The organism is Clostridium saccharoperbutylacetonicum N1-4(HMT) (genome assembly GCF_000340885.1).
Lineage (GTDB): Bacteria > Bacillota > Clostridia > Clostridiales > Clostridiaceae > Clostridium > Clostridium saccharoperbutylacetonicum.
Genome location: NC_020291.1, coordinates 805,001 through 920,343 on the forward strand (window position 1 = coordinate 805,001; position 115,343 = coordinate 920,343).

Consider the following 115,343-nt stretch of genomic DNA (forward strand, 5'->3'; position numbering starts at 1 on the left):
CTACCTGATGACCGATAGTGAAGCAGTACCGTGAGGGAAAGGTGAAAAGAACCCCGGGAGGGGAGTGAAATAGAACCTGAAACCATATGCCTACAACCGATCAGAGCACCTTACGTGTGTGATGATGTGCTTTTTGTAGAACGAGCCAACGAGTTACGGTATGTAGCGAGGTTAAGTACTTAAGGTACGGAGCCGAAGGGAAACCGAGTCTTAATAGGGCGATTAGTTGCATGCTGTAGACCCGAAACCGGGTGACCTATCCATGGCCAGGTTGAAGCGAGGGTAAAACCTCGTGGAGGACCGAACCACGTTGCTGTTGAAAAAGCATGGGATGAGCTGTGGATAGCGGAGAAATTCCAATCGAACTCGGATATAGCTGGTTCTCCTCGAAATAGCTTTAGGGCTAGCGTCGGAAAATGTGAGTAGTGGAGGTAGAGCACTGAATAGGCTAGGGGGCATAGCGCTTACCGAACCTTATCAAACTCCGAATGCCATATACTATCAGTCCGGCAGTCAGACTGTGAAAGATAAGTTCCATGGTCAAAAGGGAAACAGCCCAGATCGTCAGCTAAGGTCCCAAAGTGTAAGTTAAGTGGAAAAGGATGTGGGATTTCTAAGACAACTAGGATGTTGGCTTAGAAGCAGCCACTCATTAAAAGAGTGCGTAATAGCTCACTAGTCAAGAGATCCTGCGCCGAAAATGTCCGGGGCTCAAACTTACCACCGAAGCTACGGGTTCACGCTTATTCGTGAGCGGTAGAGGAGCGTCGTAATCGGGCTGAAGTCGTACCGAAAGGAGCGGTGGACTGATTACGAGTGAGAATGTTGGCATTAGTAGCGAGATGTAGGTGAGAATCCTACAGGCCGAATATCTAAGGTTTCCTGAGTAAAGTTTGTCTTCTCAGGGTTAGTCGGGACCTAAGGCGAGGCCGAAAGGCGTAGTCGATGGACAATTGGTTGATATTCCAATACCACTATCATCGTTAATATCGAGGGTGTGACGGAGAAGGATAGGATGTGCTAGCTATTGGATGCTAGTCTAAGCGTTTAGGGAGTTGGGATTGGCAAATCCGTTCCAACAATTCTGAGGCGTGATGGGGAAGGTTCTACGGAACCGAAGTATCTGATTCCATGCTTCCAAGAAAAGCATCTAGAGAGAGAAGTAGTGCCCGTACCGCAAACCGACACAGGTAGATGAGGAGAGAATCCTAAGGCCGACGGAAGAATTGCAGTTAAGGAACTAGGCAAATTGACCCCGTAACTTCGGGAGAAGGGGTGCCTGCGAAAGCAGGTCGCAGAGAATAGGCACAAGCAACTGTTTAACAAAAACACAGGTCTCTGCTAAAGCGAAAGCTGATGTATAGGGGCTGACGCCTGCCCGGTGCTGGAAGGTTAAGGGGAATACTTAGCAGTAATGCGAAGGTATGAACTTAAGCCCCAGTAAACGGCGGCCGTAACTATAACGGTCCTAAGGTAGCGAAATTCCTTGTCAGGTAAGTTCTGACCCGCACGAATGGCGTAATGACTTGTGCACTGTCTCAACTGCAAATCCGGCGAAGTTGTAGTGCGAGTGAAGATGCTCGCTACCCGCGATTGGACGGAAAGACCCCGTAGAGCTTTACTGTAGCTTAGCATTGAATTTCGGTATTGTCTGTACAGGATAGGTGGGAGACTGGGAAACTAGGGCGTCAGCTTTAGTGGAGTCGTTGTTGGGATACCACCCTGATAGTATTGAAGTTCTAACTGGATGCCATGAAACTGGTGACAGGACATTGTTAGGTGGGCAGTTTGACTGGGGCGGTCGCCTCCTAAAATGTAACGGAGGCGCCCAAAGGTTCCCTCAGAACGGTCGGAAATCGTTCGAAGAGTGCAAAGGCAGAAGGGAGCCTGACTGCGACACCTACAAGTGGAGCAGGGACGAAAGTCGGGCTTAGTGATCCGGTGGTACCTCGTGGGAGGGCCATCGCTCAACGGATAAAAGCTACCTCGGGGATAACAGGCTGATCTCCCCCAAGAGTTCACATCGACGGGGAGGTTTGGCACCTCGATGTCGGCTCGTCGCATCCTGGGGCTGAAGTAGGTCCCAAGGGTTGGGCTGTTCGCCCATTAAAGCGGCACGCGAGCTGGGTTCAGAACGTCGTGAGACAGTTCGGTCCCTATCCGTCGCGGGCGTAGGAAATTTGAGAGGAGCTGTCCTTAGTACGAGAGGACCGGGATGGACTGACCTATGGTGTACCAGTTGTTTCGCCAGAAGCATAGCTGGGTAGCTAAGTCGGGAAGGGATAAACGCTGAAAGCATCTAAGTGTGAAGCCCCCCTCAAGATGAGATTTCCCATAGCATAAGCTAGTAAGACCCCTTGAAGACTACAAGGTTGATAGGTCAGAGGTGTAAGTGTGGTAACATATTTAGCTGACTGATACTAATAGGTCGAGGGCTTGACCAATAAGTTAAGTTGTAAAAAATACATTAAAAAACTATGTGCAATTTTGAAAGAACAAATCTTTCAGTTAAATAAAGTATAAGTGATGAACTGGATTCTTTTTATAAGGAATACAAATCGCTGAAGCGATTTGCATAAGTTCGTTCAACCAAATCATAGATTTGGGAACTCACTTAATCTCGTGGTGATGGCATAGAGGTAACACTCCTTCCCATTCCGAACAGGAAAGTTAAGGTCTATAGCGCCGATGGTACTGCATGGGAGACTGTGTGGCAGAGTAGGACGTTGCGAGATAAGATAAGAGGTAGTTAAATAACTACCTCTTTTTGTGGTGTGCCCAGTATTGGAGAAATCTAACGGATGAAAGTTAGGAAATGTTTGATTAAGAAGAGTAAGTAAGCTGTTACTTAATACAACCTTAAGTTTTGAATATTGAGAAAATTGCCTGTTATAAATTTTAAGGATTTGACGTATTTATTTCTCAGGGGTGTATTTAAATAAATCAAGCAATCCTTATTTTGAGTACGAAAAAAGCTTAACCCTAGTGGTTAAGCCATTCTATTTAATAAACTGGCAGAGCATGAAGAAATCTTAAAAGCTAAGAAGGAATTGCAATATTTCTTAACAAATTAAAAATAACCCCAAAAGTAGTTTTTGAAAGAGCAAAAAATCTATCTTTATTGAATAGTATTTTTATGCTCTTTCTTGATTTTCGAATAAATAACTACACTGTATTTAATAAAAATTGTAACATAACTGTAACATAACTAGAAAAAAAGCAACTGAAATGAAAAAAATACATTGTATTATGAAAGTGTAATCCAAAAAATATCTTTATTGGAAGTTGTTAAAATGATGAAGATAATGGCATTGTTTGCTATTTTTACTTAGTTTACAAATGCACAAAGAGATTGTTGAATGAAATTATTACGATGAAAAATACAATAAAGTATATTTAATATTAATGATTGCAAAAGTAACAAATTAAAGGAGGAGGTAATCTTGAAAAAGAAACTAATAATTTTTTTAGTAATGAGTTTAATTTTATCATTGAAAATATCAGTTATAGACATAACAAAGGTATGGGCAGCTATAACTGATGATACGATTAAAGTGAATTTAGATAATTTAAGAGATATCATGAACGAAAATAATTTAGATATAAAAACGTATTACAATAACAAAGAAATAGCAAGAAAACAGTATGAGATGGCTAAGGACGAAGTAAATGCAGCGCAGGAAAATCTAGATAATGCAAAAAAGACTGTAGATAATTTTAAACCTTTAGAAGATGGATCAAATTTAGGCGATTTAGTTACTGATAAAGAGAACTTGAGTTCGGCTGAAGATATTTTAGAAGTTAAAAAGTCCAATTTAGGTAATATTAGATACGCATTAAAGATGGCAAATATTAAATATCTACAAAATATAGAAACATCAGTAAATAAAGCAGAGAAAGAGTATATAGATTATCTAGCAGCTTTATCCGATGAACAATTAGAAGAGGATACAGTAAAGTCTCAAGAAAAAAGCTTACAAATATCAAAAATTCAATACGACAATGGATTTATACCTAATGATGAATATATTACTACAATCCAGAATAATACCGATGCAGTTAATAAGTTGCAGGAATTAAAGGATAAGGAAGCTTTGGCTAAAACAAATTTATATATTATGCTAGGGATTTCAAATGCATATAAAGTTACAATTAGTACGGATTTTAATGAAGATTTGAATAAAATTGCAAACATTAAGTATGATGATGATTTAGCAAAAATGCTTGATAATAATGTAGAAATACAACTTCAAAGTATTGCAATTGATAAATTAGACAATGAAATAGATACAGAAACAACAACAAATTATTACACTGATGAAATTGATAAGTATAATACAGATAATGCCAAAATTAATTTACAACAAAAAATTAATTCAGCTAAGGCTGATTTCAAAGCACAATATAATACTCTTATGAGTTCATATAACTCAATAAAAAGCAATTATGATAAAATTATTCAAGCACAGAAAGAGTATCAAACTATTCAAATAAAATATGATTATGGCTTTGTATCCTTAAAAAACGTATATGATGCAAAATTAGAATTAAATACAAAGATAAGCAGTTTTAGTAAAGATAAAAATACATTATATGTAAATTACTTACGCTATATTCAAATGAAAGAGGGATACTAAATTGAAATTATTGAAGAATAAAAAAATAGGTGATAATGAAATTCTAAGAAAGAAAGCAGTAAAAAATTTTTTTTTAAATAAAAAAGTAATAGCTGGGATTTGTATAATATTAGTTTTTGCTTTAAGCCTTGGAATATATAAATTTAAAGCTGCTAAACAGAAGCCGCCTAAAAGTAATGTTAAATATACTACTCTTAGTAAAACAAATATTAAAACCACAATAGGTTCATCTGGATCAATAAAAAGTGGGTCATCCACAAATATTTATTCCAATTTGGAATATAATGTTGCCTCTATTAATGTAGAAGTTGGTGATGTAGTAAAAAAAGGCGATGTTCTTGCAACAATAGATACTGCTACATTACAGGAACAGATTTCTGAAGCAGAACAAACTTTTAATTCAAATCAAGCAAAAAATAACTTAACATTAGCTAGTGCAAAGCAAAAATATGAAAATATGCAATACCTGTATGATAACAATCTAAATACGGACATAATAAATGCAGAAAAAGCTGTTGGTTCGGCAGAACTTGATTTAGAAGATAAAAGAAAAACTTATGAGTATTATAAGGTAATGCTTGCTAATGGAGCAATGTCACAGGATACAGTAAATAAAGAAAAAATAACGGTTGATGGGGCCAAAGATACTTATGATAAAGCAACCGTAGCTTTAGAGGCTATAAAGGTTAATGCTAAGCAGGCATTAGCTGAAGTAAAAATGTCTTATGAGAGTGCACAAGTGATTGCTAATGATAAAACAGCAGAACTTGCCTTAGAAGATAAGAAAAAGAAACTAGCGGATGCAAAAGTATTAGCTACAGTAGATGGAACAGTGACTAATGTAAATGCCATAGTAGGTATACAATCCACTGGAGCATTATTTGTAATTCAAGATTTAAATGATTTAATAGTAAATGTAACTGTTGATGAAAGAGATGTTTCAGATGTAAAAGTTGGACAAAAAGCAGAAATAACAACAGATGTATCAGGTTCTGATGTTATTGAAGCAGAAGTTAAGAATGTTGAACCAATTTCCAGTAATATTAGTTCTAGTGCAAACACTAACGGTGGAAAAGCTACTCAGACCCCTAATGCTGCTACCAGCAATTCAGCTAGTAGTGATGTGTCGTATAATGTTAAGGTACAATTAACAGGTCATAATGATAAAATTAAAGTGGGAATGAATGCAGTAGTAAATATTATTACAAATGAAAGTGAAAATGTTTATTCAGTACCATATGGAGCAGTTGTAACAAAAGATGGACAAAGTTTAGTATATTCAGCTGTGAAACAAGGAAATGAATATGTTGTTAAAGATATTGCTGTAACTAAAGGATTAGAATCAGATATTGATGTTGCAATTGATGGAGCTGATCTTGCTGATAATATGATTATACTTAATGAGCCCACAAATTATTCAGTAGGGAGTACAGTAGAAATATAATATAATGGGGTGAGTTTTTTTGAGTAAAAATATAATAGAAATGAAAAATATTAAAAAAACTTTTATATAGGAACTTCAAATGAATTAAATATATTAAAGGGAATTGATATTACAATAAAAGAAGGAGAATTTGTATCGATAATAGGTTCATCAGGATCTGGAAAAAGTACTTTAATGAATATTATAGGTGCACTTGATAGGGCAACTTCTGGAGATTATATTTTAAATGGAACTAATATTAATGAAATATCAGATGATGGTTTGTCAAAAGTAAGAAACAAGAAAATAGGTTTTGTATTTCAAACTTATAATTTAATACCGAGAAGTACAGCATTAAATAATGTTGAATTACCGTTGCTTTACTATGGCATGAGCAAGAAAAAGCGAAAAGAGCGAGCAGAAGAACTGTTAGAACTTGTAGGAATGAAGGAAAGAATGCGGCATAAGCCTAATGAATTGTCAGGAGGACAAAAACAAAGAGTTGCAATTGCAAGAGCACTAGCTACTAATCCAAGCATAATCCTTGCAGATGAACCTACAGGAGCTCTTGATTCTGGAACAGGAAGACTTGTTATGGATTTATTTCATAAAGTTCATGAAGAAGAAGGAAAAACTATAATACTTATAACTCATAATAATGAACTTGCAGATGAAACGGAAAGAATTATAACATTAAAAGACGGTAATATAATATCAACTAAAATGAATGAAAAATATTATAGAAGATATAAAGAAGAGGAAAAAATATGTTTATAAAAGAGAATATAATGCTTGCAATAGCAGGTCTTAAGGCTAATAAAATGCGTGCATTGCTTACGATGCTTGGAATAATAATAGGGATAGCATCAGTAATAGGAGTTGTTTCAATAGGAAATACAATGACTTCTTCTGTAACAAGTTCTATGGCTTCAATGGGCGTTTCCAATATTACTGTTAATGTTCATGAAAAAAGTGCAGCAGATAAAGCGGCTGCATTAGCTAGAAAAACTGTAACTGACACAAGTAATTCCAATGCAAGCAGCAAAAAAGCAGAGGATTCCCAAAATAAAGAACCTGGAAATAAGGGAGGTCCTGAAGAAAGCATTATACATTTGCCTGCTGGCCCTCCACCAGGAGGACCAACACCTCCTCCTGGCCGAAAAGGTGCAGACAGTTCACCATCTGATGCTGATCTTATGACTATGGAACAGATAAGTGTATTACAAAAAAAGTTTAATGACAAAATAGATGCTATAAGCATATCTGAAAATGGTAATTCAGGTAAAGTTAAAAATGAATCAACATTTACTAATGTAAGTGTAATTGGCACAAACGTTGGCTATCAGGAAGTTAATGCTATGACAATTATAGATGGGAGATATTTTATTCAAAATGATATTGATGAAGCAAAAAATGTTGCAGTAGTTTCAGATAAATTAGCAATAAAAATATTTGGTAATAGTGTTGATCCCATAGGGAAAAAGATAAAGTTTTACACATCAAATGCTATTTTTACGTATTATATAGTTGGTGTATATGAGTATCAATCTGATGGTGGAAATAGGACAGCATCAGATGAAAATTTGTCTACAAGCTTGTATATTCCTATATCTGTTGAAAAGAAAGCAGCAATAAATAAAAATTATCAAACATTTACAATTAAAGCTAAAGATAATGTCGATATTATGCAATTTACAAATGAAGTATCAAAATATTTAGTTACTCTTTATACTAAAAATATCAAGTTCGTAGCTGATGCAAACAATAGAGAAAACATGCTTCAATCAATGAATTCAATGCTCACTACAGTTTCTATGGCTATTTCTGGAATTGCAGCAATATCACTTATAGTTGGCGGAATTGGAGTAATGAATATAATGCTAGTATCAGTTACTGAAAGAACAAGAGAAATAGGAACTAGAAAAGCACTTGGTGCTAAAGGAAGTCATATAAAGATACAATTTATAGTTGAATCCGTGATAATATGCTCTATAGGTGGCATTATTGGAATAGCTGTGGGCTTAGGTGCTGGTGCAGTTGGTTCAAAATTTATTGGACAGACATTAACAGTATCACCATTAGTAGTTTTAATAAGCTTCTCATTTTCAATGTTTATAGGTGTGTTTTTTGGATATTATCCAGCTAAAAAAGCAGCAGAACTTGATCCAATTGAAGCACTTAGATATGAATAAAAAATATACATTTAAATATTATCTACAAGAGCAGCTAAGCAAAGTCAAGTGAAATACTAAAAACTATTTTTATAAAAATTTTGCATGGCAAACAGACAGTTTTAAAACATGAATGATTAAAGGTGTTGTAAAATAATCAAGCTATATGAATAAAGACGCATTCTACAATGAATTTTAGGAGGTCTTTCATCATATGGCTTTTGATTTTTTATTATAGAAAATATATACCTAACTATCTTATGAATTATTGAACCTAGAGTAACTTTAAGTATATCTCTTCGCAATACTCAATACTTCCCTTCGCATTATTTTTAATAGTATATAAGTTTTAATTAAGAAAGTTCATAATTTAGGTGATTGCCTTATTTAACCACTCTAATATAGTAATTAAATCTTAATGAAGAAAATTTTTTAGAACATATATATAATAATTTTATCTTTAGGAGTATTCATGACTGCAGATGGTCATGGATACTTATTTAAAAGATCTAGAGATGTTTTAAACAGATATCTCTAAAAATTTTATTTAAAAATTATAATGAGTTTAATAATAATTTTCAACTAACAATATTTATTCAAGCAGGAAAATTAAAAAAGCATGGGAAAGAGATATAAAATTTAAGTGGTTACTTCAATGTTATAAGGCACTTGATCATACTATAATCAGTAAATTCCGTAAGGACTACATTTCAAATGAGGTAATTTAAGATTTATTTTATCAACAAGTTAATTGTTTAACCGATTAAAATGAAAAAACTTAGAATCATCTTCATGAATTGAAAACTTATGCCTAATTATGGAATAAACTAACTGGGGCTATTCGAGTACGGCTAAAAGTCAGAAATTTTTAAATAATTGATATGAGACCATAAATATTGGAAAATTTAATATTTTAAACTGAAAAGAGTATCGCATTTGATTAAAATTCAATCATTTTGCGATACTCCATTTTTATAATATTTTAAAAGCAGGTGGTAAAATACAATGGTTTTTTAGTAGACTTATTATATCAAATCTTTAGGGCCTTTAGGAGCGATTGCTGCTTCAATAGCAGCTGATTGCTCAGAAGTTATAGTTCCGTTAGATACAAGAGAAGCAAGTTGCTCTTTAGGACCTTTAGGAGCAGTAGCAGCCTCAATAGCAGCTGATTGCTCAGAAGTTATAGTTCCGTTAGATACAAGAGAAGCAAGTTGCTCTTTAGGACCTTTAGGAGCAGTAGCAGTCTCAATAGCAGCTAATTGCTCAGAAGTTATAGTTCCGTCAGATACAAGAGAAGCAAGCTGTTCTTTAGGACCTTTAGGAGCAATAGCAGTCTCAATAGCAGCTAATTGCTCAGAAGTTATAGTTCCGTCAGATACAAGAGAAGCAAGCTGTTCTTTAGGACCTTTAGGGGCAATAGCAGCTTCAATAGTAGCTGATTGACCAGAAGTTATAGCTTTGTCAGATACAAGGGAAGCAAATTGTTCTTTAGGATCTTTAGGAGTAATAGCAGCTTCAATAGCAGCTAATTGCTCAGAAGTTATAGTTCCGTCAGATACAAGAAAAGTAAGCTGTTCTTTAGGATCTTTAGGAGTAATAGAAGCTTCAATAGCAGCTAATTGCTCAGAAGTTATAGTTCCGTCAGATACAAGAGAAGCAAATTGTTCTTTAGGATCTTTAGGAGTAATAGCAGCTTCAATAGCAGCTAATTGCTTAGAAGTTATAGCTTCGTCAGATACAAGAGAAGCAAATTGTTCTTTAGGACCTTTAGGAGTAATAGCAGCTTCAATAGCAGCCGATTGCTCAGAAGTTATAGTTCCGTCAGATACAAGAGATTCAAGGTGCTCTGTAATATCTTTGGGAGCTTTTATATCAATATTCTGAGTTGAAGCTGCATCATTAGAAATGCTAGCTGCATTAACTATAGTAACTCCTGTGCATAATGATACTAAAATAACTAAAGATCCGATTATTTTTAAATTTCTTTTTAACATTTTAACAACCTCCAAAAAAATATTTTTTGATTATGTATTCATGATACAATATATATTTTTCATTCTAGTTACTTTTTTCGTAGTTATGTTACAGTTATGTTACAGTTTTACCAACAATGATATTTCATTATAGATTTAAAGTGTTAATATGATATAATTTTATTAAATAAATCAAGGAAAAGAGTGTTGCAAATTGAAAAAAAAAAAGATATTGATTGTAGATGATGAATTAAAAATAAGGATATTATTAAAAGATTTTCTTGAGGCAGAAGGTTTTATCGTTTTGGAATCTCCAGATGGAAAACATGCTCTTGATATATTTCATGAATCTAGTAAAACTATAGATCTGATTCTTTTAGATGTAATGATTCCAGAATATGATGGCTGGACAGTGTGCAGGGAAATACGTAAAGCATCAAATGTACCAATTATTATGCTTACCGCAAGAGGAGAAGATTTTGATGAAGTACATGGATTTGAAATCGGTGCTGATGACTATGTAAAAAAACCTATAAAGCCTACAGCATTAATCGCTAGAATAAATGCCCTTTTTCGTAGAATTAACAAAGACAACCTAAACTACAATGGTCTTGAAATTAATGATACTTCGCATATTGTAAAGGTAAATAATGAAGAAGTCGCTCTAGGTCCCAAAGAATATACGCTATTATTAACATTGGTTAAGAATGAGGGGAAGATATTATCCCGTAATCAACTGATTAATATGATATGGGGATATGATTACTACGGTGGAACTAGGATGATAGATACTAATATTAACAGGTTAAGGATAAAACTAGGAGAAAAAGGCAATTCAATAACCACAGTAAGAGGCTTTGGTTATAAATTTGAGGGACAACTATGAAAATATCAATTCGTTATAAATTGTTAATTTATATGACTGTGAATATATTTATTTTTGCATTATTACTATATGGTTCAAATATATTTTTTGCTGAAAAATATTATATGAGCAACAAGAAAAGTAATCTTATTGAAACAGGTAAGAAGATATCCAAGCTTATTGCAGAAAAATCACCAAGCTATGAGTTGGATGATAGTAACTTGATTTATGAAATTGAATCAGTGGAAAAAGAAATTGGAGGGACTATTTATGTTGGAACTTTAGATGGTGAATTATATTATCCTCTTAAAAATAAACCAACGCCACCAACAATTGAGGCTGATAAGGGCAGTCCCTTTTTTAAATATGACAATAATTTTAACTTTCCATTCAAGTCTAATTTGGAACCACCTGAAAAACCGGAACCAGCTATAAAAAATTGGGAACGTTATGATAAAAATTCATTTTTCATTGTGATGAGAGATCCTCAATATAAGATAGAGACACTTAGGTATCAAACTCATCTTGATAATGGTTTAGAGTTGCTGATATGGATTACTATGACAGGTATATCTGAAAACGCAACAATTTCAAATAATCTTACTGCAATTGTTGGAGGAATTACAATAATAATCACAGTAATTTGGGCTTTGTTTGTTTCAAGTAGATTTACACGTCCGATTTCTGAAATGAATAGGATTACCAAGAAAATATCTGAACTTGATTTTTCTCAAACACTTCAGGTCAAAAAAAATGATGAGATTGGTGAATTGTCTTATAGTATAAATCAATTATCTTACAATCTAGATAATGCAATAAGAGAATTGAATATAAAAAATAGATATTTGGAGGAAGATATTGAACATGAACGAAAATTGGATAAAATGAGGCAGCAATTTATTTCTGATGTATCTCATGAACTTAAAACTCCAATATTTTTAATTCAGGGGTATGCTGATGGACTTAAGGCAAATGTTGCAACTGATGAATATAAGAGAAACTTTTATTGTGATGTTATTATGGAAGAAACAGAAAAAATGAATATGTTGATTAAAGATCTTCTAGATTTGTCTAAAATGCAATCGGGATTTTTTTCAGTTAATAAGACTAATTTTAATGTGTCTTTCCTTATAAAGAGTATCGTTTCTAAATATGATTACATATTTAAAGAGAAAAATATTTGTATGAAGGTAGCGGTTGAGGAAGAATTGATCGGTGAAGCTGATCCTATAAGGATTGAACAGATAATAGTAAATTTTATGAACAATGCAATAGAACATATAGATGATAAAAAGATAATTAAACTATCCATAAATTTAAAGGGCAATAAAATCAGAGTATCTGTTTTTAATTCTGGCTTGCCAATTCCAGAGGAGTCTATTGATAAAATCTGGTCAAGTTTCTATAAAATTGATAAAGCAAGGACTAGGATTATTGGTGGAACAGGACTTGGTTTATCAATTGTTAGAGCCATACAAGAGGCTCATAAATGCGCATATGGTGTTGAAAATTTATATGACGGGGTTGAATTTTGGTTTGAAATAGATTTGGCTAAAAAAATATAATTTAGTTCAAGAATAAAAGCTATTAGAAGAATAATTGTAACTTTAATCTTTCAGTTGAACTTTTGAATCATCTCTTTAATTATGGAGCAAAGAAAGATCGTTAATAGAAAGATTTAGAGATAAATTAAAAGATGAAATGTATATTTATATTTCTCCAATAAGAAAAGGCAGCAAAGTTACTAACGATACAACAATGTCTGGAAGAGTAGAACTAGCTGAAGAGGAGATAGCTGATATAAAATCAATAAAAGCAGTAACTATGTATGAAATAGAATTTGGAACATAGAAGTTTTGGGATTTATTATTATCACAAGGTATAAATTTTTCAATATTTAACTGAATAATACAATAAGAAAATAGGAGAGCTTGTAGCAACTCCTATTTTTTAGTGTGCCGGTATGACCACACGTTAATTTGATTAAAAAATACATTAATTTGTAAAGGAATTTATAAAATTAATATATTCATTATATTCTTGTTCCTGCATATGTAAATAATTTTGAAAGTTTCTAAGAATAGCTCTATCAGAACTAGTTAAAATCTTATATTTACACCATTTCTTATAATTTTTATATCTGTATTTAGCAGCTTGATAAGATATAGAACAATAAGTTTCAATATCTGATGAACGTCTTACTTTTAATTTATCTAATATTATTGGATTAGATAATAGAAGTGCTGTAAAATGATTAGCTTCAGCTTCTTTAAAATTATATTCGTCTTCATCCATATTTTCAGAAAATATCCTTGTGTTATTTGAATAATGTCCACATAAAATATGGCCTAATTCGTGAGATAGAGTCCATCTAATTCTGCTTGGAGATTTGTCGTTTAAGTCGTTATAGTAAATTATATATCTATCTAGTGGCTTAAAATAATCAGTACAGCCATCATCTGAAGTTAATAATTCAAAAGTTTCTTCTGTAGTTAAATTATGATCAGTCATGAATTGATGATAAGAAACTATTTTTATATTATCAAAAGAATTTATTATATCTAATACATCGATAGGAAATTCTTTGATATTTAATTTAATATAAATACCATTTACTATATTTTTAATGTATCTATATCTAATCGTCAAAGTATTCATCGAAAGCAGTCCTTAAAATTTGCATCATTTTTTCTTTATTTTTTGCATCCATTTTCTTTCTAGCTCTTTCGATTCTTCTAATATCATTATCATAATTCATTTCATTCTCATCATCTGAAGTAGTAGAAGTTATCTCTTCTACTGAATTACCCAATAAATAGTCGACAGTAGTATTTAATACATTAGCAAGCTTTATTAAAGTATCATTACTAGCACCTTGTTTGTTGCCCTCAATCATTCCTATGGTTGATTGACTTACTCCAATAGTTTCAGCTAATTTTTGTTGTGTGATATTCATTTGTTTTCTAAGAAATTTTACTTTATCACCTAACATTTTAATCACCTCTTATGATAATTTTATCATAATTGCCGATAAAATCAATGGAAATTTTAAGAAAAATAAAGAAAATAAGAGGACTAGCTCCATAATTTGAAAATTTATCACTTTATGTACGAGAACAAGTGTTTGTAAATATCGGTTATTATGATAAAATATATATATGATGAAGCAAAGGAGATTAAGTTAAAAATATATTTTGAAAGATTGGAGTTAAGACTTAAAATCACAATATGTATATAAGAAAAGTAATATTCTAATACAAACTCAAGAATTAAAATTCATATCTATATTTTAGAATACGATTGTTAGGAAGTGGAAAAATGAAATTAACGCCAATAAGATTAAGAAGATTAAACGCAGGTCTTGAAATTGATGAAGTTATAGAACTATTAAAAATAAGTAAAAGTACCTTTTACAAATTAGAACAAGGAAGATTAACTCCTTCTTCACAATTAATAAAGAGACTTTCAATTACTTATAGTTGCACAACAGATGAGATATTCAAGGATCTAAAGATAACAGGATAAGGCATAATCAAATAATATACTTATTAATAATCAGTATGACTAATTGGATTAAAATAAAAAATAGAGGCAATGAAATTTTAAAGGATAACATAATAAATAAATTGAAAATATGAAATTATATTAACTTTCTATGGAGATTGTAGTGGTGGGAAGATGAACATTATTTATATCGAATAGAGGGAGGCATTTAAATTGTTAGTTAAGTGTGGAGCAAAAACTTGTGTTAACTATAATGAGGGAATGTGTAAAGCAGAAGCAATAGAAATTAAAAACTTTACTTGGTATTCAGAAGAGGAAAAAGAAGAATTGGATGAAATGAGATGTGATACTTATAAGTATTATGTTAATTGGATGCTTAAACCAGTAAGTATGTAAGTAGATATTTTAATATATAAGAAAAAATGTATATTTGGAGGTACACGTAATGAATTCACAAGGAATAATTGAAAGTTTGAATTTATGCATTGTTGCATTAGATAAGGGAAGCACAGAGTTAAAGACATTAGGCTTAAGGAGAGCAAAAGCAGAAAAAGCTTATAGAATAAAACAAGCTGTTGAAATATTGAAGCTTAAATCAGAGAAGTATCCTGCTACATTAATAATGGAATTGGTAAAGGGTAATGAAGAGGTCGCAGAATTAAGATTACAAAGGGATATAGCAGAAAGTTCTTATTATTCCTGCAAGAATGGTTTAGAAAATTTAAGAATGGAAATTGAGGTATTAAGAAGTAAGTTAATATGGATTAGAACTGAATTAAACAATTGGAAGGTTAATTAATTTAGAGATTAATAGTTAAAAGAATGGTTTATTTGTTGGGAGGGGTATATATGAATTACACATTAGATAGAATAAGAAGATACAAAGAAATTCTAGCAGATATAGGATATATAGATATAAGAGTTCAAGAATTAGAAGAAGAAATACTTGGTGTAAGTGGACAAGGCATGGGCGAAAAAACAGGAAAGACTAATAAGTTCACCTCTAGCGTGGAACAGCAGGCTGAGATACTTATGGAAAAGAAAGAGGAATTATATAGGGAAAAGGCAGCTAAAAAAAGAGAATTGCAAAGGATAGATAATGCAATAACTATATTGACAGAGGAGGAAAAAGAAATAATAAGTGTTGTGCATATAGAACATAGAAAGTATTATGTTGTTCAGGATAAATTGAATTTATCATATCAAAGAATCAAGCAGTTAGAGAAACAAGCAGCTGGGAAAATGGAAAAGTATATCTGCTAAATTGAATAAATTATTAATGAATATAGGTGGATATTTCTGCCTATATTTTTTTGTTTAATTTTAAGAAGTTATAACTTTGAACATTAGTTAAATTCATTTATATAATGTTTTTAACTACATGAATCTCCATATAATTACTTGCAATAAATTACTATTATAGATAAATTATAAGAAAATTATAGAAATGCTAGAGGATGTGTATAAGAAATTGATATTTAGAAGTCCTATAATAGTAAGTGGGAAGAAAAGATAAATCCCTTTTAGAAATCAAATACAATTTTAAAAAGTATCTAGTTTACCCCATAGACTAGGTACTTTTTGTTATGGGGATTAATGTGTTGTTGGATGAAGAGGATTCTTGATTATTAACCCAAAAATAAATTAACAATTAATTATTTAGGAGGAAAATATAATGGGAACAATTAAACAAAGAAAGAGTTTTGCAAATTATCTAAATGTAGGGAAGGATACAGAAGAATATGTATTAATGGGTGCTGGATTTACGGATTTAAATGAAACTCCAGCAGCTCAAACAGCATCTAAGAAATATGTAAATGATAAATCAGCAACTAAAAGTATAGTTGGATATGATTGGAGTACAGCATATGTTACAGATCAAATAAGAGATGAAAAAGCAGTTGATTTTATTTGTAATGTTGGTGAAAAACAGTTGGTTGGAGCAGAGTGTGAAACTGAGTATATTATTGTTGACTTGGATAAAAAGGGTACTACAGAAGGTCAATACGAAGCTAGAAAATTTAGAGTGGCAATAGAAGTTGCAAGTTTTGATAATAATGATGGGCAAATGGGAGCAACAGGTAATTTACTTGGTATTGGAGATATAAAATTTGGGACTTTTGATGTTACTACAAAGAAGTTTATTCCAGCTGTATAGAATAAATTTTAAATACTATAGTAATAATTTATTTTAATACAGCTTTAGCATAAGATTAAGAAAAATAAATATAATTAGAATTTATTTAGGCATCTTCAAAAATAGCAAGTTTATATACCATATTAATAGATTACTTGATTAAAAATAAAAATGGTATTTGTAGACTTGTTATTTTTTTCATTTGCCTTAAGAGATATTTGAGGAGGAATTTAGATGATTATTAATAATGTAGAAATAGGACAATTGGATATATTTGATGCAGATAGTTCTGAAAAGTATGAAAAAACAATTGATAAAGTTATAAAGGAAGCTCAAGACTCAAAAGGTCTTAAGCTTTCTTCTGCAATTAGGAAACAATGTAATGCTGTCTTTAACTGTTTTAATGAACTTTTTGGAGAAGGTACAGCTAAAAAGATTTTTGGAGAGAAGGTCAACTTATTAATTTGCTTGAAGGCATTTGATGAATTGAAAAATGGAATTTCTGAGCAGATAAAACAATCAGAAGAAGAATTAAATACTATTTCATCTAAATACTCTTCAGATAGAGCTAAACGTAGAACTAAGGTAAAATAATGAACATTTTAATTGACTTATTGCCAAAGTCAGTAGAGATAGCAGGCACAGAATATGAAATAAATTTTGATTTCCGCACTTCTATTCTTTTTGAAATGATGATACAGGATGAAGCACTTAGTGATAAGGAGAAGATTATTAAAACACTAGAACTCTACTATCCTGTTATTCCTAAAGATATTGATAAGAATATTAATGAAGCAATTGATAAGGCATTATGGTTTTATCGAGGAGGCAAAGATATAAAAAGTCAGAAATCTCAAAGTAGTACTGGCAAGAGTGAAAAAGTTTATTCCTTTGAGTATGATGATGAATATATTTATAGTGCTTTTTTAGATCAATATGCTTTGGATCTTCAAGATGTAGAGGAGCTTCATTGGTGGAAATTTAAGGCTATGTTTAAAGCCCTTAAGGAAGATAATGAGATAGTTAAAATAATGGGTTATAGAGCAATGACCATAGATAATAAAATGTCTAAAGAACAAAAAGAATATTATAGAAAAATGAAAAAACTTTATGAAATTCCAAAATCCAAAAATGAAATAGAAAAAATTAATGCGATAGAAGAAGCTTTGATGGGAAATGGGGATTTAAGAGGAATATTATAAGAGTTTTTATTTTATGTCTTAGGAAAGGTGGTGAATAAATGGCAGAAAATTCGATTAAAATTGATACGTCTATTGATACAAGCAGTTTTGAAAAAGGACTTAAAGATCTGGAGGATAAGGTAAAAGGTACTCTGGAGGAAACTTTTGTGACTCCCATAGCAGAGAAGGTTTTACCTAGCTTAGATGACATGGCAAATGCTTTAAAGAAGGCTTTAGGATCTGATGAAATATCTTCAAAAGTCCAAGCAATAGCTGAAAGTTTGGGAGTATTTGCGGAAAGTGTAAATAAAGTAGTTGAAGGTGCATTACCAGAACTCACTGATGGGCTTGCTTGGATTCTTGATAACAATAATGCAATTGTAATGGGGATTGTTGGAATTGGAACTGCTCTTAAAGTATTTGAAGCAGCAAACTTAGTTATGAGCTTAGTTGAAGCCTTTAAATTAGCAGAAGAAGCAACTAAAGGATTAACGGTGGCACAATGGCTATATAATTTAGCATTGGATGCCTGTGGAGGAACTCTAGGATTAACAATAGGAATAATTGCAGGAGTAGTAGCAGCTATAGTTGCATTATGGACTACAAATGAAGGCTTTAGAGAATTTATAATAGGTTCATGGACTGCAATTTCAGAAGCGGCAGCTACAGTATGGGATAGCATTTGTTTAATTTTCACAGAAACAATTCCAGAAGCTTTTAACAGCCTAGTTGAGTTTTTTACAGAAACAGTTCCAGAATTTTTTGGAACCTTGTGGGAAACCGTATATCAGCTATGTAGTGATGGATGGAATTCAGTAGTAGCTTTTTTTACAGAAACTTTACCTGCATTTTTTGGAGAGTTATGGCAAAGTGTAGCTCAATCATGTAGTGATGGTTGGAATCTTATTGTAGTTTTTTTCACAGAAGCAATACCAGCATGGATAGAATCTATAGGAGCATTCCTAGCAGAATTACCTAATCAAATGGCATATGGCTTAGGAGAAGTATTAGCAATTATAGTAAACTGGTGTGTAAGTACTTGGGAATATTTATCAACTAATGTGCCACTTTGGATAGAAGGGGTAGTTAACTTTTTTGCTCAGCTTCCAACTCAAATAGCTACTTGGTTAGATACAACCTTGACCAATTTAATAGCTTGGGGAAGTAATATGCTGATAGCAGCAACAACAGCAGCAGAAAGTATGTTAACTTCAATAATTAATTTTTTCATGCAGCTTCCAACTCAAATAATGGCTTGGTTAGATGCAACTTTGACAAATTTATCAACTTGGGGGAGTAGCATGCTTACAGCAGCAACGACTACAGCAGAAAGTATAATAACCTCAATAGTTAACTTTTTTATGCAACTACCAACTCAAGTGATGACTTGGTTAGATTCAACTTTAAGCAATTTAGTAGCTTGGGGGGGAAATATGCTAAGCACAGCAACAGCAGCAGCAGGAAATGTGGTTACAGGAATTGTTAATACAATTTCTAATCTTCCAAGTCAAATGATTTCAATTGGAAGCAACATAGTTGATGGTATAAAACAGGGGATTGAAAATGCATGGGATAGTATGACTGGGTGGATTGGAGGTCTGTGTGATAGTTTTGTACAAGGCTTTAAAGATAATTTAGATATACATTCACCTTCAAGAGTTTTCAGAGATCAAATAGGTAAAAATATAATAAAAGGTATTGGCGTTGGTATTGAGCTTGAAACACCGAATTTGGAAGATCAGTTGGATTATAATGTATCAAATTTAACTGATAGATTAAAGGCTAGTGTAGGTTTTGAAACTGCAAGGACTACTGCAGGAATTGTAGCATCAGCTAATAAGGAAGCAGGAGCTAATACACAAGGAATAACTAACAATAATGATAATGGAATAAATGTAAATATAGAAAACTTTAATGGAACAGATAAGCAGAGTGTACAAGAATTAGCACAAGAAATTGCATTTTTAAGTAAAAGAAAATTAGTATAGAAAGGGTGGTAAAATGTTTATATGGAATGGAATAAGCTCTGATGATATGGGTGTTAAGGTGATATCTTTACCACCTGTTTCTTTAAGTGCTGAAAATACAAAGGAAATTACCATAGAGGGTAGAGATGGATTTTTAACAGAATTCAAAGGCTATAGTGGGGAAACTAAAAAAGTTGAAGCAGATTATTTCGGTGATGACCCGTATTCTATCTGTAGCTGGCTTAGAGGTAATGGAGAAGTAACTTTTAGTAATGAAGAAGGTTTTTATTATAAGGCAAGAATTAGTAATCAAATTCCTCTTGAACAGATAATAAAAAATCAAATGTATAATTTTCTGATACAATTTAGATGTCAGCCATTTAAGTATTTTATAAGTGGAAGAAATAAAAATATTATAAATTCCAATGGAACAATATTAAATAATTTTGGAAATCATAAAGCTTTACCTATTATAACTATTTATGGTAGTGGAAACATTACTATAAATATAAATGGTAGAGCTTTTACTTTATCTAATTTATATGATTCCATAACAATAGCCTCTGAAATAGAAGAAGTATTAGAGGGTAAAGGAAAATTAATGGAGGGTGATTTCCCATATTTTGATCCAGGTAAAAACATTATTTCTTGGAGTGGAAATGTTAGTAAAATAGAGGTTACTCCAAATTGGAGAGTGATATGATGATTAGACTGTGGGAGAGTACAGAAAAGAATTTTAAAGGTAATCAATGGATTTTAAGTGAGTGTACTAAATGTCAAATAACAGAAATAATCAATGGTGAATTTACTTTGGATTTGGAGTATCCTCTTCAAGATACTAAAGGAATCAGTAATTATATAGTAAGAGGAAATATAATTACGTGTCCTATGAAAGATACTAGATCTGAACAGCAGTTCAGAATAAGAAAAGTTGAAAAGACCTCAAGTAAAGTAATAGTTTATGCAGAAACTAAACTTATTGCAGATTTAAGAGCAAATAGGGTAAGGAAAATGACAATTGCAGGTAAAACAAGAAAGGAAGCTATACAGTATATTTTAGCTAATACTTTGGAAAAAAATAATTTTACTGTTGGAAATCTAGATAATAATGCAATTAGTAATGTAATAGTTGATGTTAAAGAAGGTTCTGCATTAGAAGCTTTAATAGGTAAAGAAAATAGTATTTTAGGTGAATATGGTGGAGAATTTATCATAAACAATAATGCAATAGATATAGTTGACAGCAGAGGTTCAAATGACGGATTTACTATTTCATATGGTAAAAATATAGCTTCTATAAAAGAAACTATAGATGATACAGACTTAGTAACTGTTCTAATACCAAAGGTGGGAGACTTAAGACTTCCAGAATATTATGTAGAATCTCCAAAGGTAAATAATTATGAGAAAAAATATTTTAAAGAAATAGAATTAAAATTAAAAATTTGGGATGGTAAAGGTGAAAAAGCTTCAAATGAGGTAGCAGAAGCAGAAGCTTATAAAATTATAAGGGAAACTTGTAGCAAGATGTTTGCCGAAGAAAAATTTGATCAAATTAATTTTAATTATTCAGTTGATTTGGTGACGCTTGGGAAGACAGAAGAGTATAAAGAATATGCTATTTTAGAAAACACGAGTTTAGGGGATTTAGTAGAAATAAAGCATAGGTTATTAAATTTAGATTTGGTTGGAAGGATAAATAAAACTATTTATGATGTATTGTCAGATAAATATATTAAGTTAGAAATTGGATTCGCAAAACAAGATATAGCAGATCTTATAAACACTACAGTTAAACAAATTGAAACTGCTAAACAAGAAGTAACTTTGAGAGTAGAAAGTATGCAAAATACTTTGTCTACTCAAATAAAATTAACAGAAGATACTTTAAGAACAGAAGCAACAAATAGCAAAAATCAGTTACAAACTTCTATAAATCAAACTGCTAGTCAAATAAGGCAGGAAGCTTTAGATACTAAAAATAATCTGCAATCAAGCATAACTCAAAATGCAAATAAAATAAATGCTGTAGTACAAGGCGGAAATACTCAAGGTTCCTGGGAATTAAATAAAGATGCTTTTAAGGTTGCTTTTAGCGGAGCTTCTGATGGTTATACTCAAATTAATGGTGATGGAATAACCATTAATGATGGTAAGTTTAGAATTAGACATGATGGAGAAACGGTTTTTAATGTAAGTAAGCGAGGTTATGCTAGAGCAGTAAGAGGTTTTGAAGTTTCAGGAAATGATGAAGACACTTATTGCTTAATTGACAGTACAGGCTTGGAGATATCAAATGAAAATGGTTATACAGGCAGATTTGAAGCTCATTCAAGTAAAACAGGATTATATATTCCAGATGATTTAATAGCTTCTGATTTAGAAGTTGAAGATTTTTGTAAAGTACGTGGAAATCTCAGGGTTAATGAAGATCTTACTGTTTTTGGTGAAAAAAATTGTATACAAGTAACTAGAAATTATGGAGACAGAAGAATAAGTGCATATGAAACTACAGAATATTATTTCGGGGATATAGGAGAAGGTATTATTAGAAATGGAGAATGTATTGTTTATATAGATGATATATTTTCTGAATGTATAAACACAAATATAAGTTATCAAGTTTTTACACAAGTCTATAATGGAAGTGTCACTAAAATATGTAGACATGAAAATTATTTTATAGTTTATGGAGCTGATGAAACAGTGTTTGCATGGGAACTTAAAGGAAAAAGAAAAGGTTATGAAAACAATAGATTAGATGAAAGTGTAATAGAGATAAATACAAAAAATAAAATAGAGAAGATATTGCTAGAGGAGGGGCTATAATGAAAAAAATAACAGGTCTTGCAATTGTAAATTGTGAAATAGGTAAAAAGATAGCTTATACTTATTCAATTTTAGATAATTATGGGAATATAACAACTTCTAATGTAAAGGAAAGCTTTGCAGTGGTAGATGAAGAAATTTTAAAGGCTATAACAACAATTGAAAATAATATAAGTAAGAGACTCTCATAATTAAGCACCTAGTTATAATTACAGGTGCTATTTTTTATAGAGAAGAAAGGAATGAATAAAATGAGTGATATACATGCATTAGAAACAAACTTAGATTTAAAACAAAATTTAAACGTATATGCAAATTGTAAACAGCTAGATATACTTCATTTGATTTTTAATATATTTGATGGTGGATTACAAGCAGATTTAACTAATTACAAGGTTAGATTAAAAGCAATGAAAGCTGATTATATGCTGCTTATCCAAGATACTCAATATACAATAAATAAAAATGTGGTAACAATAATGCCTGACGAACAACTTACAACTACAAGTGGGACGACCAAAATAGAATTGCAATTTATCAATACAAAAACAGGGGAAAAGAAAGCTACATTTAATTTAACTTTAAAAGTAATCCCTAGTGTACTAGAAAATGAAAGAACTATAAGTACAGCAACATATACACTTATGGATGAATTAGAAAATAAATTAGATAAGGCAGCCAGCTTCTTTGAAAATATAAATAAAGCAATAGATGCTAATACAACCTTAGCTGAAACTACAAATAATGCTAATACAAGTAATACAAACTTAAATACAACAATCTCAGCAGGAAATACTTTAAAAACAGCATTAGATGGTTTAAATACTACTGCTAATACAACTAAAAGTAATTTAGATACAAGCAATAATAATGCACTAGCTACAAAAACAGCTTTAGACACATCAAATTCAAATGCAGCAGCTACTAAAACTGCATTAGATGCAAGTAACACAACAGCTAATACGACTAAAAGTAACTTGGATGCAAGCAATTCAACAGCGAATAGTACTAAAACTGATTTAGATAAAAGTAATGCAAATGCATTAGCAACAAAAACAGATCTGGATAAATTAAATACAACAGCAAATGTAACCAAAGCAGATTTAACTACTGTAAATGACAAAGCTACTGTGACTAAGAAAGATTTAACGGATATAAATACAACAGCAAATAGTACTAAAACTGATTTAGATGCTGAAAATGTAAGAGCAGAAGCAAATATAACTGCGATGGAAAGCTTTGGAGATATTACAGCACTATCTAAAAATGTGACAAACCTTAGGGCAGAGGTTGAAACTGCTAGAGGCGGGGAGAGTGATTTAGATGGAAGAATGGACAAGATTGCTACACAATTGTCTGATAATACGCAGAAGATAGCACAATTAAGCAATCCAAACTTATTAATAAATGGTGATCTTCAAATATGGCAAAGAGGCACTAGTTTTAGTAGCTCTGGTATTTATTATTCTGCCGATAGATGGAAAGTAGATGCTGGGGGTTCCGGTGGAGTTACACACAGTATATCCAAGCAATATGATGATGTTTATAAAAATTTTATACGTATTACCACTACTGGTTATGCAAATATTTGGCATCAAATAGAACAAGCGGAATTAGATAAATTAAAAGGTAAGACTGTAACTTTATCGTTTTATGCTAGGAAACTTAGTGGAAATTTTGTATCAGCTAACTTTAGACTTTATGGAACTTATATAGATGGAAATACACTAACTACTAATTGGGCAAGGTATGTAATTACTACAACTATACCGCTTGACGCAACTTCAATAAATATAGGTCTTGTTAATTTCGTTGCTGGACAAGGTGGTAGCGCAGTTACCTGGGATATAGCCCAAATAAAACTTGAATTGGGTTCTATAGCAACACCTTTTGTTCCAAGACTTTATGCAGAAGAATTAGCATTATGTCAAAGGTATTATGAAACAATACAATATTCAGTAGTACAGCCAACAACGGCAACAGGGCAAGTAGTTAGAGCTATTTATAATTTTAAAACTATTAAACGAACTACTCCGACTGTTGTTTTAAATGATGGATATAGAGGTGGTTTTGGGTTACCTACTCTCTTATCTTATGCTAATGGGGCTGTCGGCGTACAAGCAACTTCAACCTCAGTATTTAATGGTAGTGAATTCTCAGGCTCAATAAATGCAGATTCAGAAATATATTAGGGGGTGCAGAGTATGGAGGAATATATAAAAGTTTATGTAAAAGTAGATAGTAACAATGTTATTACTCAAATTGATAGTAGTATATTCTTATTTAATGTTGAAAGTTGGGTAAAAATAGATGAAGGCATAGGCGATAAATACAGCCATGCGCAAGGGAATTATCTTGATAAGCCCTTAATTGACATGCAAGGTAAATTTAATTATAAGCTCGTGGATGGAAAGATTGTAGAGTTAACAGATGAAGAAAAGGAAAAGTTATTTCCGACTAAACCAACTCAAAAAACGGAATTAGAAATTTTAAAAGAAACAGTTGATGCTTTAGTATTAGCTAACTTGGGGGTGTGATTTATGTATGAGACATTACGAAGACTATATCAAGAAAGCAAATTAAAAGAAACAGGATTAAATAATGCAATTACAAAAGGATGGATTACAGAAGAACAAAAGGCAAAAATAATTACTAGTGTTGCTACACAATAATTGGAAAATAGGGTGTAAAACTTAATAAGCCAAATAAGCACCATTATAGGTGTTTTTATTTTACTTATTTTTACACTAAAATGAAGTATGTAAAAATTTACTAAAATTCTTAGATATAAAGTAATTTGTATTACGATTATTGTTGGATTTAATTGGTATTAGAACTAAAATAAATATAAGGAATGCGCATTCATTTATTATTGAAAATAAGGGAGAGAATGATAGATGAAAAATTACTTTAAAAAGTTTAGTATAATGTTTGTAATGTCTTTAGTATTGACACTAGGATTTTGTGTTAGTGCTTTTGCTATTACTGATGATGGAGTTGTTGGAACTTCTAATTTAAATAATACAACTAATAATAGTGCAGTAGTTGGAAGTAAATTAGCAGCTCCAGAAAAAGGCTGGAAAAGATATGATGATAGTGATAGTAGGATAAAATATATTGGCAATTGGACTAATGGTACATATCCAAGTTATTACAATCAAAAATATCATGAAACAAATACAGTTGGTAGTTACTGTACATTCAAATTTAGAGGAACGCAAATTCGTATTATGTCATCAATGATACTAAATAGATCTAAGAATATAACTGTAAAAATTGATGATAACATTGTAGAACCTTCATCACAATACAATAATGGTACATCAGAGGGAATATATTTATTTTATACAAAAACAGGTTTATCAAATATAGAACATTCAGTACAAGTAATTTGTAATACAACTGGTATAATTGGCTATATGGATATAGACGCTATAGATATAGATGATACTGGTAAATTAATAGATCCTAATGAATCAATATCATTGGATAAATCAACAATGAATCTTACAGTAGGAGATACACAACAATTAACTGCAACAACAACTCCATCAGCAATAGGAGTAACATGGAAATCAAGTGATCCTTTAATAGCAATAGTGGATTCAAATGGTAAAGTTACTGGGATTAAAGAAGGTTCATGCAACATAATAGCAACAACAACCGACGGAAGTAATTTAACTACAGCATGTGCTGTATCAGTAATACCAAAAGGAACAGATCCAAATCCTCAACCAATAGATACAGAGTATATAACTAATATTGCTCATGCTAAAGGTACCAATACTAATAACCCTGGTGGGGAGGTTACAATTATATTTCATGGAACGGCTGATACTACATTGAGTGTATTAAAAACAGCCGATGTAAAAGATGTATGGATAGGAGATAATTTTACATATACTCTTGTAATAACTAATACTGGGACAAAGACAGCTAAAGCAGTAGTGGTAAATGATCCAGCTCCTAGTCATATTGATTTTAATGTTAGTGGAGTAACAACTACTCAAGGAACAGTTGATTCAAGTTCAACATCTAAAAATATTATAGTTAATGTTGGAGATATTCCACCTGCAGGAACAGTTACAATTAAAATACCTGCAACAGTAATAGCATAAATTGATTGTTTGAGAAGATAATTAAATATAAAGTTTATAAAAGATACTTGCAGAAATGTAGGTATCTTTTTATGTTGCTACATAATTGGAAAATATGAAGTAGAATTAATAAAAATATATAAATGTAATCTATAGTTAGATTTGCAAGAATTTTTGTATTATAAAAATAAAAAATAATGAAGGACATTATTTTAAATCATCTAAAAATTATATTGTAGATAAATTATAAGAAAATTATAGAAAAGCTAGAGGAAATGTATAAGAATTTGAGATTTAGAAGTCTTATAATAGTAAATGGGAACAAAAGATAGTTTCCTCTCATAACTTAATACCCTTTTAAAGTACCTAGTTTAACCCATAGACTAGGTACTTTTTTGTACAAAAATTTAATGTAAAGGGGGAGAGGCTTTTGCTGTGTAGTTTCAAGTAAATAGATGATAAGGGAGAGTTGCAGAAGGGATACTAGAAGCTATTATCCATGCATGCACGACCAAGAAAGTAAAATAAAATATGGGATTTTAGGGGGCGATTCATGATTAATGAATTAATAAACTTAATTAACAATATGTTAGTTGAAAACTTTCCAAGTACAAAAGTATATTTATCAAAGACAGAGAAGGATTTTATAAGACCTTCTTTTTTTATTCGCTATATTACTAGTAGGCAGAAGGATTTAAATAGAAATAGTTATTTGAATGTAATAACTATAAAGATAATTTATTTTCCGCCACTAGATGAACTAATGAATGTGGACTTGGTATCACAAAATGAGGTTTTTGATAAAATGCGAGAAATTTTTAGCAGTGGGTATATAAAGGTTTTGGATAGAGCTGCAAAGATAAGAAAGCTAAGAGGTAGAACGAAGAACACGGAGATTCACCTAAAGCTTAAAATAGACTTTACACAAGACCGAAGCTTTAATACTCCTGAAAGTCCAAAAGCAGATAAAGTTAAATTTAATTTTTAAGGAGGAATAAAAATGGGAGAACCATCAATACAAATTGTATTTAAGCAAGCAGGTATTACTGCAATTAAAAGAGGAGAAAGAGGTGCAGTGGTACTTATTTTAAAAGACACTATGCCAGCAACCTATAGCAATCCAATTAAAATGGAAACTATAGATGAAATTCCAGAAGGGTTATCAGACTTTAGTAAAGAGCAAATTAAACTTGCAATGATAGGCTATCAAAATCCACCTAAACAAGTTATTGCTTATATAGAAAAAGCAGATGCAGCTGATTATTCAGAAGCTCAAAGCTATTTAGAAACTATAAAATGGGATTATGTAGTAGTTCCAGGGATTGGCATAACTGTAGATGGTAAGCCTGATACAGAAGCAAATACTACTTCAAGAGCAACGGATTTTGCTACTTGGATAAAACAACTAAGAAGTACTAAGGATATTAAAGTTAAAGCAGTGCTTCCACATTGTCCAGCAGATAATGAAGGAGTAATTAATTTCTGTACTGATGATATTAAAACTGCAAACAAAACTTATACAGCAGCCGAATATTGTTCAAGAATTGCAGGGATGCTTGCTGGTACACCACTAACTATTAGTGCTACTTTTGCACCACTTGCAGAAGTAATTGATGTGCCACATTTAAAGAAAGAAGAAAGAGATGCAGCAGTTGATGCTGGTAAATTAATCTTATTTAATGATGGAAAGAAAGTCAAAATTGATAGAGCAGTAAACAGCTTTGTTACTACAATTGAAAACAAAGGTGATGATTTTAAGAAAATTAAAATCGTAGACATTATGGATTTAATTCATGATGATATTAAGACAACAGCTGAAGATAGTTATATTGGTAAATATCCAAATGACTATGATCACAAGTGTTTACTTATTACTGCTATTAATGGATATTTTGAAGGTTTAGAATTAGATGGTTTACTTGATAGCAGCATTGAAGGACAAAATAAAGCTGAAATTGATTTAGAGGCTCAAAAGGTTTATTTAAAGAGTCAAGGAACAGATCTATCAAGTATGAAAGATCAAGAAATAAAAGAAAGTAACACAGGTTCTCAAGTATTTCTTAAAGGACAAGCTGTTATTTTAGATGCAATTGAAGATATTAAATTTCAAATATATATATAGGAGGCGGTTATAATGCCACAAGCAAAACAAGTTATAAACGGAACATGGGGAGAAGTATGGATTAATGGAGAGTATGTTTCAGAAGTGTCAGCTCTTCAAGCAAAGGTTACCTTAACAAAGGTAGATGTTAATTTTACAAGGGATTTATGGAAGAGAAGCAAAGTAACAGGGATAGAAGGAAAAGGAACCTTGAAATTACATCATGTGTCATCAAGAATGGCAATTTTAATGAAGGATAATATTAAACAAGGAAAGCAAACAGTATGTACTATAATATCAAAATTGGCTGATCCAGATGCTTTAGGAGCAGAAAGAGTTGTACTTAAGGATGTTACTTTTGATGAGTTAACAATAGCAGACTGGGAAGTTAAAAAGAATGTTGAAGAATCACTTCCATTCACTTTTTCTGGTTATGATTTCTTAGATATGATTGAACCTCAATAAAAATTTTGAGGTTATAAAAATTTGTAATATCAAAAGCACAAAAAACCTTACTGAAAAGTGAGGTTTTTTGATTTAAATTAATTTTAGAAAATGGAGATGAAAGTTATGAATTTAGTTGAACAATTATTAAAAATAGATGCAGGTAAAATAGAAATTCCATCAAAGGAAGTAAAGCTTAAGCTTGCTAAGCTAGGAAACAAGGAAATTACCTTTACTTGTAATGCAATTTCTATGGAGAGATACAATGAAATTCAAGAAAGAGTGTTACAAGTAGATAAGAAAGGAAATATTCAAGGTTTTGCTACAGCTCAAGCTAAGATAGAAACAGTTCTTGCAGGAGTGCCAGAGCTTAGATCAGAAGAACTTATGAAGCATTTTAAAGCTCCAACTCCAAAGGAACTTATGAATAAGATCTTCTTACCTGGTGAAGTTGATATTTTAGCAGATACTATAAGTGAAATTTCAGGAGTAGAATCTACTAATAAAAAAGAAGATATAAAAAACTCATAAGCACTGATGAAACTGTAAATCTCTTATATTACTGCTGGAAACTTCATGATAAGTGGCCAGCAGAAACAATTAATAGGGGATTTGGAGAAAAGATTATCATCAGTGCTTTTATTGAACAAGAAATTGAAGAGAAAATGAAACAAATGGAAGCATTGTATCCAGGAGGTGATGATTAATGGCGTTTGAACTAGATTCAGCATTATTAAAAGTTGTTGATGGAGCTCAAAAAGCTCAAAAGGCAATTGATAGTTTATCACCTGTAGCTTCAAAAGCATCAGAAAGTGTGAAAGCAATTTCTAAAGCAGCAGAATCAGTAGATAAACTTGAAAGTAGTGTTAAAAATACAAGAGACGCAATAGGAAATACAACCTCAGCTGTTTCTAATTTTATACAAGCATGTACAGATAATAGTGGGGAAAGATCCTTTGAAAATATTGGAGAGAAAGCTAATGATGTAGTTAAATCAATATCTAATGTATCAAAAACAGTTAAAGATATGAAAACTAATTTTAATAATACAAAAGCTGAGATTGAAAATGTAAAAAACAGTGCAACGAATTTGTATAAGGCCTTTGCAAGTACAGATTTGGGTAAAAAATCTATTGGTTTTATAGGAAAACAGGCTTCCAAAGTAGCTCAAAAACTTCCTAAATCAAAGGGAGGTAAAGCCTCAGTAGTCTTAAATAAAGGTGGACAAGTAATAGGAAAGGCTGTTGATGGAGTTCAGAAAACTAAAAAGGCAATAGAAGGTCTAGCACCAGTGGCTTCAAAAGCAACAGAAAGTGTACAAGCAATAACTAAAGCATCAGAATCAGTAGGGAAAGTTAAAAGCAGCTTTAATGATACAAAAGATGCAGTAGGAAATGTAAGAACTTCTGTTTCTGATTTAATGCAAACACTTACAAATAACAATGGACAAAGATCTATTGAAAATATTGGACAGAAAGCTAAAGAGGTAGTTAAATCAATATCCAATGCATCAAAAACTGTTGAAGATTTGGCAACTAATTTTATTAATGCAAAAGATGAGATTAAAAATGTAAAAAGTACGGTGTCAGATTTGTATACAACCTTTAAAAATAATGATTTGGTCAAAAAAGCTACTGGCGGTATAGGGAAACGGGCTTCCAAAGTAGCTCAAAAAATTCCTAAATTAAATAGCGCTAAAGGGTCAAATACTGCAAAATCAGCTGGAATTGGTGGTAAAGTCTCTAGTGTAATGAATGTAGCTAAACAATCGATGGGAAAAATTGGTTCATTAATTCCTTCTGTAACAGCACCATTACAAGGTCTAGCTGGAAGTTTTGGGAAAATTAAAGGTGTAGTTTCAAAGAGCTTTTCATCTATATTTGGAATCTTTACTAAATTGCCATTACCTCTTCAAATAGTAATTGGAGTAGTTGGACTACTCGCAGTTGCCTTTGCTACAAATTTTGGTGGAATAAGAGATAAAGTTAAAGCAGTAGTAACCTTTATTCAAGCTAACATGCCTAAAATAAAGAGTATAATCCAAAATGTATTTAAAGGAATTCAAGCAGTTTGGAACTTTATATTAAAACCAGTACTAACAGTTGCTATTCAAATTTTTGGGAAACTAATCAGCTTTGTAACAGCTAACTGGCCACTTATAAAGCAAACTATTACAACGGTTATGACAGCTATTAAAACTGTGATTACAACAGTTTTAAATGTAGTAATGTCTTTTTGGAATGCACATGGACAAACTATAAAAGTGGTAGTAGGTGCTGTTTTTAATCATATAAAGCTTGTTATTACAACAGTATTAGCTGTAATAACAGGAGTAATTAAAGCTGTTATGCAAATAATAAATGGAAACTGGTCAGGTGCCTGGAATACTATAAAAGAAACAGTCTCAACAGTATTTAATGGAGCTGTTGATATTGTTAAAAATGTTATAAATGCAATAAGTGCAGTATTTAAAGATATAGCAAAAACAGCACTTACTTGGGGAAAAGATATGATAATGGGTATTGTTGATGGGATAAAAGGAGGAGTAAGCTATATTGAAGATGCAGTTAAAGGCGTAGCAGATAAAATAAGATCCTTTCTTCACTTCTCAGTCCCAGATCAAGGACCGTTAGAATTAGCGGCTTAGAATCGTGAGGTTCTTCGAAAAACAATGTGAACTTGCAAATGCAAGGTGTGAGTTTTAATTAACTTGCTAACGTGGGAAATCTAAGTTTTGGTATAATAAGACTCAATTTAGAATGGGCATAGTGGCTTTTTTATTACACAAAATATGATAATCACGTGCCAAGCCTAGAAATAGGAAGGTGTAACGACTATCTCGAAAGAGAGTAGCTTTAAGGTGAAATTCCTTATTGCGAAGTGCATTGGCTCTTAATTTTAAGAGTATGATATAGTCTAATCCCACTATTTAAATAGTGTTAAAGTATCTCGAAAGAGAGGGTGCTAATGTAACAGATTACGAAAGCTGGATGCCAGACTTTATGAAGGGTATGGGACATGGAATTAAGGTTAACACTCATTTAGTAACTGAGCCTGTCAAAGACCTTTCAGTTGGAATAAAAACTAATATGAATGGCGGCTTATCTGGTGGAAGTAAATCCGGCAGTTTAGGTCTTAAAGGAAGTACAAATACAACCAAGGACAATAGTGCACAAAATGGTTTTGCAATAACTATAGCTAAACTTGCTGATTCTATAATAATCAGAGAAGAGGGTGATATAGATAAGATAGCAACAGCCCTAGCAAATAAGTTAAGTCAAACAGCACTTGGAATGGGTTAGGAGGTAATTAGAAATGATAGAATTTTGGCTTAATCAAGATAATGAATGGTTACAGCTGCCTGTGTCCCCTTCTAGTTATTCACTCAAAGTAGGTAATAATAATACAGTAATTAATGTTGAATCAGTTGGAGAATTAAATATTTTAGGAGAATCAAAGCTTTCAGAAATATCTTTTGAAAGCTTTTTCCCTGCTCAGGAATATTATTTTTGCGCATATTCTGATATTCCTGCACCTATTGAATGTGTAGTTCAAATAGAGACTTGGAGAAAGAGCAAGAAACCTATAAGGGTAATTCTTACAGATACAGGCATTAATGATTTATTTTCCATAGAATCCTTTGAATATGGTGAAAAAGATGGAACTGGAGATATATATTTTACTTTGGAACTAAAGCAATATAAGGTTTTAAAGTTAAATGAAAAAATTGTTGGACAGTGGGGGGCAAGTTTTAGTTTTACTAATTCAAATAACATATTAGGGGGAAATTCATGATGCTTAGGTTAAATGAAAATAGTTCTAAAATGTTAGGTGAAAATTATGATTAGGATATATAGCTTATACGATGGCTGGGATTTAACAGAAATAACAGCAGTATGTAAAAATGTTGAACTATCAGCCTCAGTTGATCAGCCAGCAAGAAAATGCACCTTTACTATGGCTTATTCTTTAACAGATAATAATCAACCAAGAGTTCAAATAGGACCTGGAACCTTAATTAGTATTATTGAAGAAGATTATGGAGAAATTTTTAGAGGAGAAGTTGTAGATAGAACTTTAACAAGTTCTAGCCAAGAGGAGTCCTTCACTTGTTATGATTACATGAGATTTCTTATGAAGTCCTCAACTAGTATGAATATTAAAAATATGCCTCCAGAAGGCGTTGCAGCTAAATCTTGTGAAGAAGTTAATATAACAACAGGGGAGATAATCGCAACTGGAAAGCCTATAAATAGGCTTTGCCCAAATAAGACTTACTACAACATAATTATGGAATGCTATAGTGAAGCTAGTAAGCAAAATGGAAAACAATATATTCCCATAATGAGAGCAGATAAGTTAAGCATAATTGAAAAAGGACGGGTTGTTTCAAATTATGTTATTCAATCAAGTAAGGATGATACTTACAACAATAATTTGATTGATATGACTTATAAGGATTCATTAGAGAATATGATAAATAGAGTTGTAATTTTTGATGCTGATAATAATTATGTGGATAAAGTAGAAAACTCAAGCCTTGTAAGTAGTTATGGACTTTTTCAAGACTCTTATTCAATAGAAGATGGTAAAGATCCATATAATGTAGCTCAAAATAAATTGTATGCTTTTGATGAAGAAATTGAACTTGAAGCTCTTGGAAATTATAGTTGCTTAACAGGTTATGCGGTTAAAACTAAGATCTGGTATCTAGGTTTGCTTAATAATGCAACAGTATATATTAATGCTGATACTCATACTTGGGAGTGTGGAACTGGAAAATATACCATGAAGCTTACAGTGAGTTTAAGTAACAAAATGGATTTACAGGAGGTTGATAGCTAATGGACCCTTATGTAAAAATGCTTAATTTAATGAAAACTAAAGGTGCAGAAAGTAATTCACCAACCATTAATATAGGTAAAATTATAGCTCCTCCACCTGAAATAATAATTCAAACTAATGATTTGCAGCTCTATAAGGATGATATTTTAATATCAGAAAGCTTAGTAGATTATAAGCAGGAAATAAGTATAAGCAGTGCAGCAAGTGGAGGAGTTTCCTGTGGAGGGCAGCTTCAAAATATTAGTATAGAGAAGCAAGAAATGCAATTTCATAAAATATTAAAAGTAGGAGATGAAGTTGCAGTGCTTCCTACAGCAGATAATCAAACCTGGGTAGTTCTTTGTAAGGTGGTGAGATTATAAATATGAACAGTGTATTACCAAAAGCAAATTTGAATTTATCAACTGTAATTGCTTCCTTTTCAGATAAGCAAAAAGAAGTAACAATGCCCAAAGAATATGCTTGGGATTTTGATAAAAATGATTTTAAGCTTAAGGATGGAAAATTTCAAATTGTAGAAGGAATAGAAGCTTTAAAGATTTGGGTATGGAAAGCATTAAAAACAAGTAGAGCAACCTATCCAATTTATAGCAGCACTTATGGACAAGAAATTGAAAAGCTAGTAGGCAATGGGCTAAGTAAAAGCCTTATTGAAAGTGAAGCAAAGAGGTTGACTTTAGAATGCTTAAAGGAAAATGAGCATATTTTGAGCATCAAAAATTTTAAAGTAAGTAAAGAAAAGGATTTATTAAATATTTCATTTACAGCAGTAACTGATTGTGGGGAGGTGATAATTGATGTATGAAAATAATACTGAAGAAGCTTTGAGAACACAAATGCTTAATGCTATTGATTCTGGAATATCTAAAAGCGAAGGATATTTTGTATACGATGCTATAGCACCAGCAGCAAAGAGGTTAGCTGAATGTTATTCCACATTAGATACAATTTTGAAATTAGTATTTGGAGAGCCAGCACCAGAAATACCAGCTAAGGATTACGATAAATTTATAGATGAAGATGCGGCAAGGCATGGTTTAGAACGTAAGCAAGGATTTTATTCTGTAGGCAAAGTGACTTTTATAGGTTTAGAAGGTTCAATGATTTATGAAAATAGTATTGTTCAAACGGTTGAAGGCTTGAAATATAAGGTTATTTCTCAAGGAAAAATTACTGATGGAAAATGTACTCTAGAGATTAAGGCAATGGAATTAGGAGCTAAGTATAATGTACCATCAAATTCTATAGTTCAAATTCCTATTAAAATAAATGGTATAACAAGCGTTAGTAATTTGGACCCAACTACTAGTGGAACTGATACTGAAACTAGTGAAGAATTGTTGAAAAGAATTATAACAAAGGAAAGAGAAGAAAGCAGCAGTGGAAATATTTATGACTATGAAAAATGGGCAATGGAAGTTTCAGGCGTTGAATATGCTAAGGTAAAAGCACTATGGAATGGAAATGGAACTGTGAAAGTAATAGTTGCTGGGGAAAATGGTGCTCAATTAGATGATACTATAATTCAAAAAGTAAAGGCTCATATTGATCCACAAGATGGACTTGGAAGTGGTAAAGCTCCTATAGGTGCTACTGTAACAGTTGTTTCTGTTATGCCTATAGAGATAAAAGTTAAGATTTCAGGCCTTGTTATAGAAGATAAATACAACTTAGATGATGTGAAGCTTAATATTAAAAAGTCTCTTGAAGATTATTTGAAAAAGGTACCAGCAGGGGGAACAGTAAAGATAAATGCTGTGGAAGCTGTAATAGTAATGACAGAAGGAGTAAATGACATAACGTCAATTAGGATAAATGATGATACTAAAAATATAACTACTTTAGATGAGAATAAGGCAGCTTTGGGAGGCATTGATTATGAGTAAAAATGCAGAAATGTTAAAAAGCTATGTTCCTTATGAAATACAAAACAGTAATGTTTTTAATGAAATATTTAATTCTTATGGACAAGTGTTTGATAAATTAGGTATAGAGCTTTCAGATTTACTTTTGCAAATATTACCTCAAACTGCAGCAGAATGGGGCTTAAACCTTTGGGAAAAAAGAATTGGAATACAAACCAATACTTCTAAAACTATTGAGGAAAGAAGAGCAAGAATTTTAGCCAAACTTAGAAATAAGGGAACAACTACAGTTGAAGTAATAAAGCAAATCTGTAGAAGCTTTGCTTCAGAAGTTGAAGTGATTCAACATAACTCAGATTATTATTTTGAAATAAATTTATTGAGCAGTACAGGATTTCCTTATGAACTAGAAAGTATGTATGACAATATAGATATTGTAAAACCAGCGCATCTAGGAACAAAATACAAATTAACATCACTTTCCAAAGCAGAAACTTATTATAGATTGGCAGCGACAACAGGAGAAGTTATAGTAGTTTATCCCTGGATTGCAAGAACAATAAATGCAAATACGAAATTAGAAGTTGGAATAAGTCAAAATAAATCTTCAGAAAGTATGACAATATATCCAAGAAAGGGGAGAAAATAATGTCAGAAAATTTTTATACAATATTAACTGCAACTGGAAAAGCAAAATTAGCAAATTCAGCAGTTCTAGGCAGCAAAGTTAATTTTAAAACCTTAAAAGTAGGAGATGGAAATGGAGCTTACTATGAACCAACAGAAAGCCAGACATCTTTAGTAAGAGAGGTATGGTCAGGAAATGTAAGCTCAATTTCCGTAGATGAAAATAATCCAAATTGGATAGTAGCAGAGACACTGATACCAGCAACTATTGGAGGATTCTTCATTAGGGAAGCTGGTATTTTTGATGAGGATGGCGATTTGATTGCCATAAGTAAACTATCAGAAACCTATAAACCAGTAGTTTCTGAAGGAAGCATAAAGGATTTATGCATTAAGATCGTATTAGAAGTTAGCAACGTTGCAAGTGTTACCTTAAAGATTGATCCTACAGTGATTGTAGCGACTAGAAAGGATATTGATGTACTTCAAGCTAAAATGGATGCATCAAATGCTGAAACATCAGAAGAAATAAAGGAATTAGATAGCAAGCTTTCTGAACAGATATCAGAATTGGCCAATGAAATTTCCAATAAAAATGTAATAACTCCAGCTGTAGGTTATGGAATGAATAATGTAATTAAGAATGTAGGGGAAACAAGTGTGTCACCTAAGTTTACTATACAAGGGAAGACTGTTGTTAATTTACTTGGGAAAGATGGGAATTGTGAGGACTTAAGTAAATGGTATTCTAGTGGCGTAACAAGAGTATTAGATGTATCAAATAAAGTATTTGGCAATAATGGTATAAAAATAATTGAGAATTCGGCTAATAGTAATTGTGCCATAAGTTTAGATGTAACACCTTTTATAGATAAAACAAAATATTATTGCTTAAGTGGTTACTTAAAAAATGGAAATATTGATAGTAATTTTTATATACAAATATCTGATAATGTATCTTATGCAATAAATTCAGTTGATGTTACTGATTCAACTAAGTTTAATAGGGTATTTCTTAAATATGATGCTAGCAAGATAGCACCTACAAGTACCAACAGATATGCATATGTAGGTGTAAGAGGAACAACTGTAGGGCAATATGGATACTTGGATGGAATAATGCTAGAAGAGATAACAAAAGAACAGTATAGTGACCCTAACTTCCAGCCAAGTCCATATGTAGATTCTTATACATGTCTTCAAAATCCATATATAGAAGTAAGACATGATAACTTGGTTAGAAATGGTAATGGCGAAGAAGGAACTGCTTGGTGGCTGCCAATTAATTCTGGTGCAACATTAAGCCTATTAAATAGTAAATTAACATTAACAACAACGTCTACGTATTTATGGGTTAGGCAACCAATTAATGTAAAACCTAACACGGACTATTATTTAGCTGGGAATGTAAGTGGTAATGTTAATCTTGTAATTGCTAAAGGAGACTTAACAGGAAATATATTGATAAATAATGGAACGTTTAACTCTGGAAATAACTCTGTTATAAACGTTGTTATTAACAATAATAACATTGGTACAGGAACAGCTGATTCTATCATGCTAGTAGAAGGAACTACAGCGCCAATATCATATAAATCATGTAGAATAGAAAGATGTGTTGTAGAAGGAAAATTTGCTGATGGAGATTCTTTAGTATTAGAGAATGGAGAAGTAACTGGACAAATAAATTGGAAACATAAATCTTTAATAGGAAAGGACTATGACTGGGAATTGCAAGGAGATTATACTGGATACAAGTGTTTAGATATTAGAACTCCAATTGCATCTGATAGAATAAATAAAGGGATAAATACTAACTATTCAGATTATGTTATAACTAAGTACAATGGGGCTATTATTAGAAATATTAATGCAAGTGCGTGTATAGACTCTGGTTGGATAGGTTTAGGAGATCAAATAGGTGTGTGTGTAGCTGATTCAGAAAGTGGATGGACAGAAAGTATAAATCCAAACAATGATGAAGTAAAAGCATTTATGAATGGATGGAAAGCTATATGGAATAATGGAACTAGATATATTGCGTGGGCAAGTATAATAGATAACTCTTTACCAAGTGTTATGAGTCAAAGTACAACTACTGCAACAGGAACAAGCACAACATCGCTACCCGTTGCAGATGGAACTAAATTTTCTGTTGGTGCTATTTGTGTATTTCATCCAAGTGGGTATTATCAAGTCGTTAATGTCAGTAGTATATCGGGAAACAACCTAACTGTATCTAATCCAGTTTCATTTAATAATGGAGCAGTAGTAGGAAGCATTTCTGACAATGGAACAACCAATGTATCAGTATTAACCTACTGTAAGAACAATGTAGCACCTAACTACGAAGGATATCAGCTACACTATAAATTAGCTACTCCAGAACCACTTACTGATGTTAATGCTAATATTCATGGGGATATTCCTAAATTAGATGTAGGAGATAATTATTTATTATTAGATAGTGGAAGCGTATTAAATGAAGTCGCAAATCCACAATCTCACAATGCTTCAGATTATCAATATAAGATAAACTCTAATTATTATGATGGCAAAACAGCATCATATTTAAAAAATAAAACTGAAATTATAAATGGCATATTTAGAAATGGTTTATGGGATTCAATGAAATGGTTGATAAAGTCTCAATATGAGTATTCAGCATATGGAAATTGCGGAGCATATATAACAGCTACTAACTTTGACACCAACGCAACCTATACTGTAGATTATAAAATTTTATCAACTATAGCACCTCAAATAGGATCTTTTATATTCAATTATGAACAAAATATAGTATCGGCTATTAATAATTTAGAAGACCAAATAGATAATCGACAAGCACATGATAGTATTTTAGATACTCTGGTGGATTTAAGTATATACGAAAAAAAGGTAAATTGTTCGCTTTTTAATAGAGCTTCAAAATGTAGCAATTTACCTATAATAGAGTATATAGTTCAGTTTACACCTAAAAAAACCGTGCCAATAATTTCTTTATTGAATATAGGTACTAGCTACTGTGATGGAACCAGTGGATATGTTATACCCCTTTCTGATGTTAAATTTACTGTTTATATACTTGATAAAAGTACTATAAAAGTTACTAGTGCTTATACTGGAAATAATACAACAATACAAAATAATCTTTATAATTATGGTGGATGGATAGTATTTGATATAACCGCAGATTGTAGAGGAAGAATATAAGGAGGGTATAAACTATGAGTTTAAATTTAGATAAAACAGATTTAAAAGATAATGTATTAATTATTCAAAACGATGATAATTCAATTAAATGTATCCCAAGAGAAAATGCCACAGATTATGAATTAAGTTTATTTAAAGAATTTGAAGTTGCTTATCCTAATGGTAAACCAGTACCTTTAGTAGAGCAAGTAGTAAATATAGCAACTGATAGAGAAAGAATAGAAGCTTTAGAAAATTACTTATTAGAAAAAGAAACTGCTGAAACTATAAAATAAATTGTATATATGAAATGGAGTGATCTTAATGACAAAAATGCAGGAAGTTTTAGGGAAAATTTTAAAGAATAGGATTGAAAGTGAATTAGTAAAGGATAAAGCAGAACAAAATTTTGCAACTATCAAAGAAACTATGGATATATTTTTAGCTGGAGATAAAATTGCAGCAGATCAGTATGAAGAGTTTACAAATTTGATTAAACCATCAGATAACACAACTGATAACTCTGAGACAAAAATTAGTTAATTTAATATTATTTTAAGATTATTATTATATAAATGTAACATTTGTAGTGTATTATGGTATTAAGAAAGGTGGGTGAGAGAATTGGGAAACCTAATTAAAATTAATCTCTATGCAGAACTTAAAAACAAAAAGCAAAACAAAGTAAACATTAAAAAGGTTGAAGAGATTATATTAAATTATAACAGTTGGTTAAGGAATACCAATAGAGAGGACAAAATAGAAAACTATGAGAAGTTTTTACGAGCTCAGTAATTATCTTTAAAGGTGGATTAGGCATTAAGGTTTAATCTGCCTTATTTTTTTCTAAAGAATAAATTGAAAAATTAAGATAAGAGATGGTCTTAAATTGAAATGCCTAATTAAAGAAGTGAATATATATTATAAGAGATTAATTATAAGAAAAGTATAGGAAAATTAGAGAAATTGTATAAGAAATTGATATTTATAAGCCTTATAATAGTAAGTGGGAAGGAAAGATAATTTTCTCCTAAGAAGTTAATACCCTTTTGTTAAAAGACATTTATAGAAATATAGATGTCTTTTTTGTGAGTAATTTTTTAAATGCTCTTATATTTAAGGACCTTTTTTAAAACTTATTTGAGTGAGGAGGTGGTAATATAAATGATTTATTGGTAGCAATTAAAAATATTATCAAAAACAATTTTCAAGAAAGTAATGTATATAGTGAAGGCAAGGAAGAAAGCTTTAATAAGCCTTATTTTTTTATTAAAATATCAAATTCAAGTGAAGCTAAAGAGCTTAATAGAAGATACAAAAGAAATATAGCTTTTGAAATTAGCTATGTAAGTGATAAGGACAATATCAATGAAGAATATTTAAACAAGGCTGACGAACTATATGAACTTCTAGAAATCGTAGAAAAGGGAGAAAGAAAATTTAGAGCACTTAATATGAATCATGAGGTAAAAGATGGGGTATTATATTTCAAATTTCAATTAGAAGTCAGTTTAATAAAGAATACTGAAGAAAATAGTATGAAGCAATTGGAGGTAGATGTACTTGGAAAATAAGTTTTCTAAAGAACAAATCATAGCATCTAAACAATTTACAATTAACCAAAAGGATATTCTAAATGCCTTATTAGAGGATAGAGAATATAGCATTGATGAGGTAAGAGAAATAATTAATAATTTTAATAATAAGGAGGCTAAATAAATGGCTGGAGGAACATGGATAAAACAAAATAAAGTAAGAGCAGGAGCTTATATAAATTTTAAGGGTAAATATGATGAAACAGTTGCTAGTGAAAGAGGTATTGTTGGATTACCAATAGTATTACCTTTTGGACCTGAAAAGGAAATTATTGAAATAGATAACAACACAGATTTATTTGAAATTTTAGGAATTCAAGAAGAGGATGCTTGTCTTTTAATGCTTAGAGAAGCCTTAAAGAAAGCAAATAAAGTGTTACTTTATAGAATTAATGGAGGCGTTAAAGCAGCTTGCACATCAGGAGACTTTGTTATTACCTCTAAATTTAGTGGGACTGTAGGAAACGATATTAGAGTTGTAATTCAAAGTAATATTGATGATGCAGGATATTTTGATGTAATTACATTTTTAGGTGATATAAAGGTAGAAGCTCAAAAAGTGAAAACTTCAGCAGACCTTGTTTCAAATAGTTTTGTCGATTTTTCTGGAAAAGGAGATCTTACTGTATCAGCCGGACTTAAGCTTGCAGGAGGAGAAAATAAGGCAGCTACAGGAGAAGATTATGCAGACTTCTTAAAAGAATTGGAATTGCATGAATTCAATGTTCTTGCTATGCCGGTTAGTGATCCTGCTATAAAAGCAGTTACTAAAGAGTTTGTAAGAAGATTAAGAGAAGAAGATGGCAGAAAGATACAAGCTGTGTTACCAGATTATAAGGAAGCAGATTATGAAGGAATAATATCAGTTAAAAATGGTGTTTACATTAAAAATAATGTTCATGTATCAAATATAGAAGCTACTTCATATGTAGCAGCTTTAACTGCAAGTGCTGGATATGCAGCTTCAAATACTTATGCTGAATATGAAGGTGCAATTAATGTTGATTGTAAATATTCAGACAGAGAAATAATTACTGCTATTCAAGATGGGGAAATAGTTTTTATTAAAAATGGTGAAAAGATTTTAGTTGAACAAGATATTAATACCTTAAAAACCTTTAGTGATGGTAAAAAGTCTGAGTTTAGAAAGAATAGAGTGATTCGAGTTTTAGATGGAATTAATAACAGGATTAAAACAAGATGGGAAGAGGTTTATATTGGTAAGACAAGCAATAATGAAGATGGAAGAAATCTATTTAAAAAAGATGTACTTAAAATTCTAGAAACCTTAGAAAGTGAAGGTGCATTGGAAAATGTAACAATAGATGATATCGATGTAGCAATAGGAGCATCAAAAGATTCGGTTTTAGTTAAGGTTAATGCACAACCAGTTGATGCTATGGAAAAAATTTATATGACAGTATATGTGTAAGAAGAAAGTGGAGGTAATATAAATGAGTAATTTTTTAAATTATAGTGATACTTTAAGTGGGACAGAAGCAAAGGGATTTATAACTGTGAATGGCAGAAATGAAGAATTATTTTATGCTAAAAAGTTAGAATCAACTGCAGAAAAAACTAAAAAGACAGGAAAGACTTTAGGCAGCAGAGTTGAGCAAAATAAGGCAACAGGCTGGAAAGGCACAGGAACTTTAACTGTTTATTATGTGACATCATTATTTAGAGAAATGATGATTAACTATATTAAGACTGGTAAGGATGTATATTTTGATTTAACAGTTACAAATGAAGATAAATCTTCAACAATTGGAAAACAAACCGTTGTATTAAAGAAATGCAATTTTGATAAGGTGAGTATGGCAATGTTTAATGTGGACGATGAAGTGCTAGAAGAAGAAATGGCCTTCACTTTTGAAGATGTTGATTTATTAGATAAGTTTGGAAAGCCTGTTGTTTCATAAAATAAATTAGACAGTTAAACATAAAATTTTAATACGTAATTGTAAATGGTCGAGGCTAAATTGTTAGAAATTAATAATTGGATCTCGACCATTAAATTTAAATATAAGAGAGGAAGATGCTATTATGAGTAACAATTTTGAAGAATTTTTAATGGAAAGCTTTGAAGAAACAAGAGAAACAGAAAGAGAAGTGACTTTAGGAGGCAAGAAAAAATTAATGAAATTTAAACCTATATCAGCTGATTTAGGAGATAAATTAAGAAAGAAGAATAGAAAAGTTAAACTTGTGAAAGGCCAAAGAATAATTGAAACAGATCAAGATAATTATATTTCAGATTTAATAATTGAAACTACAACTTGCCCTGATTTAAAGAATTCAAAATTACAAGCTTCATGGGGAGTTATGGGAGCAGTGGAACTTTTGGATGCAATGAAAGCGAAAATGAAGGATGGAGAATTCTCAGAATGGTCAACCATAGTAAGTGAAGTAAATGGCTATGATAAGAGCACAAGTGAATTAGTTGAAGAAGCAAAAAACTAATTATGGGGGGAGATGGTGAAGCAGCCTATGCTCATTATGCCCTCCACAAGCTAAAAATACTTCCTCATGAATTAATGAAGTTATCTAGACAGGAAAAAGCTTTTGTTTATGCATCTATAGATTTACATGTTGAAAAAGAAAATAAAGAAGCTAAAAGGATAAAAAGTAAAAGATAAACTCAAAAAGGATAACTAGGATTAAAAAAAGAAAAGAGGTGAAAGTATGGGATCAATAGAAATGACAGCAATATCCATGACATCTAATCTTACAGTAAACATAGGACTAATGGATAATTTCAATAATAAAGTAGATCAGTTAATAAGTGGTGTAGATAAATTAAATAATAGTTTTAGTAGAATAGAAGGAACTTTAAAGGAAATGTGTGGACTGCAATCAGAGCTTTTAAATAAGGAGTCTAGCACAACCAATATTATTAGTCAGCAAATATCATTAACAAATACCTTACAAATATCAATAAATGAAGCAGCTAAGGAAGAAGAAAATTTAAGTCAAAAAACAAGTAAAACTACAAATATATTTAAAGAACTTGCTGGAAAGCTTAAAGAGGGTTTTAATACTGATTTAGGAATGAAACTTATTAAAAATGGAATAAGTACAACTATTGATGAAGCAGTAAAAATGCAAAATCAAATTATTTCAATGCAAGGGATGCTTGGAAACAAAGAAGCTGGAAAAGCATATTTTAATCATTTACAAAAAGAAGCTAATAATTCAGGCTTTGCATTTCAAGATCTACAGGATAATGCGAGAAACTTTATAGGAATTACTAAAAATACAGATAGCCTTGATCAATTGAATAACTTATCAGAAAGATTATCAATAGGTAATACCTCTAAGGGACTTGGTGATGCAGGAAGTGCAATCAAGGACATGATGTCTGGAAAAGGAGATTCACTTAAAGAGAATTTTGGGTTTAATGATGATGATATAGGAATATTAAAAGCAAGTAAGGACATGGATGATTTTACAGCTAAGTTTGATAAATTACTAGACAAAAAAGGTCTTGACTCAGACATGCTCAATACTTTTAATAGTTCACCTACAGCTCAATTTGACAATTTAAAATCAAATCTTGATGCAGGGTTAGGACAAGCAGGACAGGGAATTTTAGAAGCATTTACTCCAGTAATGGCAATGATAAATCAAGCTTTTGCAAATGGATCATTTCAGCCGTTTTTTGCTGCACTTTCAACAGCACTTACAGCTGTATCAGATGCTATAATATTTATTTACAATTTGGCAATCCAAAACTGGCCAATAATTGAATCAATATTAATTGCATTAGGCATATATTTAATAAGTACTGCGATAACCTGTGCTGCAGCATGGCTTATAGCAAATTGGCCTATATTGCTAATAATTGGATTAATTTCGTTACTTATATATGCACTAATTCAATCTGGAGTTACTTGTGAACAAGTATGTGGTTTTATAGGCGCAGCTTTCATGATAGCCTTTGGATATATATATAATGAAATTGCAATGACATGGAATGTAATTGCAAGCTTTGTTGAATTTTTTGCAAATGTATTTAAGCATCCACTATATTCAGTTGAAATGTTATTTGCAAACATTTGGAATTCAATTGTGTCATTTGTTGGTGGAGCATTAGATTATATCGTAGATAAAGCTAAATCTATACCTTTCTTGAAAGATTTATTAGGTGATTTTGAAATAAAGAATTTTAAAATTAATATGCCTCCTCCACCAGATGATTATACTATTATTCCTAAAATGCAGATGAAGGATTTAGGAAATGAAGCTCAATATGGGTATAATGGTGGTTCTAAATTTGGAGCTAGTATGTCAGAACTTAAGGTTGGTTTAGGCGATAATGATATAATAAATAATTTCAATAAAAATCAAGGTAAAGGTGACCTTCCAATGAATAGTCTTGGAGATAGTGGCCTTACAAGTAACAATCTTGGAAATAACAGTGCTTTAACAGATAATTCAGCAAAGTGTGCTGATAGTCTTAAAAATATGGATAATTCAATAGATATTTCAAATGAGCATTTAGAAATGCTAAGAGATTTAGCAGAGCAGGATAGTATTCAAAACTTTGTAACCTTGACACCAACAGTACAAATCACTACTGGAGATATAAAAGAAGAAGCAGATATTAATAAAATAATATCTCATATAGAAAATTATATGGAAAATGAGTTAGCTAATAGTGCAGAAGGGGTGTATGCATAGTGTATAAAATGTATTTAGAAATTAACGGCGATGAGGAAGGCTTTTTACTCCCTGTACTTCCAGAGAAAATTCAAATTGATGAAGGTGGAGATAATAAGAGTTATAACATAGTGAATCTAGGGGAAGTAAATGTAATAAACTTACCTAAACTTACTAAGATTTCTTTTGATAGCTATTTTCCTTTGAATAGAGGTCCCTATGTGAGTTCTGAAAAATTATATGCTCCAAGTGTATATATAAAAAAAATACAAGAATGGCGAAAAAAATGCTGTAAAGTACGATTTATATTTACAGGTAGTACCTTAGATTCAGTATTTAATACTTCTACAGAGATAAATAATCTTTTCTCCATAGAAAATTTTAAATATGAGGAACATGGAGGAGAAGTTGGTGACATCTATTACACTTTAGAATTAAAAAAATATAAGAATTATGCACCTAAAAAAATTGATATCAAGAAAGATGTGACTGCAGTAACAGCAACTGTTTCTCAAGCTGCCACTAGAGAAAGCAATCCTCCTCAGCCAAAAACTTACACTGTAATTGAAGGTGATACTCTCTGGCATATAGCTAAAAGGTTTTTAGGTGATGGAAATAGATATGGAGAAATAGCAGCTTTAAATAATATTTCAAATCCAGATATAATTTATGTTGGACAGGTATTAAACCTTCCATAAAGGAGGAGTATATGCAGATAAATCTAATAATTGATGATAAAAATGGAAATGTATTTGATATCTCTGAATTAGTAGAAGAGGTTACTTGGAAGACTAAAAGAAAAGGCAGTCCTTCAAGTTTAGATATTAAATTGCTGGAAGATAGCCAGGTTAAAATTAGCAATGGCAATATAATAAGCTTTAAAGTAAATGATACTAATGTATTTTATGGTTATGTATTTAAAAATAGTGGTGATGATAGCCCAGAAATTAAAATCACAGCTTACGATCAAATTAAATATCTTATGTATAATGATGTTTGTGTTGGGGTTAACAAAAAGGCAAGCGAAATAATTACTGGGATCTTTGAAAAGCTTCAATTAAAGATTGGAACCATTGAGGATACTGGATATGTAATTCCAACGTTTGTAGAGGATGACAAGAAGTATTTAGATATTATATACAGTGCTTTAGACAAGACCATAGTTTCTAATACAAAAATGTTTGTTTTGTATGATGATTATGGATATTTAAATCTCAGGGATATCAATAATATGAGGCAAGAAATTGTAATAGCAGATGACAGTAATCTGGGAAATTATGATTGGGAAAGTTCAATTGAAGAAAGCTATAACTGTATAAAATTTGTTAGGGATAATGAAGAAACTAAAGGAAGAGATGTGTATATTGGACAGGATTCTCAAAATATTGCTAATTGGGGTAAATTACAACTTTTTAAGAAGGTTGACAGTAAGCTAAATAAAGCCCAAATAGAAGAAATGGTTATGGGAAATTTAAAACTTAAAAATAAAGAAACTAAAAAACTTAAACTTAAAGATGTTTTAGGAACAGAAACAAATTTGGATTTAAAGCTTAGAGGTGGTGCTGGAGTCTATGTGATTATTAAAAAAAGGAACATAGCTCAGTATTATTTAATTGAAGAAGCTACTCATAAGTTTTCTAAAAATGAACATACAATGGATTTTGATTTGAAGGTGGTGTAAAAATGTTAGAGTTGATAAAACAAGCAAGTGTTAATGCCATAAATGCAAGTAATCCATTAGATATTGAATTTGGAACAGTCACAGATGCTGAAAATATTACTATAAAAATAAGCCAGAAAAAAATACTACCAAAAGAGTTCTTTGTTGTGCCTGAAAGTTTAACTAGATATGAGGTGAATTTAAAAAATAGCAAAGTTGTTGATGGAACCTCTGAATCAGATAAGTTGGTCATAAGAGAAGGCTTAAAAATAGATGATACAGTAATATTATTAAAAATCGAAAGTGGAGCAAGGTATTTAATACTTGATAAGGTGGTGAAATAATGAGTTATGTAAGTATACTGCCACAAGGTGCCATTATAGATAATCTAGAAATTAAAAATGAAGCTGAGATGCCTAGTAAAACCTACAAAATTAAAGATAATAAAATAGTTGGATTTTGCGATGGCAAGGAGGCCTTGGAGCAAACGATATATTTTATATTAAACACAGAAAGATATAATTATTTGATTTATTCTAATAGTTATGGAAGTGAACTTAATATCATATCTGAATTAGATAGAGATATAGCAAAAAGTGAATTAAAGAGGAGAATTTCAGAAGCTATACTCCAAGATGATAGAGTCAAGGACGTTGGTAATTTTGAATTTTCCTATAGTGAAGACAGTGTATTAGTAAAATTCACTGTTTTTTCTATTTATGGGGATATAGAGATAGAAAAGGAGGAAAGCTGATGTTTGAAGTAAAGGAAGAAGATATATTAAACAGAATGCTGGAAAGCATACCCAAGGACATAGATAAAAGAAAAGACAGCAGTTTAATTTATAATGCCTTAGCTCCAGCTGCACAGGAAGTAGCAAAAATAAGAAGTGATATGGATAGATTTCTAAGCTATAGCTTCGCTTCTAAAGATATGCCTGAAGAATATTTGGATTTAAAAGCAATGGAATATGGACTTACAAGAAAACCAGCAACCTATGCAGTAAAGCTTGGAATTTTTACAGATGCAGATGGCAATTTAATGGATATACCGCTAAATTCAAGGTTTTCTATAGATAAGATCAATTATGAAGCAATAGAAAAAATTGAAAAAGGCAAATATAAAATGAAATGTGAAACCCTAGGAGCAGCAGGAAATTATCCAACAGGAGCTTTATTGCCAATCGAATATGTTGAGGAACTTGGGACAGCTAAACTTACTGAAAGCTTAGAGCCAGGTATAGAGGTTGAAGATAATGAAAAATTATTTGATAGGCTTATGTTAAAAATAAAGACACCTGCTACAAGCGGAAATAAATATCATTATTTGAATTGGGCCCTAGCAGTTTATGGAGTAGGAGCAGCTAAAGTATTTCCTGTTGCAAATGGACCAGGAACAGTAAAAGTTGTAATAGCAGACTCAGATAAGAAAGCAGCTTCAGGTGAGCTTGTAGAAAAGGCAGCGGCTTATATAGAAGAGCTAAGACCAATTGGAGCGACTGTAACAGTTACAAGTGCAATAGAAAAAATGTTAAAGATAACTGCTAATATAACCATAGTAGATGGATTAAATTTAGGAAATGTTAAAGGGGAATTTGATGGACTTATTACAGCATATCTTAAGGAAGTGGCTTTTGAAGCTTCTTCTATAAGTATAGCTAAAATAGGGAATATTTTGTTAAATACTACCGGGGTGCTAGATTATCAGGACTTAAAAGTTAATGGATTAACTTCAAATATAGTTTTAGCAGATGAGGAAATTCCAGTATTAGAAATAACTGAGTTAGGGGTGGTTTAATTGAGTAATTATCCTAAGGAGATAGACAATTTTGTAGAAAAGCTTAATAAGTTGGATAACAACACATATGTTATTGAGGAAGAAATTATAACCTCTAATGGCGTTTATGAAGCAGAACTTCAGCATGATAATGTAAATAAAAAAACAGTTAATGTTTATACAGGAACTAAGCTTTCAGGAAATAAACTTGAAACCTATATTATTTCAACACCATCCTTAACCCCTTGGAAAACTAATATAAAAATATTTTCAACCATATCTCATTTGTACATTTCTTATGAAACTCAAGGAGACACTGTTGAAGCAGAGGATATAAATAGGGTTCAAGATAGCATTGTATCAACCCAAATGGCCTTGAATACAGAAGCTTCAAGGGCCGTCAGTAGAGAAGATGAAATTGAAGGTAATTTAAATTTTGAGGTTTCAAGAGCGAAAAATTCTGAGCAGACACTAACAAGTAATTTATCAAGTGAAATAAATAGAGCAAAAACTAGTGAATATACTATAACTGATAATCTCAATTCAGAGATAACAAGAGCTGTCAATTCTGAAAAGGTGTTAAGTGATAATTTGAATTCAGAAGTATCAAGAGCCAAAACTTCAGAGCAAGCATTAACTGATAATTTGACAAATGAGGTTAATAGGGCTACTTTAGCTGAAAATACTTTGACAAATGCGATTAATTCAAATATACCAATTTGGAATGACAAATATACAAAAAATGAAATTGATAATAAATTAAGTGCTTTAGTAACCAGTTTAGATTGGAAGGAGTCTGTAGCTACATTTTCAGTTATAGCAACGACTTATCCATCTCCAGAGGATGGTTGGACGGTTAATGTTAAAGATACAGATATAACTTATAGATATGATGGAACTGCATGGATTCCTATTTCAGCAAATTCCATTCCTTTAGCTTCCTCAAGTGTTGATGGTAAGATGAGCAAACAGGATAAGATAGATCATGATGATATGAATACCAAGAAGCATGTCCATGATAATAAATCTATAATTGATACTATTACTAAAACATTAATTGATACTTGGAATAGTGCTTATACACATATTAGTGATTCAAGTAATCCACATGCCACAACAGCAAGCCAAATAGGACTTGGCAATTTAACAAATGATGTTCAAGTAAAGAGAAGTGAAATGGGGGCAGCTAATGGAGTAGCAACATTAGATAGTTCTGGTGTTAATAATCAAGCACCTAAAGAGCACACTCACGACGATAGGTATTATACAGAAAGTGAAGCAGATACAAAATTTGCAACAAAAACTCAAATCTCTCAGCTTGGTTTTGGAGACATGGTTAAGTCAGTATATGATACAAATGACGATGGAATTATTGACAATGCTGATAAATTAGATGGCAAACATGGTTCTTTTTATGCTCCAGTAGATTCTCCAATATTTACAGGTATTCCAGTAGCAACAACAGCAAGTTTAGGTAATTCAAGCACACAAATTGCTACTACAGCTTTTTTAAATAATACCTTGGCAGCTTATGGGTTAGGCTCAGTAGCAAAAGATATTAGTAATACGGATTTAAACAGTTGTCAAACATCTGGATTTTATAGAGGAAGTACAGTAATTAATGCTCCTAACACTGGATGGTTCTATTTTATTGTAATATCTCATTCAGATACAAACTGGATGTGCCAATATGCCATAAGTTATGGTTCTGGAAATACTGCTAATTTGATTTATATAAGAACTAAAGTTGATGGAACATGGGGTTCTTGGCAGAATGTCTATACATCAAATAATAAATTAATACCATCAGACATTGGAGCCATGAAAAAGGGCCCTTTAATTTGGAATGACTTAAAGGGGGTATAGTATGTATGGAACAAGCGAATATGGACTATTAAAATATGCAGAAAATATACCAAGTGCAGAGGAAATTAAAAAATATTTTGTTGATTTAACAAGATACGTACCATCCTTTATAAGTGATATTCAGGAAATGAAGGCTGTTTATGAGGTTGAAGGCACAGAATTAGGAAGTATTTTATATTACTTAAATGATTGTATAAAGCAATTTTTTATAGATACTGCTACTTGGGGGCTTACTTACTGGGAAGATGAATATGGAATAGACACCAATTTAAATGCAAGCTATGAGGAAAGGCGAGAAGTTTTAAAAGCAAAAAAACGTGGACAAGGCACTACAACTAAAGCCATGTTAAAGAAAACTGCTGAAGCTTTTAGTGGTGGGGAAGTAAATGTAATAGAAAACAATGCAGAGTATTCTTTTGTAATACAGTTTGTAGGTATTAAGGGCATTCCTAAAAATCTGCAAGCCTTTAAAAACATGTTAGAAGATATTAAGCCAGCGCATTTAACGTATTCCTTTAAATATACTTATACAGTGTGGAATGTATTAAAGCAAAAGAATTTAAGCTGGAACAATTGTAAAATTAAAACTTGGGATGAACTAAAAGTTTATGAATAGAAAGGAAGGATTATATGTTAACAACAACAAATTATGGACTAAAAAAACCAGAAGGAACCGATGTTGTAGATATTCAAAATTTCAATGATAATGCAGATATAATAGATCAAGCGTTAAAAGCACATGATACACAATTGTCAGATATGGTGTATCAAACAGCAGGTGGAACAGGAACGGCTCTTACATTAACAATAAATGGAACATTAAAAAATGGCTATCCAATAACATTTATAGCAAGTGCAAATAATGGTGGAGCTGCAACAACTATAAATGGTAAGAAGTTATATAAACCAGCCACAACAGTGGCACCAAATTTAATAGCTGAAAAGGCATATACGGTTTGGTATAATGCCACTGGGGATAATGGTAATGGTTGTTTTTTTATCAAAGCTAGTGCAGAGGGAGATGCAGTAGCAGCCAATGTACTAGCTGGAAAGAAATTTAGTAATGATAATGATACTGGATTAGTTGGAACTTTAGATTTAAGCAACTTAGTAAATGGAAATATAAGAAGTGGAGTGACTATTAATGGTGTTAGTGGAAAGTCAAGTGTTGTAGATACAGCAGACGCCAATGCAGTATCCGCACAGATATTGAATGGTGCTTTTGCATATGTTAATGGGGCAAAAATATCAGGGAATATTCCAGTTTTAGCAAATAATACACCACCGAGTAATATTGCTTATTGGGCACCAGGACAAGTTGGTAATGCCTACGCAAAGGGGCATTTTTTAGTGCCTAAAGGTTATTACGATGGGAATACATGGCTTAGTCAAGATATGCCAGATTTATTAGCACAAAATATTGTAAGTGGTAAAAGCATATTTGGAGTAGTTGGAAATGCAACAGTTGCAAGTCTTGGTGGATATTCAAGTGGTTCTTATGTAGGTTCAAATAGTATTAATAGAAATATAGGAGCTTCTGTAAATGTTTATTTAGGTGCTGGCAATAAAGCCGCGAGTCCAAATAATACTTGGAATTATGCAAATTCTTTAACTGTAATAAATAACTATTGTTATGTAGTTAATTATGGTATGCTTCAAAAATATGATAACAATGGAAATCTAATATGGACTAGAACATTGCCATTATCAACTAATTATGGTCCATCTAGTAATATTAAAAGTGATAATAATGGAAATATAATATTGTATTATAGTAGTAGATTATTTAAATATGATGTTAATGGAAATTTATTTTGGACTTATGATATGACAAATGATGCAACAGGAAGAACAATATCATATATAGCTGTAGACAATAGTGGAAGTACATTTATGGCGTATTATTGGTATAATGGTTCAGGTTGTTATGCTATTAAAAAAATAAATACTTATGGACAACAAGTTTGGGATAAACAAATGCAATTTTCGAAAATAACTACAGATGGTACTAATTTATATGTATTTGTCCCTAATGTTCCAAATGGAGCATCAGCACATATTGATAAATATGATACAAATGGAAATAAATTTTCTATTATTAATAGAGGACTTTCGAGTTGTAATACTGATTTTACTTATTGTAATAATACTTTATATGGTACAGATTGGTGGAATCCAAATTCAGGTGGTTATTGGAATACTATAACTAAATGTGATTTAAATTTAGTAAGTCCTACTGATGCAAGTGGTTCTGTACAATATGCAAATAGTCAAGTTCATTTTGGATGTTTTAGTAAAGATTCTAACTATTTATATATATTATATTCAAGAATGGATTACTCTGCATGTTATATTAGAAAATTACGTACGTCTGATCTAATGGATGAGTGGAGTTATCCTATATGGTGTGATAGTAGTATGTGTACAGATGATTATGGTAACTTATGGATTAGATCTGGAGATTCTTTATTAAGAATGACTGAAAGCTATAAAATATTATAATAAAATAAAGAATGGAAAAATATGACTTATGATGAAATGAGTTGAATAAAAAGAGGAAATAAAAATACTATTACAATTTTGAAATCAGGAGAACATTTTTAATTATTTGAAATAGAAAGTAACGGAGGTAAATTCTAAAAAGTGTGATACAAGTAGAAGCATAATGCGATAATATATTATAACTTCGAAGCAAAGTTTAATTAATATTAGATAATATAGTTATGGACATATAAAAAATACAAACAACAAACCAGCACAAATAAGTGCTTTTTTTATTGTCAATTTTTACTTACAAATTCACATTTTAAAACTCAAGGAAAGGAGGCTTTGCCTATGAATGAAGAATTAATGAAAGATAAATTAGAAACTCATGATACCCGTTTAAATAATCATGGTTGCCGAATTGATAAATTAGAACAGGATAGTGCTAGTTTCAAAATAGAAATAAAAAACTTATGTGATAATTTAAAAGCCCTAACGAGTGTGCTAAAAGGTCTTATTGGACTTGGAGCAACAACGTTTGTAGGCTTTTTTATTTATTCTATTGAAAAATTGATGAAATAAAAATATAGAAGCTTAAATGTTATCAGATAAAGAACTGTGATTATAGCATTTCTTTATCTGATTATAAAATTTAGAGAGGATGGATTTAAGATGATAAAAGCATTAATAGCAATTTTAATAAAGCTAGCAGAATCTAGGTTTGAAAAAGCAGGAGTGGAGACTTTAATTTTAAAGAATGAAAGTTACATCAAGGTTGCTAAGCAAATATGGTATATGATAGATGAGAATTTTAGAATTAGCACAATTGTAGAGGAGAAGTTGAAATCAAAGGTAGACTTGTTTAATGAAGCTATATTGAAAAAATTCCCGGAATTAAGTCAAGAAGATGTTGATAATTTAAGACAAGCTATAGCAGGAGAAATTAATCAAGGCAAGGAAGAGGTAATAAATAATTCAGAAATTATAAAACAACTAACTGAAGAAAACTCTAATTTAAAAGTACAAAATGAAAATCTTTTAAGTGAATTAAACAATGTTAAATCAGCGCTTCCAGTAGTTTAACTTAAAGAAAAATTTTCTTTGTAAACTCAAATTTCAGATAAACATATGTAAATACTTTTCATATTATATATTAAAATTATCAGTGCTCACTACTCAATGCTCAATTATAGCCCAAATTACAATGTAATTTTTGAAATTGGCAATAAATAAGTATTTTTACAACGTATATATTTAGAAAGGGGTGGATTATAATGAAAAATATAAAAGGAATAGATATATCTAATAACAATGGGGAAATAAATTTTAATAAAGTAGCAAATGACGGAGTTGAGTATGTTTATGTAAAAGCTACAGAAGGCACAACTTTTCAGGACTTAACTATGGAAGATTTTTATACTGAATGCAAAAATAATGGTTTGAAGGTTGGCGCATATCACTTCTTAGTTGGCACAAGCTCACCTGAAACACAGGCAGCTAATTTCTATAACAAAATAAAAGCTTATGAATGGGACTTGGTTCCTATGATGGATATAGAGACAAATTTTGAGGCTTTATCTGATTATGTTATTAGATTTATTACTACTTTTAATCAGCTTAGTCCTTTGAAATTAGGAATCTATAGCTATACAAGCTTTTTAGCTTATATAAGTGACATTAGTACTACAATTGAAAATATGCCTTTTTGGGAAGCTAATTATAATAATGATCCTTGGAATCTACCAGATAATTTTTTTGCCAATAGAATAGGGCATCAATATACTGAATTAGGTCTTATTAATGGGGTGGCTTCTAAATGTGATATAAATGTATTTACAGGGGCTGCATTAATTAGTGATCAAATAAATCCTGGTGTATGGTTAGAAGATGCACCTACTGGCAAGTGGTGGTATAAACATTCAGATGGAAGTTATACCAAGAGCGGCTGGGAAAAGATTAATGGTAAATGGTATGTATTTGATTCGGATGGATGGATGATTTATGATTGGAAGAAAGATGGAATCAACTGGTATTATATGGGCAACAGTGAGGATGGCGCTATGAAAACAGGTTGGGTACTTTTAGAAAATAAATGGTACTATTTCAATGAAAGTGGAGCTATGCAAACTGGCTGGCAAAAAATAGATGGTGAATGGTACTATTTAGATCACACTGGAGCTATGCAGACAGGCTGGATACATGATGATGGTAAAGATTATTTAATGTATTCCAATGGTATGATGGCTCATGATTGTGAACTTTATGGCTACAGCTTTTCAAGCAATGGTGTTGCAACTAAACTATCTTAGAAGACAGACTTAAAGAAAAAGCAAATTAAAATATCTAAGGAAAATTCTTAGCATATTTTAATTTGCTTTATTTTGGTTTATTTAAAGTAATATCCCTGGGGATAAAATAAGTTTGTACTATTTGTTATTATTATTTCATTAACTTAACAAGTACAGCTTTTTGTGCATGTAATCTATTTTCAGATTCATCAAAAATAGAATCTGCATGTTCCTCTAAAACCTCAGCTGTAATTTCTTCACCTCTATGGGCTGGTAGGCAATGGAGTACCATTACGTTACTATCGGCTACTTCTAATAATTCCTTATTAATTTGAAAGCCTTTAAAAGCTTTAGCTCTTTCTTCAACTTCCTTTTCATGCCCCATGCTAGCCCAAACATCTGTGATTAATACATCTGCATCTTTGGCAGCTTCTAGAGGAGAAGTAGTATTGGTAAAATTAACTCCTTCTTTTAAAGCAAGTTCCTTAGCCCTATTTAAATATGTTTCGGAGACTGTATAAGCTTCAGGAGAGGCAATTGAAAAATTCATTCCAATTTTTAAACAGCCAATCATTAAAGAGTTTGCCATGTTATTACCATCACCTATATAGGCAACCTTTAGACCTTCAAGAATGTTCTTATTTTCTCTTATCGTCATCAAATCAGCCAATACCTGACATGGATGTTCAGCATCAGTTAAACCATTGATGATTGGAATTGATGAATATTTCGCTAATTTTTCAGCTTTTTCATGGGAGAAAGTTCTTATCATTATACCTTGAATGAATCTTGAAAGCACTCGTGCAGTATCTTCAATAGGTTCGCCACGTCCAATTTGTAAATCTTTATCAGTTAAAAATAACGAATTTCCACCTAATTGATACATACCAACTTCAAAAGATACTCTAGTTCTAGTAGATGCTTTTTCGAATATCATTCCTAAGCTCTTTCCTTTTAAGTGAGGATGATCTATACCATGCTTTTGTTCATACTTTAATTGATCAGCTAAGTTTAGAATATCTAAAATTTCTTCTTTAGATAGATCATCTATTTTTAATAAATCTCTTTTCATATAAATGCCTCCGAACAATAAACTAACTTTCTAAGTTAGATAAAATTTCTAATATTATATCAATACCAGCTTTTAATTCTTTTTTAGTAATTACAAGTGGTGGAAGAAGTCTTACTGCATCTTTACCAGCTGTTAAAACTAAAAGACCTTTTTTTATAGCTTCTTTTTGAACTAATGCAGGTTCACATTTTACCTTTATTCCAATCATTAATCCAAAACCACGAACTGCTTCAATTTGAGGATTATTGGCTTCTTCTATAATTTCCTTTACATAAGCTCCTCTTTTAGCTATTTTTTCTAAATATTTTTCATTGCAAATTTCATCTAAGACAACTAAAGCACCAGCACAAGCTACAGGGTTTGCACCAAAAGTTGATCCGTGATCACCTGGTTTAAATACGTCTGCAACTTTAGTTGAACAAAGAATTCCACCAATAGGAAGCCCTGCTCCAAGTCCTTTAGCAACGGTAACTATGTCAGCTTCAACATTAAAATTATTATAACCAAACATTTTACCAGTTCTTCCTATACCACATTGAACTTCGTCAAAGATTACAAGAACGTCTTTTTCCTTGCAAATTTCAACTAATTCTTGAACAAAATCTTTATCTAAAGGAATAACGCCACCTTCTCCTTGAATAGCTTCAAGCATTATTGCACAAACATCGTCTGAAAGTTTAGTTTTAAAATCTTGGATATCATTTGCTTTCACATAATCAAAACCTTCAGTAAAAGGGAAGAAGTACTTATGAAACTTTTCCTGTCCAGTTGCTTTTAAGGTTGTGATAGTCCTACCATGGAAAGATTGAATTAAGGTAAGAACTTTACTTCTATTAGCACCATATTTATCATAACTATATTTTCTTGCTAATTTAATAGCCCCTTCATTAGCTTCAGCACCAGAGTTTGCAAAAAATACTTTGCTCATGTTAGCTTTATCTGTTAATTCTTGTGCAAGTTTAACACTTGGCTCTGTATAAAATATATTTGAGGCATGGGCGAGAGTTTTTAATTGTTTACTTGTAGTCTTAACCCATTTTTCATGACCATAGCCTAAGCTGCTAACACCGATTCCACTAGTGAAATCTAAATATTTATTGTTATTCGTATCATAAAGATAAACACCTTCGCCATGACTTATTACAGGCTCTAATCTTCCGTAACTATTTACAATATGTTCTTTTGCTTCATTAAAATTATATGACATAAAAACACCCCCGGTTATTCAGTTTATGCCCTTTAGGGTACCCTGTGGGCAGTTTGCAATTTACAGTTTGTAGTTGTAGGTCAGTTGTAAGTTCAGTAATGAGTTAACAGTTGAGAGTTTTTGGGAAATACTTAATTAAAAGTTAAGTATTGAATTTCTTTTGAATTACAACTATCAGCTCATTCTAGTAGATTATTGTTCCTATACCTTCTGGTGAGAATAATTCTAGAAGGAGAGAATGAGGTACACGGCCATCAAGAATAGTTGCTTTTTCGACACCCATTCTGATTGCTTCAACACAACAATCAATTTTAGGAATCATCCCACCTTTAATTACACCTTCTAGGCATAATTTAGGTATTTGGTGAAGTCTTAATGTGCTGATTAGAGAAGAAATATCTTTTGGATCTTTCATTACTCCTGGTACATCAGTAAGAAGTATTAATCTTTCAGCTTTCAAAGCAGATGCAATTTTTGCTGCACAAGTATCGGCATTTATATTGTAGGCCTTGTTATCAGTTTCTCCTAAAGCAACACTACCAACAACAGGTATATATCCTGAATTTATAGTGGTTTTTAGTATTTCTGTATTAACTTTGGTTATTTCACCAACATAACCTAAATCACTATCAGATTCCATTTTTTTAGCTTTTATAAGAGAGCCATCCATTCCACATAAACCAATAGCTTTCCCACCAAACTTTCCTATTAAAGAAACTAAATCTTTATTAACTTTTCCACCTAAGACCATTTGAACTACTTCAATAGTAGTATCATCAGTATATCTTAAGCCATTAATAAATTCACTTTTGTGATTTAATCTATTTAATAAATCAGAGATATCAGGTCCTCCACCGTGTACAACAACAGGTTGAATTCCAACACATTTCATTAATATGATGTCATTTATTACAGTTTCACGAAGTTCTTCGCTTATCATTGCATTTCCACCATATTTTACAACGATTGTTTTTCCATAGTATTGCTGAATATAAGGCAAAGCTTTAACTAATATCTCAGCTCTTTCAGTATGATCCAATTTAAATCCCCCAATCTTGGTTCAGTTAAGAGTTATAAGTTTCGAGTTATGAGTTTGGGAGAAATTCCGAAACAATTTCATCAATAAACTCATAACTGTTAAATCCTAACTGCCTCTAGCTTCTATAGTCTCCATTTATTTTTACGTATTCATAACTTAAATCACAACCCCAAACGTAAGCACTATGATTACCTAAAAATAAATTGACTTTTATAACAATTTCTTTTTCGTTTAAGACTTTTTTTGCTATGCCTTCATCAAAAGGTAGAGAACTTCCTGCTTCGCAAACCTTTATAGAACCAGCAGAGCTTTCAAAAGTAACATCTACTTTTTCTGTATCAAAATCAATGTCGGCATAGCCAAGTGCACATAAAATTCTTCCCCAATTTGCATCGCTTCCAAACATTGCTGTTTTAACCAAACTTGAGTTAATAACGCTTTTTCCTAAAACAACAGCATCCTTGTCACTTTTGGCACCTATTATTTGACATTCTAATAATTTTGTAGCACCTTCTCCATCTTTAGCAATATTTTTAGCCATAATTGTACTTAAGTCAGTAAGTGCATTTAAGAAGGCATCATAATTTTCATCCTTTTTAGTTATAGTTGGATTTTCAGCTGAACCATTAGCTAATATTAATACCATATCATTAGTACTTGTATCTCCATCAACGCTTACTCTATTGTAAGTCACATTAACAGTTGATTTTAAGGCTTCGTGCAATAATTCTGGAGAAATAGATAAATCAGTAGTAATGAAAGAAAGCATTGTTCCCATGTTTGGTTCAATCATTCCAGAACCCTTTGCCATTGCTCCAATTGTTATTTTTTTATCTCCAATATAAAATTCCAAAGCTAATTGTTTTTGGAAAGTATCAGTAGTCATAATAGCTTCTGATGCATCGTTAGAGCCTTCCATTGATAAATTTTCAGTAAGTAGTGGAATGCCATTTTTTATAGCATCTATATTTAATGGAACCCCAATTACCCCAGTAGACGCAACTAAAACATCATCAGTTTTTAATTTTAATTCTTTAGCTTGTAGTGAAGCCATTTTTTTTGCCTTTTGTAATCCATCATCGCCAGTACAAGTATTTGCATTACCACTATTTATTATTATTGCTTGTGCTTTTTTGTTAGTTAAATGCTCTTTTGTAATGTAAATCGGAGCACCTTTAACTTTATTTTTAGTGTACATTCCAGCAGCAGCAGCTGGTACTTCTGAATAAATTAAGGCCAAATCTTTTTTTAGACTACCTGGCTTTAAGCCACAATGTATTCCAGAAGCTAAGAATCCTTTAGGAGCAGTAACTCCACCATTTATATATTTTATATCCAAATTTATAACCCCCTTTAATCAGCTTGTATTTACAGTTAAAACGCTGGTGCAATTAGGTTTAAGCCATCTGTTTCTTCAAACCCAAGAATTATATTCATGTTTTGAATTGCTTGTCCGGCAGCTCCTTTAACCATGTTATCTATTGTACTTACAACAATTATTTGATCTTTTCTGTGATTTAAGTGCAGTGATATATGACAATCATTTGTTAATCGAACATTTTTTATTGAAGCGATTTCCCCAAGTGGTAAAACATTAACAAAAGGTTCGTCTTTATAAGCAGCTACATATAGTTTATGAATTTCTTCAAGATTAACAGTATCTTTAGTAGAGCAGTAGATGGTAGAAAGAATGCCCCTGTTAATTGGAAGTAAGTGAGGCGTAAAAGTCACATTTACTTTTTCCTTTGCCATAACAGATAAGGTTTCTTCAATTTCAGGAGTATGTCTATGAGCTCCAACTTTGTAAGGTGCAAAGGTTTCATTTTCCTCTGGGAAATGAGTATTTAAGGTTAAACCTCTTCCGGCACCAGTAGTTCCAGATTTAGAATCACAAATGATATTATCTAATTTTATTAAAGAATTTTTAAGTAGTGGCATTAATCCAAGTTCAATAGTTGTTGGATAGCAGCCAGGGTTAGCAATTAAAGAACATTCTTTAATTTTTGCTCTATTTAGTTCTGGAAGTCCATAAATACTGCTTGCATGAATTTCTGGTTGAGTGAATTTCTTGCCATACCATAACTCATATTCTTCTTCATTAGATAATCTAAAATCAGCACCCATATCAATGCAAATCTTATTGCTGTCAATTGCTTTTTTGGCAATATCTTCACTTAAGCCATGAGGTAAAGCAGTGAAAATTACATCAGATTTTTCTATAACATCTTCTGCAGTTTCACAAACTAAATTTGTTTTATTTAAAAAGTTTTTATATACATTACTAATCTCTTGTCCTTCAAAGGAAACTGAGCTTAAAGCAGCAATTTCAACTTTAGGATGAGATAATAATAATCTTAAAAGTTCGGCACCAACATATCCTGTGGCACCAATTATTCCGATCTTAGTCATATAGTTACCCCCCGTTTGTTCAGTTTACAGTTTATGCCCTTTAGGGTACCCTGTGGGCAATTTATAGTTCACAGTGAAATGCGTAATTTGCAGTTCAAGCGTGTAATGCATTGTTAGCTGTAGGTTTTCTGAATTTAATATTATTGCTTTTAAGTATTTGTGATTTTTTGCTTATTACTAATAATTACAGTTAACAGCTATGGAAGAAGCTATAGAAACAAGCATCTTTCCTTAACTGTTAACCGCTGAGTTTTTTACAATAAATAATTGATATCTGCTTATCAATAAATTATGATTAATCGTCAATTGTTATCTGTTCATCAATAAAATATAATTAATTAACAATTGATATTTAAGCATTGATCGTTGCTTTTGTTGTTTCAATAAAAGTTTCCAATGCTGTGATTTGCATCTTAACTGATTCTGTAGAAGGGCCACCGATAACTTTACGTTCTTCTACACAAGTTAATAGATCTATAGCATGATAAATATCTTCTTCAAAAATAGGAGAGAAGACCTTAAGTTCTTCGAGAGATAATTCTTCAATCATTTTATTTTCTTTTATGCAGGTTAGAACTATTTCTCCAACTACTTCATGTGCATTTCTGAATGCCATTCCTTTTTTAACTAGGTAATCAGCTACATCTGTAGCATTAGTAAAACCAAGACCTGCACCTTTTCTCATGTTTTCTTTTTTTACTTTCATAGTTTTAATCATTCCACAGAAAGTTTTAAGTGAAAGAGTAACAGTATCTATTCCATCGAAAAGAGCTTCTTTATCTTCTTGCATATCTTTATTATAAGCAAGAGGAATTCCTTTCATTACAGTAAGTAAAGTCATAAGGTCTCCATAAACTCTTCCAGTTTTACCTCTAACTAATTCAGCCACATCAGGATTTTTCTTTTGTGGCATAATGCTGCTTCCAGTACTGTAAGCATCATCAAGTTCTACAAAACTAAATTCGTTTGTGCACCAAAGAATAACTTCTTCTGAAAACCTTGATAAATGCATCATTATCATTGAAAGACACGAAAGTGTTTCAATAACGTAATCTCTATCAGATACAGAATCTAAACTGTTTAAGGTAACCTTTGAAAAACCAAGATCACGAGCTACAGCTTCTCTATCTATTGGATAAGTAGAAGTAGCTAAGGCTCCAGAGCCTAGAGGCATTTCATCAACACGTTTATAACAGTCGGATAATCTTCCTATATCTCTTTTAAACATTTCAGCATAAGCCAAAAGATGATGTGCAAAAGTAATTGGTTGAGCTTTTTGCATATGAGTATATCCAGGCATTATTGTATCTATGTTTTCTTTAGCTTTTTCTAGAAGAACTTCTTCTAAAGCTAATATATCCTCGTTTATTCCTATAATTGCTTTCTTTAAATGTAGTCTTAAGTCTAAGGTAACTTGGTCATTTCTGCTTCTTCCAGTGTGAAGCATTTTTCCATATTCGCCAATATAATAGGTTAAAGTACCTTCAATAAAACTATGAATATCTTCAGAAGTTTCATCAACTTCAATAACTCCATTTTCCATTCTCTTTAGTATTTCAAGAAGGCCAGAAGTAATTCTATCACTAGCCTCCTTGGAAATTATGTTTTGGTTTCCAAGCATTGATGCATGAGCGAGACTTCCTTCGATATCTTCTTTATACATTCTTGAATCAACATTAATAGAAGAATTGAAATCATTAACTAATTTATCTGTACCTTTTTTAAACCGTCCGCCCCAAAGCTTCATTATATCTCCTCTTTCTTTATTTTTTCTTTCATTTTAGCATTTACCACTGTTGGTAGACCAAATAGATTTATGAATCCAGCTGAATCTTTTTGATCATATACGCCATCTTCTCCAAAAGTTGCATATTCTTCGCTATATAATGAGTAAGGAGAAGTCATACCAGCATTTACAAGATTTCCTTTATATAATTTTAATTTGATTTCTCCTGTAACTGTTTCTTGAGTCTTTTTAACAAATTCATATAATGCTTCTCTAAGTGGAGTAAACCATTGGCCATTATAAACTAAATCAGCAAATTTTAATGCTATTTGTTCTTTATAATGAGCTGTTTCTTTATCTAAGCAAAGTTCTTCTAAATCTTTATGAGCCTTGTAAAGAATAGTTCCACCTGGAGTTTCGTATACTCCTCTTGATTTCATACCAACAAGTCTGTTTTCTACCATGTCAGTAATACCAATAGCGTTTTCTCCGCCTATTTTATTTAATTCATCTAATAATTCAACGCTGTTCATCTTTTTGCCATTTAAAGCAACTGCAATACCTTTTTCAAAAGTTAATGTAATGTAAGTAGCTTCATTTGGTGCAGCTTCTAAAGTCTTACAAAGTTCTAAAATCTTATCATATTGAGGCTCATTTTCAGGAAATTCTAAATCTAAACCTTCATGACTTAAATGCCAGATGTTTTTATCTTTGCTGTAGTTTGTTTCACGATTGATTTTTAATGGAATATTTTTTGCTTCTGCATAATCTATTTCATCTTCTCTTGATTTGATGTCCCAAATTCTCCATGGAGCAATTATTGCCATTTCAGGTGCAAAAGCTTTAACAGCCATTTCAAATCTTACTTGGTCATTTCCTTTACCAGTACATCCGTGACAAATTGCATCTGCGCCTTCTTTTTTAGCTATTTCAACTAATCTTTTTCCGATCAATGGTCTTGCAAAGGATGTACCAAGAAGATATTTACCTTCGTAGATAGCACCAGCTTGAATAGTAGGGAAGATATAATCATCAACAAATTCTTGAGTTAAATCTTCTATATATAATTTTGATGCTCCTGTTTTTATTGCTTTTTCTTCTAAACCATCTAGTTCATCTTTTTGACCAACATTACCACATACAGCAATTACTTCACATCCGTAATTCTCCTTAAGCCATGGAATAATGATTGATGTATCTAAACCTCCTGAATATGCTAATACTACTTTGTTATACTTTGCCATTTAATAGCCCTCCTCAATGATAAAATGTATTTAATTCATTCATATACTTAATAATGGAAGATATATAAAAGAAATTTCTAACTTGTCTCTGTTTATAATTATACAATTGTAATGAATAATAATCAAGGGGGAAATATAATATTATTCATGAAATTTTAAATAATATACAGAAAAAGAATAGAAAAGATGCATAAAACTATGATTTTATGCATGAAAAAATATTGTGTATAACTATGCAAGTGGCATGCATAATTATATAAAAAGGACGAGCAAAGTGAATTGTTAATTTAAAGAATATTTTCCAGACTTGGTATTTGCAATTTCTTTAGATGCTCTGTATTGTGTTTGAGTAAATGTAAAGAGGCGTGAGCCTCAATTTCATCGCCATGAACTAGGTATGTAGATAATTTTACTGCTTCATTTAATAAATTATCGAACTCTTGATGGCTAAGATAAATAGATGTTAATAGATTTTTTTCTCCGATTAGATTTAATAATTGAAGAGATTTATCATAGGCTTCTTCATATTCTCCAGCTGTAATTTCTAATTCTATATTTTCAGTTTCAAGTTTTATATCATCACATAAAGCAAGAATGGAGCTATTTAAAATGTATACACAAAACATGGTGAATATAAATATAAGTATTGACAATAATGCATTCCTCATTTCATATACTCCTTTTCATATTTATCAAAAAGCTGATATTTGAATTTACCTTCAGTATCATATAAGGCTATAAGAACATGTTTTATTGATGAAATATTATGTTTTTCAAGTAAATTTAGTATCCATTTTTCATCTTTATCCATACAAGTTAAGGAGTTTTTATTTATTTTGCCATCGGAAATTAATACTTTAGGCAATTTAGCTTCAGTATTTTTTGAAGTATTTTCAGAGTTTGAAATTGTTTTTTTAGTAGAATTATAATTCATCGGTAGTATAGATATCTGACCATCATTTTCTAAAATTGCATATTGAATTTCATCAAGATTAAAGTAATTTGCAAGACGTAACTCTTCTAATAATTCATCAATATTTAATTGCTGCTTTTTTAGGGTTGAATAATTTATTTTGCCTTTATTGATTAATATGCAGGGTTCGCCATCTACAAATTTTCTAGTGGATTGAAATTTTAATACAATTTGAGTTAATATTGTTTTTAAAAATAATAAAGTTATTATTGGAATAATTCCTAATAGCAAAGGAAGCCTTGTATCCTGCATTGGTAAGGAGGCTAAATCAGAAATCATAATAGTTATTACAAATTCATAGGGTTGGAGTTCGCCGATTTGCCTTTTTCCCATTAATCTCATTGTAAGAACAACTAATAGATATAAAATTGCAGTTCTAATTGATATTACAAACATAAAAAAAACACCTCTTCAAATAATATCTACAAAAATAAAATTAATATTCATTTGTATTTGCTGTTTTATTCTGTATTCAAAAAATTCGTTTATCTTTTGTAGAAAAAATGTATATAATATAATTGGAGTATTTTATTAAATTTGAAGAAATTAAATTAATTGAGTATATATTTAGAAATAATGGGTGATTCGGTAAATACTCTTAGGGAAGGTTGATTTCAGAGGATTACTTAATATTATTGGAAGGAAAGGGCAATTTATATGGACAATAAAAATGGGTTGAATTTTAAAGATTATACTATCAAGGCTGAAAAAGGATTAACATTTTATGAATTGATAATTAGTAATTGTAAAGATAGAATTGATGAAGTTGCAATATGCAAATTAAATGGTAAGTATCATGAATTAACTGAAATAATAGAGGACGATGGAGAAGTTGAACTTATTGGATTTGATACAGAACTCGGGATTAAAATTTATACGAGAACCTTACAATTTATCTTTATAAAAGCAGCTTTGGATTTATTTCCAGATTCAAAGATAACAATACAACATTCTATAAGTGGTGCAGTATATGGGGAAGTAAATAAAGAGGCACCTTTAAGTAAGGGTGATATTGATAAAATCAAAGTAAAAATGCAAGAGCTTATAAGCAGAAATGTACCGATAAAGAGTATTAGGACCTCAAAAGAAGAGGCTATTAAAATATTTGAAAAATATAACATGTATGATAAAGTTAAGCTTCTAAAATATTACGATATAAAATATGTTCATTTATATGAACTTGAAGGAAGATATGATTATTTTTATGGACATATGGGGTATTCTACAAGTATAATTAAACTTTTTGATGTATTTAAATATGAATCAGGCTTTATATTGCAAAGGCCAAAGAGAAGAAATTTAAGTGAACTTGCTGAATTTGTAGAACAAAAAAGTCTTACTAAAATTTTTATTGAAACTGAGAGATGGCTTAATATACTTGGAATTGAAGATGTAGGAAGTTTAAATGAAAGAATACTTAATAATGAATTAATAAATATAATTATGGTTTCAGAGGGACTTCATGAAAAGAAAATTGCAAATATTGCAGATGAAATTTTAAATAGAAAAGATGTAAAGATTATTCTTATAGCAGGTCCATCCTCTTCGGGTAAAACTACTTTTGCCAATAGATTGAGTGTACAACTTAGGGTTAATGGATTAATTCCTATGCCATTATCTTTAGATAATTATTTTGTAAATCGTGTCGATACTCCTAAGGATGAAAATGGCGAATATGATTTCGAAACAATTGATGCATTGGATTTGAAATTATTAAACGAGAATTTAGAAGCCTTAATGAGTGGAGAAGAAGTGGAACTTCCGATTTATAATTTTAAAAAAGGAGAAAAGGAATGGAATGGTTATAAAGTTAAGCTACCTAAAAATGGAGTTTTGCTTTTAGAAGGGATTCATGGTTTGAATCCAAAATTGATTTCTAATAAACTAAATAGCAATGTGTTTAAAATATATATATCAGCATTAACTCAATTAAATATTGATAATCACAATAGAATTTCTACAACAGATGTTAGAAAAGTAAGAAGAATTGTAAGAGATTCCTTATCAAGGGGCTATGATGCAGAATCAACTTTAAAAATGTGGGATTCAATTAAAAGAGGGGAAAGAAAAAATATATTTGTTTATCAAGAAGAAGCAGATGTTGCATTTAATTCAACTTTAGTTTATGAACTTGGAGTGTTGAAACCATATGCTTTAAAGGAACTAAATAAAATAACAGAAGAAAGTCCAGTATATTCTGAAGCAATAAGATTAAAAGCGTTTTTGAGTTTCTTTAATGAAATTGATATAGAGGAAGTGCCTAAAAATTCTTTGTTAAGAGAATTTATTGGAGGATCTATTTTCTATGAATATTAAGAAATATGAACTTGTTATGTAATTAACAATTAATAGTTAAATAAGCAAGAATAAAAAATGATTTTTTTGATTTATTGTATATTTGAAAAGAGTTTAGGGGGATACGAATTGGTACTAATTAAATTTAAATCGTTATATAATTAACTAAACTTGACACTTAAAAATAAATATGTGATACTAAAATTGTTAAGAAAACAATTACATTTGGAAGCTGACGCAAATCAAAATAAATGTAGGCTATAGAGAATGAGAGAATACAGCCACATAAAACTAAATTTACTTAGAACTAAGTAAATTAACTTATATTTTAAGGTATATTTAAATGTATATTTTATTAAAGTATGAGTATGTTTTATGTGGCTATTGTTGTGGAAAAAATTAAGGAATACACTGATAGTTTTGCCTTAGTTTCTACAAATAAAAAAGCATTTATATTGATAATTAAAGAGTATTTTGTTTTCTTTAAATATGGTAAGGAGGCGGGGAGGTACAAGTTAAGCAAAAAAGTTCTTTAAGAAAGGGTAAAGTGGATTGGGGCACAGTAATTTTAGAGAAAGTCAGATATATGAATAAATTATAAAATGGCTTAATCGAATGCTTGAAAATAATTAATACAAAAAATAATAATACTGTGTAGTTCGAAAGGGGAAAAATAATATGACAATTTTTTTAGCAGAATTAGTAGGTACATTATTACTTATCTTGTTGGGAGATGGCGTTGTTGCAAATGTGGTATTAAAGAATTCAAAAGGATACGGCTCAGGATGGATGGTAATAACAACAGGATGGGCATTTGCAGTAGCAGTTCCAGCATTAATTTTTGGAAGTTATAGTGGAGCTCATTTTAATCCAGCGCTTACAATTGCACTTGCTACAATAGGAAAAGTGGCTTGGGCTCAAGTTCCTATCTATTTAGCAGGACAATTTGTTGGGGGCTTTTTAGGAGCTGTGCTAGTATTTATTTTTAATTATGATCATTTTAAATGTACTGATAGTCAAGGCGATAAACTTGCCGTATTTTGTACTGGACCAGCTATAAGAAATACAGGAATTAATTTTATATGTGAAGTTATAGGAACATTTGTATTAGTATTTGGGATTTTAGGAATTGGTGCACAAAACTTAACTAATGGAATAGGAACATTGTTTGTAGGGTTCCTTATTTGGGCAATTGGTTTAAGTTTAGGAGGAACAACAGGATATGCAATAAATCCAGCTAGAGATTTAGCACCAAGAATTGCACATGCAGTATTACCTATACCAGGAAAAGGAGATTCAGACTGGGGATATTCATGGATTCCAGTAATTGCTCCAATAATAGGTGCTGTTTTAGGTGCAGTATGTTATACAATGATTATGTAATTTATAAAGCACATAGTTTTAATAATTAAGTAAAAGATAAATGTATGATAAAAGCTCTATATTTTAGAAAAAATATTCTAAATGTTATATCTTGATAGATAAAAAAATTAAGTGTTTACTAGATTTTATAATATTTAGGAGTTAAGTTTGACACTAGATAATAATTATGTAATACTAAAATGTAAAGAAAACAATTACATAGGAGTACGTATGAATATTAAAGACTTGTTAGAAAAAAATCCAGTTATAGCAGCAGTAAAAAATGAAGAACAATTAGAATTAGCAGTAAATTCAGAGGCTGAAATTATATTTGTTTTATTTGGAGATGTAATGAATGTGAAAGAGATAAGTAATGTTATAGCATCTAAGAATAAAATAGGAATAATTCATATAGATTTGGTTGAAGGATTTACGAATAAAGAAGTAGTAATAAGATATATAAAAGAAGAAACAAAATTTAGTGGAATAATTAGCACAAAACCACAAGTGGTAAAACTTGCTAAGAAGTACAATTTATTAGGTGTTCAAAGAGTGTTTGTATTTGATACGCTCTCACTAAATAATGTTAAAAATCATATGATTTCTGAATGTGATGCAGTAGAAGTATTACCTGGAATAATTCCTAAAGTACTTGGTATTATTGCAGATCATTGTAATAAGCCAGTTGTAGCTGGAGGATTAATTGAAACTAAAGAAGAGGTAATACAAGCTTTAAATTCAGGAGCTACCTGTGTATCTACAACTAAAAAGGAAATTTGGGAAATGTAGGCTATAGAGAATTAGAGAATAGAGCCACATAAAACTAAATTTATTTAGAAAACAGTTTGTTTAACTAAGTGAATTTTAAATTTGTACATGGTAATGGATGAAAAATATACTATTGCTATTGTATGAGTGAAGGTTTTATGTGGCTATAATTTTGGAAATTTATAATTTGAAAAATATATTAAGTAGAAAGAAGGGCATTTTAATGAAAAAATATGTTATAGCACTAGATCAAGGAACTACAAGTTCAAGAGCAATAGTTTTTGATAAAGATCAAAATATATTAGGGGTAAGTCAAAAGGAATTCACTCAAATTTATCCTAAACAAGGCTGGGTAGAACACAATCCGTTAGAAATATGGGCAAGCCAATATGGTGTATTGCAAGAAGTTATGGCTAAAACAAGTGTTAATCAAGATGAAATAGCAGCAATAGGAATTACAAATCAAAGAGAAACAACAATAGTTTGGGATAGAAATACTGGGGAACCTGTATATAATGCAATAGTATGGCAATGTAGAAGAACTGCTGCTATAGTAGAAGAACTTAAAAAGGATGAAGAATTCAATACTTATGTAAAAGAAAATACAGGATTATTATTAGATGCATATTTTTCAGGAACTAAGATTAAATGGATTTTAGACAATGTTGAAGGCGCTAGAGAAAGAGCTGAAAAAGGTGAATTATTATTTGGTACAGTTGATACTTGGCTTGTTTGGAAGCTTACAAATGGTAAAGTTCATGTAACTGACTATACAAATGCATCTAGAACAATGCTTTATAATATAAAAGAATTAAAATGGGACGAAAAAATATTAGAAAAGCTTAATATTCCAAAATCAATGTTACCAGAAGTTAAGAATTCTTCAGAAGTTTATGGATATACAAATCTTGGTGGAACAGGTGGAGTTAGAGTTCCTATAGCTGGTATGGCAGGAGATCAACAATGTGCTCTATTTGGACAAACTTGTTTTGAAGAAGGAAGCGTTAAAAATACCTATGGAACAGGTTGCTTCTTACTTATGAATACAGGAGAAAAGATGATCCAAAGTAAAAATGGATTAGTAACTACTATTGCAATTGGTTTAGATGGAAAGGTTCAATATGCGTTAGAAGGTTCAGTATTTGTTGGGGGAGCTGTTATCCAATGGATTAGAGATGAACTTAGATTAGTTAACGATGCAGCAGATACAGAATACTTTGCTCAAAAAGTAGAAGATAATGGTGGAGTATATGTTGTTCCAGCCTTTACTGGACTTGGTGCTCCATATTGGGATATGTATGCAAGAGGCGCTATTTTAGGATTAACAAGAGGAGCTAATAGAAATCATATAATTAGAGCAGCTCTTGAATCTATTGCATATCAATCAAGAGATCTTATAGATGCAATGCAGGAAGATTCAGGATGTAAGCTTACAAGACTTAAAGTTGATGGAGGCGCTAGTAGAAATAATTTATTAATGCAATTCCAAGCAGATATTACAGGGGCAGAAGTTGTAAGACCTATAATAACTGAAACAACAGCTCTTGGTGCAGCATATTTAGCAGGTCTTGCAGTAGGTTTCTGGGAATCAAAAGAAGAGATTGCTGAAAAATGGGCAGTAAGCCAAGCTTATACTCCAAATTTAGAAGAAGAGAAAAAAGAAAAGTTATATAAAGGCTGGAAGAAGGCTGTTAAGAGAGCTGAAGGCTGGGAAGAAGAGTAAGTCAGTTAACAGTGCACAATTTACAGTTTACAGTTGGTGGGGGGAATCCTTGCGGATTCCTTACTCATTCTTTGATTTATGAAGTAAATTGCGCAGCTGGTAAACATAGAACTGTTTAGTAAACTTTTGTTGAAAATTGTTTATTTAAGTCCAGAAAAGTTTATTAGGACTGGACAGGTATACAATTACATGATATAATTTGAATGTAAATTGAATATAAATGCTTAGAGAATTTAGAGTCAAGCATAAAAACATCGGTGATTTTTTCGCCCGTTTTTAGCTTGGCTTTTTTTAATGCCAAGAAAAAGTAAAATATAAATTTAAAGACATTCCGCAGGAAAAGTAAATGTCCAAAAAGTAAGTATCCAAAAAGTAAGTGTCCAAATTTTATATTTGGTTACACGAACTTTCTCCTTGGAGCTTTTACATTTGGAAACATGAACTTTCTCCTTGGAGTGTCATCCAAAACTGTTAACTGTAAATTGCCCACAGGGTACCCTAAAGGGTATAAACTGTTAACTGAATATAATCAAAAAAACTGTTAACTGTTAACTCATAACTGTTAACTGAATACAAGGGGGATATAATATGTATGATGTAGCAATAATTGGAGCAGGAGTTCTTGGAAATTCGATATTTAGAGAATTAACTAAATATAATTTGAAGGTAGTTGTTTTAGAAAAAGAAAACGACGTTTCAATGGGAACAAGTAAAGCAAATTCAGCAATAGTACATGCTGGATATGATCCTAAAGAAGGTACTTTGATGGCAAAGTACAATGTAGCTGGAAATGAAATGTTTGAAGATTTATGTAAAGAATTGAGTGTACCATTTAAAAGAAATGGATCGCTAATTTTAGCTTTTGATGAAGAAGATATGCAAACTGTTAAAGAACTTTATGAAAATGGATGTAAGATAGGTGTAAAAGGTTTAAAAATATTAAGTAAAGCTGAAGTTTTAGAAATGGAACCAAATCTTAATGAAGAAATTAAAGGAGCATTATATGCAGCAACTGGTGGTATAGTTGGACCTTTTGAATATACAATTGCACTAGCTGAAAATGCAGTTCAAAATGGTGGAGAAATCAAATTGAAAAAAGAAGTGGTTTCAATAGAAAAAGGTGACACTTTTAGGATTACAACTCAAGATGGAGAAGTTATTGAAGCAAAATATGTTATAAATGCTGCTGGACTTTATGCAGATAAAATTCATAATTTAATTTGCAAAGAAAGCTTTAAGATAATTCCAAGAAGTGGTGAATACTTCATAATGGACAAGAGTCAAGGAAATGTAGTTAATCATACAATATTCCAATGTCCATCAAAGCTAGGAAAAGGTGTTTTAGTAACGCCAACAGTACACGGAAATTTATTGATTGGACCAGATGCTAGAGATATAGACGATAAAGAAGATTTAGGAACTGTTGGAGAAGGTTTAGATTCAATAAGAGAAACTTCAATGCGTACAACTACGAAAGTTAATTTTAGAGAAAGTATAAGAAATTTTGCTGGACTTCGTGCAAATCCAGATACAGGTGATTTTATAGTTGAAGAAAATGATGGAGTTAAAGGCTTTATTGATGTAGCAGGAATGAAGTCGCCAGGTCTTTCATCAGCACCAGCTATAGCTTTAGGTGTAGTGGATATATTAGAAAAAGCAGGTTGTAAATTAGAAAAGAAAGAAAACTTCATAGCGAATAGAGAACAAGTTCATTTTATGGAATTACCAGCACAAGAAAAGGCTGAGTTAATCAAGAAAAATCCACAATACGGAAGAATGATCTGTAGATGTGAAAGTATAACAGAAGGTGAAATTGTAGACGCAATAAAGAGAAGTTTTGGAGTCCTTTCTTTAGATGGAATAAAGAGAAGATGTAGACCAGGAATGGGAAGATGCCAAGGTGGCTTCTGTGGACCAAGAGTTCAAGAAATAATTGCAAGAGAGTATAAGGTTCCACTAGAAAGTGTTGTCTTAGAAAAAGATAATTCTTATATTTTATTAGGAAAAACTAAGTAGAAGGGCGAGGTATAGTATTATGAGTTATGAATTAATTGTAGTAGGTGGAGGACCAGCAGGCCTTGCCGCAGCATATGAGGCATATAATAATGGAATAAAAAAGATATTAATTTTAGAAAGAGATAATGAATTAGGTGGAATATTAAATCAATGTATTCATAATGGATTTGGACTTCATACATTCAAAGAAGAACTTACAGGTCCAGAATATGCAAGTAGATTTATTGATATGGTGAAAGATACGGACATAGAAGTTAAGTTAAACACTATGGTTTTAGAAATATCTAAAGACAAAAAAGTTTATGCTATAAATTCGGAAGAAGGTTATATGGAGCTTGAAGCCAAAGCTGTAATTCTTTCAATGGGATGCAGGGAAAGAACTAGAGGAGCTATAAATATACCAGGAGATAGACCAGCAGGTGTATTTAGTGCAGGTGCAGCTCAAAGATATATTAATGTAGAAGGATATATGCCAGGTAAAGAAGTTGTTATCCTAGGATCAGGAGATATTGGCCTTATAATGGCAAGAAGAATGACCCTTGAAGGAGCAAAGGTTAAAGCAGTTGTTGAACTATGTCCATATTCTAATGGTTTAAATAGAAATATAGTTCAATGTTTAAATGATTATGATATTCCACTATACTTATCACATACAGTTACAGATATTGTAGGAAAAGATAGAGTTGAAAAAGTTGTAATAGCAAAAGTAGGGGAAGATAGAAAACCTATTAAGGGAACTGAAATAGAATTTGAAGCAGATACCTTGCTATTATCAGTTGGATTGATTCCTGAAAATGATATATCCTTTAATGCAGGTATTGAACCAGATAGAAGAACAAATGGTTTAATGGTTAGTGAAAGTATGGAAACATCTGTAGATGGAATTTTTGCATGTGGTAATGTTGTTCATGTTCATGATTTAGTTGACTTTGTAACAGAAGAATCAAAGCGTACCGGTATTTCCGCAGCTAGATATATTAAAAATGAACTTAAAAAAGATAAATATGTAAATATAAAAAATGGACAAAATGTTAATTACACAGTCCCACAAAGATTAAATAAAGAAGATGTCCAAGATAAATTAACTATATTTATGAGAGTAAATAACATATATCACGATAAGGCTTTAGTAGTTAGAAGTGGTGATGAAGTTGTAGCTAGATTTAAGAGAGCTCATTTAGCACCATCAGAAATGGAAAAAGTAGTTTTGAGTAAAGTATTATTAGATAAAATTAATAATGATATTACAATATCATTAGAGGACGGTGAATAGAATGGAAAGAGAATTAATATGCATAAGCTGCCCAAAGGGGTGTCATTTAAAAGTTGATGAAGAAAAATTAACAGTCAGCGGAAATAGCTGTCCTAAAGGAGCAGAATACGGAATTAATGAAGTGACAAATCCAGTTAGAATAGTAACCTCAACCGTTAAGGTTAGTGGAGGAGAAGTGCCTGTAGTTCCAGTAAAAACTGAAAAGGCAATACCAAAAGGACTTATTATGAAGTGTATGGAGGAAATTAACAATATTACTATAAAAGCGCCTGTTATGATAGGAGATATAGTAGTTAATAATATACTTGAAACTGGTGTTAATGTTGTTGCGACAAAAAATGTATATAAATAATTGAAATAATATTATGAGATGTGCTAGGTCTATAAATAAATTAATAGACCTAGCTTTTTATTATTGTTCAGCTAATATATAATAGAAGTAGGTTTAAAGTTGTTTTTTTGTTTTGGGAATAGTAAATTAATATTCGAGATTAAGGATGCATTTATGGAGAGTTTTATGAATAAATTTATATCAATTCAAATGCCAATAATTAATTCTAAATTTATTTCAAACAATTTAAATTATGAGGAAATAAGTCCAAGTGCAGAAATGAGTGACACTATAGCCTGCTACTATAGGTTTTTTTCAAAAAATAGTATAAAGGGTAGTTATACTATGCCCATGATTCCCGATGGATGTATAAATATTTTAATAGACTTAAATCAAGATGAAATAGAGAAAAGTATATCCATAATTGGACCGATAACAAGTTGTGCTAATTATGAAGTGACTGGTAATGTAAATTTATTAGGAATAAGAATATTACCAGGTAAATTTATGAGTTTAACAAATGTTCCAATGAAATCGATTGTTAATAAACAACTTTTGCTGAAGGATGTAATTAATGACTTTTATAAACACATACCTAAGGATTATCAAGAAATTAACGAAAATACGCTAATTTCATCTATAAATGATTATAGTTTAGAGTTTTTAGGAAATTCAAATGCATGTAAAAATGAAACTATAATAGGAAGTGCAACAAAATATATTTATGATAAGAAGGGACAAGTATCCATAGAGGAATTGGCAAAAGCAATTAATTATAGTTCTAGGAATTTAGGTAGAATATCTGACAGTGCAATTGGTCTGAATCTAAAATTATTTTGTAGAATAGTTAGATTCCAAAATACACTTTATTTCATAAAAAATAATGCTAATTTTGATTTGAAACGTGTAGCATTAGAAAATGGATACTATGATCAATCGCATTTAGCCAAGGAATTTAAATTTTTTTGTGGTGTACCGCCAACTGTATTTATATAAAATATGCAAAGGAATAATAATTTAATATATGGAAGTTTGAACTTAGCATTTTATTTGCATAACTTGTCTGATTTTTACAAGACTTTTAATATAAAGTCCTGTATAATAAATGAAATTAAATATTATTATGGGAGGTATAGGATATGTTGTTAAAAAATATGATATGTGAAATAAAAAAGGAAAAGCTTAGAAAACAAAAAGAACAAAGAACAAAAAAGATAATTGGAATCACTGCATCACTAGCAGTAACTGCAATAAGTGGTGTTATTGGAGGTTTGATGATGGCTCCTAAGTCTGGTAAAGAGCTTAGAGAAGATATAGCTAAAACAGCTACTGATGCTAACGAAAATTTAAAAAAAGATATAGAAGTTACAAAAGAAAAGCTATCTAGTGGTGTAAATGAAACAAGAAATAAAATTAATAGCTACCTAGCAGCAAAAAAAGAAAAGAACGATGTTTTATCTGAGGAAAATGAAGAATTAAAAGATAAAGCTATAGAAACAGAAGTAGTTGAAGAAAAAATAGTAGAATAGAAATAGTGGTGGGTTAGATGTATATTGAGGTTTCAACTTTATGTTATGGTATTTTGATGATATTAGCAGTAGTTACGCTTGTTTATTTAATACTTTGCTTGAGCAAATTAAATTCATTGTTAAAACAAATATCTGTATTTTGGAATGAAAATTCCGGAAAGATTTCAGATGCAGCAAAATCTATGCCGGTTATAGCAAATAATGCAGTTGAGGTAAGTGAAAATTTAAAGACAACAAGTGATGTAATCATTGAAGCCACTTCTACAGCTATTGATACAAAAGAAGATATATCTAATTATCTTGAAACGATTAAAGATATTTTGAAAATTGTAAGAAGTGTATGGCTGAAATAATAGTTTACATAAATTAAGCATATTGATGAAAATAACAAGTCTAGAGTGTAGCAAGAGATAGGCTTGTTATTTTTTTTATACACTTAACTTTAAATAGAGTTTAGTTGATAGCGTAAATTTATCTCGAGTAAATTGTGAATAAAATAACTATTATGGAAATCTTAAGATAATTGTGATAATATTATCTTAATGAAATTGGTCTGACCAAATTGTAAGTATTAAAAAGGAGAAGATATTATGGCAACAATAAAAATACCCTATAATAAAAGATTTCTAGAAGCAAGTATTTCTGATAAGAATCTTGAGGCTGTGCTTGAATCTAAAGCACATAATTACAAATCAGAATTAACTCAAGAAGAAATTGTTGAAAAAGCCTTGGATAATCCTATTGAAAGTAAGAGTTTAGAAGAATTAGTAAGAGGAAAAGGGAACATGGTTATTATAACAAGTGACCATACAAGACCTGTGCCAAGTAAGATAACGTTACCAATACTTCTTAGAAGAATTAGAAAGGTAAATCCAGATATAGATATAAAGATTCTTATAGCAACAGGGTTTCATAGACCAACAACTAGAGAAGAAATGATTGATAAATTTGGAGAAGAAATAGTGAAGAATGAACAGATAATTAATCATTATTCGCAAAGACAAGAGGATCAAGTTTTAGCAGGTATTCTTCCATCTGGTGGTGAATTATGGATAAATAAGTTGGCGGCTGATACTGAGTTGCTAATATCTGAAGGGTTTATAGAACCACATTTTTTTGCGGGATTTTCTGGAGGCAGAAAAAGTGTTCTTCCTGGAATTGCAAGTGCCAAAACTATAATGTGGAATCATAATTCAGAATTTATAGGAAGCAGTAATGCAAGAACAGGAAAATTGGGTAAAAATCCTATACATGAGGATATGGTTTTTGCAGCTGAAAAAGCTAAGCTAGCATTCATATTAAATGTTGTTATAGACAAGGATAAAAAGATTATACATGCAGTTAGTGGACATAGTAAGCTTGCACATGAAGAAGGGTGTAAATTTGTTTCAGAACTTTCAAGTATAGATAGCGTTAAAGGAGATATAGTAATTAGCTCTAATGGCGGATATCCTCTTGATCAAAATATTTATCAATCAGTTAAAGGAATGACAGCTGCTGAAGCTTGTTGCAAAGAGGGATCAGTAATAATAATGGTATCAGCCTGCAATGATGGACATGGAGGAGAATCCTTCTACAGAAACATGGCAGAAGCTGAAAGTCCAGCAGCAGTACTCGATAAAGTACTCCAAGTTTCAAAAGACAAAACAGAACCAGATCAATGGGAATTTCAGATTTTAGCAAGAATATTAAGCAAAAATAAAGTTATCATGGTAACTGATATGTGTGACCCTGAAATAATTAAAAATATGCATATGGACCATGCATTTACTTTTGAAGAAGCTTTAAAAAAAGCTTATGAATTAAAGGGGGAAGCTGCAAAAGTTGTGGTTATTCCTGATGGAGTTTCTGTAGTAGTTAAATAATTGATTTAGCATTAAAAAATGGGACTGTCATTAGTGTGACAATCCCATTTTAATTGTTAAATTTAAAATATAGGATTAAACTGATTTTATTCTCCAAGTAATACTTTGATAATCTCCTTGTAAATCAGGTATAGTAAGTCCTCCATACATAAGCTCATCACCACCAAATATTCCTTGGAAGCCTTCAACTGAATAATTCTTTTCAGGGTCCAAGCCTCTTAAATATAACCTTCTTATTGGGTCATTTGGTATGCAAAGAACTCTAAAAAAGCTCACAAAAGCTTCAATTTTATCTTCTGAGACAACTATAAAAGAAGCTTCATTGCTTTCAAATGGATTAAGAAGTCTATACATATCTCCAAATTGAATAAGTTCACGTAATTCTTTATAAGTTTCAACTTGTTTTTTTACAGTTTCTATTTCTTCATCATTAAAGTTTGTAAGATCAAGTTCATATCCAAAGTTACCAAGCATTGCAACATCTCCTCTCATTTTAAGAGAAGTATTTCTATGAACTTGATGATTTGGTACTGCAGATACATGAGCACCCATAGTGCTTATTGGGTAAACTATGCTTGTTCCATATTGAATCTTTAATCTCTCTACAGCATCAGTATCATCACTAGTCCAAATTTGAGGCATATAGTAGAGTATACCGGCATCAAATCTTCCTCCGCCTCCAGAGCAGCCTTCAAATAATATATTTGGAAAAGCGGTTGTAAGTTTTTCGTATATTTTATATAGTCCTAACATATATCTATGAGCTGTTTCTCTTTGTCTCTCTGGTGGAAGAAGAGCAGAAGCTATTTCAGTCATATTTCTGTTCATATCCCATTTAATATAGCTGATATTAACAGAATTTAAAATTTTAGATAAAGAATCTATTATGTAGTCACATACATCTTCTCTAGAAAGATCTAATACTAGCTGGTTTCTTCCTTGAGTGCGATATCTTCCTGGCACATGTAAGCACCAATCAGGATGCGCTCTATATAAATCACTATCTGGTGAGACCATTTCAGGTTCAAACCATAAACCAAATTGTAAGTCTAAATTATTTATGCGATTAGCTAAATCTTCTAATCCATTAGGAAGTTTATTTTTGTCAACTACCCAATCTCCAAGAGAAGATTCATCCCCATTTCTTTTTCCAAACCAACCATCGTCAAGAACAAAAAGTTCAATTCCGAGTTCTTTTGCAGCTTTACCAATGCTTTCGATTTTTTCAGCATTAAAGTCAAAGTAAGTTGCTTCCCAATTGTTTACAAGAATTGGTCTTGTTTTATCTCGATAAACACCTCTACATAATCTTTTTCTATATAGTCTATGATAAGTTCTAGACATTTCACCAAGACCTTGTGAAGAATAAACCATAACTACTTCAGGAGTTTGGAAACTTTCCTTTGGTTTAAGTAACCAAGAAAAATCAAAAGGATTTATCCCCATTGATATGCGGGTAGTTTCGAATTGGTCAACTTCTGCTTGAGCAAGAAAACTTCCACTATATACTAAGCTAAAGCCATATACATCACCATGTTCTTCAGTAGCATCTTTGCTGAGTAATGCTATGAAAGGATTTTGATTATGACTACTTGAACCACGTCTGCTTTCTATAGATTGAGTACCAATTAAAAGAGGAGTTCTTTCCATATGTCTTTCTCTTGCCCATGCACCATGAAGATGTAGAAAATCATAATTAGAGTTATTAAAATCTATACTCATACTTAAAGCTCGTTGTAGCTTTAAATCTTCCTTACCACAATTTAAAAATTTTGTATTTCTAGTTATAACATCAAAATTTTCATAAGCTGTGTAGGATAGAATTACTTTTAAACCAATTAATGAATCGGATAAATTTATTTCTAATGTCTGAGCTTCATCATCGCTTTCAACATAAGTGGCTGGAAGACCTTCTAATTCTACTTTTCCATTAATTATTTTATGCGATTCGTATCTGAGATCAGTTATAGTAGTGCCATTTTCAAGTTGAATTGAATATGCAGGTCCACGAAAATCACTAGTTCCATAAGAAGGATATTCTTGTGGAAGTGCATCAAGGGTAAGCAGCTTGTTATTGGGATTAGGATTTGGTGAAAAAGAACATCTTTCTCTAATGGGTAATAAATTATCAGAATTAAAAGTTCTTAATTTTCTTCCAAAGTAAACATGTGAAAGGTAACCCTCGTCAGTGATTTTTATTATATAGCTAGTATTTTTAGCTGTTAAGTGAAAGGCTTTTGTATTGTTATCAAATTTAATACTCAAATTAATTCCTCCAATTCAATTAAAAAGTTTTATAAAAATCTAATAATTATAGATATCCAACGCGAGAATTAGACTTATGCAACAATTACCGAAATATGATACATTTATCTTCCACAGGACTAGTAAAATTTTCGCTGGAAGGTTCTAAATGTGGGCTTGTCGTCATTTCGGCGTGTTCCAGATATAAAATCCCCAAGGAGAAAGTTCGTGTTTCCAAATATAAAATTTGGACACTTACTTTTTGGACATTCACTTTTGGACAAGCTGTAAATGAAACAAGCCATAGAGGAAACTCGACTCACGTTCGTTCGCTGAGTAAGCGATTCACACCAAATCAGTTTTTTAAAGGAGGTTAACTCATGAATGAGTTAACTAAGTTCAAGAAACTAAACATAAATTTGGACTTTCACTTATCTGCTTAAAAACCTTCAACAGCTCAATTTCACATGCCTGCTCCAGAAAAAAATGTATCATATTTCTAGTGTAGTGTTACAATTATAATTCCGCAATGATGCATGTATATTCCATTTATAAGATTGATTATTAAGTTGGATATCTATATATAGAATCTCTAATTTATACTATATTTAAAGATACCTAATGTATTTGAAGATGCTTCAGAATATTATGCTTTGTGATCAATTGATATTTGATCATTGATAACTGAAACTATATATTAAAGTATAAAGATATCGATAAAAAATGAAATGGAATAAAATAAGATTATTATGGTATAATCTAAGAAATTAATTATATGCATTTTAATAAATGAGGTATTGAAAATGAATGAAGATATGAATATGGAATATTTTTCGACGATAAATGATGATGGGTTTGATATTACTGTATATCAATGTGGCATGGAAAAATGTAAGAAATTACATTCGTATGGACCAGCCATTAGAGATCACTATTTAATACATTTTGTACTTGAAGGCAGTGGGATATTTTATGTAGGTGGAAAGTCATATAGGATAAAAAAAAATCAAGGCTTCTTAATTTGTCCTAACATTGTTACTTATTATGAAGCTGATAAGGAAGAACCTTGGATATATACTTGGGTTGGATTTAAAGGCATAAAAGCTGAAAAATATTTAAAATTAGCAAATCTTGATCAAGAAAATCCTATTTTTGAATGTACAGAAGTAGCTTTTGTACAGGAATGTTTTGAAAATATGAGAAAGTCTACAGGATTAAAATATGGAAGAGAATTAAGATTGCAAGGATTGCTAATAATGTTTTTATCGGAGCTCATTGAGGAAGCAGGAAAAAATGTTATTATAAGCAGTAATTATAAAGAAATGTACATAAAAAAGAGCCTTCAGTTTGTTGAGACAAATTATTCTAGTAAGATAAGTATATCTGAAATGGCCAAAAGTGTAGGCCTGAATAAAAATTATTTCAGTACCTTTTTTAGGGAAAATATAGGAGTAACGCCTCAGCAATATATAATAAAATATAGAATAAATAAAGCCTGTGAACTCATGAGTAATCAAGGATTAACCATAGGGGATATTTCACGCTCAGTAGGGTATGATGATACCCTTGGTTTTTCTAAAATATTTAAGAAAGAGAAGGGTATATCTCCTTCGAAATATAGGCAACAAGTACTATTTTGACACCAGTAATTGAAATAAGGAACATGAAATAATAACAAGTTGATAGGCAATTTTAGTGTTTTGGAGAGTGTAAAATAGTCTGTGTAAACTTCATTAAGATGATTATATTTAGAATACCACCTAAATTCAGCATTTGTGTAATATCTCAAAGGTAAGAGTTCGCGGACATGCAAATTTGAAATACAAGTATAACAATAGACAATTTTGGCGCAGGGGATACTATGTTGATACCGTAGGAAGAAATAAGAAGATATAGCATATGAACAAATGAGCTTGAAGGAATATATTGACCCGTTTACAAGTGAACCAGTAAATAAAGGCAAGAAATAAAGCACTTTTTAGGTGCAGCCAGTAAAGATATGTGGTTGGTAAACCGTTCAATGTGCAAAGTAGCACAGCCAGTAACAAAGGCTTATAGGCGCAGAGCAAGCCACCCGTTTTACGGGTGGTCCTGACTTCCATAAATAACACTCTTATACTTCATTAATTGTATCAGTTACCACCATATTCCGAATACGTTTTGATGGAGAATAGATTGCAGTGATAGTCGTAATTGCAACAACCAAAAGCACAATAATTATATGCATAATAGGAATACTCCAAGTAGCGTAGTTAAAATAAGCAGTAATAAGATTGTCGTATAGTAACTTGTTAATGAACAGGCTGACTACAACTCCCACAATACAACCTGATATAGAATAGGTAAACGCTTCAGCGGCTATCATTTTGGTAATCTGATGTTCATTCATACCGACTGCGCGCATGACTCCATATTGCTTTATTTTTGCGGATACGCTCATAGAAATACTGTTCATAATATTTAATACAGAAACTAAAGTTATAATTGTCAAAAATCCATATACAAAAAACGTAAATGCCATATATGTGCTGGATTGCATAGTCCGTAGGTCTCGGTTATCGCTAAACTTGTACTTTTCACCTACGACATTATGGATGGCTTCAACATTTCTGTCAGTCGCATCTTTTGTCGTCTGTATAAGAATAAGTGAATAGTCAGTTACGCCGGTAAGGCGAGTAAAAGTTTTCCCAGAAGTAATGAGTGTTATTTTCCCATTTGGAACACCGTTATCACTAAATGGGTTACATTTTAACAGCCCTGCGATTTCTACTTCCTTATTTCCTACTTGTATTTTATCGCCTATTGCTAAAGGATTGTCCTTGTCCCAGATTGTAAGTACGTAATTACTGTCTCCATAAACTTTTGAAATATCGCTGCCTTTTCTAAGTTGCTTATCTTTTGTAAGACAGTCCAAATCATAATCATCATAGGAAATCATATCGATTGTGTTTGTTTGAGAATTTACTTCTGCCGGAATATCAAAGTAGCTACTTCGGCCAAAAACATGTTTTACACCTGACATACCACTTATTTTATCAAGCAGTACACTGTCTATGGAATTTGAACTGTTATTACTAGAAATGCTGATATCAGGAGTATCTGAAAATTGGGGCATAATATAGCCGATAAACTCTATTAAGACTGAAAAACTCAAAAACAGAATAATGCTAAGAGCAAATGAGCTTGTCATAAGTGTTAAGTTTTTCTTTCTAGATACTGCATGATGAATACCGAGGACAGTTTCAATTTTAAAAAAATGGGTATTCAACCCATGGGTTGAATACCCATTTTTTGTGTTTTCTAAATTTCCTGATACTGCCATTACAGGCGATACCTTTGCAGCTCGTTTTGCCGGAGACCTGGCGGCAATGAGTACTGTAACAACTCCAACAATTATTCCGCTGATAATGCCAATTGGACTGATTTTCCAAAGGGGTATATTAGAGAACTCTACCGCCACAAGAAACCGTAGCCCAGCACATAATCCCCATGTGACTACAATCCCAAGTATCACACCTATTGGAACCGCAGTTTTGCACCAATTGAGGGCTTCCAGTTTGACAAAACGGATAATCTGTTGTCTGCTCATTCCAATGCAGCGCATCATTCCAAAAAACTTTGTCCTTTGGGCAACATTACTGTTTATACTGCTTGAAATCATCAGTACCCCTGCAATCATTATAAGCACAAACAGTACAGCTGCTGTAGAATATAGAGTTTGCATCGATCTTACACTAAGGTCTTGCTGTTTATCCAGTAATCTTGATGTCTCCATTCTAACACCCATATCTGCCATACTAAAAACAGCAGTTACCAAAAATACGGCAAATATAATACACAGAAGTGTCATGCGGTTCTGTCGTCTGTGTACTTTTGCAGAAATCGGAATTAGACTAAGATAGCTTTTCATTCGCGGCACCTCCTAAATCGGTCAGTATGCCATCACAAACTTGTAGTATCCGATCTGCAGCCTGTGAGATACTTCGGCTATGGGTAATCATAAGAATGGTCTGTTGGTACTTTCTTGCAGCTTCTTTTAGCAAAGTAATCACTTCACTGCTGTTTTGCGTATCCAGGTTACCCGTCGGCTCATCGGCAAGGATAAGCGATGGTCTCGTAATTAGAGCACGTCCTATTGCTACACGCTGTTGTTGTCCGCCTGATAATTGACTAGGTAAATGGTGACGACGTTCTTTCAAATTAAGCACCGTAAGTAGTTCCTCAAGATACTTTTTATCAGGTTTTTGATAATCAAGCAGTAAGGGAAATATGATGTTTTGCTCAACATTCAATTCTGGAATTAGATTAAAACTTTGAAAAATAAATCCAATATTTCTGCGACGAAAGATTGTTAAGTTACTATCTTTCATGGAAAAAATATCTTTACCGTCAATAAATACTTTGCCATAAGTGGGCATATCAAGTGCACCTACTAGATTAAGAAGTGTACTCTTGCCAGAGCCGGATTCTCCGACTATTGCGACAAATTCGCCTTTCGGAACGGAAAAGCTGATATCTTTTAATGCATGTACGGCAGCTTCGCCGTTACCATAGGTTTTAGAAATTGATTTAACTTCCAATAAATTCATGGGTTATCTACCTCTTTCTATCTTGATATTGAAATATTATCATATCAATCTTACTTTTATATGACACTTATCCTACAATTTTGTAGGAATTAAAAAATTAATTGTAAAAGTAGTGCCAATACCCAATTCGCTATCAACCTCGATTGTTCCACTGTGTGCTTCGATAATAGCTTTTGCGAGGGGTAACCCAAGTCCGATACCTTTTGTGTCTTTAGAAAAACGACTGCGATAAAATCTTTTGAAAATATGATGTAAGTCCTCTGGGTGAATACCGCTTCCATTGTCTTTTATGATGACTTGAATAATGGATGTAAATTGTTTCCATTTAATATAAATAGCATTTCCTTTTTGAGTATGGTCAAAAGCATTTTTAACAATATTACTGATTGCTTCAATCAGCCAAGTACAGTCGCATAATAAAGTAACGTAATCATCCCCGGATAGATATATTTCCTTTTCCTCCTGCTTGGCACGATATGAAAAGTGCCTTTCTATACTGCCCATCATTTCAGATACATTTTCTTTAGCTTTTTCAATCACGATTGTTTTGGCATCGAGTTTTGTAATTTTTAAGAGGTTTTGCACCAGTATTTCTATTCTGTCAAGCTCTTGCTCTGAAAGAGAAGTAAATTCTTTGATTGTCGGTAAATTCTTTGCTTCTTCTTGCATAATTCCATTATATATATTAAGAGCAGCAAGCGGAGTTTTTAACTGGTGAGAAATATCAGAAATGGTATCTTTCAAAAAATTTTTTGCTTTGCCCTCATTTTCAGCGTGAGCATTTAAAATGGAAACTATGGAATTTACTTCATGAAATAATCTGTAGATCTCTCCTTCATCATTACATTCAATACGTGCATTTTGATTTCCAGAAATATATTCTTTGATTTGCGTTACCGCATTCGCCATGATTATATTTTGTTCCCTGAAATACCTATAGACTATTATTAATATGAAGATACTCATGCACAATGAACATACCAGTATATATAGTGCTGTATTTTTAAAGTTCAAACCTATTAAGGCAGCAGAAATCAAGGTAAAGGCTACTATAAGAAGCAATACCAAACAAAAAAGTTTTTTGATTTTCCTGTTTACCAGTATTTTCATCATACACCCCCATCAACAGTATTCCATTTATACCCCATACGTCGAACAGTCACTATTTTTTGAGGCTCGCTCGGATTATCTTCGATTTTTGTACGAAGTCTGCGTATATATACGGTAATAGTATTATTATCTATATAGTTTTCGTTGCAATCCCATAGTTTGCTTAAAATCTGTTCAGGAGAAAGAACAATATGGGGATTTTCCATAAACAGGCATAAAACTTTATACTCACTTGTTGTTAAGTCAAGTTGTTCTCCATTTTTATAGACTTCTCCTTTTAGAAGTTGTACATTTATACCGTTAGAATTTAATTCAGTATCTGCTTGAATAAAATTGTCACTTCTGCGAAGCAAAGCATTTATTTTCGACATAAACACCGCCAGCTTGAACGGCTTTGTTATATAATCGTCACCACCAATATCAAGCCCCATTATAATATCCGTTTCTTCATCAGCAGCAGTAAGAAATATAATTGGCACCTTTGATGTTTTACGAATTTTTTTGCATAAATCATAGCCGCAGCCATCGGGAAGCGACACGTCCAAAATCACCAAATCATATTTCTTATTTACCAATAGTGCTTCTGCTTCAAGAATTGTACGGGCAACATCTATTTCGTATCCTTGCTTTTTGATTGCAAAAGATAAACCATTAATTAAACTCAAATTATCTTCAACAAAGAAAATGTGTTTCAATTATTTTCACCGTCCTTAATTTTCTGCGCATAAATTGTTTGCATAACTCTATTGTATTTATTTTGACTGAAATTTACAAGATTGGGTATAAATAATTATTTGCTGAAATAAATAATTGAAATTATGATAAAAAATAATAAAATGGATAGAAATATTTTTGCTATCCATTTCACATATTTTTATTTAATACATTTATCTTTATAGTAGAATTCTTTATCATGTTCATTGATTTCTCTTAATACACGACATGGATTTCCTACAGCAACTACATTTTCAGGAATATCGTGCGTAACGACACTTCCAGCACCTATAACTGAATTATCACCTATTGTAACTCCAGGTAAAATTACTGCATTAGAGCCTATCCAAACATTATTGCCAATTCTTACTGGAATAGAAAATTGAGTACAAGGCTTACGAAGTGTTGGATCAACTGGATGTCCAGTAGGTGTTATTGTTACATTAGGAGCTATCATAACATGCTCGCCTATATAAACATCAATATCATCAACAATTACAAGATTAAAGTTTGCATAAAAATGATCTCCAATATGGATATTTGAACCATATGCAGCATGAAAGGGCGGTTCAATCCAAATGTGCTCCTTTATATCACCTAATAATTCTTTTAATATTTCTTTTCTTTTTATTTCTTCACTTGGACGCGTATGATTATAGTCATATAGCAATTCTTGGCATCTTCTACGATCAGCTTCAAGTCCTTCACCTACATCAATATATAGCATACCATTTTTCATTTTTTCTCTTATTGTCATAATAATCCTCCTTAATTTATAAATTTGGTTACATGAACTTTGTATGTGGGATTTTCATATTTCGTTATTCGAAATTTCCATGCGTGACTTTTATATTTTGTTCTTTTAATTTTTCTTGTAGATCTTTCATTACTGATTGACAACCGATAAGAACATTATAAGCCTTAGAACAGCATAGGAGGAGTGTAGTCAATTGCTAATTAATAATTGAACATTGTTAATTGGAATATATAATTTATGTAACAAATAATCTAGCAAAGTATGCTTTAATATTTGTTACATATAGATATCCAAATGAATAATCAAACTTATAAATGGAATATGTATACACTCTTGAGAAATTAAAATTACTAAATTAAACTAGAAATATGATACATTTTTTTCTGGATCAGGCATGTGAAATTGAGCTGTTGAAGGGTATTAATGTTGGCTTGTTTCATTTTTAGCTTGTTCAGATTTTACATCTGGAACACGCTGAAATGACGACAAGCCAACATTTAGAACCTTCCAGCGAAAATTTCACTAGTCCTGTGGAAGATAAATGTATCTGATTTAGGTAATTGTTGCATAAGTTTAATTTTCGATTTGGATATCTTTATTAAGAAAATTTATTATATATTAGAAATTACAAAACTGTATTCTAAATCTTTGTTTGAATCTATACAGTACTCAGATAATACTGGAGCTCCCCAGCTATCATCTCCACCAACACCCATTTGTTTTCCTATTATATTTACATTTGTAAAGTTAACAGGAGGTAAGTCTTCTTGGTGAAGAGCATTTTCAAGTTCCATATTGTTATAAGGTAAAACACTGAATTCAAATGGCAATTTTTCATAAGAGAATTTAAGTCCTTCACCTTTTTCATTTTTAATAGCAACCCATCTAGTATCAATTCTATTACCACATTCTTGTGGAACTAAGTATTTAGATAAGTTTTTAAGTGGTGTACTTGAGTAAATACCTAATTTTGCACCTTCTGCACGGTCAATGTAGTTTTCATCTGGTCCCATTCCATACCAAGAGAAGGAATTAAATTCTGATAAAAGTCTGAAGTTCATTCCTAGTACTGGTAATAGAGGTAAGCCTTCTAAACCTTTATAAGCTACATTTACTTTAATTGAATTGTCAGCTGAAACTTCGTAATCTACTTTAACATTTGTAGTTGGTATTGTTGGAAGTTCATAAGTGTAATGAAGCACAACTTTATCAGCTTGTTCTTCCATTGAAAAATCAACATATTTTTGACAAATTGAAGCACTAAGCCATTGAGCGCATTTAAACTCATGTTTGTTTCCTCTGTCATTATCGGTTGTTGCTCTCCAATAATAAGTTTTAGGTGTTCTTGTAATGAACTCTTTTCCGCTATATCTTAAAGAAACAATCCCACCTTCTTGTTTTGAGAAAATTACTTTAAAGTCTTTTCCATGAATTCCAATGTTAACATCACCATGAACTACTTTTAAAGTAGAAGTAGGAGTAGTTTTAGCAGTTTCTTTTCTTTCATAAACCTTTTGTCCAAAAGCTATTTCGTAACCTTTAGCAGCCCAAAGGGTATCTTCAGATAAGATTAATGAAACAGTGTATACAAGTTCTTCTGAACAGTTATAATCACCAAATGGTAATTCAAAATATTTTTCTTCACCAGCGTGAACAGAAACCTTTGCAATACCTTCTTTTAAAAGTGATCCTTCTTTTTCAACTTTATAATATAAATTGAACTTATCTACATTTATAAATAAATTTTGATTTTTAATAGTGACTCCATTTTTATCAGGGAATAATTTTACATTTTGATATAAATATTTAACTTCCTGAGCTTTAGGGGATACTTCTCTGTTAGCATAAATTAAACCATTTCCTGAAAAATTATAATCTGATGGTCTATCAGTAAAATCTCCACCATAAGATAAAGTTTCTTCACCATTTGGTAGTTTTCTATAAAGAGCCTGATCGCCGTAGTCCCAAATAAAGCCACCTTGGTACATTAAATACTTGTCCTCAAGTTCAGTATATTTCATCATTCCGCCAGTAGAGTTGCCCATAGAATGCATATATTCACAGCTGATATATGGTTTTTGAGGATCATTATTTAGATACTCTTCAATTTCAAATGCCTTTGCATACATTCTACTTTCCATATCGCTTATCTTTTCATATTCTCTATTCCAAAATACTCCTTCATAATGTACTAAACGAGAAGGATCTGTTTTTCTAAAGTATTCTGACATTTGGAATATATCTTCACCAGCATAGGATTCATTACCACAGGACCAAATGATTACAGAAGGGTGATTTTTATCTCTTTCAAGCATTGATGTAGCACGATCTAAAACAACAGCTTGCCATTCTGGTAAATTTCCTGGTACATTCCATGAAGGTTCACATTGTCCCATCTTTTGCCATGAACCATGACTTTCTAAGTTTGTTTCATCTATTAAATAAATACCGTATTCGTCACATAATCTGTACCATAAGCTTTGGTTAGGGTAGTGAGAAGTTCTAACTGCGTTAATATTATGTTGCTTCATAAATTTAATATCCCAAAGCATGTCTTCTTTTGTAATAGAACGACCACGTCTTGCACTAAATTCGTGTCTATTAACGCCTTTGAAGACTATTCTTTTTCCATTAAGATGCATAACTTTATCTTTCATTTCGAAATGTCTAAAGCCAACTTTTTGTTTAACAACTTCAACTAAAGTGCTATCCGATTTCTCAACAAATATATATAGTTCATATAAATTTGGTTCTTCAGCACTCCATAACTTAACCTTTTCAACATCAAGTGAGAAGTTTAGCTTGTTGTTAAAAGGAATATCTGTAGCTTCAACAACTTTATTTCCTAAAGCATCTTCAAGATATGCTTTTATTTTTACATTTTCATTTCCAATCATTTTTAAGGTTGCATTAAGTTTGGCATTAGTGAAATCTTCAGATAAATCCGTTTTGACAGAGATATCATTTATATGAGTTTCTGGTATTGCATATAAATAAACATCTCTAAAGATTCCAGAAAATCTCCAGAAGTCTTGATCTTCAATCCAACTTGAACTACTTCTTTTATAAACTTCAACAGCAAGTTTGTTTTCGCCTTCCTTTAAATAGCTAGTAATATCAAATTCAGATGGAGTGAAAGTATCTTCACTGTATCCAACAAATTCTCCATTAACCCATACATAAAAAGCTGTTTCAACCCCTTGGAAAGAAATAAAAGTTTGTTTATTTTTAAGTTCATCTTTAATATTAAAGAATGTTACATAGCTTCCTACAGGATTATAGGTTTTTGAAATATGAGGAGGTCTTAATTCATCATGACCTTCCCATGGATACATTGTATTAATATATTGGCATTTGTCATAACCTTGAAGTTGGATGTGTCCAGGTACTTCTATGTAGTCAAAGCCACTAATGTCAAAATCTTCTTTATAAAAATCTTTAAGTCTTAAGGATGGATTTTCACTATATGAAAATCTCCAGCTTCCATTTAAATTTTGTTTAAGAGGCATATCATCATCTAGTTTTAATTCATTCATTTTTTCATAAAACCAATGATCTGAATGTGCATCTATTCTGTTTACTCTAAAAACTTGTGGATCTTCTAGCCAATCCAAAGATGGTTGTTTAATATTGTTCATATAAATACCTCACCTTCTTGTAGTAGTTAAGAGTTAGGAGGTATGAGTTAGGAGTTAAGGAAGAAAAGCCTAGGGCTTTTCAAAATAAAATTTAGAAATCTATTTAGAGATTTCATCCAAAACTCAAAACTGTTAACTCAAAACTGTTAACTGACTCAAAATCGTTTTCAATTCAATTGTATAAACTTCTAAGTAAAAAGTCAATTTGTTTTAGTAAAAGTTTAGTAAAATATTTTTGCGATTTGAAAAGAATATAAATATATTATATAATTATATTATTTATGTAAACTTTATCAATAAATTTGCATTAGGAGGTAGAAGCTTGAGTGAATATTGTAAAATATTAATTGTTGACGATGAATTTATTATGAGACAAGGAATTAAACATATGCTCGATTGGGAACAGGAAGGCTTTCAAATCATTGGAGAAGCTTCAAGTTGTCAGGAAGCACTTGAAATAATTGAAACTAATATTCCTCATATTATAATTTCAGATATTGTAATGCCTCAAGTAGATGGTATCGAGTTTACTAAAATTGTACAAGAAAAATATCCTCAAATACAAATTGTTATATTAAGCAGTTATAGTGATTTTGAGTATGTGAGATCTTCGTTTCAAAATGGAGCAGTAGATTATGTATTAAAACCTTCATTAAAGCCTTTGGATTTCCTTGATACATTAAAGAAAATTGCAAAGAAAATATCAAGTGTGGATTTGCCTTCTAAAAGTGCAGTTAATATTGATAATTTATTAAATAGACTTATTCTTGGTTATGATATTGACTTTGAACATTTGAATAAATTATTTATCAATCCATGTTTTTGTATCTTTGGAATTAATGCTAAAAAAGTATATCCTAATTATGAGGAGAGACAAAAATTGCTTAGCAGCCTTATATCAGAAATAGATTTGCAGGATTTTAAAGAGGAAGTAACACAAGTTACTAATATTGAAAATGATATGATTGTTTTGATTATTAACTTTAAACGTGAAAACTATACAAATGTAGAAAATAAGTTAATTAAAATTTCAAATGATGTTGCCTCTAAATTTAGAGAAGCATTTTTTGGTTTAAGTAAAGAATTTTATAATATTGAAAATATTAAGGAGATATATGAAACTGATTTTTTATTGTTAACGCAGCAATACTTTTACAATAAGAATATTAATTTATTATCTTCAAAAAGCTTGAAGAAAGCACCTGAAATAGAAAAATTTAATTTTAAGGGATTTTCTGAGTTGGTTTCAATATTAAAAATTCCAAAGGCTTTTGAAATGCTGACCGAGTATATAAATAAGGTTATTAATAATAAAGCGCTTACAGAATTTGAGTTAAAGACTTTGATACAGAATTGTTTCTATAATGTAATTTCTACTTTAGAATATTTAAATAGTGATGGAATTTCATCAAATTCATTAAAGCGAGAGTGTTTTGATAAAATTGATAGTAGCAAGTACGCGGAAGATCTTATGGAAGCCTATCAAGAAATTTTAGATTTATTTAACAAAATTATAGATAAGCAAGAAAGTAATATTAATTCTCATATGCTTAATAAGATAATACAATACATATATGATCATTATGATGAACAGCTTACTTTGTCATATGTATCAAAATTATTTAATTTCAATTATTACTATTTATCATCATACTTTAGTTCACATAATGAAGAAGGGTTTAATGAATTTCTTAATAAAATAAGAATAAAGAAAGCTTGTGAATTTTTACAGAAAGATATACCTATCTCAGATATTAGTAGTATGGTTGGATATTCTGATCAAAGTTACTTTAGTAAGGTATTCAAAAAATTTACTGGAGTTACTCCAAGTAATTTTAGAAAAAACAGTATAAAAGGATTAAGTTAGACACATGGAGTTGTTAATTTTTTATGTGCCTTAAGGAAGGAAATATAAAGAATGTCGAAAATATTGAAATTTATCCACTCAACTAGTCTGTTTTCTAGAGTTGCTTCAATTGTACTTGTAAGTGTTATATTAGTATCTATTTCTATAAGTGTGATTACAATTAAAATTTCAAAAGGCATCCTTGCTGATACCTTCAGTAAATCTAATTATAAGGTTTTAACACAAATTACAAACAACATTAATGAACTTAATGATAAAATCATTAATATTATGAATGCAATCGATAATATTCCAGATTACCAGAGATATTTAACAAAAACAGAAGAAGAAATGGGGCCTCAACTTAATTTCAATACTTTGTATAATATGAAAAAAAATTTAGTAGACAAAACTGTACCTCAAAAAGATTTTTATGATATTTCTGTAGTGGTAATTGGATTCAATGGGAATACTTTTTTCCCAAATGATGGCAGCCTTGTTTTAAGTCCTGCTACAATATTAAATAGTACTATTACAAAAAATGCATTAGCAAATAAGAATGTGGTTTCATATCAATATCTGGCTAATGGGTTTACGAATACAACTAGATATTCCAGTGCATTATTAGCAATAAAGGTTTTATGTGATAAATTCACAAAAGAGCCTTATGGATTTGTTTATGTTCTTATCAGTCAAAGTTCATTAAATAAATATTATGATCACTTTGTTGGTAATGGCAATAATATTGCAATTATATCTGACGATGGAACTATCGTTTCTTCTAATAATATGCCTAAAATAGGAACTAAAAATTTAGAGTTATATAATATATCAAAAAATATTTTAGATAATGACTATAAATATGTGAACACGAAATTAGATTATTCTGATGTAGCAATATTGGCAAAGCATTTACCTACATATAATTTTAATATAGTTGGTACTATTGATAAAAATATAGTTTTAGATGAAATATATGATTCTAGAGAAATTATGGCAACTAGCACAATAATAGCATTACTGTTTATTATTATCACATTTTTTATAATAAGAACAACTACAACACCAATCTCAACCCTTGTTAAAACAATGCCTAAAATAATTGATGGTAATTTTAATAATCATATTGAAATTTCAGGGAGTTATGAAGTTCGAGAATTATCTTCAACATTCAATTATATGTTAGATGGGTTAAATAATTATGTAAATAAGCAAATGCAAATGCAAAAGGAAAAACGAAAAGCAGAGATTCATGCATTGCAAATGCAGATTAATCCGCATTTTATTTATAATACACTTTCATCACTTAAATGGCTCATGTGGCAGGGGAAAGTAGAAAAATCTACGGAAACAATAGATGCATTTATTTCTTTATTACAAAATACAATCAGTAATAAAAATGAAATGATAACAATAGCGCAGGAAATAGAGAATTTAAAAAATTATGTGTTGATAAATCACATTCGATATGGAGACAACATTAGGGTTAATTTTTTTGTAATGCCAAATTGCGAAGAATATATTGTTCCTAAATTAATATTTCAACCATTTATAGAAAATGCATTTTTTCATGGGTTTACAGATAAGGACAATGGAGTTATACATGTACTTATAAATGAACAGAATGGAGTTTTAATTTGTGAGATTATAGATAACGGAGTTGGGATAGCAAGTAAGGATATAAAAAGTTTGTTTAGTAATTCATCTAAAAAACATGAGCATTTCACTAGTATTGGTATTAACAATGTTAATGATAGAATTAAACTTCTTTATGGAGAAAAGTATGGAGTAATTATTACGAGTGAGTTAAATGAGGGAACTACTGTAAAAATAACTATTCCTGCTCAAAAGGAATTTAAAGAAGATTAATAGTGGAGACACTAAAAGCAAAAAATAAGCTTAATAAATAACTTATTGAAATAAGCAGCCTATTGTGTTTTGTTTTCTAGGGATTTAATAAATGATTCCTAATGAAACAATTACACACAATGGGTTGCTTATTTTTTGATTGTACCTAATAGCAAAGATTTGTACATTTTTTTGAATGAAATTTATAATTGTAAAGTAATTTTGTACTAAATTGTGAATTATGATTTGTAGAACAGGATACCAATATTAAAAAAGTACAAAACAATAAAAAAATAACAATTATATTTTGAAAACGTATAAAATAATGACAAATTAATATAAATTATATTATAACGTTTACACAAGAGGTGATGCTATAATGTAAACATAAACAAGAAAACTACTAATTAATTAAATTTAATTTCAAGGGGGAAAAAATTTATGAAACTTAAAAAGATCATGGCTGCAGTAGTAACTGGTATGATGGCAGTTAGCTTAATGGCATGTGGATCATCAGCACCAAGTGGAAATGCTGGATCAACAGCAAACAAAGGTAAAGATGATAAAAAAATCACAGTTTGGGCTTGGGATGATACTTTCAATATTAAAGCTGTAAATATGGCAAAAGAAAAATACTTAAAAAATCACCCAGATGTAACAATAGATGTTGTAAATATGGCCCAAGCTGATGTAGTACAAAAATTAAATACAAGTCTTTCATCAGGTACATACGATGGTCTTCCAAATGTAGTATTAATTGAAGATTATAGAATTCAAAACTATCTACAATCTTATCCAGGTGAAATTAAAGATTTAAGTGGTAAAGTTGATAAAACTAAATTTGCAGATTACAAATTAAATGTTATGTCAGATGGAAGTAAATTCTATGGTGTACCATTTGATAGTGGTGTAGCAGCATTATTTTATAGAACAGATTTAATTGAACAAGCAGGATATAAGAAAGAAGATATGAAAGATCTTACTTGGGAAAAATACATAGAAATTGGTAAAGCAGTAAAAGCTAAAACTGGAAAAGCAATGCTTACTATTGATCCAAGTGATTTAAATCAACTTAGAATCATGATGCAATCAGCAGGTTCATGGTATGTAAAAGAAGATGGTAAGACAGTAAATATTGATGGTAATGAAGCATTAAAACAATCAGTTCAAATATACAAACAAATGGTTGATGCAGGTATTACTAAACAAGTTTCTGGATGGGATAATTTCTTAGCAGCATTCCAAAAAGGTGACGTTGCATCAGTACCAAGTGGATGTTGGATTTCTTCTTCAATACAAAAAGCAGATGATCAAAAAGGTAAATGGGCAGTAACAGCTATTCCAAGATTAGGTGCAAATGCTAAATCAGTAAATTCATCAAATAGTGGTGGTAGTAGCTGGTATGTGTTAGATAAAGTTGGTAACTCAGATTTAGCTGCAGATTTCTTAGCAACTACTTTTGCATCAGATAATGATTTAATGAATGATTTAGTTCCAGCTATTGGTTTAGTAAGTACATTGAAATCAGCTAGTTCTTCACCAAACTATAGCAAGCCATTAGAATTCTATGGTAATCAAGAAGTATACAAAGACATGGCATTATGGACTACTAAAGTTCCAGCTGTAAACTATGGTCTTTACACTTATCAATTAGAAAGCGTTATGTCAGAAGGTATGCAAGCTATCGTAGGCGGAGCAGATATTGATGCAACACTTAAGAATACACAAAAGCAAGCGGAAGCTGCTGTAAGCAAATAATAATAAGTTTAATATAATAGAAAAATGAGATTTTATAAAGACTGTTTGTTAAAGTTTTGAAAGATTATTTAGCAAATGGTCTTTATAAATAATAGGAGTTGATAAAGAAATGAAACGAAACAACCATGCGGGACTTAACAGTAAGGAAAATATGTGGGGATGGATTTTTATATCAGGTGGTACATTTTTAATAGGATTATTGGTATTTTATCCAATGGTTCAATCATTGATTATGTCCCTACAATCAGGAAAAGGAAACAATTTAAAGTTTAGTGGATTAGATAATTATGTTAGGATGTTTTCTGATGCAACATTAATTAAAGCAGTTGGCAATACATTTATTTATTTAATAGTTCAAGTTCCAATAATGATTATTTTAGCACTTATTATTTCATCAGTTCTTAATGATAGAACTTTAAAATTTAGTGGATTTTTCAGAACAGCAATTTTCTTACCATGTGTAGCATCTTTGGTTGGATATTCAATTATTATTAAAAGTATATTTGCATCAGATGGATTGGTTAATAAAATGCTTATGAGCCTTCATTTAATTGGAGCTCCAATAGAATGGGTTACACATCCAATTTGGGCTAAAGTTTTAATAATTATAGCAATTACTTGGAGATGGACAGGCTACAACATGATATTTTATTTATCAGGCTTACAAAATATTGATTATTCAATTTATGAAGCAGCAGACATTGATGGAGCATCTCCATTTAAGAAATTTACAGCTATAACAATACCATTATTAAAACCTATAATCTTATTCACAACAATTACTTCAACAATTGGTACATTACAGCTATTTGATGAAATTATGAATATTACAAAGGGTGGTCCAGCAAATGCTACAACTACCATTTCTAAATACATTTACGATTTATGCTTTACGTATACACCAGACTTTGGATATGCAACAGCAGTAGCTTATTTAATTGTTGTTATGGTAATAATATTAGCCATAATTCAATTTAAAATAGGAGGCGATAAAAATGACTAACAAATTTAATAAAGCAATTAAATATATATTTTTATGTGTAGCATCTTTTATTTCTATTTTTCCATTTTTTTGGATGATTGTAAGTGCTACAAATAAATCAGTTGATGTAACAAGAGGAAAGTTATCCTTTGGAAGCAGCTTTATGGAAAATTTAAATAATTTATTAAAGCCGGATTTAGGATTTGTTACTTCATTAGTTAATTCAGGAAAAATTGCAATTATAACAACTATTCTTGCATTGATTGTATCCTCTGTAGCAGGTTATGGTTTTGAAATATTTAGAACAAAGGCTAGAGATAGAGTGTTTACAGTTTTACTTTTATCTATGATGGTTCCATTTTCAGCTATAATGATTCCATTATTTAAACTATTTTCAAGTTTAAAAAATTCACCATTAAGTTTTATAGGTGTAAATACAATGGGAGCTATAATTTTACCTAGTGTTTGTACTGCATTTTTAATTTTCTTCTTTAGACAAAATACAAAGACATTTCCAAAAGAAATTTTAGAAGCAGCAAGAATTGATGGATTAGGTGAAGTTGGTATTTTTATTAAAATATTCTGTCCAACTATGAAAACAACTTATGCAGCAGCAGCAATTATTACATTTATGGGCGCATGGAATGCTTATTTATGGCCATTAATTGGATTACAATCACCAGAAAAATGGACTGTTTTACTTACAATTTCAAAATTAGCATCAAGTTATTCGCCTGATTATGGATTAATTATGATTGCTATAGTAATTACAACTTTACCAACAGCACTAGTATTCTTTGTAATGCAAAAGCACTTTGTAGCTGGAATGACAGGATCTATTAAGTAGTTTACAGTTTACAAGTTACAGTTGTGCGTGGAGAATTTGATTCAGTTTACAGTTTAAAGTTTAGGAGGAAAGCTCATGAAGGAAGAATTCAAAGGGATTAATAAGGTAAAGGGATTATTGCATGGTGGAGATTATAATCCTGATCAATGGTTAAACTATCCTGGAATATTAAAAGAAGATGTTAGACTTATGAAGCTTGCAAATTGCAATTGTGTTTCTATAAATATTTTTGGATGGAGTGCCATTGAACCAGAGGAAGGTAAATATACCTTTGAGTGGCTAGATAAAATCATGGATGATATGGCAGCAAATAATATTCATGTAATTTTAGCTACGCCAAGTGGCGCAAGGCCTGCATGGATGTCTGAAAAATATCCAGAAGTTTTAAGAGTTAATGGTGATAGAAGCAAAAATCTTCATGGTCAAAGGCATAATCATTGTTTCACTTCCCCCGTATATAGAAGCAAAACCTATGCAATTAATGAGATTTTAGCTAAAAGATATAAAGATCATCCAGCTCTAATAATGTGGCATATTTCTAATGAGTACGGAGGAGAATGCCACTGTGAACTTTGCCAGGAAGCTTTTAGAGCTTGGCTTAAGAAAAAATACGACAATGATTTAGAAAAGTTAAATGAAGCATGGTGGACCGGCTTTTGGAGTCATAAATTTACCAGTTGGTCTCAAATAGAAAGTCCATCTGAAAAAGGTGAAATATTTGTTCATGGACATAATTTAGATTGGAAGAGATTTGTTACGGATCAAACAATAGACTTTTATAAAAATGAAATTGCACCTATAAGACAGCTTACTCCTAATATACCTGTAACAGCTAACTTCATGGGAAATTATCCTCATATGGAGTTATTTATAGGATTAGATTATTGGAAATTTGCAAAAGAAGTAGATGTGGCATCTTGGGATAATTATCCTGCATGGCATAATGATTTTGAAAGTACTGCAGATTTAGCATCAAATGTTGGTTTTGTGCATGATATATATAGAACATTAAAAGGTGGCCAGCCATTTTTGGTTATGGAAAGTACTCCAAGCCTAGTAAATTGGCACGATACTAATAAACTAAAACGCCCAGGAATGCATTTATTGTCATCACTACAAGGCTTAGCTCATGGAGCAGATTCAGTTTTATATTTCCAATGGAGAAAGGGAAGAGGTGCTTCAGAAAAATTTCATGGTGCTGTTGTAGATCACTGTGGACATGAAAATACTAGAGTGTTTAGAGAAGTATCTGAAGTTGGAGAAATTTTAAATAAAATAAAGGAAATTCAAGGTTCTTCAGTGGAACCAGAAGTAGCAGTAATATATGATGTTGAAAACAGATGGGCAATTGATGATGCGCAAGGCTTAAAGAAATACAAAAAAGGTTATGCAGAAAGTTGTCAAGAAGCCTATAAAGTGTTCTGGGAGAAGGGAATTCCAGTAGATGTTATTAATATGGAGTGTGATTTGTCAAAATATAAACTTGTAATAGCTCCAATGCTTTATATGATACGTCCTGGAGTTGCAGAACAAATTAACGAATTTGTAAAAAATGGAGGAACTTTTGTAACTACTTATTTTAGTGGTATTGTGGATGAAAATGATCTCTGTTTCTTAGGCGGATTCCCTGGACCATTAAGAGAGGTTACAGGAATTTGGTCAGAAGAGATAGATTCACTATATGATGATGAAGCAAATTATATAGAAGTTAATGACAAAAAAATAGAGGGATTAAAAACTAGTTATAAAGTAAGTGATTACTGTGATTTAATCCATGCAGAAACAGCAGAAGTTCTTGGCGTATATAAAAATGATTTCTATGCAGATATGCCTGCACTAACTGTAAATAGTTATGGTAAAGGAAAAGCATATTATATAGCAGCTAGAACAGAGCATACTTTTAACAAGGATTTTTACTCAAAGCTTATTTGTGATTTGAATATCAAGAGTGTAATTGATGCAGAGTTGCCAGAAGGTGTTACTGCCCAAATGCGCTGTAGCAAGGATAATAAATATATATTTATCATGAATTTTAGTGAAGAAGAAAAGAAAGTTTCATTAGTAAAAGATGAATATATAGATATAGTGACGGATGCAAAAGTAGTAAAGGAAGTTATTTTAAATAAATATGGCTTCAAAATATTAAAGAAAATGAATTAATTAAAAAATAGTCTATGCATCTTTAGATTAGAAGGTAGCATAGACTATTTTTGTTATTTTATTATTTTGCAGCTATCTCTTATTTTAAATTCAGTTGGGATAATGACTTTTTTATTATAATTTCTAGTTGAAGTTAGATTTTCAAGTAATAAATCAACAGCAGCACCAGCTAAATATTCTCCTGGAATTCGCACAGTTGTTAAAGCTGGAATCATATATTTAGCACTTGGCTGGTCATTAAAGCCTATAATACTAATATCATTAGGGATTGATAGATTAGCTTCTGAAATAGCTTTATATGCTCCAATAGCCATAGAGTCATTTCCAAGAAAAAATGCAGTTGGTCTATCATCCGATTCTAAAGCTTTAAGCATAAGCTTATAGCCAGCTTTAAAGGTATATTTTTCTGTTATATATATGTAGTTTGGATTAAAAATGTTATTTTTAAGCATGAATTCTTTATATTCAATTGATCTTTCATCTGCATATATATCTTCAGTAGATAGGTTGTCAGAGTTTTTATTGCCAATAAAGCCTATTTTTCTATGTCCTAATTCATATAAGTAGTTTAAGGCTTTTGTTGTTGCTCTTCCCATATCTACTATCACAGAATCAAATTTATTTTCATTTGGAGAAAAATCTACAAAAATTATATTTTCGTTTCCATTGGATAATTTCTCTATGGTATCTGAATTAAATTTTCCAATGGCAATTATTCCATTTACTTTGCTAATATCATCAATAGAACTGTTTTCAGTTAATTTTACTAAGTTAAGGTTATTTTCATTGCATTTTTTTTCAGCAGCTAACCTTATTGATAAATAATATGGATCTTCTAATTCTTCTTGGTAATTGTACCAATAAATTATGCCAACATCCTTACAAAGTTTATTTTTAGTTTTTTTAGCTTTTAAAGGTACATATTCAAGTTCATCTGCAATTTTTAAGATTTTTTCTCTTGTTGCATTGCTAACATTTAAGGTTTCATCAAAATTTAGAACTCGAGAAACTGTTGCTATAGAAACTTCTGCAAGAGATGCAATTTCTTTTATAGTAGCCAATTGAAAATCCTCCCTATTGTATATTCACTATATGAATAATGGTGATAATACTAGTATAGCTGAGTATCACTGGTTCAGCAATATTTTAAGATATAGAAAATAATTATATTAATTTTTAAAGTACCTATTACAAAAGGTATGCTTAATCAAATTATGAGTTGAAACAATTGTTAATAATTAAATTTATTATAGAAAGAAGCGATAACAAATGAATATATTAAAAAATGTAAAGGTAAGGATAAAATTAATTATAGCATTTTTGATTGTTGCGTTGCTAATTGGCATTGTAGGTGGAGTAGGAATTATTTCGCTTAAAAATGTAGGAGAAAATGCAAAAAAGATGTATAGCCAAAATTTACAAGGTGTTTATATGTTAACGGATATGAAACAAAATTTAACTGAGATAAAGAGTAATTTAGCAGATTTAATAAACTTAAAAGATGAAAAAGATTCAGATATAAAGGCTAAATTGGAAAAAAGTATTGAAGATAATAATGCGGAAAATGACAAGTATATATCTCAGTTGAAAGATTTGCCTAAAGATAATGATGAAAATGAAATATTTGAACAATTTAATAGTCAATTAAACCAGTACAGTATAGTAAGAGGAAATACAATCAAACTTATAGACGCAGGCCAGTATACTGGAGCTGCTGAGCAATATAAAGATATACCGAAAATTACAGATGAGTTATTTAATTATTTAGATAAATTAATAGAAGCAAATTTAAAAGAATCTAGTGATGCAAATGATAATATTGTTTCAATTTATACAGCTGCAAATACAACTATGGTTATATTGAGTGTTGTCGGGCTTATATTAGCTATTGTAATAGGATTAATATTATCAAGTGATATAAATAAGCCACTACAAAGAATGAGATTACTTGGAGAAAAACTTGCTGATTATGATTTATCATATGAATCTAAGGTAATCAGAGGTGATGAATTTGGACAAACATATGGTTCTTTACTTAAGGCACAAGGTAATATTAAAGAACTGATTAAGACTATCCTTGATAATTCTCAAAATTTAAGTGCTTCATCAGAAGAGCTTTCAGCAACGGTGCAGGAATTATCATCAAAGGCAGTTAGTGTTGACGAAGCTGTAAATAATATTGCTCGAAATATGGAAGAAGCCAGTGCAGGAGCAGAAGAAATAAGTGCATCTATCCAAGAGGTCGATTCAAGTATCTCCGTACTTTCACAAAAAGCTATGGATGGAAGTGGTAATGCAAATTCTGCTAAAGAAAGAGCAGTACAAGTTAAAAATGATAGTCAAAAAGCTTTGAAAGAATCTAAAGAAGTATCAGATGAGAAACAACAAAGAATGGCGAAAGTTATTGAAGAAGGTAAAGTTGTAGATAATATAAGAGTTATGGCAGGAACTATAGCTGAAATATCAGAACAAACTAATTTGCTGGCACTAAATGCGGCAATAGAAGCTGCCAGAGCAGGAGAAATGGGAAAAGGTTTTGCAGTTGTTGCAGAAGAGGTTAGAACACTTGCAGAGGAATCTTCAGGAGCAGTACAAAATATTCAGGAGACTATCGTTAAAGTACAGGCTGCTTTTAAGAGGAGCATCGATACTGGAAGTGATATTTTAGAATTTATTGATAAGGATGTAAATAAACAATTTGAAGCTTATGAAAAGACGGGGACTCAATACTATAAGGATTCTGAATTTGTAAGTAATATGTCAGAGGAGATTGCGGCTATGTCAGAAGAAGTTACTGCAACTGTTGGACAAGTAAGCGAAGCAATTCAAAATATGGCAGGAACAACTCAAAAATCCACTGAACACGCTCTGAAAATAAAAGAAAGTATGAATGAAACTACGCAAGGCTTAGAACAGGTGGCGTCAACAGTACAAGGGCAAGCAGAACTTGCACAAAAACTTAATGAAATAGTTCAAAAGTTTAGGATTTAATATTAATAATATGCTTAAGAGGGAACAATAGTAGGAGAAAGTAAACTACTGTTGTTCTTTTTTATTATCAATGTGCAATTATCAATTTACAATTAGTGAAAATAGCTTTGTATTAAATATAATAAATTTCATAATAAAATATATTAAAATTTATTATATTATGGTTTAATTAATATAAAAATAGTAATATGCAGGTTCTAAAGAGCAATGTTCAATTATCAATTTTCAATTAAGGATGAAGGCTCTATAGGAAAAAGTCAGAAGAAAGAATAGAATTTTTTTGATTGAAATTTATAATATTAATTAGAACTATATATTGAAATTGTAAGGGTTTAAGAAAGAGGAGTAAGAATGAAAAAAATTGGAGTTTTTGATATTTTAGGTCCTATTATGATAGGACCATCAAGTTCACATACAGCAGGAGCTGCAAGACTTGGGAAAATTGCTAGAAGTATTGCTGGTGAAGATATAATAGAAGTAACATTTTTATTACATGGATCATTTGCAAAAACCTATAAAGGCCATGGAACAGACAGGGCATTAATTGCAGGAATTTTAGGAATGGAACCAAGTGATGAGAGACTTAGAAATTCTATTGATATAGCAAGAGAAAGAGGAATTAAATTTTTATTTAAAGAAGCTGATTTAGGAGATGTCCACCCTAATACAGTTAAATTTGTTATGAGAACAGTAAAAGGCAATCACTGTGAGGTTACAGGCTCATCTATTGGTGGAGGAAATATTAAAATTATAGAAGTTAATGATAATGAGGTTGATTTTACAGGAATGTATGAAACAATAATTGTGGCCCATAAGGATGCTCCTGGATGCATAAATAGTGTAACAAGGTTACTTTACAGTGAAAATATTAATGTTGCATTTATGAGAGTTTTTAGACATCAAAAAGGTGAAGAAGCTATGATGATTTGTGAAATGGACAATAAATTAAGTGATGAATTAATTGAAGAGATTAGGAAGATAGAGTTAGTAAATAATGTGATCTCAATAAGCCCAGCGGTAATCAGTTAACAGTTTACAGTTGGGAGCTAGCAGCTTATAGTTTACAATTAGGAGTTATGCCCCTATAAAGAGAGCAGCTATGCTGCAATACGGAACCTAATATAGTTATGAAGTTACAGTTGGAAGAAGAAAGTGAGGAATTTTTTATGATAGCAAGGTCGGGAGTAGAATTATTAGAGATTTGTGAAAAACATAATATTTCATTGAGCGAATATGCCATAATATGTGAGATGGAAGAAAGTGACGCAAACAGAGAAGAAGTAATAGAAAAGATGAGAAAAAATTTAAAAGTTATGATGTCAGCAGCAAATGAAGGGATGGAGAAAGAAGTTTATTCGGTTAGCGGTTTAATCGGTGGTGATGGATATAAATTATACAATTATGCTCAAAATGGAAGGACGCTCACTGGTGGTGTGACTACAATGGCAATGGCAATGGCTCTTTCTTCTGCAGAAGTAAATGCATCTATGGGAAAAATTGTTGCATGTCCTACAGCTGGCTCTTGTGGGATTTTGCCAGCAGTAATTTTAAGTGCAGGAAAGCAACTTAATTTAAATGAGGATGAACTTGTAAAAGGTCTATTTGCTGCTGCTGCCGTTGGTATGATAATTGGTCAAAATGCAACCTTATCAGGAGCTGAGGGAGGCTGTCAGGCAGAATGTGGTTCAGCTTCTGCTATGGGAACAGCAGCTGTTGTTGAAATGATGGGAGGAACTCCAAAGATGAGTTTAGATGCATCAGCAATAATTCTTAAAAATGTTTTAGGGCTTGTATGTGATCCAGTTGCTGGACTTGTTGAAATTCCTTGTGCTAAAAGGAATGCTCAAGGTGCCATAACTGCTCTTTGTACAGTAGATATGGTAATGGCAGGAGTAGTATCAAAGATTCCTTTTGATGATGCAGTAAGTGCAATGTACAAAGTGGGAAAATGCTTACCAGAAGCTCTTAAAGAAACAGCTTTGGGAGGCGTAGCTGTAACTAAAGAAGGGTTAAGACTTAAAGAGCAGGTGTTCGGGAAATAGCACAAAATGATCAATTGTCAATTTTCGATGATAAATTATCAATTATTAACATTTATGATGAATGAACAATTATCAATATAAGGGTTTAATTGTAAATTAATGATGTAAGTCTAAAAGAGAAATGCCTAGGGCAAAATGTAAAAGTTCAACAGGAGAAAACAGGAGAAGGCTTAAAGAAAAAAATATGAAATTATAAACTGTTTATGAAGGGAAGAAAAAATATGAATCCATTAACAAAAGGCCAAATTACTATTCTTGTAGTAGATGATGAAAAAAGTATAATTGATTTTATTAAAATGGGTTTAGAATCAGAAGGGTATATAGTATATTCTGCTTTTGATGGGAATGAGGCTATTAAATTAGCTGAAGAAATAAATCCACATATAGTAATACTAGATATTATGCTGCCTGGAATGGATGGATATGAAGTGTGTTCAAGGCTTAAAAGATTGATTAAAACATCAGTTATTATGCTTACAGCTAGAGATGATGTTGATGATAGGGTTAAGGGACTAGATATTGGGGCAGATGATTATATGGCAAAGCCTTTTAGTTTTAAAGAACTTTTAGCGCGTATTAATGCTAGAATTAGAAATAGCTATCCAGAATTATACGATATTGTACATATAGGTGAATTTTCTATTGATGATGGTGCACATGAAATTACATATTGTGGGAATACATTAGAATTGCCCCCAACTCAGTATAATTTATTAAGATTTTTACTAATAAATAATGGAATTGCATTAAGTAAAGCTCTCATACTAGAAAAAGTATGGGGATATGATTTCAATGGAGAGGAAAATATTGTTGAGGTATATATAAGATATCTCCGTGATAAGATTGAAGATAATGAGCACAATATTATCAAGACTGTTCGTGGTGTTGGGTATAAAATGGTGGCACAATGAAGAGGTTGAAAAATAAGTTTAAAATAAATAGCTTAAAGTGGCAATTGTTATTTAGCTTAATGATTATATTAGTTATTTTATTAATTACAATGGGGATTTTTCAATCTATAAGTATGGAAAAGTATCTATGTGAAGATAAGAGGCAAGTATTACAACAAAGATTTCATAATTTAGATTTTAGTAAGTTATCAAAAGAAGATTTAAATACTATCACAAAAACAGAAGCAATGGAGATTTTAAATAGAGTAGCAAGTAAAAATATTAGAGCTTCACTAATTAATAAAAATGGAGAATTAATATACAGCAATTTAGAGGATATAACCAAAAAAGATGATAATGATGGTGATGAGGATAACAAGGAAATAGATGAAAAATCTTTTAAAAGGTTAAAGGTACCTATGCTTTCCAAAGATGAATATAGTAGTCTTTTGAATAAATCAGGTAATTTAGAACATGAATATAAAACTTTAAAAGATGAAGATAATAATTATCAAATGGTAGTATGGATAAAGGTTGGTGACCTTTCTTCACCTTCAGGCTTAATTCAATTAAGTACTCCAATACAAGATATAAAAGACATATTGCTTAAACAGTTATATGTAGATAGCACTTTGTCAATTTTTATACTAATAATAGGTATAATAATGGGAACTGCAATTTTTAATAGAACTTTAAAGCCCCTATACAAAATAACTAATACGGTTGAAGGTATAGAGGTAACGGATCTTCATACAAGGCTTGAAGAGAAGAATGGCCAATTTGAAATAGATAGATTAGCAAAATCCTTTAATATTATGCTTTCAAGGATAGAAGAATCATTTGAAAAGGAACAACTTATTAAGGAAAAGATGAGAAGTTTTGTATCAGATGCATCTCATGAACTTCGGACTCCATTGACTTCGATTCATGGATTTGTTGAAGTCTTATTAAGAGGCGCAGCTAAAAATAAAGATCAATTAGATCTAGCTTTAAATAGTATATTGATGGAAAGTGAAAGGCTAACAAAGTTAGTCAATGACCTTTTAATTTTAACAAAGCTTGATAAAAAGCCTGTTGTAGAAATGAAAGAGGAAGATATTAATGGATTGATACAAGAAATTCAACCTCAACTTCAAGTGCTTTGTGAAAATAGGAAACTGCAGTTTGATTTAAAAGAGGATATATATGCTATTATAAACAAAGATCAAATAAAGCAAGTCATATTCAATTTAACACAAAATGCTGTTCTGCATACAGATAAGACTAAAGGGAGTATTACTATAGCTACTGATTTTGGAATATTTGAAAATCAAAGATTTGCAGTATTAAAGATATGTGATAATGGGACAGGAATACCAGAGAAGGATATTAAAAAAATATATGATAGATTTTTTAGAAGCGAAACTCATAGATCTCGGGAACATGGAGGATATGGGCTTGGACTTTCTATAGTAAAAGCCATAATAGATAGTAACAATGGAAAAATAAAGGTAGAAAGTCAGTTGGAGGTTGGAACCACATTTACTGTTTATCTTAAAACAGAAAATTAAGTAAAAATATTAGTTGTAGTTGGTTAAAAAAATATAAGAATCACTTAATAAGTTTTTAAGGGAAGGATAATAGTGAAAGAAGACTATTATCCTTCTTTTTTTATACCTTGGTGTTCAAAAAAACTGTTATGACTTTTCTCAGCAAATTCTAAGCTTATGCTAAGGATAAATTAAGAGTTAATTGCTATAATTTAGCTAGCGAGGAAATTAAGAGACATAAAGGAGTGTGATTATCATAGATATAACAAGCATTTTATTAATAATGTTTTCTGCAGTTATACTATTTATTTTAATTTCTGTATTTATTACTGGAAAGTATGAAAAACATGAGTATATAAAGAGTAGTTATGCACTTGGAACTTTAATAAATTTAAGAGCAATTGGAAGGAATGCTGAAAAGGCAGTAGATGAAGTACTTGAAAGATTAAATGATATTGATGATAAAATGTCAGCTTTTAAAGAAGAAAGTGAAATATCCAAAATAACCGTTAGTGCTGGAAACAAAGCTGAAAGGGTAAGCGATGATACTTATTTTGTCATTAAAAAGGCTTTAGAATATAGCAAAATTTTAGAGGGAACCTTTGATCCTACAATAAGGCCATTGGTTAAGCTTTGGAGTATAGGAACAAAAGAAGAAAAAATACCGGAAGAGGCTGAAATAAGAACTGCTATGGAGATTGTAAATTATAAGGATGTGGTTTTAGATGAAGATAAACACTCGATAATGTTAAAGCAAAAGAAGCAGGCTTTGGATGTTGGAGGAATTGCAAAAGGTTTTGCAGCCGATGAAGCTCGTGATATATTTTTAAAACATAAAATAAAAAGTGCTTTAATTGATTTAGGAGGAAATATTTTTGCGTTGGGATGCAAGCAAGATAAGACTCCTTGGAAAGTTGGTATTCAAAATCCATTTAATTCTAGAGGAGATTTTTTAGGAATATTAGATGTTGAAAACAAATCAATTGTTACCTCTGGAAATTATGAAAGATATTTTATGAAAGATGGGAAGAGATTTCATCATATAATCGATCCTAAAACTGGATATCCATCAGAAAGCAAAATTATAAGTGCAACTATTATATCTGATAATTCAATAGATGGTGATGGGTTATCAACAGGTGTTTATATTCTTGGAGTAGATAAAGCTTTAAATATTATAGAAGCAATTAGAGGAGTAGATGCAATACTTGTCACAGAGGATAAAAAGGTTTATATGACCTCAGGTGTTAAAGAAATTTTTATGTTAACAAATGAAGAATTTGCCTTAATACATAAATAAACAGTTAGTTGTTAATAAAATTGATATTTTAAGTAAAGATTGTGGAAAAAGATAAAGTTAAGAAGGAGAAACAAAGATGGCTAAAAAAATTAAGAAATCTCAGGTTTTAAGGCATATAGTGCAATTAATTATGTTTTTTGCATTACCAGGTCTTTATGCAATGGCCTTTAATGAAACAAAAACAGTATATAAAATGATTATTGAAGGAAATTTTAATTTTCTTCAAGCGTTTCCAAGTTTAATTGAATTTGTAGCTGTAATGCTAGTAACAATTTTAATAGGAAGATGGTTCTGTGGATGGATTTGTGCCTTTGGAGCTTATAATGATTTAATATATTTTATAGCTAAAAAAGTATTTAAAGGAAAATTTAAAATAGATGAAAAAGCTGACTCTATATTGAAATATGCAAAGTATGTAATATTATTATTTATAATAATTGTTTCATGGACCTTTGGAAGCAGTATTTTGGAAAGTACAAGTCCTTGGGATGTTTTTGGGCAGATTACTAATGTATCAACTATAGTGAATAACTTGCTTATTGGATTAATCCTTTTAGTTTTAATTACAATTGGAGCTGCATTTATAGAAAGATTTTTTTGTAGATATTTATGTCCTTTAGGTGCTGTATTTTCAATAATATCTAAAGTTGGAATCATGAAAATTAATAAGCCTAAAGCTGATTGTGGAAAATGTAGAGCATGTACAATGAATTGTTCTATGGGATTACCTTTATAAAGGCGATTATGCTAAAGGTGGAGATTGCATTAATTGTTTAAAGTGTACAGAAGTGTGTCCTAGAAGAAATGCAAATATAAATATTCTCGGTCAAGATGTAAATCAAAGCTTAGCTGGATCACTAGCAATGGCAACAATGTTAGGTGCATATGGGATTACAAACTTTGGAGTTGATGCACTAACTAAAGCAGGAATTATATCAAATGAAAGTGCTATTTTAAGTGATGCTTCATTGGGATCAGCTTCAGATAATTCATCACAAAAATATAAAGATGGAACATATACAGGAACTGGACAAGGCTTTGGAGGAGCAACTAAAGTATCTGTAACAATAGTAGATGGGAAAATAACAAACATAGAAACTATATCAAATCAAGATACTCCAGATTATTATAGCAGAGCTTTTGGAACAATCTCTAATGGGATAATTTCTAATCAAACCCCACAAGTTAACGCAGTATCAGGAGCTACTTACAGTTCTAAGGGAATAATAGAAGCAGTGAAGGATGCATTGGGTCAAGCTACTGTTTCAGGTTCAGATAGTGCTATTTCTAGTAATGATAATATAATAGCTACAGGGGAAAATGCAGCTCCAAGCGGAGCAGAGAGTGCAGCCCCAGCTTCAACAAATAATACAAAGACAACAGCTACAGATAATACTTCAAAAACATATAAGGATGGGACATATACAGGAACTGGACAAGGCTTTGGAGGAGTAACTAAAGTTTCTGTTACTATTGCTAATGGAAAAATAACTAATGTAAAAACTTTATCCAATGAAGATACTCCAGAGTTTTATCAAAAGGCTTCAAACAGCATAATGGGAAATGTAATATCAACTCAATCAGCTAATGTAGATACAGTTTCAGGTGCAACTTTTAGTTCAAATGGAATTATAAATGCAGTTAAAAATGCACTTAGTCAAGCTGGGGGAGCAGTTTCAAGTAGTAATAGTTCAACTGCAAAAGCAAGTCAAGGAAGTACAAGTTCAAGCTCATCTTCCAATAATACAGCTAACAGTGAACCGATGACACCTCCACCAGTGGCAAATCAAAATGCTTCAGCACAACCACCAGTTCAAAAAAGTACTTCATCAAATTCAACTAGTAGTCAAGGAAGTACGAGTGCTAATGGCAATACTAACACAAGTAAAAATAATAGCACTAGCCAATATAAGGATGGTACATATACAGGAACTGGATCAGGCTTTGGAGGAACAACTAAAATTTCTGTTACTATTGCAGGTGGAAAAATAACAGGCGTAAAAACTGTATCTAATGAGGATACTTCAAAATATTATAATAGAGCTATAGGGACTATAACAAATAGTGTGATTTCAAAGCAATCAGGGAGTGTAGATACAGTTTCAGGAGCTACATATAGCAGCAGAGGAATAATTGAGGCTGTTCAAAATGCTTTGAGTCAAGCAAAATAATCATGTCTTAGTTTTAAAGATATAAAATACATTTGTGTTATGCAGAACCATGAGAAATTTTCTGTTATACACAAATGTATTTATTTTTTGCCAATATTTATGTTGAGATATTAAATAGTTGTAAATAAGTTTTTCAATTATTTATATACTAAGTGAATGTCTAATTTTCTCAGCAAATTCTAAGCTAGCATTAAGGATATGCTAAGACTCATTTGTTACAATTTAGAAAGTGAAATGATTAAAGCATTTATATAAGCAAATGTAAAAACAGAAATGGGAATTATTTTGTTCTATAAAATTTAGAAGAATAATTTCATTTTTTATAAAAGATTAGGCTTAAAAGGAGAAAAAGATATGGGTAAAAAAATAAAAAAATCTCAAGTATTAAGGTATGTTATACAGTTAATTATGTTTCTAATAATGCCTGGAATTTATGCAATGACGTTTAGTGAGGTAAAAGCAGTTTATCAAATGATTATTAATGGTAATTTTAACTTTCTTCAAGCATTTCCAAGTTTAGTGGAGTTTGTAGTGGTTATGCTATTAACTATAGTTATGGGAAGATGGTTTTGCGGATGGATATGTGCTTTTGGAGCATATAATGATTTAATATATTACCTATCAAAAAAAGTTTTTAAAGGGAAATATAAAGTTGATGAAAAAGTTGATTCAATATTAAAATATGCAAAGTATGTAATATTACTATTTATAATAATTGTTTCATGGACATTTGGAAGCAGTATATTAGAAAGTACAAGTCCTTGGGATGCTTTTGGGCAAATAACTGATGTTTCAACTTTGTTAATAGGATTAATTCTCTTAATATTAATAACAATAGGAGCAGCCTTTATTGAAAGATTTTTCTGTAGATACTTATGTCCATTAGGTGCAATATTTTCCATAATATCTAAATTTGGAATAGTAAAAATAAACAAACCAAAAGCAGATTGTGGCAAATGCAGAGTTTGCACTATTAATTGTTCTATGGGATTAAACCTTTATAAGGTAGATGGTGTTAAGGGTGGCGATTGTATTAACTGTTTAAAGTGTACAGAAGTGTGCCCAAGAAAAAATGCCAATATAAATATTTTAGGTCAAGATGTAAATCAAAATTTAGCTGGTTCTTTTGCAATGGCTGCAATGTTAGGTGTTTATGGATTAACTAATTTTGGTGCAGATGCATTAAGTAATTCTGGTATAATATCAAATAATAGCACTATATCAAGCAATGCAACTCAAAGTTCATCAGTATCAGAGAGTTCTTCACAAAAATATAAAGATGGAACATATACAGGAAGTGGAGAAGGCTATAGAGGAGGAATAACTAAAGTTTCAGTTACAGTATCGGGTGGAAAAATAACTGATATAAAAACAGTATCTAATCAAGACACTCCAAAGTTTTATAAAAGAGTTGAAAGTACTATAATGAATAGTATAATTTCTAAACAGTCAGTGTCGGTGGATACAGTTTCAGGAGCAACCTTTAGTAGTAAGGGAATTATGAGTGCTGTTGAAAATGCTTTAATTTCATCAACAAATAATAGTGTATCTGATAAAACTAGTGAAACTCAAAATAGTGAAGCTTCAAATACAGTAGCAAGTCAAGGAAATGAAAGCACAACTAATAGTACAAATTCTAAAACAAGTAGTAGTGCAGGTGAATATAAAGATGGAACATATACAGGAGCTGGAACAGGCTATAGAGGAGGAACAACTAAGGTTTCAGTTAATATATCAGGTGGAAAAATAACTGGTATAAAAACAGTATCTAACCAAGATACTCCTAAGTTTTATCAAAGAGTTGAAAATACTATAATGAATAGTATAATTTCGAAGCAGTCAACAGCAGTAGATACAGTTTCAGGAGCAACTTATAGTTCAAAAGGAATAATGAGTGCTGTTGCAAATGCTCTGAGCCAAGCAAAATAACAATGTTAATATAAGAAAAAGTTCTAATTTTTGTAAGATGGAGCACTTTTTCTATTAAATATTACTTGACGTTTTATAAGGATTGGTATAATCTTTAAGCTGTGAATGAAAATTTTATAATTGAATAACTAGGGGAGCTAATATTTTAGCTGAGATTGGAAAGATTGATTTCCTGGACTCTTATAACCTGATTTGGCTAGTACCAACGTAGGGAAGTATATTGATGTTTTTTGTGCATATATTTTTGCAGATAATTTAATGTATCCCTTGGGATACATTTTTTTTGTTTAAAATAATAACTTCTTAAAGTTAATCAATTATAAAATCTATAAAGAATTTTATAAAATTTAATTTCACAAATATCATTTCATTGATTTTTAAGGAGGAATTTTTTATGAAAGAAAAAAGTAAAGCACAGAAAATTGCATTAAGTGGTGTTTTAATTGGTATCTCTGTTATATTTGGAACCTTTTCTATACCAGTTGGAGCAGCTAAAATCTCGCCAATTCAACATTTTGTAAATGTGGTTGGCGCAGTGACCTTAGGACCAATGTATGCAGTTGCAAATGCATTTATTACATCCCTTATAAGAAATATTATGGGGACAGGAAGTTTATTAGCATTCCCAGGAAGTATGGTTGGGGCATTCCTTGCAGGAATTCTTTATAAGAAATTTAGAAAACCAAGTATAGCTGTAGTTGGAGAAATAGTTGGTACAGGAATATTAGGAGCAGTATTAGCTTATCCAGTAGCAGCATTAATTTTAGGAAAACAAGTAGCAGTGTTTGTATATGTAATTCCATTTATATCAAGCTGCAGTGTTGGAGCAATTATAGCATATTTCTTTGTAAATATCCCTATAATAAAGAAAATACTTATAAATAATGAAGTGACATCAGATAAAAAACACAGTGTGGATCATATTTAAATAATTTAATAGGGAGAAAGGATGATTTTATGTTCAGAGCATTGACTAT

106 protein-coding genes, 2 rRNA genes, 2 pseudogenes and 1 riboswitch (2 of these 111 running past the window's edge) are annotated in these 115,343 nt (G+C 31.1%); of the genes and pseudogenes, 90 read left to right on the forward strand and 20 right to left on the reverse strand.

Annotation, left to right across the window (positions count from 1 at the left end; all coding sequences use genetic code 11):
• The 7 genes and pseudogenes from CSPA_RS03605 to CSPA_RS29020 all read left to right on the forward strand — a co-directional run.
• Window positions 1–2,444 (forward strand): 23S ribosomal RNA (locus CSPA_RS03605) (it extends 466 nt beyond the left edge of the window).
• Window positions 2,445–2,618: 174 nt separating this feature from the next.
• Window positions 2,619–2,735: ribosomal RNA gene (gene rrf, locus CSPA_RS03610) — 5S ribosomal RNA — on the forward strand.
• A 708-nt stretch (window positions 2,736–3,443) separates the two neighbouring features.
• The gene (locus tag CSPA_RS03615) at window positions 3,444–4,637 is read left to right on the forward strand and encodes a TolC family protein (protein ID WP_015390840.1); all 1,194 of its coding nucleotides are present in this window, start codon (window positions 3,444–3,446) and stop codon (window positions 4,635–4,637) included.
• A gap of 1 nt (window position 4,638) precedes the next feature.
• A complete protein-coding gene (locus CSPA_RS03620) occupies window positions 4,639–6,081 on the forward strand; it encodes an HlyD family secretion protein (RefSeq protein ID WP_015390841.1) in 1,443 nt (480 codons plus the stop codon).
• A gap of 19 nt (window positions 6,082–6,100) precedes the next feature.
• Window positions 6,101–6,837 (forward strand): annotated as a pseudogene (locus CSPA_RS03625) (ABC transporter ATP-binding protein).
• Window positions 6,828–8,252, forward strand: coding sequence for an ABC transporter permease (locus tag CSPA_RS03630; protein ID WP_015390843.1), 1,425 nt, complete (start codon window positions 6,828–6,830; stop codon window positions 8,250–8,252). Before CSPA_RS03625 ends, CSPA_RS03630 begins: the two are co-directional and overlap by 10 nt.
• 569 nt (window positions 8,253–8,821) lie before the next feature.
• Window positions 8,822–8,959, forward strand: coding sequence for a transposase (locus CSPA_RS29020; RefSeq protein WP_081604003.1), 138 nt, complete (start codon window positions 8,822–8,824; stop codon window positions 8,957–8,959).
• Between the two features lie 297 nt (window positions 8,960–9,256).
• Here CSPA_RS29020 and CSPA_RS03635 read toward each other — a convergent pair whose 3' ends face one another.
• Window positions 9,257–10,225 (reverse strand): hypothetical protein, encoded by a 969-nt coding sequence (locus tag CSPA_RS03635; protein ID WP_015390844.1) that lies wholly within the window; start codon window positions 10,223–10,225, stop codon window positions 9,257–9,259.
• Between the two features lie 193 nt (window positions 10,226–10,418).
• On the opposite strand from CSPA_RS03635, the gene CSPA_RS03640 reads away from it, so the two are divergent.
• From CSPA_RS03640 to CSPA_RS29940, 3 genes are all read left to right on the forward strand, one after another.
• Window positions 10,419–11,090: a response regulator transcription factor gene (locus CSPA_RS03640; RefSeq protein WP_015390845.1), complete on the forward strand. Its 672-nt coding sequence runs from the start codon at window positions 10,419–10,421 to the stop codon at window positions 11,088–11,090.
• Window positions 11,087–12,634: a sensor histidine kinase gene (locus CSPA_RS03645; RefSeq protein WP_015390846.1), complete on the forward strand. Its 1,548-nt coding sequence runs from the start codon at window positions 11,087–11,089 to the stop codon at window positions 12,632–12,634. Before CSPA_RS03640 ends, CSPA_RS03645 begins: the two co-directional genes overlap by 4 nt.
• Window positions 12,635–12,770: 136 nt before the next feature.
• Window positions 12,771–12,920 carry a hypothetical protein gene (locus tag CSPA_RS29940; RefSeq protein ID WP_015390847.1) on the forward strand — a complete coding sequence of 50 codons (150 nt, stop codon included), beginning with the start codon at window positions 12,771–12,773 and terminating at the stop codon, window positions 12,918–12,920.
• Between the two features lie 144 nt (window positions 12,921–13,064).
• On the opposite strand, the gene CSPA_RS03650 is transcribed toward CSPA_RS29940, so the two are convergent.
• Window positions 13,065–13,727, reverse strand: coding sequence for an ImmA/IrrE family metallo-endopeptidase (locus tag CSPA_RS03650; protein ID WP_015390848.1), 663 nt, complete (start codon window positions 13,725–13,727; stop codon window positions 13,065–13,067).
• Window positions 13,708–14,061 carry a helix-turn-helix domain-containing protein gene (locus CSPA_RS03655; RefSeq protein ID WP_015390849.1) on the reverse strand — a complete coding sequence of 118 codons (354 nt, stop codon included), beginning with the start codon at window positions 14,059–14,061 and terminating at the stop codon, window positions 13,708–13,710. Before CSPA_RS03655 ends, CSPA_RS03650 begins: the two co-directional genes overlap by 20 nt.
• 326 nt (window positions 14,062–14,387) lie before the next feature.
• Between CSPA_RS03655 and CSPA_RS03660 the strand changes: the two genes are divergently transcribed.
• The 49 genes from CSPA_RS03660 (at window position 14,388) to CSPA_RS03880 (ending at window position 56,210) form a co-directional block, all read left to right on the forward strand.
• Window positions 14,388–14,594, forward strand: a complete 207-nt coding sequence (locus CSPA_RS03660; protein WP_015390850.1) for a helix-turn-helix domain-containing protein — start codon at window positions 14,388–14,390, stop codon at window positions 14,592–14,594.
• A gap of 192 nt (window positions 14,595–14,786) precedes the next feature.
• On the forward strand, window positions 14,787–14,969 hold the full coding sequence (locus tag CSPA_RS03665) for a DUF1540 domain-containing protein (RefSeq protein WP_015390851.1): 183 nt from the start codon (window positions 14,787–14,789) through the stop codon (window positions 14,967–14,969).
• Window positions 14,970–15,018: 49 nt separating this feature from the next.
• Window positions 15,019–15,372 (forward strand): hypothetical protein, encoded by a 354-nt coding sequence (locus CSPA_RS03670; protein ID WP_015390852.1) that lies wholly within the window; start codon window positions 15,019–15,021, stop codon window positions 15,370–15,372.
• 50 nt (window positions 15,373–15,422) lie between these two features.
• Complete coding sequence (locus tag CSPA_RS03675; protein ID WP_015390853.1) at window positions 15,423–15,836, forward strand: sigma-70 RNA polymerase sigma factor region 4 domain-containing protein; 414 nt, start codon at window positions 15,423–15,425, stop codon at window positions 15,834–15,836.
• Window positions 15,837–16,248: 412 nt separating this feature from the next.
• Window positions 16,249–16,731 (forward strand): hypothetical protein, encoded by a 483-nt coding sequence (locus CSPA_RS03680; RefSeq protein ID WP_015390854.1) that lies wholly within the window; start codon window positions 16,249–16,251, stop codon window positions 16,729–16,731.
• Between the two features lie 213 nt (window positions 16,732–16,944).
• Complete coding sequence (locus CSPA_RS03685) at window positions 16,945–17,304, forward strand: DUF6673 family protein (protein WP_015390855.1); 360 nt, start codon at window positions 16,945–16,947, stop codon at window positions 17,302–17,304.
• Window positions 17,304–17,912 carry a bacteriophage Gp15 family protein gene (locus tag CSPA_RS03690; protein ID WP_015390856.1) on the forward strand — a complete coding sequence of 203 codons (609 nt, stop codon included), beginning with the start codon at window positions 17,304–17,306 and terminating at the stop codon, window positions 17,910–17,912. The genes CSPA_RS03685 and CSPA_RS03690 overlap by 1 nt, the downstream gene beginning before the upstream one ends.
• Before the next feature lie 38 nt (window positions 17,913–17,950).
• Window positions 17,951–19,879 (forward strand): phage tail protein, encoded by a 1,929-nt coding sequence (locus CSPA_RS03695; protein WP_015390857.1) that lies wholly within the window; start codon window positions 17,951–17,953, stop codon window positions 19,877–19,879.
• Between the two features lie 13 nt (window positions 19,880–19,892).
• Window positions 19,893–20,561, forward strand: a complete 669-nt coding sequence (locus CSPA_RS03700) for a phage tail family protein (RefSeq protein ID WP_015390858.1) — start codon at window positions 19,893–19,895, stop codon at window positions 20,559–20,561.
• Window positions 20,558–22,687 carry a phage tail spike protein gene (locus CSPA_RS03705; RefSeq protein ID WP_015390859.1) on the forward strand — a complete coding sequence of 710 codons (2,130 nt, stop codon included), beginning with the start codon at window positions 20,558–20,560 and terminating at the stop codon, window positions 22,685–22,687. Before CSPA_RS03700 ends, CSPA_RS03705 begins: the two co-directional genes overlap by 4 nt.
• Window positions 22,687–22,878: a hypothetical protein gene (locus CSPA_RS03710; protein ID WP_015390860.1), complete on the forward strand. Its 192-nt coding sequence runs from the start codon at window positions 22,687–22,689 to the stop codon at window positions 22,876–22,878. The genes CSPA_RS03705 and CSPA_RS03710 overlap by 1 nt, the downstream gene beginning before the upstream one ends.
• Window positions 22,879–22,929: 51 nt before the next feature.
• Window positions 22,930–24,879, forward strand: a complete 1,950-nt coding sequence (locus tag CSPA_RS03715; protein ID WP_017810825.1) for a hypothetical protein — start codon at window positions 22,930–22,932, stop codon at window positions 24,877–24,879.
• Window positions 24,880–24,891: 12 nt separating this feature from the next.
• Window positions 24,892–25,224, forward strand: a complete 333-nt coding sequence (locus CSPA_RS03720) for a hypothetical protein (RefSeq protein ID WP_015390862.1) — start codon at window positions 24,892–24,894, stop codon at window positions 25,222–25,224.
• 3 nt (window positions 25,225–25,227) lie between these two features.
• Window positions 25,228–25,359 carry a hypothetical protein gene (locus CSPA_RS29375; RefSeq protein WP_015390863.1) on the forward strand — a complete coding sequence of 44 codons (132 nt, stop codon included), beginning with the start codon at window positions 25,228–25,230 and terminating at the stop codon, window positions 25,357–25,359.
• Window positions 25,360–25,584: 225 nt separating this feature from the next.
• A complete protein-coding gene (locus CSPA_RS03725) occupies window positions 25,585–26,805 on the forward strand; it encodes an Ig-like domain-containing protein (RefSeq protein ID WP_015390864.1) in 1,221 nt (406 codons plus the stop codon).
• Between the two features lie 532 nt (window positions 26,806–27,337).
• Window positions 27,338–27,772 carry a phage tail terminator family protein gene (locus CSPA_RS03730; RefSeq protein ID WP_015390865.1) on the forward strand — a complete coding sequence of 145 codons (435 nt, stop codon included), beginning with the start codon at window positions 27,338–27,340 and terminating at the stop codon, window positions 27,770–27,772.
• Window positions 27,773–27,784: 12 nt separating this feature from the next.
• Entirely contained in the window at window positions 27,785–28,906 is a 1,122-nt protein-coding gene (locus CSPA_RS03735) for a phage tail sheath subtilisin-like domain-containing protein (RefSeq protein ID WP_015390866.1), read from the forward strand.
• 12 nt (window positions 28,907–28,918) lie between these two features.
• On the forward strand, window positions 28,919–29,350 hold the full coding sequence (locus CSPA_RS03740) for a phage tail tube protein (protein ID WP_015390867.1): 432 nt from the start codon (window positions 28,919–28,921) through the stop codon (window positions 29,348–29,350).
• 105 nt (window positions 29,351–29,455) lie between these two features.
• Window positions 29,456–29,860, forward strand: coding sequence for a phage tail assembly chaperone (locus tag CSPA_RS03745; RefSeq protein WP_015390868.1), 405 nt, complete (start codon window positions 29,456–29,458; stop codon window positions 29,858–29,860).
• A 175-nt stretch (window positions 29,861–30,035) separates the two neighbouring features.
• The gene (locus tag CSPA_RS03750) at window positions 30,036–31,976 is read left to right on the forward strand and encodes a phage tail protein (RefSeq protein WP_015390869.1); all 1,941 of its coding nucleotides are present in this window, start codon (window positions 30,036–30,038) and stop codon (window positions 31,974–31,976) included.
• Between the two features lie 289 nt (window positions 31,977–32,265).
• Complete coding sequence (locus tag CSPA_RS03755) at window positions 32,266–32,631, forward strand: hypothetical protein (protein ID WP_015390870.1); 366 nt, start codon at window positions 32,266–32,268, stop codon at window positions 32,629–32,631.
• Window positions 32,632–32,644: 13 nt separating this feature from the next.
• Window positions 32,645–33,124: a hypothetical protein gene (locus CSPA_RS03760; protein WP_015390871.1), complete on the forward strand. Its 480-nt coding sequence runs from the start codon at window positions 32,645–32,647 to the stop codon at window positions 33,122–33,124.
• 45 nt (window positions 33,125–33,169) lie between these two features.
• The gene (locus CSPA_RS03765; RefSeq protein ID WP_015390872.1) at window positions 33,170–34,174 is read left to right on the forward strand and encodes an XkdQ/YqbQ family protein; all 1,005 of its coding nucleotides are present in this window, start codon (window positions 33,170–33,172) and stop codon (window positions 34,172–34,174) included.
• Window positions 34,174–34,536, forward strand: a complete 363-nt coding sequence (locus tag CSPA_RS03770; protein ID WP_015390873.1) for a DUF2577 domain-containing protein — start codon at window positions 34,174–34,176, stop codon at window positions 34,534–34,536. Before CSPA_RS03765 ends, CSPA_RS03770 begins: the two co-directional genes overlap by 1 nt.
• 2 nt (window positions 34,537–34,538) lie before the next feature.
• Window positions 34,539–34,979 (forward strand): DUF2634 domain-containing protein, encoded by a 441-nt coding sequence (locus CSPA_RS03775; RefSeq protein WP_015390874.1) that lies wholly within the window; start codon window positions 34,539–34,541, stop codon window positions 34,977–34,979.
• Complete coding sequence (locus CSPA_RS03780) at window positions 34,972–36,060, forward strand: baseplate J/gp47 family protein (protein WP_015390875.1); 1,089 nt, start codon at window positions 34,972–34,974, stop codon at window positions 36,058–36,060. Before CSPA_RS03775 ends, CSPA_RS03780 begins: the two co-directional genes overlap by 8 nt.
• Window positions 36,053–36,688 carry a putative phage tail protein gene (locus tag CSPA_RS03785; RefSeq protein WP_015390876.1) on the forward strand — a complete coding sequence of 212 codons (636 nt, stop codon included), beginning with the start codon at window positions 36,053–36,055 and terminating at the stop codon, window positions 36,686–36,688. The genes CSPA_RS03780 and CSPA_RS03785 overlap by 8 nt, the downstream gene beginning before the upstream one ends.
• The gene (locus tag CSPA_RS03790) at window positions 36,688–39,879 is read left to right on the forward strand and encodes a phage tail protein (protein WP_015390877.1); all 3,192 of its coding nucleotides are present in this window, start codon (window positions 36,688–36,690) and stop codon (window positions 39,877–39,879) included. The genes CSPA_RS03785 and CSPA_RS03790 overlap by 1 nt, the downstream gene beginning before the upstream one ends.
• Before the next feature lie 14 nt (window positions 39,880–39,893).
• Complete coding sequence (locus CSPA_RS03795; protein WP_015390878.1) at window positions 39,894–40,154, forward strand: hypothetical protein; 261 nt, start codon at window positions 39,894–39,896, stop codon at window positions 40,152–40,154.
• A 28-nt stretch (window positions 40,155–40,182) separates the two neighbouring features.
• Window positions 40,183–40,401 carry a hypothetical protein gene (locus tag CSPA_RS03800; RefSeq protein WP_015390879.1) on the forward strand — a complete coding sequence of 73 codons (219 nt, stop codon included), beginning with the start codon at window positions 40,183–40,185 and terminating at the stop codon, window positions 40,399–40,401.
• 81 nt (window positions 40,402–40,482) lie between these two features.
• Window positions 40,483–40,653: a hypothetical protein gene (locus CSPA_RS29945; protein WP_017810822.1), complete on the forward strand. Its 171-nt coding sequence runs from the start codon at window positions 40,483–40,485 to the stop codon at window positions 40,651–40,653.
• Window positions 40,654–41,030: 377 nt separating this feature from the next.
• Window positions 41,031–41,432, forward strand: coding sequence for a phage tail terminator family protein (locus CSPA_RS03805; protein ID WP_015390880.1), 402 nt, complete (start codon window positions 41,031–41,033; stop codon window positions 41,430–41,432).
• Entirely contained in the window at window positions 41,422–41,577 is a 156-nt protein-coding gene (locus CSPA_RS29950; protein WP_017810821.1) for a hypothetical protein, read from the forward strand. The genes CSPA_RS03805 and CSPA_RS29950 overlap by 11 nt, the downstream gene beginning before the upstream one ends.
• The gene (locus CSPA_RS03810) at window positions 41,578–42,885 is read left to right on the forward strand and encodes a phage tail sheath family protein (RefSeq protein WP_015390882.1); all 1,308 of its coding nucleotides are present in this window, start codon (window positions 41,578–41,580) and stop codon (window positions 42,883–42,885) included.
• Window positions 42,886–42,907: 22 nt separating this feature from the next.
• A complete protein-coding gene (locus CSPA_RS03815) occupies window positions 42,908–43,375 on the forward strand; it encodes a phage tail tube protein (protein ID WP_015390883.1) in 468 nt (155 codons plus the stop codon).
• Window positions 43,376–43,499: 124 nt separating this feature from the next.
• Entirely contained in the window at window positions 43,500–43,916 is a 417-nt protein-coding gene (locus CSPA_RS03820; protein ID WP_015390884.1) for a phage tail assembly chaperone, read from the forward strand.
• Between the two features lie 2 nt (window positions 43,917–43,918).
• Window positions 43,919–44,092: a hypothetical protein gene (locus tag CSPA_RS29955; RefSeq protein WP_015390885.1), complete on the forward strand. Its 174-nt coding sequence runs from the start codon at window positions 43,919–43,921 to the stop codon at window positions 44,090–44,092.
• A gap of 46 nt (window positions 44,093–44,138) precedes the next feature.
• The gene (locus CSPA_RS03825) at window positions 44,139–46,136 is read left to right on the forward strand and encodes a hypothetical protein (RefSeq protein ID WP_015390886.1); all 1,998 of its coding nucleotides are present in this window, start codon (window positions 44,139–44,141) and stop codon (window positions 46,134–46,136) included.
• A complete protein-coding gene (locus CSPA_RS03830) occupies window positions 46,136–46,813 on the forward strand; it encodes a LysM peptidoglycan-binding domain-containing protein (protein ID WP_015390887.1) in 678 nt (225 codons plus the stop codon). The genes CSPA_RS03825 and CSPA_RS03830 overlap by 1 nt, the downstream gene beginning before the upstream one ends.
• Before the next feature lie 11 nt (window positions 46,814–46,824).
• Window positions 46,825–47,796, forward strand: a complete 972-nt coding sequence (locus CSPA_RS03835; RefSeq protein WP_015390888.1) for an XkdQ/YqbQ family protein — start codon at window positions 46,825–46,827, stop codon at window positions 47,794–47,796.
• A gap of 2 nt (window positions 47,797–47,798) precedes the next feature.
• Entirely contained in the window at window positions 47,799–48,119 is a 321-nt protein-coding gene (locus tag CSPA_RS03840) for a DUF2577 domain-containing protein (protein ID WP_015390889.1), read from the forward strand.
• Complete coding sequence (locus tag CSPA_RS03845; RefSeq protein ID WP_015390890.1) at window positions 48,119–48,529, forward strand: DUF2634 domain-containing protein; 411 nt, start codon at window positions 48,119–48,121, stop codon at window positions 48,527–48,529. Before CSPA_RS03840 ends, CSPA_RS03845 begins: the two co-directional genes overlap by 1 nt.
• On the forward strand, window positions 48,529–49,572 hold the full coding sequence (locus CSPA_RS03850; RefSeq protein ID WP_015390891.1) for a baseplate J/gp47 family protein: 1,044 nt from the start codon (window positions 48,529–48,531) through the stop codon (window positions 49,570–49,572). Before CSPA_RS03845 ends, CSPA_RS03850 begins: the two co-directional genes overlap by 1 nt.
• Entirely contained in the window at window positions 49,573–51,417 is a 1,845-nt protein-coding gene (locus CSPA_RS03855; RefSeq protein ID WP_015390892.1) for a pyocin knob domain-containing protein, read from the forward strand. It abuts the gene before it with no gap.
• 1 nt (window position 51,418) lies between these two features.
• On the forward strand, window positions 51,419–52,033 hold the full coding sequence (locus CSPA_RS03860; RefSeq protein WP_015390893.1) for a YmfQ family protein: 615 nt from the start codon (window positions 51,419–51,421) through the stop codon (window positions 52,031–52,033).
• Window positions 52,034–52,047: 14 nt separating this feature from the next.
• The gene (locus CSPA_RS03865) at window positions 52,048–53,919 is read left to right on the forward strand and encodes a hypothetical protein (protein ID WP_015390894.1); all 1,872 of its coding nucleotides are present in this window, start codon (window positions 52,048–52,050) and stop codon (window positions 53,917–53,919) included.
• A 333-nt stretch (window positions 53,920–54,252) separates the two neighbouring features.
• Window positions 54,253–54,483, forward strand: coding sequence for a hemolysin XhlA family protein (locus CSPA_RS03870; RefSeq protein WP_015390895.1), 231 nt, complete (start codon window positions 54,253–54,255; stop codon window positions 54,481–54,483).
• 90 nt (window positions 54,484–54,573) lie between these two features.
• Window positions 54,574–54,984 carry a hypothetical protein gene (locus CSPA_RS03875; RefSeq protein WP_015390896.1) on the forward strand — a complete coding sequence of 137 codons (411 nt, stop codon included), beginning with the start codon at window positions 54,574–54,576 and terminating at the stop codon, window positions 54,982–54,984.
• A 191-nt stretch (window positions 54,985–55,175) separates the two neighbouring features.
• The gene (locus tag CSPA_RS03880; protein ID WP_015390897.1) at window positions 55,176–56,210 is read left to right on the forward strand and encodes a GH25 family lysozyme; all 1,035 of its coding nucleotides are present in this window, start codon (window positions 55,176–55,178) and stop codon (window positions 56,208–56,210) included.
• Window positions 56,211–56,340: 130 nt separating this feature from the next.
• On the opposite strand, the gene argF is transcribed toward CSPA_RS03880, so the two are convergent.
• The 9 genes from argF to CSPA_RS03925 all read right to left on the reverse strand — a co-directional run bounded on the left by argF (window position 56,341) and on the right by CSPA_RS03925 (window position 66,255).
• Window positions 56,341–57,261 carry an ornithine carbamoyltransferase gene (gene argF, locus CSPA_RS03885; protein ID WP_015390898.1) on the reverse strand — a complete coding sequence of 307 codons (921 nt, stop codon included), beginning with the start codon at window positions 57,259–57,261 and terminating at the stop codon, window positions 56,341–56,343.
• A 22-nt stretch (window positions 57,262–57,283) separates the two neighbouring features.
• Complete coding sequence (locus tag CSPA_RS03890; RefSeq protein ID WP_015390899.1) at window positions 57,284–58,468, reverse strand: aspartate aminotransferase family protein; 1,185 nt, start codon at window positions 58,466–58,468, stop codon at window positions 57,284–57,286.
• 184 nt (window positions 58,469–58,652) lie between these two features.
• Window positions 58,653–59,507, reverse strand: a complete 855-nt coding sequence (argB, locus tag CSPA_RS03895) for an acetylglutamate kinase (RefSeq protein WP_015390900.1) — start codon at window positions 59,505–59,507, stop codon at window positions 58,653–58,655.
• A gap of 115 nt (window positions 59,508–59,622) precedes the next feature.
• A complete protein-coding gene (gene argJ, locus CSPA_RS03900) occupies window positions 59,623–60,846 on the reverse strand; it encodes a bifunctional glutamate N-acetyltransferase/amino-acid acetyltransferase ArgJ (protein WP_015390901.1) in 1,224 nt (407 codons plus the stop codon).
• Between the two features lie 35 nt (window positions 60,847–60,881).
• Window positions 60,882–61,916: an N-acetyl-gamma-glutamyl-phosphate reductase gene (gene argC, locus CSPA_RS03905; protein ID WP_015390902.1), complete on the reverse strand. Its 1,035-nt coding sequence runs from the start codon at window positions 61,914–61,916 to the stop codon at window positions 60,882–60,884.
• A 352-nt stretch (window positions 61,917–62,268) separates the two neighbouring features.
• On the reverse strand, window positions 62,269–63,663 hold the full coding sequence (argH, locus tag CSPA_RS03910) for an argininosuccinate lyase (protein WP_015390903.1): 1,395 nt from the start codon (window positions 63,661–63,663) through the stop codon (window positions 62,269–62,271).
• Window positions 63,663–64,886: an argininosuccinate synthase gene (locus CSPA_RS03915; RefSeq protein WP_015390904.1), complete on the reverse strand. Its 1,224-nt coding sequence runs from the start codon at window positions 64,884–64,886 to the stop codon at window positions 63,663–63,665. Before CSPA_RS03915 ends, argH begins: the two co-directional genes overlap by 1 nt.
• 287 nt (window positions 64,887–65,173) lie before the next feature.
• Window positions 65,174–65,554: a DUF4363 family protein gene (locus CSPA_RS03920; protein WP_015390905.1), complete on the reverse strand. Its 381-nt coding sequence runs from the start codon at window positions 65,552–65,554 to the stop codon at window positions 65,174–65,176.
• A complete protein-coding gene (locus CSPA_RS03925) occupies window positions 65,551–66,255 on the reverse strand; it encodes a DUF421 domain-containing protein (RefSeq protein WP_015390906.1) in 705 nt (234 codons plus the stop codon). Before CSPA_RS03925 ends, CSPA_RS03920 begins: the two co-directional genes overlap by 4 nt.
• Window positions 66,256–66,516: 261 nt before the next feature.
• Between CSPA_RS03925 and CSPA_RS03930 the strand changes: the two genes are divergently transcribed.
• From CSPA_RS03930 to larA, 12 genes are all read left to right on the forward strand, one after another.
• Window positions 66,517–68,175, forward strand: a complete 1,659-nt coding sequence (locus CSPA_RS03930) for a nucleoside kinase (RefSeq protein ID WP_015390907.1) — start codon at window positions 66,517–66,519, stop codon at window positions 68,173–68,175.
• A 368-nt stretch (window positions 68,176–68,543) separates the two neighbouring features.
• A complete protein-coding gene (locus tag CSPA_RS29670) occupies window positions 68,544–68,690 on the forward strand; it encodes a hypothetical protein (RefSeq protein ID WP_157228426.1) in 147 nt (48 codons plus the stop codon).
• Between the two features lie 142 nt (window positions 68,691–68,832).
• The gene (locus CSPA_RS03935; protein WP_015390908.1) at window positions 68,833–69,537 is read left to right on the forward strand and encodes an MIP/aquaporin family protein; all 705 of its coding nucleotides are present in this window, start codon (window positions 68,833–68,835) and stop codon (window positions 69,535–69,537) included.
• A 210-nt stretch (window positions 69,538–69,747) separates the two neighbouring features.
• On the forward strand, window positions 69,748–70,305 hold the full coding sequence (locus CSPA_RS03940) for a glycerol-3-phosphate responsive antiterminator (protein ID WP_017810819.1): 558 nt from the start codon (window positions 69,748–69,750) through the stop codon (window positions 70,303–70,305).
• Window positions 70,306–70,507: 202 nt separating this feature from the next.
• Window positions 70,508–72,007 (forward strand): glycerol kinase GlpK, encoded by a 1,500-nt coding sequence (gene glpK, locus CSPA_RS03945; protein WP_015390910.1) that lies wholly within the window; start codon window positions 70,508–70,510, stop codon window positions 72,005–72,007.
• A gap of 588 nt (window positions 72,008–72,595) precedes the next feature.
• A complete protein-coding gene (locus CSPA_RS03950) occupies window positions 72,596–74,023 on the forward strand; it encodes an NAD(P)/FAD-dependent oxidoreductase (RefSeq protein ID WP_015390911.1) in 1,428 nt (475 codons plus the stop codon).
• A 19-nt stretch (window positions 74,024–74,042) separates the two neighbouring features.
• Window positions 74,043–75,296 carry an NAD(P)/FAD-dependent oxidoreductase gene (locus CSPA_RS03955; protein ID WP_015390912.1) on the forward strand — a complete coding sequence of 418 codons (1,254 nt, stop codon included), beginning with the start codon at window positions 74,043–74,045 and terminating at the stop codon, window positions 75,294–75,296.
• Between the two features lies 1 nt (window position 75,297).
• Window positions 75,298–75,648, forward strand: coding sequence for a DUF1667 domain-containing protein (locus tag CSPA_RS03960; protein WP_015390913.1), 351 nt, complete (start codon window positions 75,298–75,300; stop codon window positions 75,646–75,648).
• A 165-nt stretch (window positions 75,649–75,813) separates the two neighbouring features.
• Window positions 75,814–76,623, forward strand: coding sequence for a helix-turn-helix domain-containing protein (locus tag CSPA_RS03965; protein ID WP_017810817.1), 810 nt, complete (start codon window positions 75,814–75,816; stop codon window positions 76,621–76,623).
• Window positions 76,624–76,766: 143 nt separating this feature from the next.
• A complete protein-coding gene (locus CSPA_RS03970) occupies window positions 76,767–77,156 on the forward strand; it encodes a YtxH domain-containing protein (RefSeq protein WP_015390915.1) in 390 nt (129 codons plus the stop codon).
• A gap of 17 nt (window positions 77,157–77,173) precedes the next feature.
• A complete protein-coding gene (locus CSPA_RS03975) occupies window positions 77,174–77,509 on the forward strand; it encodes a hypothetical protein (RefSeq protein ID WP_015390916.1) in 336 nt (111 codons plus the stop codon).
• 237 nt (window positions 77,510–77,746) lie between these two features.
• Window positions 77,747–79,021: a nickel-dependent lactate racemase gene (gene larA, locus CSPA_RS03980; RefSeq protein WP_015390917.1), complete on the forward strand. Its 1,275-nt coding sequence runs from the start codon at window positions 77,747–77,749 to the stop codon at window positions 79,019–79,021.
• A gap of 75 nt (window positions 79,022–79,096) precedes the next feature.
• On the opposite strand, the gene CSPA_RS03985 is transcribed toward larA, so the two are convergent.
• The gene (locus CSPA_RS03985) at window positions 79,097–81,286 is read right to left on the reverse strand and encodes an alpha-galactosidase (RefSeq protein ID WP_015390918.1); all 2,190 of its coding nucleotides are present in this window, start codon (window positions 81,284–81,286) and stop codon (window positions 79,097–79,099) included.
• A gap of 782 nt (window positions 81,287–82,068) precedes the next feature.
• Here CSPA_RS03985 and CSPA_RS03990 point away from each other — a divergent pair.
• Window positions 82,069–82,905 carry an AraC family transcriptional regulator gene (locus tag CSPA_RS03990; protein ID WP_015390919.1) on the forward strand — a complete coding sequence of 279 codons (837 nt, stop codon included), beginning with the start codon at window positions 82,069–82,071 and terminating at the stop codon, window positions 82,903–82,905.
• Between the two features lie 166 nt (window positions 82,906–83,071).
• Window positions 83,072–83,235, forward strand: a pseudogene (locus tag CSPA_RS29025) (IS200/IS605 family transposase); the annotation flags it as partial.
• Window positions 83,236–83,378: 143 nt separating this feature from the next.
• Here the strand turns inward: CSPA_RS29025 and CSPA_RS03995 are convergent.
• From CSPA_RS03995 to lacZ, 6 genes are all read right to left on the reverse strand, one after another.
• The gene (locus CSPA_RS03995; protein WP_015390920.1) at window positions 83,379–85,175 is read right to left on the reverse strand and encodes an ABC transporter permease; all 1,797 of its coding nucleotides are present in this window, start codon (window positions 85,173–85,175) and stop codon (window positions 83,379–83,381) included.
• Window positions 85,159–85,854, reverse strand: a complete 696-nt coding sequence (locus CSPA_RS04000; protein ID WP_015390921.1) for an ABC transporter ATP-binding protein — start codon at window positions 85,852–85,854, stop codon at window positions 85,159–85,161. Before CSPA_RS04000 ends, CSPA_RS03995 begins: the two co-directional genes overlap by 17 nt.
• A gap of 72 nt (window positions 85,855–85,926) precedes the next feature.
• On the reverse strand, window positions 85,927–86,964 hold the full coding sequence (locus CSPA_RS04005; protein ID WP_015390922.1) for a sensor histidine kinase: 1,038 nt from the start codon (window positions 86,962–86,964) through the stop codon (window positions 85,927–85,929).
• Window positions 86,964–87,659, reverse strand: a complete 696-nt coding sequence (locus tag CSPA_RS04010; protein WP_015390923.1) for a response regulator transcription factor — start codon at window positions 87,657–87,659, stop codon at window positions 86,964–86,966. Before CSPA_RS04010 ends, CSPA_RS04005 begins: the two co-directional genes overlap by 1 nt.
• A 179-nt stretch (window positions 87,660–87,838) precedes the next feature.
• Window positions 87,839–88,435 carry a maltose acetyltransferase domain-containing protein gene (locus CSPA_RS04015; protein WP_015390924.1) on the reverse strand — a complete coding sequence of 199 codons (597 nt, stop codon included), beginning with the start codon at window positions 88,433–88,435 and terminating at the stop codon, window positions 87,839–87,841.
• A 611-nt stretch (window positions 88,436–89,046) separates the two neighbouring features.
• The gene (lacZ, locus tag CSPA_RS04020; RefSeq protein ID WP_015390925.1) at window positions 89,047–92,073 is read right to left on the reverse strand and encodes a beta-galactosidase, LacZ type; all 3,027 of its coding nucleotides are present in this window, start codon (window positions 92,071–92,073) and stop codon (window positions 89,047–89,049) included.
• A gap of 322 nt (window positions 92,074–92,395) precedes the next feature.
• Here lacZ and CSPA_RS04025 point away from each other — a divergent pair, with 322 nt between their 5' ends.
• The 6 genes from CSPA_RS04025 to CSPA_RS04050 all read left to right on the forward strand — a co-directional run bounded on the left by CSPA_RS04025 (window position 92,396) and on the right by CSPA_RS04050 (window position 101,514).
• Entirely contained in the window at window positions 92,396–93,940 is a 1,545-nt protein-coding gene (locus tag CSPA_RS04025) for a response regulator transcription factor (RefSeq protein WP_015390926.1), read from the forward strand.
• A 51-nt stretch (window positions 93,941–93,991) separates the two neighbouring features.
• A complete protein-coding gene (locus CSPA_RS04030; RefSeq protein WP_015390927.1) occupies window positions 93,992–95,788 on the forward strand; it encodes a cache domain-containing sensor histidine kinase in 1,797 nt (598 codons plus the stop codon).
• Between the two features lie 420 nt (window positions 95,789–96,208).
• A complete protein-coding gene (locus tag CSPA_RS04035) occupies window positions 96,209–97,525 on the forward strand; it encodes an ABC transporter substrate-binding protein (protein WP_015390928.1) in 1,317 nt (438 codons plus the stop codon).
• A gap of 109 nt (window positions 97,526–97,634) precedes the next feature.
• On the forward strand, window positions 97,635–98,528 hold the full coding sequence (locus CSPA_RS04040; RefSeq protein ID WP_015390929.1) for a carbohydrate ABC transporter permease: 894 nt from the start codon (window positions 97,635–97,637) through the stop codon (window positions 98,526–98,528).
• Entirely contained in the window at window positions 98,521–99,354 is an 834-nt protein-coding gene (locus CSPA_RS04045) for a carbohydrate ABC transporter permease (RefSeq protein ID WP_015390930.1), read from the forward strand. Before CSPA_RS04040 ends, CSPA_RS04045 begins: the two co-directional genes overlap by 8 nt.
• 75 nt (window positions 99,355–99,429) lie before the next feature.
• Window positions 99,430–101,514, forward strand: coding sequence for a beta-galactosidase (locus tag CSPA_RS04050; RefSeq protein ID WP_015390931.1), 2,085 nt, complete (start codon window positions 99,430–99,432; stop codon window positions 101,512–101,514).
• 53 nt (window positions 101,515–101,567) lie between these two features.
• Here CSPA_RS04050 and CSPA_RS04055 read toward each other — a convergent pair whose 3' ends face one another.
• On the reverse strand, window positions 101,568–102,575 hold the full coding sequence (locus CSPA_RS04055; RefSeq protein ID WP_015390932.1) for a LacI family DNA-binding transcriptional regulator: 1,008 nt from the start codon (window positions 102,573–102,575) through the stop codon (window positions 101,568–101,570).
• 208 nt (window positions 102,576–102,783) lie between these two features.
• Between CSPA_RS04055 and CSPA_RS04060 the strand changes: the two genes are divergently transcribed.
• The 11 genes from CSPA_RS04060 to thiD form a co-directional block, all read left to right on the forward strand.
• Complete coding sequence (locus CSPA_RS04060) at window positions 102,784–104,505, forward strand: methyl-accepting chemotaxis protein (RefSeq protein ID WP_015390933.1); 1,722 nt, start codon at window positions 102,784–102,786, stop codon at window positions 104,503–104,505.
• 351 nt (window positions 104,506–104,856) lie between these two features.
• A complete protein-coding gene (gene sdaAB, locus CSPA_RS04065) occupies window positions 104,857–105,534 on the forward strand; it encodes an L-serine ammonia-lyase, iron-sulfur-dependent subunit beta (RefSeq protein WP_015390934.1) in 678 nt (225 codons plus the stop codon).
• Window positions 105,535–105,671: 137 nt separating this feature from the next.
• Entirely contained in the window at window positions 105,672–106,547 is an 876-nt protein-coding gene (gene sdaAA, locus CSPA_RS04070; RefSeq protein ID WP_015390935.1) for an L-serine ammonia-lyase, iron-sulfur-dependent, subunit alpha, read from the forward strand.
• A 221-nt stretch (window positions 106,548–106,768) separates the two neighbouring features.
• Window positions 106,769–107,458, forward strand: a complete 690-nt coding sequence (locus CSPA_RS04075; RefSeq protein WP_015390936.1) for a response regulator transcription factor — start codon at window positions 106,769–106,771, stop codon at window positions 107,456–107,458.
• Window positions 107,455–108,987: a sensor histidine kinase gene (locus tag CSPA_RS04080; RefSeq protein ID WP_015390937.1), complete on the forward strand. Its 1,533-nt coding sequence runs from the start codon at window positions 107,455–107,457 to the stop codon at window positions 108,985–108,987. The genes CSPA_RS04075 and CSPA_RS04080 overlap by 4 nt, the downstream gene beginning before the upstream one ends.
• A 262-nt stretch (window positions 108,988–109,249) precedes the next feature.
• Window positions 109,250–110,266: an FAD:protein FMN transferase gene (locus CSPA_RS04085; protein WP_042314976.1), complete on the forward strand. Its 1,017-nt coding sequence runs from the start codon at window positions 109,250–109,252 to the stop codon at window positions 110,264–110,266.
• A 76-nt stretch (window positions 110,267–110,342) separates the two neighbouring features.
• Window positions 110,343–111,002: a 4Fe-4S binding protein gene (locus CSPA_RS04090; RefSeq protein WP_015390939.1), complete on the forward strand. Its 660-nt coding sequence runs from the start codon at window positions 110,343–110,345 to the stop codon at window positions 111,000–111,002.
• A 52-nt stretch (window positions 111,003–111,054) separates the two neighbouring features.
• Window positions 111,055–112,437 carry an FMN-binding protein gene (locus CSPA_RS04095; RefSeq protein WP_015390940.1) on the forward strand — a complete coding sequence of 461 codons (1,383 nt, stop codon included), beginning with the start codon at window positions 111,055–111,057 and terminating at the stop codon, window positions 112,435–112,437.
• Window positions 112,438–112,791: 354 nt separating this feature from the next.
• Window positions 112,792–114,366, forward strand: a complete 1,575-nt coding sequence (locus CSPA_RS04100) for an FMN-binding protein (RefSeq protein ID WP_015390941.1) — start codon at window positions 112,792–112,794, stop codon at window positions 114,364–114,366.
• A gap of 120 nt (window positions 114,367–114,486) precedes the next feature.
• Window positions 114,487–114,597, forward strand: a riboswitch (TPP riboswitch).
• A gap of 163 nt (window positions 114,598–114,760) precedes the next feature.
• Window positions 114,761–115,294, forward strand: coding sequence for an energy coupling factor transporter S component ThiW (gene thiW, locus CSPA_RS04105; RefSeq protein WP_015390942.1), 534 nt, complete (start codon window positions 114,761–114,763; stop codon window positions 115,292–115,294).
• Window positions 115,295–115,323: 29 nt separating this feature from the next.
• A protein-coding gene (gene thiD / locus CSPA_RS04110; protein ID WP_015390943.1) for a bifunctional hydroxymethylpyrimidine kinase/phosphomethylpyrimidine kinase crosses the window boundary here: on the forward strand, window positions 115,324–115,343 show its beginning. It continues 805 nt past the right edge of the window; only the first 20 of its 825 coding nucleotides appear in the window; the start codon lies at window positions 115,324–115,326; the stop codon falls past the right edge of the window.

Excerpts from the sequence above, each read along its gene's own strand:
- CSPA_RS04085 (WP_042314976.1), top strand. The coding sequence starts at position 109,250 with ATGTTTTCTGCAGTTATACTATTTATTTTAATTTCTGTATTTATTACT.
- CSPA_RS03705 (WP_015390859.1), top strand. The coding sequence starts at position 20,558 with ATGATGATTAGACTGTGGGAGAGTACAGAAAAGAATTTTAAAGGTAAT.
- CSPA_RS04060 (WP_015390933.1), top strand. The coding sequence starts at position 102,784 with ATGAATATATTAAAAAATGTAAAGGTAAGGATAAAATTAATTATAGCA.
- CSPA_RS03940 (WP_017810819.1), top strand. The coding sequence starts at position 69,748 with ATGAATATTAAAGACTTGTTAGAAAAAAATCCAGTTATAGCAGCAGTA.
- CSPA_RS04035 (WP_015390928.1), top strand. The coding sequence starts at position 96,209 with ATGAAACTTAAAAAGATCATGGCTGCAGTAGTAACTGGTATGATGGCA.
- CSPA_RS03920 (WP_015390905.1), bottom strand. The coding sequence starts at position 65,554 with ATGAGGAATGCATTATTGTCAATACTTATATTTATATTCACCATGTTT.
- CSPA_RS03960 (WP_015390913.1), top strand. The coding sequence starts at position 75,298 with ATGGAAAGAGAATTAATATGCATAAGCTGCCCAAAGGGGTGTCATTTA.
- argF (WP_015390898.1), bottom strand. The coding sequence starts at position 57,261 with ATGAAAAGAGATTTATTAAAAATAGATGATCTATCTAAAGAAGAAATT.
- CSPA_RS03825 (WP_015390886.1), top strand. The coding sequence starts at position 44,139 with ATGGGATCAATAGAAATGACAGCAATATCCATGACATCTAATCTTACA.
- CSPA_RS04050 (WP_015390931.1), top strand. The coding sequence starts at position 99,430 with ATGAAGGAAGAATTCAAAGGGATTAATAAGGTAAAGGGATTATTGCAT.
- CSPA_RS04040 (WP_015390929.1), top strand. The coding sequence starts at position 97,635 with ATGAAACGAAACAACCATGCGGGACTTAACAGTAAGGAAAATATGTGG.
- CSPA_RS03850 (WP_015390891.1), top strand. The coding sequence starts at position 48,529 with ATGTTTGAAGTAAAGGAAGAAGATATATTAAACAGAATGCTGGAAAGC.
- CSPA_RS03650 (WP_015390848.1), bottom strand. The coding sequence starts at position 13,727 with ATGAATACTTTGACGATTAGATATAGATACATTAAAAATATAGTAAAT.
- CSPA_RS03770 (WP_015390873.1), top strand. The coding sequence starts at position 34,174 with ATGGACCCTTATGTAAAAATGCTTAATTTAATGAAAACTAAAGGTGCA.
- CSPA_RS03890 (WP_015390899.1), bottom strand. The coding sequence starts at position 58,468 with ATGTCATATAATTTTAATGAAGCAAAAGAACATATTGTAAATAGTTAC.
- CSPA_RS03730 (WP_015390865.1), top strand. The coding sequence starts at position 27,338 with ATGATTAATGAATTAATAAACTTAATTAACAATATGTTAGTTGAAAAC.
- CSPA_RS03670 (WP_015390852.1), top strand. The coding sequence starts at position 15,019 with ATGAATTCACAAGGAATAATTGAAAGTTTGAATTTATGCATTGTTGCA.
- CSPA_RS03735 (WP_015390866.1), top strand. The coding sequence starts at position 27,785 with ATGGGAGAACCATCAATACAAATTGTATTTAAGCAAGCAGGTATTACT.
- CSPA_RS04075 (WP_015390936.1), top strand. The coding sequence starts at position 106,769 with ATGAATCCATTAACAAAAGGCCAAATTACTATTCTTGTAGTAGATGAT.
- CSPA_RS03725 (WP_015390864.1), top strand. The coding sequence starts at position 25,585 with ATGAAAAATTACTTTAAAAAGTTTAGTATAATGTTTGTAATGTCTTTA.
- thiW (WP_015390942.1), top strand. The coding sequence starts at position 114,761 with ATGAAAGAAAAAAGTAAAGCACAGAAAATTGCATTAAGTGGTGTTTTA.
- CSPA_RS03775 (WP_015390874.1), top strand. The coding sequence starts at position 34,539 with ATGAACAGTGTATTACCAAAAGCAAATTTGAATTTATCAACTGTAATT.
- CSPA_RS03675 (WP_015390853.1), top strand. The coding sequence starts at position 15,423 with ATGAATTACACATTAGATAGAATAAGAAGATACAAAGAAATTCTAGCA.
- sdaAB (WP_015390934.1), top strand. The coding sequence starts at position 104,857 with ATGAAAAAAATTGGAGTTTTTGATATTTTAGGTCCTATTATGATAGGA.
- CSPA_RS03655 (WP_015390849.1), bottom strand. The coding sequence starts at position 14,061 with ATGTTAGGTGATAAAGTAAAATTTCTTAGAAAACAAATGAATATCACA.
- CSPA_RS29955 (WP_015390885.1), top strand. The coding sequence starts at position 43,919 with ATGGGGGGAGATGGTGAAGCAGCCTATGCTCATTATGCCCTCCACAAG.
- CSPA_RS03750 (WP_015390869.1), top strand. The coding sequence starts at position 30,036 with ATGGCGTTTGAACTAGATTCAGCATTATTAAAAGTTGTTGATGGAGCT.
- CSPA_RS03870 (WP_015390895.1), top strand. The coding sequence starts at position 54,253 with ATGAATGAAGAATTAATGAAAGATAAATTAGAAACTCATGATACCCGT.
- CSPA_RS03845 (WP_015390890.1), top strand. The coding sequence starts at position 48,119 with ATGAGTTATGTAAGTATACTGCCACAAGGTGCCATTATAGATAATCTA.
- CSPA_RS03745 (WP_015390868.1), top strand. The coding sequence starts at position 29,456 with ATGAATTTAGTTGAACAATTATTAAAAATAGATGCAGGTAAAATAGAA.
- CSPA_RS04045 (WP_015390930.1), top strand. The coding sequence starts at position 98,521 with ATGACTAACAAATTTAATAAAGCAATTAAATATATATTTTTATGTGTA.
- CSPA_RS29940 (WP_015390847.1), top strand. The coding sequence starts at position 12,771 with ATGTATATTTATATTTCTCCAATAAGAAAAGGCAGCAAAGTTACTAAC.
- CSPA_RS03990 (WP_015390919.1), top strand. The coding sequence starts at position 82,069 with ATGAATGAAGATATGAATATGGAATATTTTTCGACGATAAATGATGAT.
- sdaAA (WP_015390935.1), top strand. The coding sequence starts at position 105,672 with ATGATAGCAAGGTCGGGAGTAGAATTATTAGAGATTTGTGAAAAACAT.
- CSPA_RS03795 (WP_015390878.1), top strand. The coding sequence starts at position 39,894 with ATGAGTTTAAATTTAGATAAAACAGATTTAAAAGATAATGTATTAATT.
- CSPA_RS03715 (WP_017810825.1), top strand. The coding sequence starts at position 22,930 with ATGAATAAAATGAGTGATATACATGCATTAGAAACAAACTTAGATTTA.
- CSPA_RS03975 (WP_015390916.1), top strand. The coding sequence starts at position 77,174 with ATGTATATTGAGGTTTCAACTTTATGTTATGGTATTTTGATGATATTA.
- glpK (WP_015390910.1), top strand. The coding sequence starts at position 70,508 with ATGAAAAAATATGTTATAGCACTAGATCAAGGAACTACAAGTTCAAGA.
- CSPA_RS03965 (WP_017810817.1), top strand. The coding sequence starts at position 75,814 with ATGAATAAATTTATATCAATTCAAATGCCAATAATTAATTCTAAATTT.
- argH (WP_015390903.1), bottom strand. The coding sequence starts at position 63,663 with ATGAAGCTTTGGGGCGGACGGTTTAAAAAAGGTACAGATAAATTAGTT.
- argC (WP_015390902.1), bottom strand. The coding sequence starts at position 61,916 with ATGACTAAGATCGGAATAATTGGTGCCACAGGATATGTTGGTGCCGAA.
- lacZ (WP_015390925.1), bottom strand. The coding sequence starts at position 92,073 with ATGAACAATATTAAACAACCATCTTTGGATTGGCTAGAAGATCCACAA.
- CSPA_RS03935 (WP_015390908.1), top strand. The coding sequence starts at position 68,833 with ATGACAATTTTTTTAGCAGAATTAGTAGGTACATTATTACTTATCTTG.
- CSPA_RS03840 (WP_015390889.1), top strand. The coding sequence starts at position 47,799 with ATGTTAGAGTTGATAAAACAAGCAAGTGTTAATGCCATAAATGCAAGT.
- CSPA_RS03765 (WP_015390872.1), top strand. The coding sequence starts at position 33,170 with ATGATTAGGATATATAGCTTATACGATGGCTGGGATTTAACAGAAATA.
- CSPA_RS04015 (WP_015390924.1), bottom strand. The coding sequence starts at position 88,435 with ATGACAATAAGAGAAAAAATGAAAAATGGTATGCTATATATTGATGTA.
- CSPA_RS03690 (WP_015390856.1), top strand. The coding sequence starts at position 17,304 with ATGAACATTTTAATTGACTTATTGCCAAAGTCAGTAGAGATAGCAGGC.
- CSPA_RS03955 (WP_015390912.1), top strand. The coding sequence starts at position 74,043 with ATGAGTTATGAATTAATTGTAGTAGGTGGAGGACCAGCAGGCCTTGCC.
- CSPA_RS03915 (WP_015390904.1), bottom strand. The coding sequence starts at position 64,886 with ATGGCAAAGTATAACAAAGTAGTATTAGCATATTCAGGAGGTTTAGAT.
- CSPA_RS03875 (WP_015390896.1), top strand. The coding sequence starts at position 54,574 with ATGATAAAAGCATTAATAGCAATTTTAATAAAGCTAGCAGAATCTAGG.
- CSPA_RS03710 (WP_015390860.1), top strand. The coding sequence starts at position 22,687 with ATGAAAAAAATAACAGGTCTTGCAATTGTAAATTGTGAAATAGGTAAA.
- CSPA_RS03860 (WP_015390893.1), top strand. The coding sequence starts at position 51,419 with ATGTATGGAACAAGCGAATATGGACTATTAAAATATGCAGAAAATATA.
- CSPA_RS03660 (WP_015390850.1), top strand. The coding sequence starts at position 14,388 with ATGAAATTAACGCCAATAAGATTAAGAAGATTAAACGCAGGTCTTGAA.
- CSPA_RS03970 (WP_015390915.1), top strand. The coding sequence starts at position 76,767 with ATGTTGTTAAAAAATATGATATGTGAAATAAAAAAGGAAAAGCTTAGA.
- CSPA_RS03740 (WP_015390867.1), top strand. The coding sequence starts at position 28,919 with ATGCCACAAGCAAAACAAGTTATAAACGGAACATGGGGAGAAGTATGG.
- CSPA_RS04090 (WP_015390939.1), top strand. The coding sequence starts at position 110,343 with ATGGCTAAAAAAATTAAGAAATCTCAGGTTTTAAGGCATATAGTGCAA.
- CSPA_RS03635 (WP_015390844.1), bottom strand. The coding sequence starts at position 10,225 with ATGTTAAAAAGAAATTTAAAAATAATCGGATCTTTAGTTATTTTAGTA.
- CSPA_RS04100 (WP_015390941.1), top strand. The coding sequence starts at position 112,792 with ATGGGTAAAAAAATAAAAAAATCTCAAGTATTAAGGTATGTTATACAG.
- CSPA_RS03835 (WP_015390888.1), top strand. The coding sequence starts at position 46,825 with ATGCAGATAAATCTAATAATTGATGATAAAAATGGAAATGTATTTGAT.
- CSPA_RS04080 (WP_015390937.1), top strand. The coding sequence starts at position 107,455 with ATGAAGAGGTTGAAAAATAAGTTTAAAATAAATAGCTTAAAGTGGCAA.
- CSPA_RS03720 (WP_015390862.1), top strand. The coding sequence starts at position 24,892 with ATGGAGGAATATATAAAAGTTTATGTAAAAGTAGATAGTAACAATGTT.
- CSPA_RS03810 (WP_015390882.1), top strand. The coding sequence starts at position 41,578 with ATGGCTGGAGGAACATGGATAAAACAAAATAAAGTAAGAGCAGGAGCT.
- CSPA_RS03760 (WP_015390871.1), top strand. The coding sequence starts at position 32,645 with ATGATAGAATTTTGGCTTAATCAAGATAATGAATGGTTACAGCTGCCT.
- CSPA_RS03950 (WP_015390911.1), top strand. The coding sequence starts at position 72,596 with ATGTATGATGTAGCAATAATTGGAGCAGGAGTTCTTGGAAATTCGATA.
- CSPA_RS03645 (WP_015390846.1), top strand. The coding sequence starts at position 11,087 with ATGAAAATATCAATTCGTTATAAATTGTTAATTTATATGACTGTGAAT.
- CSPA_RS03790 (WP_015390877.1), top strand. The coding sequence starts at position 36,688 with ATGTCAGAAAATTTTTATACAATATTAACTGCAACTGGAAAAGCAAAA.
- CSPA_RS03995 (WP_015390920.1), bottom strand. The coding sequence starts at position 85,175 with ATGAAAAGCTATCTTAGTCTAATTCCGATTTCTGCAAAAGTACACAGA.
- CSPA_RS03695 (WP_015390857.1), top strand. The coding sequence starts at position 17,951 with ATGGCAGAAAATTCGATTAAAATTGATACGTCTATTGATACAAGCAGT.
- CSPA_RS03785 (WP_015390876.1), top strand. The coding sequence starts at position 36,053 with ATGAGTAAAAATGCAGAAATGTTAAAAAGCTATGTTCCTTATGAAATA.
- CSPA_RS04030 (WP_015390927.1), top strand. The coding sequence starts at position 93,992 with ATGTCGAAAATATTGAAATTTATCCACTCAACTAGTCTGTTTTCTAGA.
- CSPA_RS04005 (WP_015390922.1), bottom strand. The coding sequence starts at position 86,964 with ATGAAAATACTGGTAAACAGGAAAATCAAAAAACTTTTTTGTTTGGTA.
- CSPA_RS03685 (WP_015390855.1), top strand. The coding sequence starts at position 16,945 with ATGATTATTAATAATGTAGAAATAGGACAATTGGATATATTTGATGCA.
- CSPA_RS29375 (WP_015390863.1), top strand. The coding sequence starts at position 25,228 with ATGTATGAGACATTACGAAGACTATATCAAGAAAGCAAATTAAAAGAA.
- CSPA_RS03930 (WP_015390907.1), top strand. The coding sequence starts at position 66,517 with ATGGACAATAAAAATGGGTTGAATTTTAAAGATTATACTATCAAGGCT.
- CSPA_RS03880 (WP_015390897.1), top strand. The coding sequence starts at position 55,176 with ATGAAAAATATAAAAGGAATAGATATATCTAATAACAATGGGGAAATA.
- CSPA_RS03925 (WP_015390906.1), bottom strand. The coding sequence starts at position 66,255 with ATGTTTGTAATATCAATTAGAACTGCAATTTTATATCTATTAGTTGTT.
- larA (WP_015390917.1), top strand. The coding sequence starts at position 77,747 with ATGGCAACAATAAAAATACCCTATAATAAAAGATTTCTAGAAGCAAGT.
- CSPA_RS03820 (WP_015390884.1), top strand. The coding sequence starts at position 43,500 with ATGAGTAACAATTTTGAAGAATTTTTAATGGAAAGCTTTGAAGAAACA.
- CSPA_RS03780 (WP_015390875.1), top strand. The coding sequence starts at position 34,972 with ATGTATGAAAATAATACTGAAGAAGCTTTGAGAACACAAATGCTTAAT.
- CSPA_RS03680 (WP_015390854.1), top strand. The coding sequence starts at position 16,249 with ATGGGAACAATTAAACAAAGAAAGAGTTTTGCAAATTATCTAAATGTA.
- CSPA_RS03815 (WP_015390883.1), top strand. The coding sequence starts at position 42,908 with ATGAGTAATTTTTTAAATTATAGTGATACTTTAAGTGGGACAGAAGCA.
- CSPA_RS04000 (WP_015390921.1), bottom strand. The coding sequence starts at position 85,854 with ATGAATTTATTGGAAGTTAAATCAATTTCTAAAACCTATGGTAACGGC.
- CSPA_RS03700 (WP_015390858.1), top strand. The coding sequence starts at position 19,893 with ATGTTTATATGGAATGGAATAAGCTCTGATGATATGGGTGTTAAGGTG.
- CSPA_RS03800 (WP_015390879.1), top strand. The coding sequence starts at position 40,183 with ATGACAAAAATGCAGGAAGTTTTAGGGAAAATTTTAAAGAATAGGATT.
- CSPA_RS03865 (WP_015390894.1), top strand. The coding sequence starts at position 52,048 with ATGTTAACAACAACAAATTATGGACTAAAAAAACCAGAAGGAACCGAT.
- CSPA_RS03630 (WP_015390843.1), top strand. The coding sequence starts at position 6,828 with ATGTTTATAAAAGAGAATATAATGCTTGCAATAGCAGGTCTTAAGGCT.